Annotated in this window: 93 protein-coding genes and 4 tRNA genes; 66 read left to right on the plus strand and 31 right to left on the minus strand. The window is 48.9% G+C overall.

The genetic code is table 11. The features are described 5' to 3' along the window. Positions 1-13 precede the first annotated feature (13 nt). Complete coding sequence (locus C0068_RS11165) at positions 14-889, minus strand: IS982 family transposase (protein WP_103682565.1); 876 nt, start codon at positions 887-889, stop codon at positions 14-16. 210 nt (positions 890-1099) lie between these two features. On the opposite strand from C0068_RS11165, the gene C0068_RS11170 reads away from it, so the two are divergent. Next, on the plus strand, positions 1100-1708 hold the full coding sequence (locus C0068_RS11170; RefSeq protein WP_103684575.1) for a MiaE family protein: 609 nt from the start codon (positions 1100-1102) through the stop codon (positions 1706-1708). Between the two features lie 16 nt (positions 1709-1724). On the opposite strand, the gene C0068_RS11175 is transcribed toward C0068_RS11170, so the two are convergent. From C0068_RS11175 to C0068_RS11195, 5 genes are all read right to left on the minus strand, one after another. Next, entirely contained in the window at positions 1725-2294 is a 570-nt protein-coding gene (locus C0068_RS11175; protein ID WP_103684576.1) for an ANTAR domain-containing response regulator, read from the minus strand. Between the two features lie 8 nt (positions 2295-2302). Continuing rightward, the gene (locus C0068_RS11180) at positions 2303-3601 is read right to left on the minus strand and encodes a CmpA/NrtA family ABC transporter substrate-binding protein (RefSeq protein WP_103684577.1); all 1299 of its coding nucleotides are present in this window, start codon (positions 3599-3601) and stop codon (positions 2303-2305) included. Between the two features lie 2 nt (positions 3602-3603). Beyond that, a complete protein-coding gene (locus C0068_RS11185; protein WP_103684578.1) occupies positions 3604-3942 on the minus strand; it encodes a hypothetical protein in 339 nt (112 codons plus the stop codon). Between the two features lie 408 nt (positions 3943-4350). After that, positions 4351-5073: a UDP-2,3-diacylglucosamine diphosphatase gene (locus C0068_RS11190; RefSeq protein WP_103684579.1), complete on the minus strand. Its 723-nt coding sequence runs from the start codon at positions 5071-5073 to the stop codon at positions 4351-4353. A 7-nt stretch (positions 5074-5080) separates the two neighbouring features. Next, positions 5081-5575 (minus strand): peptidylprolyl isomerase, encoded by a 495-nt coding sequence (locus C0068_RS11195; protein WP_103684580.1) that lies wholly within the window; start codon positions 5573-5575, stop codon positions 5081-5083. 159 nt (positions 5576-5734) lie between these two features. Here C0068_RS11195 and C0068_RS11200 point away from each other — a divergent pair, with 159 nt between their 5' ends. Both C0068_RS11200 and cysS read left to right on the plus strand, forming a co-directional pair. Next, on the plus strand, positions 5735-7414 hold the full coding sequence (locus C0068_RS11200) for a glutamine--tRNA ligase/YqeY domain fusion protein (protein WP_103684581.1): 1680 nt from the start codon (positions 5735-5737) through the stop codon (positions 7412-7414). A gap of 184 nt (positions 7415-7598) precedes the next feature. After that, entirely contained in the window at positions 7599-9002 is a 1404-nt protein-coding gene (gene cysS / locus C0068_RS11205; RefSeq protein WP_103684582.1) for a cysteine--tRNA ligase, read from the plus strand. A gap of 13 nt (positions 9003-9015) precedes the next feature. On the opposite strand, the gene C0068_RS11210 is transcribed toward cysS, so the two are convergent. The 3 genes from C0068_RS11210 to folD are packed head-to-tail and all read right to left on the minus strand — an operon-like array spanning position 9016 to position 10903. After that, on the minus strand, positions 9016-9393 hold the full coding sequence (locus tag C0068_RS11210; RefSeq protein WP_103684583.1) for a VanZ family protein: 378 nt from the start codon (positions 9391-9393) through the stop codon (positions 9016-9018). After that, positions 9390-10043, minus strand: a complete 654-nt coding sequence (locus C0068_RS11215) for a lysophospholipid acyltransferase family protein (protein ID WP_103684584.1) — start codon at positions 10041-10043, stop codon at positions 9390-9392. Before C0068_RS11215 ends, C0068_RS11210 begins: the two co-directional genes overlap by 4 nt. A gap of 14 nt (positions 10044-10057) precedes the next feature. After that, complete coding sequence (gene folD / locus C0068_RS11220) at positions 10058-10903, minus strand: bifunctional methylenetetrahydrofolate dehydrogenase/methenyltetrahydrofolate cyclohydrolase FolD (protein WP_103684585.1); 846 nt, start codon at positions 10901-10903, stop codon at positions 10058-10060. A 171-nt stretch (positions 10904-11074) separates the two neighbouring features. Here folD and C0068_RS11225 point away from each other — a divergent pair. From C0068_RS11225 to C0068_RS11245, 5 genes are all read left to right on the plus strand, one after another. After that, a tRNA-Pro gene (locus C0068_RS11225) sits at positions 11075-11151 on the plus strand. 28 nt (positions 11152-11179) lie between these two features. Next, positions 11180-11256, plus strand: a tRNA-Arg gene (locus C0068_RS11230). A gap of 23 nt (positions 11257-11279) precedes the next feature. Next, a tRNA-His gene (locus C0068_RS11235) sits at positions 11280-11355 on the plus strand. Positions 11356-11996: 641 nt separating this feature from the next. Continuing rightward, a complete protein-coding gene (locus C0068_RS11240) occupies positions 11997-13634 on the plus strand; it encodes an OmpA family protein (RefSeq protein WP_103684586.1) in 1638 nt (545 codons plus the stop codon). 93 nt (positions 13635-13727) lie between these two features. Further along, positions 13728-15410: a ShlB/FhaC/HecB family hemolysin secretion/activation protein gene (locus C0068_RS11245; protein ID WP_103684587.1), complete on the plus strand. Its 1683-nt coding sequence runs from the start codon at positions 13728-13730 to the stop codon at positions 15408-15410. Positions 15411-15492: 82 nt separating this feature from the next. Here C0068_RS11245 and C0068_RS11250 read toward each other — a convergent pair whose 3' ends face one another. From C0068_RS11250 to C0068_RS11270, 5 genes are all read right to left on the minus strand, one after another. Beyond that, positions 15493-16251 carry a pyridoxine 5'-phosphate synthase gene (locus tag C0068_RS11250; RefSeq protein ID WP_103684588.1) on the minus strand — a complete coding sequence of 253 codons (759 nt, stop codon included), beginning with the start codon at positions 16249-16251 and terminating at the stop codon, positions 15493-15495. Between the two features lie 31 nt (positions 16252-16282). Beyond that, on the minus strand, positions 16283-16852 hold the full coding sequence (locus C0068_RS11255; protein ID WP_103684589.1) for a peptidylprolyl isomerase: 570 nt from the start codon (positions 16850-16852) through the stop codon (positions 16283-16285). 2 nt (positions 16853-16854) lie between these two features. Then, positions 16855-17526, minus strand: a complete 672-nt coding sequence (locus C0068_RS11260; RefSeq protein WP_158249978.1) for a TIGR04211 family SH3 domain-containing protein — start codon at positions 17524-17526, stop codon at positions 16855-16857. Positions 17527-17610: 84 nt separating this feature from the next. Beyond that, on the minus strand, positions 17611-17910 hold the full coding sequence (locus C0068_RS11265) for a YciI family protein (protein ID WP_103684591.1): 300 nt from the start codon (positions 17908-17910) through the stop codon (positions 17611-17613). 8 nt (positions 17911-17918) lie between these two features. Continuing rightward, positions 17919-18620, minus strand: coding sequence for a VC0807 family protein (locus C0068_RS11270; protein ID WP_103684592.1), 702 nt, complete (start codon positions 18618-18620; stop codon positions 17919-17921). A gap of 91 nt (positions 18621-18711) precedes the next feature. On the opposite strand from C0068_RS11270, the gene C0068_RS11275 reads away from it, so the two are divergent. From C0068_RS11275 to rluB, 5 genes are all read left to right on the plus strand, one after another. After that, the gene (locus C0068_RS11275) at positions 18712-19551 is read left to right on the plus strand and encodes a PHP domain-containing protein (protein ID WP_103684593.1); all 840 of its coding nucleotides are present in this window, start codon (positions 18712-18714) and stop codon (positions 19549-19551) included. Between the two features lie 19 nt (positions 19552-19570). After that, a complete protein-coding gene (locus tag C0068_RS11280) occupies positions 19571-20200 on the plus strand; it encodes an L-threonylcarbamoyladenylate synthase (RefSeq protein WP_103684594.1) in 630 nt (209 codons plus the stop codon). 153 nt (positions 20201-20353) lie between these two features. Then, positions 20354-21220, plus strand: coding sequence for a segregation and condensation protein A (locus tag C0068_RS11285; protein ID WP_103684595.1), 867 nt, complete (start codon positions 20354-20356; stop codon positions 21218-21220). Continuing rightward, on the plus strand, positions 21217-21942 hold the full coding sequence (gene scpB, locus C0068_RS11290) for an SMC-Scp complex subunit ScpB (RefSeq protein WP_233208800.1): 726 nt from the start codon (positions 21217-21219) through the stop codon (positions 21940-21942). Before C0068_RS11285 ends, scpB begins: the two co-directional genes overlap by 4 nt. Next, a complete protein-coding gene (gene rluB, locus C0068_RS11295; protein ID WP_103684596.1) occupies positions 21942-22733 on the plus strand; it encodes a 23S rRNA pseudouridine(2605) synthase RluB in 792 nt (263 codons plus the stop codon). Before scpB ends, rluB begins: the two co-directional genes overlap by 1 nt. An 84-nt stretch (positions 22734-22817) precedes the next feature. On the opposite strand, the gene rmf is transcribed toward rluB, so the two are convergent. Beyond that, positions 22818-23021, minus strand: coding sequence for a ribosome modulation factor (gene rmf, locus C0068_RS11300; protein ID WP_103684597.1), 204 nt, complete (start codon positions 23019-23021; stop codon positions 22818-22820). A 250-nt stretch (positions 23022-23271) separates the two neighbouring features. Here rmf and rlmKL point away from each other — a divergent pair, with 250 nt between their 5' ends. After that, on the plus strand, positions 23272-25449 hold the full coding sequence (gene rlmKL, locus C0068_RS11305) for a bifunctional 23S rRNA (guanine(2069)-N(7))-methyltransferase RlmK/23S rRNA (guanine(2445)-N(2))-methyltransferase RlmL (RefSeq protein ID WP_103684598.1): 2178 nt from the start codon (positions 23272-23274) through the stop codon (positions 25447-25449). Positions 25450-25515: 66 nt separating this feature from the next. Here rlmKL and C0068_RS11310 read toward each other — a convergent pair whose 3' ends face one another. Together C0068_RS11310 and C0068_RS11315 are read right to left on the minus strand one after the other, a co-directional pair. Then, positions 25516-25722 (minus strand): cold-shock protein, encoded by a 207-nt coding sequence (locus tag C0068_RS11310; protein ID WP_103684599.1) that lies wholly within the window; start codon positions 25720-25722, stop codon positions 25516-25518. Between the two features lie 200 nt (positions 25723-25922). Further along, entirely contained in the window at positions 25923-28070 is a 2148-nt protein-coding gene (locus tag C0068_RS11315) for a YgiQ family radical SAM protein (protein ID WP_103684600.1), read from the minus strand. Between the two features lie 173 nt (positions 28071-28243). Between C0068_RS11315 and C0068_RS11320 the strand changes: the two genes are divergently transcribed. The 10 genes from C0068_RS11320 to phoU all read left to right on the plus strand — a co-directional run bounded on the left by C0068_RS11320 (position 28244) and on the right by phoU (position 39426). Beyond that, on the plus strand, positions 28244-28729 hold the full coding sequence (locus C0068_RS11320; protein ID WP_103684601.1) for an NfeD family protein: 486 nt from the start codon (positions 28244-28246) through the stop codon (positions 28727-28729). Positions 28730-28760: 31 nt separating this feature from the next. Beyond that, on the plus strand, positions 28761-29606 hold the full coding sequence (locus C0068_RS11325; protein ID WP_103684602.1) for an SPFH domain-containing protein: 846 nt from the start codon (positions 28761-28763) through the stop codon (positions 29604-29606). Positions 29607-29657: 51 nt separating this feature from the next. After that, entirely contained in the window at positions 29658-30512 is an 855-nt protein-coding gene (purU, locus tag C0068_RS11330) for a formyltetrahydrofolate deformylase (RefSeq protein WP_103684603.1), read from the plus strand. Between the two features lie 85 nt (positions 30513-30597). Continuing rightward, positions 30598-31305 carry a phosphate regulon transcriptional regulator PhoB gene (gene phoB, locus C0068_RS11335; protein WP_103684604.1) on the plus strand — a complete coding sequence of 236 codons (708 nt, stop codon included), beginning with the start codon at positions 30598-30600 and terminating at the stop codon, positions 31303-31305. Between the two features lie 13 nt (positions 31306-31318). Next, positions 31319-32620, plus strand: a complete 1302-nt coding sequence (phoR, locus tag C0068_RS11340) for a phosphate regulon sensor histidine kinase PhoR (RefSeq protein WP_103684605.1) — start codon at positions 31319-31321, stop codon at positions 32618-32620. 94 nt (positions 32621-32714) lie between these two features. Continuing rightward, a complete protein-coding gene (locus tag C0068_RS11345) occupies positions 32715-33683 on the plus strand; it encodes a PstS family phosphate ABC transporter substrate-binding protein (RefSeq protein ID WP_199176160.1) in 969 nt (322 codons plus the stop codon). Positions 33684-33811: 128 nt separating this feature from the next. Then, on the plus strand, positions 33812-36043 hold the full coding sequence (locus C0068_RS11350) for an ABC transporter permease subunit (RefSeq protein WP_103684606.1): 2232 nt from the start codon (positions 33812-33814) through the stop codon (positions 36041-36043). Positions 36044-36099: 56 nt separating this feature from the next. Then, entirely contained in the window at positions 36100-37800 is a 1701-nt protein-coding gene (pstA, locus tag C0068_RS11355) for a phosphate ABC transporter permease PstA (protein ID WP_103684607.1), read from the plus strand. Between the two features lie 35 nt (positions 37801-37835). Beyond that, positions 37836-38678, plus strand: coding sequence for a phosphate ABC transporter ATP-binding protein PstB (pstB, locus tag C0068_RS11360; protein ID WP_103684754.1), 843 nt, complete (start codon positions 37836-37838; stop codon positions 38676-38678). A gap of 31 nt (positions 38679-38709) precedes the next feature. Next, positions 38710-39426, plus strand: coding sequence for a phosphate signaling complex protein PhoU (phoU, locus tag C0068_RS11365; RefSeq protein ID WP_103684608.1), 717 nt, complete (start codon positions 38710-38712; stop codon positions 39424-39426). Positions 39427-39448: 22 nt separating this feature from the next. Here the strand turns inward: phoU and C0068_RS11370 are convergent, their stop codons facing one another. Both C0068_RS11370 and C0068_RS11375 read right to left on the minus strand, forming a co-directional pair. Then, a complete protein-coding gene (locus C0068_RS11370; RefSeq protein ID WP_103684609.1) occupies positions 39449-40960 on the minus strand; it encodes an AbgT family transporter in 1512 nt (503 codons plus the stop codon). An 87-nt stretch (positions 40961-41047) separates the two neighbouring features. Then, a complete protein-coding gene (locus tag C0068_RS11375; RefSeq protein WP_103684610.1) occupies positions 41048-42085 on the minus strand; it encodes an AraC family transcriptional regulator in 1038 nt (345 codons plus the stop codon). A gap of 178 nt (positions 42086-42263) precedes the next feature. On the opposite strand from C0068_RS11375, the gene C0068_RS11380 reads away from it, so the two are divergent. The 7 genes from C0068_RS11380 to C0068_RS11410 all read left to right on the plus strand — a co-directional run bounded on the left by C0068_RS11380 (position 42264) and on the right by C0068_RS11410 (position 49258). Next, entirely contained in the window at positions 42264-43370 is a 1107-nt protein-coding gene (locus tag C0068_RS11380; RefSeq protein ID WP_103684611.1) for an alkane 1-monooxygenase, read from the plus strand. A gap of 320 nt (positions 43371-43690) precedes the next feature. After that, entirely contained in the window at positions 43691-44950 is a 1260-nt protein-coding gene (locus C0068_RS11385) for an MFS transporter (protein WP_103684612.1), read from the plus strand. A 444-nt stretch (positions 44951-45394) separates the two neighbouring features. Continuing rightward, positions 45395-46105 (plus strand): pseudouridine synthase, encoded by a 711-nt coding sequence (locus tag C0068_RS11390; protein WP_103684613.1) that lies wholly within the window; start codon positions 45395-45397, stop codon positions 46103-46105. Between the two features lie 49 nt (positions 46106-46154). Then, positions 46155-46466 (plus strand): DUF2288 family protein, encoded by a 312-nt coding sequence (locus C0068_RS11395; protein ID WP_233208801.1) that lies wholly within the window; start codon positions 46155-46157, stop codon positions 46464-46466. After that, a complete protein-coding gene (locus C0068_RS11400; protein WP_103684614.1) occupies positions 46463-46762 on the plus strand; it encodes a hypothetical protein in 300 nt (99 codons plus the stop codon). The genes C0068_RS11395 and C0068_RS11400 overlap by 4 nt, the downstream gene beginning before the upstream one ends. 19 nt (positions 46763-46781) lie before the next feature. After that, positions 46782-48869 carry a GNAT family N-acetyltransferase gene (locus C0068_RS11405; protein WP_103684615.1) on the plus strand — a complete coding sequence of 696 codons (2088 nt, stop codon included), beginning with the start codon at positions 46782-46784 and terminating at the stop codon, positions 48867-48869. Beyond that, positions 48866-49258 carry an HIT family protein gene (locus C0068_RS11410; RefSeq protein WP_103684616.1) on the plus strand — a complete coding sequence of 131 codons (393 nt, stop codon included), beginning with the start codon at positions 48866-48868 and terminating at the stop codon, positions 49256-49258. Before C0068_RS11405 ends, C0068_RS11410 begins: the two co-directional genes overlap by 4 nt. 10 nt (positions 49259-49268) lie before the next feature. Here the strand turns inward: C0068_RS11410 and C0068_RS11415 are convergent, their stop codons facing one another. Beyond that, on the minus strand, positions 49269-51194 hold the full coding sequence (locus C0068_RS11415) for a B12-binding domain-containing radical SAM protein (RefSeq protein WP_158249979.1): 1926 nt from the start codon (positions 51192-51194) through the stop codon (positions 49269-49271). 192 nt (positions 51195-51386) lie between these two features. Between C0068_RS11415 and C0068_RS11420 the strand changes: the two genes are divergently transcribed. Beyond that, the gene (locus tag C0068_RS11420; RefSeq protein WP_103684618.1) at positions 51387-51815 is read left to right on the plus strand and encodes an SRPBCC family protein; all 429 of its coding nucleotides are present in this window, start codon (positions 51387-51389) and stop codon (positions 51813-51815) included. 22 nt (positions 51816-51837) lie between these two features. Here C0068_RS11420 and C0068_RS11425 read toward each other — a convergent pair whose 3' ends face one another. Next, complete coding sequence (locus tag C0068_RS11425; protein ID WP_103684619.1) at positions 51838-53106, minus strand: CinA family nicotinamide mononucleotide deamidase-related protein; 1269 nt, start codon at positions 53104-53106, stop codon at positions 51838-51840. Positions 53107-53256: 150 nt separating this feature from the next. Here C0068_RS11425 and C0068_RS11430 point away from each other — a divergent pair, with 150 nt between their 5' ends. After that, positions 53257-53640, plus strand: a complete 384-nt coding sequence (locus C0068_RS11430) for a hypothetical protein (RefSeq protein ID WP_103684620.1) — start codon at positions 53257-53259, stop codon at positions 53638-53640. A 253-nt stretch (positions 53641-53893) separates the two neighbouring features. On the opposite strand, the gene C0068_RS11440 is transcribed toward C0068_RS11430, so the two are convergent. Both C0068_RS11440 and C0068_RS11445 read right to left on the minus strand, forming a co-directional pair. Beyond that, the gene (locus tag C0068_RS11440) at positions 53894-54127 is read right to left on the minus strand and encodes a DUF2789 domain-containing protein (RefSeq protein ID WP_103684622.1); all 234 of its coding nucleotides are present in this window, start codon (positions 54125-54127) and stop codon (positions 53894-53896) included. A gap of 99 nt (positions 54128-54226) precedes the next feature. Beyond that, entirely contained in the window at positions 54227-55000 is a 774-nt protein-coding gene (locus C0068_RS11445; protein WP_103684623.1) for a glucose 1-dehydrogenase, read from the minus strand. A gap of 91 nt (positions 55001-55091) precedes the next feature. Between C0068_RS11445 and C0068_RS11450 the strand changes: the two genes are divergently transcribed. Next, positions 55092-55565, plus strand: a complete 474-nt coding sequence (locus C0068_RS11450; RefSeq protein WP_103684624.1) for a hypothetical protein — start codon at positions 55092-55094, stop codon at positions 55563-55565. A 75-nt stretch (positions 55566-55640) separates the two neighbouring features. Here the strand turns inward: C0068_RS11450 and gltA are convergent, their stop codons facing one another. After that, positions 55641-56924: a citrate synthase gene (gltA, locus tag C0068_RS11455; protein ID WP_103684625.1), complete on the minus strand. Its 1284-nt coding sequence runs from the start codon at positions 56922-56924 to the stop codon at positions 55641-55643. A 526-nt stretch (positions 56925-57450) separates the two neighbouring features. On the opposite strand from gltA, the gene sdhC reads away from it, so the two are divergent. The 15 genes from sdhC to C0068_RS11530 all read left to right on the plus strand — a co-directional run bounded on the left by sdhC (position 57451) and on the right by C0068_RS11530 (position 75673). Continuing rightward, complete coding sequence (gene sdhC / locus C0068_RS11460) at positions 57451-57825, plus strand: succinate dehydrogenase, cytochrome b556 subunit (RefSeq protein WP_103684626.1); 375 nt, start codon at positions 57451-57453, stop codon at positions 57823-57825. Next, positions 57819-58187: a succinate dehydrogenase, hydrophobic membrane anchor protein gene (gene sdhD / locus C0068_RS11465; RefSeq protein ID WP_103684627.1), complete on the plus strand. Its 369-nt coding sequence runs from the start codon at positions 57819-57821 to the stop codon at positions 58185-58187. The genes sdhC and sdhD overlap by 7 nt, the downstream gene beginning before the upstream one ends. Positions 58188-58190: 3 nt before the next feature. Further along, entirely contained in the window at positions 58191-59963 is a 1773-nt protein-coding gene (gene sdhA / locus C0068_RS11470; RefSeq protein ID WP_199176161.1) for a succinate dehydrogenase flavoprotein subunit, read from the plus strand. 17 nt (positions 59964-59980) lie between these two features. Then, positions 59981-60697, plus strand: a complete 717-nt coding sequence (locus C0068_RS11475) for a succinate dehydrogenase iron-sulfur subunit (RefSeq protein ID WP_103684628.1) — start codon at positions 59981-59983, stop codon at positions 60695-60697. Positions 60698-60963: 266 nt separating this feature from the next. Beyond that, entirely contained in the window at positions 60964-63798 is a 2835-nt protein-coding gene (locus C0068_RS11480) for a 2-oxoglutarate dehydrogenase E1 component (protein ID WP_103684629.1), read from the plus strand. Between the two features lie 59 nt (positions 63799-63857). Then, entirely contained in the window at positions 63858-65048 is a 1191-nt protein-coding gene (gene odhB / locus C0068_RS11485; RefSeq protein ID WP_103684630.1) for a 2-oxoglutarate dehydrogenase complex dihydrolipoyllysine-residue succinyltransferase, read from the plus strand. Between the two features lie 107 nt (positions 65049-65155). Continuing rightward, positions 65156-66592: a dihydrolipoyl dehydrogenase gene (lpdA, locus tag C0068_RS11490; RefSeq protein WP_103684631.1), complete on the plus strand. Its 1437-nt coding sequence runs from the start codon at positions 65156-65158 to the stop codon at positions 66590-66592. A 140-nt stretch (positions 66593-66732) separates the two neighbouring features. After that, a complete protein-coding gene (sucC, locus tag C0068_RS11495; protein WP_103684632.1) occupies positions 66733-67899 on the plus strand; it encodes an ADP-forming succinate--CoA ligase subunit beta in 1167 nt (388 codons plus the stop codon). Continuing rightward, a complete protein-coding gene (gene sucD, locus C0068_RS11500) occupies positions 67899-68771 on the plus strand; it encodes a succinate--CoA ligase subunit alpha (RefSeq protein WP_103684633.1) in 873 nt (290 codons plus the stop codon). Before sucC ends, sucD begins: the two co-directional genes overlap by 1 nt. Positions 68772-68906: 135 nt before the next feature. Continuing rightward, positions 68907-69512, plus strand: coding sequence for a TetR/AcrR family transcriptional regulator (locus C0068_RS11505; RefSeq protein ID WP_103684634.1), 606 nt, complete (start codon positions 68907-68909; stop codon positions 69510-69512). A gap of 24 nt (positions 69513-69536) precedes the next feature. Next, complete coding sequence (locus C0068_RS11510; protein ID WP_103684635.1) at positions 69537-71210, plus strand: acyl-CoA dehydrogenase family protein; 1674 nt, start codon at positions 69537-69539, stop codon at positions 71208-71210. Positions 71211-71306: 96 nt separating this feature from the next. Continuing rightward, a complete protein-coding gene (gene htpG, locus C0068_RS11515; protein ID WP_103684636.1) occupies positions 71307-73211 on the plus strand; it encodes a molecular chaperone HtpG in 1905 nt (634 codons plus the stop codon). A gap of 95 nt (positions 73212-73306) precedes the next feature. Continuing rightward, positions 73307-74323 (plus strand): NAD(P)H-dependent glycerol-3-phosphate dehydrogenase, encoded by a 1017-nt coding sequence (locus C0068_RS11520; protein ID WP_103684637.1) that lies wholly within the window; start codon positions 73307-73309, stop codon positions 74321-74323. 13 nt (positions 74324-74336) lie between these two features. Further along, on the plus strand, positions 74337-74816 hold the full coding sequence (locus C0068_RS11525) for a SixA phosphatase family protein (protein ID WP_103684638.1): 480 nt from the start codon (positions 74337-74339) through the stop codon (positions 74814-74816). After that, positions 74813-75673: an alpha/beta hydrolase gene (locus C0068_RS11530; protein ID WP_103684639.1), complete on the plus strand. Its 861-nt coding sequence runs from the start codon at positions 74813-74815 to the stop codon at positions 75671-75673. The genes C0068_RS11525 and C0068_RS11530 overlap by 4 nt, the downstream gene beginning before the upstream one ends. A gap of 55 nt (positions 75674-75728) precedes the next feature. Here C0068_RS11530 and folE read toward each other — a convergent pair whose 3' ends face one another. Then, positions 75729-76271: a GTP cyclohydrolase I FolE gene (gene folE / locus C0068_RS11535; RefSeq protein WP_103684640.1), complete on the minus strand. Its 543-nt coding sequence runs from the start codon at positions 76269-76271 to the stop codon at positions 75729-75731. A 177-nt stretch (positions 76272-76448) separates the two neighbouring features. On the opposite strand from folE, the gene prmB reads away from it, so the two are divergent. From prmB to C0068_RS11560, 5 genes are all read left to right on the plus strand, one after another. Next, positions 76449-77366: a 50S ribosomal protein L3 N(5)-glutamine methyltransferase gene (gene prmB / locus C0068_RS11540; RefSeq protein ID WP_103684641.1), complete on the plus strand. Its 918-nt coding sequence runs from the start codon at positions 76449-76451 to the stop codon at positions 77364-77366. A 77-nt stretch (positions 77367-77443) separates the two neighbouring features. Next, a complete protein-coding gene (aroC, locus tag C0068_RS11545; protein WP_103684642.1) occupies positions 77444-78541 on the plus strand; it encodes a chorismate synthase in 1098 nt (365 codons plus the stop codon). Between the two features lie 6 nt (positions 78542-78547). After that, entirely contained in the window at positions 78548-79711 is a 1164-nt protein-coding gene (locus tag C0068_RS11550) for an MFS transporter (protein ID WP_103684643.1), read from the plus strand. A 71-nt stretch (positions 79712-79782) separates the two neighbouring features. Continuing rightward, positions 79783-80214 (plus strand): hypothetical protein, encoded by a 432-nt coding sequence (locus tag C0068_RS11555; protein ID WP_103684757.1) that lies wholly within the window; start codon positions 79783-79785, stop codon positions 80212-80214. Between the two features lie 42 nt (positions 80215-80256). Further along, positions 80257-80469, plus strand: coding sequence for a hypothetical protein (locus tag C0068_RS11560; RefSeq protein ID WP_103684644.1), 213 nt, complete (start codon positions 80257-80259; stop codon positions 80467-80469). A 10-nt stretch (positions 80470-80479) separates the two neighbouring features. Here C0068_RS11560 and C0068_RS11565 read toward each other — a convergent pair whose 3' ends face one another. Continuing rightward, positions 80480-80995, minus strand: a complete 516-nt coding sequence (locus C0068_RS11565; protein WP_103684645.1) for a glycine cleavage system transcriptional repressor — start codon at positions 80993-80995, stop codon at positions 80480-80482. A gap of 89 nt (positions 80996-81084) precedes the next feature. On the opposite strand from C0068_RS11565, the gene C0068_RS11570 reads away from it, so the two are divergent. Genes C0068_RS11570 through tusA form a run of 4 tightly spaced genes read left to right on the plus strand, consistent with a single transcriptional unit; the run spans position 81085 to position 82754 of the window. Then, on the plus strand, positions 81085-81396 hold the full coding sequence (locus C0068_RS11570; protein WP_103684646.1) for an MTH1187 family thiamine-binding protein: 312 nt from the start codon (positions 81085-81087) through the stop codon (positions 81394-81396). A gap of 29 nt (positions 81397-81425) precedes the next feature. Further along, positions 81426-82250, plus strand: a complete 825-nt coding sequence (locus C0068_RS11575) for a class I SAM-dependent methyltransferase (RefSeq protein WP_103684647.1) — start codon at positions 81426-81428, stop codon at positions 82248-82250. Further along, complete coding sequence (locus C0068_RS11580) at positions 82243-82461, plus strand: YheU family protein (RefSeq protein WP_103684648.1); 219 nt, start codon at positions 82243-82245, stop codon at positions 82459-82461. The genes C0068_RS11575 and C0068_RS11580 overlap by 8 nt, the downstream gene beginning before the upstream one ends. A 59-nt stretch (positions 82462-82520) precedes the next feature. Next, positions 82521-82754, plus strand: coding sequence for a sulfurtransferase TusA (tusA, locus tag C0068_RS11585; RefSeq protein ID WP_233208802.1), 234 nt, complete (start codon positions 82521-82523; stop codon positions 82752-82754). Between the two features lie 13 nt (positions 82755-82767). Here the strand turns inward: tusA and C0068_RS11590 are convergent, their stop codons facing one another. Next, on the minus strand, positions 82768-83445 hold the full coding sequence (locus tag C0068_RS11590) for a hypothetical protein (protein ID WP_146047886.1): 678 nt from the start codon (positions 83443-83445) through the stop codon (positions 82768-82770). A 176-nt stretch (positions 83446-83621) separates the two neighbouring features. Here C0068_RS11590 and C0068_RS11595 point away from each other — a divergent pair, with 176 nt between their 5' ends. From C0068_RS11595 to C0068_RS11605, 3 genes are all read left to right on the plus strand, one after another. Then, on the plus strand, positions 83622-84116 hold the full coding sequence (locus tag C0068_RS11595; RefSeq protein WP_103684651.1) for a gamma-glutamylcyclotransferase family protein: 495 nt from the start codon (positions 83622-83624) through the stop codon (positions 84114-84116). Then, entirely contained in the window at positions 84109-84684 is a 576-nt protein-coding gene (locus tag C0068_RS11600; RefSeq protein WP_103684652.1) for an elongation factor P hydroxylase, read from the plus strand. The genes C0068_RS11595 and C0068_RS11600 overlap by 8 nt, the downstream gene beginning before the upstream one ends. 70 nt (positions 84685-84754) lie before the next feature. Continuing rightward, positions 84755-85870, plus strand: a complete 1116-nt coding sequence (locus C0068_RS11605; RefSeq protein ID WP_146047887.1) for a 4-phosphoerythronate dehydrogenase — start codon at positions 84755-84757, stop codon at positions 85868-85870. A 100-nt stretch (positions 85871-85970) separates the two neighbouring features. Here the strand turns inward: C0068_RS11605 and C0068_RS11615 are convergent, their stop codons facing one another. Genes C0068_RS11615 through C0068_RS11625 form a run of 3 tightly spaced genes read right to left on the minus strand, consistent with a single transcriptional unit; the run spans position 85971 to position 88694 of the window. Next, positions 85971-87260, minus strand: a complete 1290-nt coding sequence (locus tag C0068_RS11615) for an ISL3-like element ISPpu12 family transposase (RefSeq protein ID WP_004574636.1) — start codon at positions 87258-87260, stop codon at positions 85971-85973. Between the two features lie 21 nt (positions 87261-87281). Further along, positions 87282-87794, minus strand: a complete 513-nt coding sequence (gene lspA / locus C0068_RS11620; RefSeq protein ID WP_004863699.1) for a signal peptidase II — start codon at positions 87792-87794, stop codon at positions 87282-87284. A 3-nt stretch (positions 87795-87797) separates the two neighbouring features. Then, positions 87798-88694 carry a cation efflux transmembrane domain-containing protein gene (locus C0068_RS11625; RefSeq protein ID WP_004574643.1) on the minus strand — a complete coding sequence of 299 codons (897 nt, stop codon included), beginning with the start codon at positions 88692-88694 and terminating at the stop codon, positions 87798-87800. A 95-nt stretch (positions 88695-88789) separates the two neighbouring features. Between C0068_RS11625 and cadR the strand changes: the two genes are divergently transcribed. The 3 genes from cadR (at position 88790) to C0068_RS11640 (ending at position 91356) form a co-directional block, all read left to right on the plus strand. Beyond that, a complete protein-coding gene (gene cadR, locus C0068_RS11630; protein ID WP_004364961.1) occupies positions 88790-89197 on the plus strand; it encodes a Cd(II)/Pb(II)-responsive transcriptional regulator in 408 nt (135 codons plus the stop codon). A gap of 106 nt (positions 89198-89303) precedes the next feature. Then, a complete protein-coding gene (locus C0068_RS11635; protein ID WP_103684654.1) occupies positions 89304-90443 on the plus strand; it encodes an ATP-NAD kinase family protein in 1140 nt (379 codons plus the stop codon). Further along, entirely contained in the window at positions 90436-91356 is a 921-nt protein-coding gene (locus C0068_RS11640; protein ID WP_158249981.1) for a class I SAM-dependent methyltransferase, read from the plus strand. Before C0068_RS11635 ends, C0068_RS11640 begins: the two co-directional genes overlap by 8 nt. Positions 91357-91399: 43 nt before the next feature. Here the strand turns inward: C0068_RS11640 and C0068_RS11645 are convergent, their stop codons facing one another. Then, a complete protein-coding gene (locus C0068_RS11645) occupies positions 91400-92638 on the minus strand; it encodes a pyridoxal phosphate-dependent aminotransferase (protein ID WP_103684656.1) in 1239 nt (412 codons plus the stop codon). Between the two features lie 194 nt (positions 92639-92832). On the opposite strand from C0068_RS11645, the gene msrB reads away from it, so the two are divergent. Further along, entirely contained in the window at positions 92833-93219 is a 387-nt protein-coding gene (gene msrB / locus C0068_RS11650; protein WP_434061421.1) for a peptide-methionine (R)-S-oxide reductase MsrB, read from the plus strand. Positions 93220-93375: 156 nt separating this feature from the next. Then, positions 93376-93451: transfer RNA gene (locus C0068_RS11655), tRNA-Glu, on the plus strand. Positions 93452-93683 lie beyond the last annotated feature (232 nt).

A 93683-nucleotide genomic window follows, 5' to 3' on the forward strand; every position in this document is an offset into this window, starting at 1 on the left:
ACCCGTGGTGCATTTAGGAAATGACCACTTTCAGGTTGTTTAATTTATTCCCTTCACGTTGGTTGAACCATTGAATTAATGTGAGGGACGCTATCTTTGTCACAATTCTGCGCGAAATACCCTTGAACGATTTTGCATAATTCCGCCGTATCATGAACTGGTCACAAAGTTGTGAAAACAATGTTTCGATCCGCTTTCTGGCTTTACGATATTTAGCCGGAAAGTCTCTAAACTCTTTCTGGTTCTTTCGCATCGGTGTTTGCAAATTGATACAACTTGATGAAAATAAATCTGTTTGCCAAACTCTGCTCAAATACCCTTTATCGCCAATCAAAACACAATTGTTTAACTGGCCTTCAATATCGTTTAGGTAATGGATGTCATGAACCGAAGCCTTTGATATATCGTACATTTTTAACACGCCACTCGGTGAGCAAACCGCGTGTAACTTATAGCCAAAGTAGCGCATATTTTGTGCTGCACAAAAACCAAAATCTGGCGAGCTAGATTCAAATTCTTGGCAAATTTTACTGCGATTAGATCGACTCATTTTACACACTTCCAATGGCATGCTATCGACAATATTTATATCGTTATCAACATCTAATCGCGTGACAATAGCGCTTCTGATTTCTTCTAATTTAAAACTCAACCTTCGCGCTCTTCTGTTATAAACGGAGCGCTCAATTTTCCCATTGATGCACGCAGGCAGCTGTTTGAACAAAAAGTGTTCTGAATCAATGCCCAGTGTTTCAGCTGCAAGACTGAGCGCGAGTAGCTCCTTATCGCTTAGCTTAGGTGTTCTGATTTGATTCAAAAAATTATCGGCTGGCTCAATTTCGTGCAAAAGAGACAGAATTTTGCTATAAACGCTGTGTAAGTTACTCATCTCGTTACCATTTTTCTCGTAAACTAATGATAACCTCTTTATGAGGGTGAGTAACTTACCTCCTTCCTAAATGCACTACGGGTTATGTATATTCACTCCGATAAGTGATGCGTAATAGTTACATTTCCCCCTTAGTTTGAATTCTACGACGCTGATGAGTCTCTAGAGTTTGTTATACTGCCGCCGTTTTTATTATCTGGATGCGAGTTCATGTCAGTCGATATTAGTGAGATTTTAGCGTTTCTACCCTGTGAAACCCCGCAGGGATGGGTTGATGCGGCTTTGGCTCACCCAGAGGAAATGCTAATAGATCACGCTAACTGTGAGAAAAAAGCAGCAGGCACGGCGCTGAATTTAATGTTTCGCTATGTCGACAAGCCAGATCTATTAAATCGCATGTCTAAGCTTGCTCGTGAGGAGTTGCGCCATTTTGAGCAGGTGATGGCGATTATGAAAAAACGTGGTATAGGCTACCGACATTTGTCGTCGGCGCGCTACGCCAACGGTCTGCGTGCAGAGGCGCGCACCAGCGAGCCACATAAATTGATTGATATTTTGATTATCGGCGCCTTGATTGAAGCGCGTTCCTGTGAGCGATTTTCTCGCATTGCACCATTGCTCGATACCGAATTGAGCGCCTTTTATACCTCGTTATTAAAATCTGAATCTCGCCATTTTAAAGATTATCTGACCTTGGCTGAACGCTACGCCACGGAAGATATTCAGCCGCGGATTGATTTATTTAAGCGTAAAGAACAGCTTTTAATTGAAACAGAAGATGAGGTGTTCCGTTTTCACAGTGGGCCCTTAGCAGCTTAATTGCGATGGCGTGTTTTTATATAAATGACCCTGTTTCTACTAGCTGACGGGCAACTTCGGTGATGGTGCGGCCTTGCCGGTTAGCATTTTTACTCAGTAAGTCGGTGGCTTGCTCTTCGGTAAGTCCGTAAGTTTCGGTAATAAATTTCTTGGCATTATTTAAAACTTGGCGCGCATCTATTTCTGGTTTTAAAGATTGAATTTCAGAACGCAAGTGCTCAATGCTGTAGAAATAACTTAGGGTGATATCGATTAGCGACTGCAGCAGTTTTGTTGGGATATTGTCGATGGCATAAATGCTAATTCCCGCGTCGGCGGCAAGTCTATTGATACTTTCTGAGCGAGCATTTCCTAATTTTATAACCGTGCGCGGGCTGGCTTTATTAAGCTGTGCCAAATGTTCCAAGGTGTCGCGGTTGGGAGAATTGGTGTCAACCAGGATGATTTCAGGGTGCATTTCTCCGACGAGTTGGTAGATATCAGTGTTGTGATTGTTGAGCTTAATAAGTTCGATACCAGTCCATGCCAAAATCGGCTCAAGCTTATTTGCACGGGTATCGTCGATATCTATCAGCAATACTTTCATATGAGTAATTATGCCTCTTTCTGAATATTAATTAGTCGCAGTGCTGGAATATCTGCCTTGGATAAACTCTGTTGTTCCAAGTATTTAATGATGCCGCCAACGCTTATGACTTGCCCGTCTAGGAACTGATTGGGGCCGATGTGTTGCGACTTCATTAGCATGTTTTTCTCGTGTAAATTGCCTTCCGTTTTTCTGTCTATGCTCGGGCTTTCAAGTCCGATAGCGGCGGCGGCGATACGAAACAGCGCAGGTTTATATACGGCGGCAACGGTCTCCTCGATGTTAATTGGCGTAGTTAGCTGGCCCCAGCGATACATTTGTGAAATAAACCACTCAGCATGATTAAGCCAAGGAAAGTTGGCGGAATAGCGGTGGAAAACGTGGAAATCTTCGACTTTTTCTGGAAGTTGACCGTGGTGTTTGAGGGACAGTCCTTGTAGTGAGAGCGCTACCGTTTCTTCGGGGAGTGCGATGTACGGCGCTTGGCTGATCATTTTTGCGGTGGTTTTGCGATTTTCTTTTTTGTCTAACCAAATACAGGCTTTGAGTAAGGCTCTTAAGATGGCTTGATGGGTCACTGGATTTTCGTTGGCCCAGCTCTCACTTACGGCAAATACTTTTTCTGGGCTGTTGTTCCAAAGTTGGTATTTGGTGGCGACAACATGGCCAAGCTGTTGCTGCACCGCAAGGGTATTCCAAGGCTCCCCAACACAGAAGCCGTGGATGTCGCCGTCGGTCATGGCGGTAACCATTTTGGGCGGTGGAATGACGACAATTTCGATATCGCGGTCTGGATCTATTCCGGCGCTAGCAAGCCAGTAGCGCAGCTCGTAACTTTGGGTAGAGCAGGGGTAAACCACCCCAAAACGTAGCTTTGGTCGCTTGCTGCGTTTGTTTTCCTCAATAACACATTGCAGTGCCTGAGCGGCAATTAGCGGGCTGAATTCGCTGCGCGGGTCTATTGCGTAGAGGTGTTCGTAAAGGTCGTTGTTTACAGTAATGGCGTTGCCGTTTAAGTCCAGCACCATTGCGCTAATCATGTCGATTTTGGGGCCGCCTATACCTAGGCGAGAGGCGACGGGGATAGATGCGAGCATTTGTGCGCCATCCAGTATGCCTAATCCCACTTTGTCGCGTATGCCTGCCCAAGAGGCTTCTCTGGAGAGTGTGACATTCAAACCCTCATTGCGGAAATAGCCTTTTTCATGGGCTATGACCAGCGGGGCGCAATCCGTTAACGGTATAAAGCCGAGAGTTATGTCGGCCTTTTCGATTCGAAGTCCATTTTTATTATTGATAACTGCCATTGCTAAGCTCCAGTTGCCTTCTTAAGCGGTAATTCTTCTGGTGAATTTGGTTCTGCAGGTCGAAGTTCGGGTAGGTTTTTCTCGCTAGTTACGCTGCTTTTTGCTTTCTTTTGGTGCAGGAAGATCTGCTTCGCAGCAGGGTATTGCTGTTTGTTTGAGTGATCACCTATAAATTCTATCTGATTGAATTTGAAATAGTTTAGGCTTGGTGAGCATTCTGATCTGTTCGCATCGATGCCTGTTCGCAGTGTAATTTTCGCGATTTTATCCGTCCATGTGGCGTTCTTTGTTACGGTAGGCCATGCATTCGCAGAGCCACTGTCTAGAGTTTCGGTATTCATCTCTACCACAGTGGGTTTTATTCCTGAGGGCGTACCCCATTGAAGCTGTGGTAGGTATTGCAAGTTGCGAGCCTCGTTTAGTATCTGTGCCGAACGTCACGTTAGTGCTTTGGTGTATTTCTGCTTCGGCAGTGTGATGTTTCTGTGCAATATAAAGTTTGCGTGACCACAAAGTATTGCACTGCTATTACACAAATAAGCACAATTTGGGCCAAAATTTCATATTGTTAGCGGGTTTCCTGTTCTTCCCTGTCTGGTAGGCTGCAGTAGGAGAGTTGGTGCATTAGATTGTGGAGTTTACTGGGGTGCATATTTCGCTGGCGGCATAAATGTGCACTTTACTGATGCAGTTTTTTGTGAGCACCTGCGGTATCTCCTCAGTGGTGCTTAGTTGAGAGGTGCCGCGGCCTACAAGGGGCTGGAGTGCAGGGAAAGTGAACCGCTTTCGTCTGTCAAATACCACACATTGCTATCCCAGTCGCCAAGTACAATGCGCTCTGCTTTGATGTTGTCGCTTGTTATTGGGTGTCGATTTGGTCTGTGGGTGTGGCCGTGGATCATTCGTGTGCAGCCGTACTCTTTTAATGCGGCGACAACTGCGTCGGCATTAACGTCCATGATATCTTCGGCTTTATTGCTATTCGCTTCGTTGCTGGCCATGCGCAGGTGTTTGGCTATCGCGCGGCGCTCTTCAAGTGGTTTGCTGAGGGCGTCTTGCTGCCATGCCGGTGAGCGCAGCATTTTTCTAAATTGCATATATTGCTGATCGTCAGTACACAGGCTGTCACCGTGCATTAGCAAGGTTTTCTCGCCAGCTAGGGTAATGACCGTTGGATCTGTGATGAGTTGGGCGCCGACCTCAGCACAAAAGGTGTTACCAAGAAGAAAATCTCGATTGCCGTGCATGATGTAAACCGCCACACCTTGCTTGCTGACGGTGCTTAGCGTCTTTTTTACTGATTCTATTAATGCCGAACTGTCGTCGTCACCAATCCAGCTTTCAAAGAAGTCGCCGAGTATGTATAGGGCTTTTGCCTTGATGGCATGGCTCTGTAGGAAGTCAAAAAACGCCCGGGTGATATCCGGGCGCGTTTCATCCAGATGTAGGTCTGAGATAAAGAGTGTGGTCATGTGGGGATTAATCTACCCACACGGCTTTTTCAATAACTACATCTTCGGCGGGCACGTCTTGATGACCGGCAACGCTGGTGGTTTTAACCCCTTTGATTTGATTTACAACGTCCATACCGTCTACGACTTTAGCGAACACGGCGTATCCCCAGCCCTGCATGGTTTTGCTGCTGTGGTTTAGGAAGTCGTTGTTCTTTACATTGATAAAGAACTGCGAGCTAGCAGAGTGAGGGTCAGAGGTGCGGGCCATTGACAGGGTGCCGATGTCATTTTTTAAGCCGTTATCAGCTTCGTTTTCGATAGGGGCGCGGCTTGCTTTTTGTTTCATGCCTGGCTCAAAACCGCCGCCTTGGAGCATAAAGCCGTCGATAACGCGGTGAAAAATAGTGCCATCATAGTAGCCGTCGACAACGTATTGCTTGAAGTTTTCAGAGGTTTTAGGTGCGTTTTCGAAGTCTAGCTCAACCTTGATGTCGCCGAAATTTGTAGTGAAGATAATCATTTACGCTGATCTCGCTTATAACCGGAAATTAAAGCCGCTATAATAAGGCTTTTGGCTGCGAGGCGAAACCAGCGCTAAGTCTTTGTGCTTATCGCATATTTAGCTGCGGCCTCGGCTACTTAGCTTTTATCGCCGATTTTGACCATTTGGAACCCATCAATGACTGACAATGCAGTATCTGGCAATAATTTTCTACGCTCTATCGTAAAAGAAGACATCGCCTCTGGTCGTTTGAGTGGTGAGCTCATTACCCGCTTTCCACCTGAGCCAAACGGCTTTTTACATATTGGTCACGCCAAATCGATATGTCTGAATTTTGGGCTTGCGCAGCAGTTTGGCGGGCGCTGTCATCTGCGTTTTGATGACACCAATCCCGCAAAAGAAGAGCAGGCCTATATAGACGCGATTCAAGAAGATATTCGGTGGCTTGGTTTTGAGTGGTCTGGGCCGATTCGTTATGCCTCGGATTATTTCGATACGCTATATGAATATGCGCTGCATTTGATTCGCGAAGGAAATGCCTATGTCTGCGACTTAAGCGCCGACGAAGCCCGTGAATATCGCGGTACTTTGACCGAGGCAGGTAAAAATAGCCCTTACCGAGATCGTAGCGTCGAAGAAAACTTGGCCCTGTTTACGGGCATGCGCAATGGCGACTTTGAAGAGGGTAGTCGGGTGCTGCGCGCCAAAATTGATATGACGGCGCCAAATATTAATCTGCGCGACCCCATCATCTATCGTATTCGCAAAGTGAGTCATCATCAGACCGCCGATAAATGGTGTATTTACCCGACCTACGATTTCACCCACGGTCAGTCCGACGCATTAGAAGGGATAACCCATTCTATCTGCACCTTAGAATTTGAAGATCATCGCCCCTTGTATGAGTGGTTTATTGCCAATTTGCCGGTGCCGGCACAGCCCAAGCAATACGAATTTGCGCGATTGAATGTGAATTACACCGTCACCAGTAAACGTAAATTGAAAATGTTGGTTGATGAAAAGGTTGTCGATGGTTGGGATGACCCCCGTATGCCAACCATCGCGGGCATGCGCCGCCGTGGTTTTACACCAGCTTCGCTGCGGCATTTTTGCGATATGGTGGGTGTTGCTCGCAGCGAGGGTGTTGTTGATGTGGCGATGCTTGAGCACGCTATTCGCGATGACCTCGATAAAAATGCACCGCGGGCCATGTGTGTTATGGACCCGCTGAAAATCGTTATTACCAATTACCCTGAAGATAAAGTGGAGTGGCTCACTGCGCCAGGACATCCAAATAGAGATGATCTTGGTGAGCGAAGTCTGCCCTTTAGTCGTGAGGTTTTCATTGAGCGCGATGACTTTCGTGAAGAGGCCAACAAGAAGTTTAAACGCTTGGTCTTAGGTAAAAAGGTGCGTTTGCGTAGCGCTTATGTGTTGTTGGCCGAGTCGGTTGTGAAAGATGAGGCTGGCAATATAGTCGAGGTGCACTGCAGCTATGATGCAGCGACCCACGGTGCCGATCCGGAAGACGGCATTAAGCCAAAAGGTGTTATTCACTGGGTGTCTGCGAGTCACGGCAAGCAGGCAACCGTTCGCCTTTACGATCGCCTGTTTACCCATGAAGCGCCAGATCGCGGCGGGGAAGAGTTCCTTGATCACGTTAATCCAGCATCTTTGACAATTGTTGAAAATTGCTGGATTGAGCCGGGCCTCGCCGACGCTGCTCCAGAGGCGAGTTTTCAATTTGAGCGCACTGGGTATTTTGTCGCCGACAAAGTCGAGCACAGCAGTGCGGCGCCGGTGTTTAATCGCACGATTGCGTTGCGTGATACATGGGGTAAAGAGTCGGACGTCTGAGGTTGGATGTCTGTCGAAAGCGATGGCGTTAGATGCTAGACGGGAGAGGGGAGACGCAAACGCTGTTTTCTCGCTTCGAGTCTGAAGTCTAGCAGCTGATGGATATAATCAAATTTTTATAACGGGCTTGGGTTGAATTTGACGTTGCGTCTCCCGTCTCCCGTCCAGCATTAAGCGATAATCTATGACGATTCAAATCTACAACACCCTTAGCCGCAGCAAGCAGCCCTTAGTACCGCTGCAGGACGGTAAAATTAATATGTATGTCTGCGGTATGACGGTGTATGACTACTGTCATCTTGGGCATGCGCGGGTGCTGGTGGCCTTTGACGTAATTACGCGGTATTTGCGTGCCAAGGGTTTTGATGTCAATTACGTGCGTAATATCACCGATATCGACGATAAAATTTTGCGTCGAGCGGATGAGAATAACGAACCCTTTGAGGCCTTAACCGAGCGCTTTATAAAGGCGATGCATGAGGACGCGGCGCGGCTAGATATTATGCCGCCAGATCAAGAGCCGCGGGCTACGGCGCATATCGGCGATATTCTCGACATGATTGCACGGCTCATTGAGAAGGGCTTTGCCTACCTTGCCTCTAATGGTGATGTGTATTATCGCGTAGCGTCCTTCAAAGATTACGGTAAATTGTCGGGCAAAAAGCCCGATGAGTTATTGTCAGGTGCACGTATCGCCGTAGATGAAGCCAAAGACGACCCCCGCGATTTTGCGCTGTGGAAGTCAGTGAAAGATGGTACAACCAGTTGGCCGTCGCCTTGGGGTAACGGACGGCCTGGCTGGCATATAGAATGTTCCGCAATGTCTACCTGCTGCTTGGGTGAAACCTTTGACATTCATGGCGGTGGGCCCGACCTTGTGTTCCCCCATCATGAAAATGAAATTGCCCAATCCGAAGCCGCCACGGGTAAAACCTATGCGCAAACATGGATGCATGCTGGCGCTGTTAGGGTCGACAACGAAAAAATGTCTAAATCTTTGGGCAATTTTTTTACGATTCGTGAAATTCTTGATCGCTATCATCCAGAGGTGGTGCGTTACTTTTTAATCTCCAGTCACTATCGCAGTGCGATTAATTACTCTGAAGACAATCTGCAAATTGCCAAGCAAAACTTGGAGCGTTTTTACCATGCATTTAAGGGCTTGGAGTACGCGGAGCCGCGTCCTTACGCTGAGCTAGATAAAGGCGACGAATATGTGCAGCGCTTTGATGCGGCAATGGCTGATGATTTTAATGCGCCGGTTGCGCTGGCTGTTCTTTATGACATGGTGCGGGAGCTAAATAGCGCTAAAGAAGCTGCTGACGCAGCGAGGGTTGCCACCTTAGCGACAAACTTGAAATCGCTCGCGGCCTTGCTTGGTGTTTTGCAATTGTCAGCTGATGCGTTTTTACAATCGGGTAGTGGTGATCAGTTGGCGGCTGCTGAGATTGAAAATTTAATCGCAGAACGGGTGCAGGCTAAAAAGGATAGGCAATTTGCGCGGGCTGATGAAATCCGCGACTCTCTTAAAGCGCAGGGGGTTATTTTGGAAGACAGTCGCGAGGGTACCACCTGGCGACGCGAGTAAGTTTGTTAGAGAATTAATTTGATGTCGCGGTTTTTTTGCCGCGACTTCGATAAATTTTTGCGAGCCACCGTGAAAATAAATACCCGCAAATAACCCCAAGGCTATTCGCTATAGCATCTCCAATCGACGTGTCGCGGCCGGGTGAAAACTGCTGGGCATATTCAATAAAAATACTAAAACAAATAATACCTAAGGCTGTGCGTAAATGAGCATTGCGGCTTTTTCCTATGGGGAAAGCCATGATCATAAACACTGCGTATGCTGCAAAGTGCTGGGCTTTATCCCAAATATTAAAGCTTATAGCCTCGTCGGAAGGAAGTAGTGATAGGGCGGCAATACAGGCGCCGTATATAAAAACAAGAATGCAATGCAGTCTGTCTTTTGTTGTCATTTTGGCGCTTGGTAATCGTCTGCTTGTAAACCGCTAAGCTCGTTTTGAGCGGCCAATAGAGCGATGTTCAAGTCAGCTTCGTCAGCGTAATCTTCTAAAGCGAAGCGCTTGTAATTAAAGCTAACCTCAGCAAAGGGCTTGGGAAACTTAGATTTATCCCAAGAGCGTTCTATACGCCAGCCATCGTAGCTCGCTCGGATTAGGTAGAGGGGAAGTTTGGTTCGTTTGGCTAATACCATCGCGCCTTGCTTCATTTCGTGGCGCGGGCCACGTGAGCCATCGACGGCAAAGGCGATGGATTTGCCTTTCCGAGCTGCTTTTAAAAGCTGGAGGAAGGCGTCTTTGCCGCCCCTGCTTGGTGAGCCTAATGCAACCTCGTAATCGTAGCGCTCCATTACTTTTGCAATGGAATAACCGAAGTGATTTCGTGAGGCAATAGCAGTTATGCCCTGATTGCGAAAATAATGGACCAGCGGCATTAACTCGTCGTGGTACACCGCCATAATGCAGGGGTGTTCTATCTCGAGTTGGTTCTTGAAGCGCAGGGTTTTCATTATCCAAAAAAAGATTTGAAGAATGCTGCTAAGCAGTACCCGCGCAACTTTTTGCGCGGGGCCTATTTTTTTGGGTCGTTTATTTGCCCTTGGCATGATGCTATTCCGTGTCAGGCGATGGCTTTTTCGCCGGAATCCACGCTTTGGAAGATAAGAGTATTGATCGTCATTGGGCCAACGCCGCCAGGTACCGGAGTATAGGCGCTGACACGGTCCACAAGTGGGGCAAGTTCAATGTCACCAACGCCGCCTGGGTGGTAGCCGGCGTCTACAACCACGGCACCGTCTTTTATCCACTCAGCTTTGATAAATTCGGGTTTGCCGACTGCGCCTACTAATATGTCGGCTTGTTTGATTAAGTCGGGCAGATTTTTTGTGCGGGAGTGGCAGATGGTGACGGTGGCATTGGCCTCCAATAGCATCATGGCCATGGGTTTGCCGAGTATAGCGCTACGTCCAACCACAACGGCGTGTTTTCCTTCGATGTCAATTTTGTAGTGTTCCAGTATGCGCATGATGCCCTTGGGTGTAGCGCAGCCATAGGCGTCTTCGCCCATCGCCATGCGGCCAAAGCCAAGGCAGGTGACACCGTCTACATCTTTATGCAAGGCAATGGCGTCAAAGCAGGCGCGCTCATCGATTTGCTCGGGTACTGGGTGCTGTAGCAATATGCCGTGCACATTGGGGTCATTATTTAATTCGTCTATTTTGGCAAGTAATTGTTCGGTGCTGGTGGATCCTGGCATTTCTACCGCAAGAGAATCCATACCTACGCGCCGGCAGGCATTGCCTTTCATCTTGACGTAGGTGGCAGACGCGGGGTCGTCACCGACCAATATTGTGGCAAGTATGGGAGTGCGGCCATTTGAACGGTTTTTTAGTGCAGAAACCCTCTCTGTTAGTTGTTCTTCCCAGCTTGCCGCTAGTGTTTTGCCGTCTAGAATCAAAGCAGTCATTCAGGTAGGTCTCGCAAAAAAAGATGATTCAAATTAGAGTGTTATTGTCGCATGGGTATAAACAGCAGGCCAACAAATCAATCGAATAATTTTTCCCAAAACCGTTGACGAGATAAAAAGGTCTGCGTATCATGCGCAGCTCCTGTAGCGGGGCATACGGGAAACGAAAAACGGGGTATAGCGCAGTCTGGTAGCGCGCCTGCTTTGGGAGCAGGATGTCGGGAGTTCGAATCTCTCTACCCCGACCATTTTTCGTATCTCAGTTCGGACGGTTTTGCGCCCGTAGCTCAGCTGGATAGAGCAACGGCCTTCTAAGCCGTCGGTCACAGGTTCGAATCCTGTCGGGCGCGCCATTTACAGGACAGTTTTTCCAATGGTGGCCGTAGCTCAGTTGGTAGAGTCCAGGATTGTGATTCCTGTTGTCGCGGGTTCAAGCCCCGTCGGCCACCCCATTTTTTTACTACTCCCTTCTTAAATTTTAAGCTTCTTCGATGCAGAGTCTTTCCTTATCTCGGGGAGTTCTTCGCGTTTATTTCTATTATTTCTCTTTAAATTGAGCTGAGATTGATTCTTGGCGACGCCTTCTAATTTCAATTGTATATTGCGTCAAGCGGGCAAATCCGCTGCAGTGTGTTGTAGTGCTCAAGTTGCTGTTTTAGTCCTGTGATTGCCATCACAAAATCGTATTAATGTCGGTAAGTACCCATTGCTTTGCTATTTAAGCGTCTCGGCTTTCATTAAGATTGCGCGGATAAAGTGCGCTTGCTGTTTTACCTATTTGTATAAAGGCGGAGTTTTTCGTTTACCGGTTTTTGTTGCGCCTGCGTAATGGATATCTAGAAAAATCTGCTTTTGTACATAGTAAGTTGGTGTGAGTTTTAAACCCGTTTTCATTTTGCTCGGGTGGCTGCGAGGCTAGGAAGGGGTGACACTGAGAGCTTGCACAAGCGTTTGGTGTCTGTGCGAATTTACTTGTTTGTTGTCGTTCCGATTTCTCTCTATAAAGCAATTTTTTATAGGGAGTGTGTTGTCGGTTTTTGTTTTCGGTTCATAGCGATGAGCTATAGGCAGGTTTTTGTTAGGGAGCGTTCAAATGGGGTGTTTTCGCAAGTTGCTGGCGGTGTATGCCGTGGTGACGGCATTGTTATTTTCTAATACTGCGTCAGCAGATGTTCTTACCGATCTTCTGAACACGCTGGGGATAACGCAGCTATTGTCTGAGGTATCCGGCACAGTGGGAACAATTGGCGCATCAGTGCTTGATCCAGTAGGCACGGGTGATAATGACTTTCTGGGTGCGGATGCGTTGAACCCGGAGAATGACCTTGGCGTTACCTTGGCTTCGGGTGAGTTACTTGGGTTTGGTAATAAAACCGGCTCGGGTACGGCTATTCCCCTTGATGCGCTTGGTTTGTCGCAGTTGATCGGCGCGCTGGGCTTGAATTATGAAAGTGGTATCGTAAGTCAGTTGCGGGGTTTGGTGGGCCCAGAGGGAGCTATTGTAGTTCCTATCGTTGGCGCATTAGAGGGGCTGACAGATCAGTTAACCGCAGGCGGCTTGCAGCTTGCAGAAACTTTGTCATTGCCTGGGCTTGACGGTCAACCTATTGGATTGGCGCTACTTGGCGCACCGGATTCGGGGAATGCAACTGCAGATGGCTTGGCTGGGATTGCCTTATTAACACCGGGTTCGTCGGGTAACGGTGGCTTGATAGGTTTGGCTGTTTTGTCGGGCGACAATTCAGGTAATGGTAGTTTGATCGGTGTGTCAGTGCTGAGCGGAAGCAGCAGTGGCAACGGCGGTTTAGCCGGTGTTGCGGCGATATCTGGTAGTAATTCAGGTAATAGTGATGGCGTTGCTGCAGCAGTACTATCTGGCGACAACGTCGGTAACGGTGGTAGTGCTGGCTTGGCAGTATTAAATGGTGATAACGCGGGTAACTCTGATTTTGGCGCTATCGCGGTTTTGAATGGTGCTAATTCGGGCAATTCCGACACGATTGCTGTTGGCGCTATCAATGGCGAAAATTCCGCTAATGGCGGCGTGATTGGCGCAGGTGTGCTGAACGGGCCAAACTCGGGAACCGGCGGTTTAATTACGGTTGCCGTAGCGAATGAGCCAGGCAATGGCAGTAATAATAATGATGACGGCGATGCCAGTAATTGTGCAGTCACGGGTGGTGTAGGTTGCTCTGATCGCGATCAGTTGGCACTCATTGATACCTGTAAAGATCTTGATGCAGACGGCGTGTGTGACGATCGCGATGAGTGTTTAGACACACCTGCTGATATGCCGGTGTTTTTGACTGGCTGTCATTTGACAGAAGATGCACCACTGGTATTAAGAGGCGTGAATTTTGAGTTTGATCGCGCTGATTTAACACCAGAGTCGCTGCCGATACTTGAGCATGCTGTAAAAGTGTTAGAAGCGCAGCCTGCGGCCTTAGTAGCGGTCGATGGGCACACTGATGCGAAGGGTAGTGATGAATACAATATTCGCCTTTCTTATGCGCGCGCTGCCACTGTTTACAACTACCTTATTGCTGCTGGTATAGAGGAAAAGCGTTTAGCTTACCGTGGCTATGGTGAGTCTGTCCCTGTTGCGACTAATGAAAATGAAGACGGTAGCGATAACCCAATTGGGCGTGCCGAAAACCGTCGTGTTGAATTGAATATTCTCGACGGCGAAGCATTTCTAGCTGTGAAAGAACAGAATCAATCTGACAATTAATTTCGAAGACGGGCGTGCGCGCCCGTCAATATTTGCTTAATTCAATATGCTATTGATGGCGCATATTGAGTCTTTATCAAGGGATTTGTGTTTATGGCAATCGACTTTCCACCAGCGCTACCGCCGCAGTTAACGACCGTACAATATATCGAGTCCGTGGCGGGTGCCGGCGCGCCGTATACCGGTATGGTTAATGGTTATGAGTTGCGCGTATCGGGTACGCACTATTTAAGTAACGATGAGTTAGATGCGATTTTTAAAGCGGCAAAAACGCCGTCACAAGCTATTTTCTTAATGAATTCCCTTGTGCTTCGCAAGGGGCATTTACTGGTGACTATGCAGTATGCGCCGGATAGCAATGTGGTTTATGTGCATGCGCTGCAGGGTAAAGTGGCGGACGTTCAAGGTGGTGGCGTACAGGAGTTTTTTGAAGAGCTTCGTGGTGACCAAGATCTAACGCGTGCGGAGTTCGAGCGTGCCCGGGTAATGGCAAATGTAAAAAGCCTGCGTACCGGCATAGATTATTCGATTTCTTATGATGCCGATACGAAAAACTCTGAAGATATAAGTTTAATTTTTGACGAGACACCGGTTGAAGATCACGATGCCACTGATGTGTTTTTTCAAATAGGCAACCAGGGAAGTCGTTACGTTGGTCGTTATTTTGGCAATGCCGGAATTAGCCATAATTTTGAAAATGGCACGCGGGCGACTTTTGGTTATGAAACAGCCTTTACTGATCTGGGCGAGTCTCGTAACGGTGAAGATTACCACCGTTTTCAGCTCGCAGCGGATCGCGCATTTAGCACTGGTTTGTATGGTATTACCGCCAGTCACACAGAGTACTCACAGAATTTTGGTCCGGTTCCAATTACGACAACAACCGGCGGTGGGACTCCGCTTTGCGACTTATTAGGGCCTTTAGGTGGCTTGCTAGGTTGTAGTGCAACAGGTGGTACAACTACAACGACGACACAAAATTTATCGTTAGATGCTGATATTAACACCATCGCCTTAAGTGGTGAGCAGGTTTTATCGGCTGATTTGACTCACCGTTTTAATTTATTTGAACGCATTGAATATATCGATTCGCAAATTGATGCAGGTGCCTTTGGCAGTTTGCAGGACGAAAAATATGGCACCGTTGAATTTGGTGCTAAATATTTTGCTGCTAAGCTCTTGAATGGGAAAACCTTCCGTTGGTCGGCGCAGCTGTCTCTTAAAGCGGGTGTAACCGGCGATAGCGGCACGCTAGGTACTGCAGTTGCGACCGCGCCAGAAGTGGGGCCGGCTACCCGTACCGCAGAGTTTGTCACTATTCTGCCTAGGCTCTCCGCAAAGCTGCCGATGTCGGATACGTCAGAATTTAATTTGAATTTTTTAGGGCAGTTTGCTGATGAACAGTTGCCTCAACAGCAGCAGTGGGTATTGGGCGGCATGAGTGCTCTAAGTGCTTATTTGCCTGGGGTTATGTCCGGGGATTCTGGCTACTTTATTACCGCTGATTTCACCCATAAATTTGTTGCGGGCGGCCTTGACTTAAGTGCTGCTGTTTTTGCTGAGTACGGTGCGGCGCAGTTTGAAAATGCCTCTGGCGCACTTGGTGATGAACGCTCAATAGCAGACATGGGTGTGCGTGTAAGTGCTCAAATGGGCTGGGGTGTTACCGTTGATGCGGTCGCAGCTAGACCGTTAATGGACGATGGTTTTGCTTCTTCGCGGGAGCTTGATAAGCTTGAGGCTGACTTTTATTTAGTGCTCAAGAAAGTATTTTAATTTGCTTTTAGAACGGCGTCCCATGTTTTTAAAAGATGTGGGGCGCCGTTTTTATTTCAGCAGAAAAAACGTCTTGAGAGCGTTAGCGTAGGCAGCTTAAATAAGATTTTATGCAGTTATCTAAGCCCATCTCAATTGCGTCGACGGTAAAGGCGTGACCGATAGAGACTTCAAGCAAGTTGTGAACACTATTTTTAAATAAAAATAAATTGTGCAGATTTAAATCGTGTCCTGCGTTTAGGCCAAGGCCGACTTCGGCGGCTGTCTCGCTTGCTTTAACGAAAGCGTTCAAGACCTCATCCTGTTGCTGTGATCCAAAGCTGTCTGCGTATGGACCGGTGTAGAGTTCGATTCGGTCAGCGCCAACTTCTTTTGCTAGCCGTATCTGGGTGGGATCTGGGTCCATGAATAAGCTTACGCGAACACCTAAGCTTTTAAGCTCTGCGATGATTGGCGCTAGGCGTTCACCGTCTTGCTGCAAGTTAAAGCCGTGGTCGGAGGTGAGTTGGCTATTGGTGTCGGGGACGAGGGTGCATTGGGCGGGCTTTGTTTGGCGAATAATCTCCATAAAGCCAGGGTAGTCACTGACACCGCGCCGATCGCTTTTCGCCGGTGCGGCAAAGGGATTTCCTTCAATATTAAATTCTACCTCTAGCATACTTGCTAGTTCGTAGCAGTCGTCTGCGCGGATATGGCGTTGGTCGGGTCTTGGGTGAACTGTAATGCCGTGGGCGCCGGCAGCTATACAGCGGGCGGCGTGCAGCGCAACGCTGGGGTATTCGGTATCTCGTGAATTGCGAATTAAAGCAATTTTATTCAGATTGATACTTAGCGCAGTCAAAATGACCCCTCGCGCTTGCGCGCATGTTCTCTTACTTGAGTGTGGTGCTAATAATCAGAATAGGTTCGACGGGGACATCTTTCATGCCGCCAGTGCTATGAGTCTCGCTGATGGCGATGTCGCGGACAACATTTTGGCCGTCAATAACTTTGCCGAATACAGCGTAGCCGTCTCGGCCCATGCGGGAGTCTAAATCAAGATTCATGCGCATATTAATAAAAAATTGTGAGCGGGCACTATTTGGGTCGTCGGTGCGGGCCATTGCCACCGTCCAGCGGTCGTTTCGCAGTCCGCTGCTTTTCGACTCATTAATAATACTTTCGCCATTAGGCTTTTCGCTAAGGTCGGGAGTAAAGCCACCGCCTTGCACTGCGAAGCGACGAATAACGCGATGGAAGATCGTGCCGTTATAAAACCCGCTTTTTACATAGCCTAAAAAATTTTCGACAGTGATAGGCGCTTTGTCAGGGAGAAGTTCAATGGTGATGTCTCCCTTGGAAGTTTCTAGCACTACGATGGGGTTGCCAACCCCTTCGGCGCTGAGCGCCTGCGTTGATAGCGCGCTGCAAACCACAAAGACAAGTGCCGATAATAATCGCATGATTAACCCCAGTCTGAGCGTCGTTTAGGCATCATACGGGGTACGATCAGCGCGACCATAACGCCAATCAATACCGCAAATGCGCCATTCAAAAAGAATTCATTCTCTTTGTTTTCGCGCAAACGAGCATTGTCGGTTTTTAATACATCGACTTCGCTGCTGAGCATTTGGTTTGATTCGAGCAGGCGGCGGTTATCGTCGTCTAATTTGATGCTATTGGCTGAAATGCGCTTAATTTCCTCTAGCTCTTCCGCTAGGGATTTGTTTTCTAATTTAAGCTCTTCTACAACGCTATTGGTTTCTTGGCTATTTTGTGTGGTGTTTTCTAGTTGGGCGCGTAATTCTTTGCTAGCAGTGGTGAGTTCTTCAATGCGCTTTTTGCTTGCTTCTAACTGGCTTCTGGCTGCAGGTGATGATGTGAGGTAGTGGCTCGGCAGCCAACCCTCTACACCTTTACTGGTGCGCACCTGCGAGTAACCGCTGTCTTCGTTGCTGCTTATCAGCTCCAGTTGTTCGCCACTGGGAAGGCCGCGGTGAATAATTCGATACTTTGATCCGTCGCCAACGCGCAGCGGCACGTAAATTTTGTCACTGATATAACGGGTTTCGGCGATAGACGCGCTTGCCAGGCTAAATAAGACGACAGATACGCCGAATATAATTGATTTTTTCACTGGATTTTCCACGTTAATAAACTGCGCTAAATATTTAACAATCAAGGATAAAGCACTTGTCAAACTAGTTCAATTTCCACTTTGTTACGGCAGCACTTTTTTGTAAGGTTTGACGGTCACCTTCGCGTAAACACCGGCTTCAATATAGGGATCTGAATCCGCCCATTGTTGGGCGTCTTGCAGGGACGGAAACTCGGCAATGATCAGGCTGCCGGTAAAACCAGCTTCGCCCGGATCTTCGCTGTCTATGGCGGGGTGTGGCCCAGCCAGAATGAGGCGACCTTGGGTTTTTAGCTCTTCTAGGCGGGCTAGGTGGGCTGCGCGAGCCCCTAAGCGCTTGCTGAGGCTGTCTGCAACGTCTTCACTGATTACGGCATATAACATAGTAATTCCTAACGAACTCTAAAAATGTCTTCAAAATTAAGGGCGGTTAATTTTTCAATCTGTTTCACTAGGTAAAACAAGGCACCTAGCATGACGATCGTGCAGGGTAGCGCAATGACGGGAAAGCTTAACCCCGTCATTTTCCCTAGCTCTGCACTGTATTCTGGGGTGCCCGGCGGGCTGGTTAGCAAAATCTTGGCTAATGCATAATTGAGTGTGGCGGACAGGAAAAACGAAAACGCGACCAAGTAGGTCGCATTGCGTAACGCCGCGTCGAACAGGGTCGTGTTCCCTTGTTGGTCTAGGGCGTGGTTTATTTTGTCGGTGTAGATCACCTCGTCATTAAACAAAAATGTTTTGATTAATGGGTAAGGTGTATACAGTGACACAAGGGTCGCAATGCCGATAATGGCGGGAATGCTGGCTTCTTTGATGGCGATATACTCCGCATCAAGCTCAAGCAAGCTAATGCCGCCAGTCAGTAGCACGCTAATAAAGCCGAGAATTGCGAAGGCATTGGCGCGTCGTGTTTTTACAAAGTCATAAAGTCCAAAACCTAATGGGAAGGCAAGGGCAATCACGATACTATAGCGGGGCCCTAAGTATGCATCACCGCTAAGTTTGGTCAGTATTAGGGTTGGGATAATGATGTTGAATAGTAAATTGACGACGATACTGTGTCGTTGAGGTGTATTTGCCTGCTCCGGCATGGTGTTTCCTGTCGGTAAAGGGTGGAATGACGGTGATCCGCCCACTATACCCATTTTAATTTTTTACCACTAGCCTCGGAGGGGATTTGGCGTGATTGTCGACTTACATACCCACACCACAGCCTCAGATGGTGGGCTAAGCCCGCAGGAGCTGGTGTCGCGCGCCCAGCAGTGTGGGGTGCAATTGCTGGCAGTGACCGATCACGACACGGTCGATGGTTTTCGGGCCCTTGCTGACATTGATAAGGGTGAACTAGAGATTATCGCCGGCATTGAGCTCTCCTGTACTTGGTCTGGGGTAAATATCCACGTGCTAGGTTTGGGGATCGACGTTAGTTGCCCGCGTTTGCAATTGGAATTGGCGGATCAGCGCAATGCGCGCGGAGAGCGGGCGCGCATCATTGCTGAAAGATTAGAAAAATTAGGTTTTGAAGGCTGCTATGAAGGCGCCGCGAATTTAGCCGAAGGTCGCGCCATAGGTCGTCCAGATTTCGCTCGCTATTTGCTTGGCGCAGGATACGTGGATTCAATGGCCGCTGCCTTTGATAAGTATTTGGGTGCGGGAAAGGTGGGTGATGTTAAGGCAATGTGGCCTTCTCTCGAGAGTGTGGTGGCATGGATAAAATCTGCTGGTGGCGTCGCTGTCATGGCGCATCCCCTGCATTACAAATTAACGAACGCCAAGTTGCGGCGCATGCTGGCCGAGTTTAAAGAGGTTGGCGGTGAAGGGATTGAGGTTTGCAATGGCAGGCCATCCGCGTCTGACCTTAATTATTTAAAGCAGCTATGTAAGGATTTTGAGTTTGAAGCCTCAGCTGGGAGCGATTTTCATCAGCCGAGCAACTGGCTAGAGTTGGGTTGTGACGCTAAAGTGATAGAACCCTGTCAGCCGGTTTGGGCGCGTTGGCAGCGCACAGAGTTACCTGCATAGCTTAATTGGAGAAGTTTCATTGAGTCAGTTTTTTCAAATACATCCAGATAATCCCCAGCCCCGCCTGATTAAGCAAGCTGCGGATATTATACGCGCTGGTGGGGTAGTTGCGTTCCCGACGGATTCTGCCTACGCCCTCGGTTGCCATTTGGGTGATAAGTCGGCCCTTGAGCGGGTGCGAATGATACGGCGGCTCGATGAAAAGCATAATTTCACCTTAATGTGCAGTGACCTGTCTGAGCTTGGCACCTATGCGAAAGTGGATAACAGTGCATTTCGATTGCTCAAGGCTCATATTCCAGGGCCTTACACATTTATTTTGCGTGCAACACCGGAGGTGCCTAAGCGTTTGCTGCACCCTAAGCGCAAGAGTGTCGGTCTGCGAGTGCCGGCGAATCAGATCTGTTTAGATCTGATGGCTGAGCTAGGTGAGCCCCTGATGAGCGTGAGTTTAATCCTTCCGGGTGAAGACCTGCCCATGACCGATCCCTACGATATTCGTGACAGTATTGGGAATTTAGTAGACCTCGTGATTGACGGAGGCTATTGCGGAATGGAAGCGACGTCGATTGTCGATTTAGTGGACGATGTGCCTGTTGTAATTCGTCGCGGCTTGGGCGATGTCAGTCAATTTGAGGATTCGCTGTGACCGGCGCCAAGATCAACGTATAATCGCGCCCTTGGTAGATGATATCGTGAGATCTCAGTAATAGTGCAAGACGAAACTTCAGAAAAGCCTATCGCAGAACAGACTGGGGCAGCGTCTATCCCTGAGTCGGGGGAGCTGGCTTCGTCCGACGGAATGAGCGGCCGCCTAGAGCCGGTGCCTGAGGGCACCCTAGAAGCCATAGAGATCGTAAGTCTAAAGGCGATTCGGCAGCAGCCACAGCAGGGTGAAATGCCCTTTGCGGTGGTTCAGGGCAAACCGCTCACAGAAATTCCCAAAGACTTGTATATACCGCCAGAGGCCCTCGAGGTATTCCTTGAGGCGTTTGAAGGTCCTCTCGACCTGCTGTTGTACCTTATCAAGCGCCAAAACTTAGATATTCTTGAGATCAACGTCGCCCAGATCACTGAGCAGTATATGCAATATGTGAATATGATGAGCGCCATGCAGTTTGAACTCGCGTCGGAATATCTATTAATGGCGGCTATGCTGGCGGAGATTAAGTCGCGGATGTTGTTGCCGCGCTCGGCAGATGTGCTTGATGACGAAGAGGATCCGCGTGCCCAGCTCATACGTCGTTTGCAGGAGTACGAGCGGTTTAAGCAAGCGGCTGAGAATATAGACCAGTTGCCACGTATGGGACGCGATAATTACGCGGTGCTTATCGAGCCGCCACCACTGACAAAGTTGCGCGCCGAGCCCGATGTGGATTTAAAAGAATTACTTTTGGTGCTTGGCGAGGTATTGCGCCGCGCCGATCTATTCGAAAGCCATCAAATTCAGCGCGAAAAACTTTCAACCCGTGAGCGTATGTCGCAGGTATTGGCTGTATTGCGCTCAGATACCTTTGTGCCTTTTGTCACCTTGTTTAAAGTTGAGGAAGGACGCTTGGGCGTTGTAGTGACCTTTTTGGCGATTATGGAGTTGATCAAAGAGTCATTGGTCGAGATTGTACAATCAGAGGCCTTCGCGCCAATTCACGTAAAAGCGAAAGTTATATGATGCCGGATTTACAGCAATTAAAACGGATTATTGAAGCGGTCTTAATGGCGGTAGGGCGGCCCTTGTCACTGCAGCACATTGCGGAATTGTTTGACGCGGAAGAGCGGCCGACGACGGGCGATATTCAGGATGCCTTAAACGCTATTGGCCAAGACTGCGAAGGCCGAGGTTATGAGCTAAAGGTCGTTGCCAGCGGCTATCGTTTGCAGGTGTCTGAAGACTTGGCACCGTGGGTTGGACGTTTATGGGAAGAGAAGCCGCAGCGCTATTCCCGAGCGATGTTAGAAACCTTGGCGCTGATTGCCTATCGCCAGCCTATTACCCGCGGTGATATTGAAGATATTCGCGGTGTCGCGGTTAGCTCGCAAATTATTAAAACCATGCTTGAGCGTGAGTGGGTTCGGGTGGTGGGCCATAAAGACGTACCAGGCCGGCCTGCTATGTACGCGACCACACGCAAGTTTTTAGATTATTTTAATTTACGTAATTTAGATGAATTGCCGAGTTTGGCAGAAATCACCGACCTAGACACCCTAAATGGCGAGCTAGAGCTACACACCGGTGAATTTGCCGCCGACGATAGCAAGAGCGAAGCAGATCAAGCAGATGTAGACCCCGATGCGGCAGTCGCAACTGAAGCTGAAGCAGATACTGACACAGAAATCGAATCAAATGGCGGCGACGTCTACGATCAAGACTACCCACCCGAGACCAACTTTTAATGATACAAACCGACGAAAAATTGCAAAAAGTACTGGCTCGCGCAGGCTTGGGTTCTCGTAGAGAAATGGAAAAAGTGATCAGCGATGGCCGCGTACTTGTTGATGGCAAAGTGGCGACGCTGGGTGATCGTGTAACGAGTGCGGTAAAAATACAGGTTGATGGAAAACCCCTGCGACTGGATACCGCCGCAGCAAAACCCCGCATCTTGCTATATAACAAGCCCGAAGGCGAAATCTGTAGCCGTAAAGACCCAGAGGGACGTCGCTCGGTATTCGATCGCTTGCCGCGCTTGCAGGGTGAGCGTTGGATTTCGGTTGGGCGCTTAGATTTTAATACCACCGGTTTACTGCTGTTCACCACCGACGGTGATCTCGCCAATAAATTGATGCACCCATCTACTACCATTGAACGCGAATATTTGTGCCGCGTTATGGGCAATGCCACCGAAGATACCTTAAAGCGCCTCAAAGAAGGTGTGCAACTTGAGGACGGCGTAGCGCGATTTACCGATATTGTAGATGGCGGCGGCGAAGGCATTAATCACTGGTATTACGTGGTTATTATGGAAGGGCGTAATCGCGAAGTTCGGCGTTTGTGGGAGTCCCAAGAGCTACAAGTTAATCGCCTGAAGCGCGTACGCTACGGTAGTGTCTTTATTCCCTCTAAAGTAAAAGTGGGGCAGTGGACGGAGCTGGATGATAAAGACATCGCCAGTGTCTACGGTATGGCAGAGTTACCCGTGCCTGTAACAGAGGCGCCAGCGGGTGGCCGAGGTCGCAGAACGCGTTAGTGGGTTGATGAAGCAGAGAGTATCGCCAGAATGAAAAAAGGCCCCAAGGGCCTTTTGTCGCTAGTGTAGGGTATGATTACTTGGTCAATGAAACGCCTGTTTTTGAAGAGCAGTGGCGGTATCTATACCATCCCAGTGATCGGTGCGTCCTTCTCGCCAGCCTGACATCCACTCCTGCTTAAGTTGCTCTTGATTATGGGGACAATTGTCTTTTTGCTTACCGGAAATGCCGGCTTGATAACCACGTTGAAATGCTCTTTCTGTCATGTCGCGTTTCTGTCTTCTCATAGGGCATTAGCCTCCACGTATTTAGTCAACATGTCGCTACGGTATCGCTTGGTCGCGCAACAACCGATTTTCTGTCACCATCGCGATGCGTCGTACCGCGACAGGATCTTCATGTAATCAAACTTTCATATACTTCGTCGAAGATCTATTGCTTCTAAGCATGCCGCGCTTTAGAAGCAAGCTGTCTAAGCACATAACTGATTGTTAACTATATTAAAATTTTTCCGTACTAATACTCGATAGAGGATTTATGAGTCAAACCTACCCTTATATTGCCACATGCCCAAAGGGCTTAGAGCAGCTTTTGGCTTCTGAACTCGCTGCTTTGGGTGCCGAGGTGGGGCGTGAGAGCGTTGGGTCTATCAGTTTTGTTGCGAATGTTGCCACCGCGTATCGAATTTGCTTGTGGTCGCGTTTGGCAAACCGGGTATTGTTGGTGCTTACCGAATACCGTGGTGAAAATGCTGAGGCCTTGTATGAGGGTATTAAAGCCCTTGATTGGAGTACGCATTTAAGTGCAACGAGTAAAATTACGATTGATTTTAATGGCCAATCTGGAGATATCCGCAACACTCATTTTGGCGCTTTAAAAAGCAAAGATGCTGTTGTCGACTATTTTCTTGCCAAAGGCTCACAGCGGCCAAGCATAGATAAAGACAATCCAGACGTGCGTATCAATGTGCGTCTTCGCAAAGGCTATATTACCGTCGCGGTCGATTTATCTGGTGAGAGCCTTCATCGGCGCGCTTATCGCAGCAGTGGCGCGATGGCGCCACTGAAGGAAAATTTAGCGGCGGCGTTATTGCAGCGCGCGGACTGGCCCGGGATGGCGAGTCGCGGCGGTGGCCTTATTGACCCCATGTGCGGTTCGGGAACCTTGCTGATTGAAGCCGCCATGATGGCAATGCAAATAGCGCCAGGCTTACTCCGTAATCGCTGGGGCTTTTTGGGGTGGCGAGGCCATGATCAAGCAGCTTGGGATAGCCTCATTGAGGAGGCGCAGTCTATGCGTGCTAAGTCGATGGCACGAGATTGGCCGGAAATTCGCGGTTATGACGCCAATGGCAAAGTGGTCGCGCAGGCGGAAGAAAATATTGAAAACGCAGGCCTTGGGCGCTTTGTAAAAGTGTCGCGTCGTGAGCTGGCGCAATTGGCAATGCCAACGCATAGAACGCTACGGGAAGGCTTGTTAATTACCAATCCGCCCTATGGCGAGCGCTTGGGTGAGCAGGCGGAGTTATTGCATTTATATCGACATCTTGGCCAGGCGATGAAGGCGCATTTTGTGGGTTGGCAGGGCGCTATTTTTACCGGCAATGCTGATCTTGGTAAACGCATGGGGGTGCGGAGTTATAAGCAGTATCAATTAATGAACGGCACCATTCCCGCAAAGCTTTTACTGTTTAATATTAATGAAGATGCTTTTGTGGTTGATCGCGAAGCAGCGGTAGATAAGAGTAAAGGCGCGGTGTCTGATGCGCCTTTAACCGCAGGTGGGCAGATGTTCGCCAACCGTCTGCGTAAAAATATTAAGCGCTTAAGTAAGTGGAAAAATAAAAACGACATTGAATGCTATCGTGTCTATGACGCAGATATGCCAGAGTATTCTGTTGCCGTCGATTGCTATGGCAGCGCGGTGCATATTGCGGAATATATCGCGCCGGCGACAATCTCAGAAGAAGATGCTGAACGCAGATTGCGAGAGGTGATAGAAGCGGTTAGCCAAGTATTTTCGGTTTCCGCTGGCAATATTGCGATTAAGGAGCGTCGCCGCCAACGCGGTAAAGATCAGTATCAACGGCAGGCGCCGCGTAACTCTTTTATGGAGTTACACGAAGGGCAGGCCAAAGTCTTGGTTAATTTGTATGATTATCTTGATACCGGATTATTCTTAGATCACCGTCCAGTGCGCTTAGATATTGCCGCGCGGGCGAGGGGCAAGCGCTTTCTAAATTTGTTTAGTTATACCGGCGTTGCATCGGTGCAGGCCGGCGTTGGCGGTGCACGCTTTACGACCTCGGTGGATATGTCTAAGACCTATTTGCAGTGGGCGCGCCGGAATTTATCATTGAACGGACTCAGTGAATCTAGGCATAGAACTGAGCATGCAGATTGTCGTAAATGGCTAAAAGAATGCGAAGACCAATACGACCTTATTTTATTGGACCCGCCGACATTTTCGAATTCAAAACGGATGGACGACGTGCTGGATACCCAGCGCGATCACGCCGAACTCATTAATGATGCTATGCGCTGTTTGGCGCCTGATGGCGTATTAATTTTCTCTACCAATAAGCGTGACTTTGTTTTGGATAGCGGTGTGCTGGAAAACTACAAGGTTGAAGATAAAACCCGTTGGTCGCTAGATGAAGATTTTTCTCGCGGTGGCAAGCCAATCCATTATTGCTGGTATCTTGACCATAAATAGAAACTTGCGGGGGAGTCTTGCTGGAGGGAAAAAGCGGCGGCCACAGAGTCGGTCGCCGCTAGAAAATCATAGTACTGTAACGTTGGCGGCTTGTGGGCCTTTTTGACCAGTTGTTACGTCAAACTCAACGGCTTGGCCTTCGGCCAGCGTTTTAAAACCAGAACCGCCAATGGCGCTGAAGTGAACAAAAACGTCTGGGCCAGAGTCTTGCTCAATAAAACCAAAGCCTTTAGTTTCGTTAAACCATTTTACTTTTCCAGTGCTTCTGGACATGTCTTGTACCTCGTTGCGTGGTTGCCTTTTTTTGTGCTTGAGCTGAGATAGGCAGGGACTTATGAAACAGAACGAGGTACTAAAATCGACTTCGTGGTGCTATATACATAAAACCAAGCTGCATCCGTAGCCAGCAAAACCATTATATACATACTCGCAAGCACGATAGGAAGACTTTTGCACCTTAAAAAATGAATTTTTTATTTCGTTTTACGCGGCGGTAATCCGGTGTGCTGAGTGAGGATTCGCCTACCTTTGCCTTGTTTCGGCGTCCAATTGGCCGGTTGGCGTGGTGGCACTAAGTGCTTTTTGCCATAACCAATCAAGTCTTTACGACCCATGCTGAGCAGAGAGTCTCTTATTGCTGGCCATCCCTCGGGGTCGTGATAACGCAAATACGCTTTGTGCAAGCGTCTTTGTTTTAAACCTTTGGCGCTAATAACATCTTCGCTGGTTCTGGAAACCTTCTTGAGGGGGTTTTTCCCTGAATAATACATGGCGGTGGCGTTGGCCATCGGTGAGGGATAAAAGGCTTGTACTTGATCGGCGCGGAAACCATTGCCCTTTAGCCACATCGCCAGATTCATCATGTCTTTGTCGCTGGTGCCAGGGTGCGCGGCAATAAAATACGGGATTAAATATTGCTCTTTACCCGCCAGCTTTGAGTACTTGTCGAACATTGCTTTGAACTTGTCATAGCTGCCCATGCCCGGCTTCATCATTTTTGAGAGCGGGCCGTCTTCTGAGTGTTCCGGCGCTATTTTTAAGTAGCCACCAACGTGGTGTGTCACCAGCTCTTTGACATACTCAGGGGTTTCTATCGCAAGGTCGTAGCGCAAACCCGAGGCGATAAGGACTTTCTTGACGCCGTTTAAGGAGCGCACGTCGCGATATAAATCAATGAGCGGAGTTTGATCGGTGTTGAGGCTTTTACAAATACCTGGATAAACACAGGACAGTCTGCGGCAGCGCTGCTCGATCTCGGTGCTCTTGCAATTTAATCGCCACATATTGGCGGTTGGGCCGCCAAGGTCGGAGATGACGCCGGTGAACTCAGGGGTTTTATCACGGATGTTTTCAACTTCTTTCACAATGGATTCATGTGAACGACTTTGAATAATTCTGCCTTCGTGTTCGGTAATTGAGCAAAAGCTGCAACCGCCGAAGCAGCCGCGCATGATATTCACAGAGAAGCGAATCATGTCGTAGGCGGGGATTTTGGCCTTGCCGTAAATCGGGTGAGGTTTGCGCTGATAAGGCAGCTCAAATACCCAGTCTAGTTCTTCGGTACTTAGTGGAATGGGTGGTGGATTTAGCCACACCTCTTGATCGCCGTGGCGCTGAACTAGTGCTCGGGCATTACCGGGATTTGTTTCTAGGTGAAGAACTCGTGCCGCGTGGGCATAGTTTACGGGGTCGTTTTTAACAACCTCGTAATCAGGTAGGCGTATAACTGTTTTGGCTGCGTCGGTGCCGGTTTTACGGGCTTGTAATGGGTCGATAATTCTAACGGTTTGAATATCGTCTGCGGGCTTTAGCGCCGCTTCATCCTCATTCTTTTTGCAGCTTTCCGTTGCGCTGGTGTCCACATAGGGGCTGGTAATGGGGTCAACCTTGCCTATTTGATCAACACTGGCGGAGTCGATCACCGTCCAGCCGGCAGGGATATCTCTGCGTACATAGGCGGTGCCGCGCAAGTCAGTAATCGTGTCGATTTTGTCACCGCGACCCAGTCGGTGAGCTACGTCGATGATCGCCCGTTCGGCATTGCCGTAAAGCAATAAATCTGCGCGTGAATCGAGCAGCACTGAGCGACGAACTTTGTCGCTCCAGTAGTCGTAGTGTGCAATCCGGCGCAGACTGGCTTCGATAGAGCCGATAATAATAGGCGTGTCTTTATACGCTTCGCGGCAGCGCTGGGAATATACTATCACGGCGCGATCTGGGCGCTTGCCACCTTCGTTGTCGGGTGAGTAGGCGTCGTCGTGTCTCAGCCGTCGGTCTGCGGTATAGCGGTTAATCATGGAGTCCATATTGCCGGACGCAACACCAAAAAATAGATTGGGTTGCCCAAGCTTTTTGAAGGGCTCTGCAGACTGCCAATCGGGCTGTGCGATTATCCCCACTCGAAAGCCTTGGGCTTCTAATACGCGGCCAATAACCGCCATGCCAAAACTGGGGTGATCTACGTAGGCGTCACCGGTCACAATGATGATGTCACAGCTGTCCCAGCCAAGCGCATCCATCTCTTCACGAGAGGTTGGGAGGTAGCTGGCAGTGCCGAAACATTCGGCCCAGTAGGGGCGATGACTAAATATGGCCTTGGGTGTTTGCATAACTGATGACATGGGGCTGACGCAGAATTCTGAATGAGCGAGCATTATACGTGATAATGTGGCTTCTTGCTGGTCAGAAAGGACTTCTATGAAAATATAAAATCTTCTAGTAAGTGCTTGAATATTTTGATAAATAATTAGTAAATAGATGTCTTGTCGGCGGGCATTTTGTAAAGGGGCTCAAAATGGAGTGGTTAAACACCAATATAGCGTACTGGCACTGGATGGTTTTTGGCATGTTGCTGGTCGCTAGTGAGATTTTTATCCCCAGTTTTGTGATGATCTGGTTTGGTGCCAGCGGCATTGCAGTGGGCTTGATTTTGGCTGCAATTGATATGTCGTTTAGTGTGCAGTTACTGATATGGCTGATTATGTCGGTGATTGATTTGGCCATATGGTTTAAGTTTGTACACCCTAAAATGAAGAACAAAACCTTGTCTGGTATGTCCCGCGAGCAGGTTGTTGGGCAAGAGGCGATGGTGATCAAATTAGGATCGGAATTCGGTCACGGAACCTTGCGGTTTTCAATACCGGTTTTGGGAAGCGACGAATGGGAGTTTATCTGCCGCGATCCAGTCTCGGTTGGTGACCGCGTTGCGGTTGAAGACGTTTCAGGAAATTCGCTCATCGTAAAGCACGCTAATGGGGCGGGCGCACTGACCAGTAATTAGCTTTTAAAATAGCTCACAAAGGAGATAGGCGATGGATGGCTTGGCAGTAGTAGCAGCATTAGCGATATTAGTTGTGGTGACCTTGGCGAAAGGCGTTCGCACCGTCCCGCAGGGTTACAAGCATATTGTGCAGCGTTTGGGAAAATACCACGTTACCTTAAACCCAGGTTTAAATTTTATTATTCCTTATATTGATAGTGTTGCTTACAAACTCACCACTAAAGATATTGTGCTTGATATTCCCTCGCAGGAAGTAATCACAGAAGACAACGCCGTCATCATTGCTAATGCGGTTGCCTACATCAATATTGTGTCGCCAGAGAAGGCTGTGTACGGGGTCGAGAACTATACCTTTGCCATTCAAAACTTGGTGCAAACTGCGCTGCGCTCTATTGTTGGTGAAATGGCCTTAGACTCCGCGCTGTCGTCGCGGGATCAAATAAAAGCCAAGCTGAAGGCGGCCATTTCAGATGATATTGCTGATTGGGGTATCACGCTTAAAACGGTAGAAATTCAAGACATTAATCCTTCCATGACCATGCAACAGGCGATGGAAGAGCAGGCGGCTGCAGAGCGTCAGCGTCGCGCAGCGGTCACCAAGGCTGAGGGTGAAAAACAGGCGGCTATCCTCGAAGCGGATGGTCGTTTAGAGGCCTCGCGCCGCGATGCGCAGGCGCAGGTAGTGCTTGCAAAGGCGAGTGGTGCGGCCATCACCTTGGTGTCAGAGGCGGTGGGGGATCAAGATCTGCCGGTGCTATATCTCCTTGGTGAAAAATACGCGGATGCCTTGGTTAAACTGTCTACCTCGGGCAATGCCAAAACGGTGGTTTTACCGGCGGACTTGCCGCAGGCACTGCGTGGAATTTTAAATAAGTGATGGTGCTGGCCTGTGCCCGCATCTTGAAGATTGTAAGGTAAAAGAGAGTTCATGGATCATACATATCGTTTGGTAATCAGTTGTCCCGATCGGGTGGGTATTGTTGCGCGGGTTAGTCAGTTTGTCGCCGATCAAGGCGGCTGGCTGACAGAGGCCAATTATCATGCAGACGCAGAAAATAATTGGTTTTTTATGCGCAATGAAATTCGAGCTGACTCCCTGCGTATGGGGGCGGAGGCCTGCCGAGCGGCGTTTGCGCCAATTGCAGAAGAATATGGCATGCAGTGGGAATTGGTTGATTCATCGGTCAAGCGCAAGGTCGTGATTCTTGCCAGCCATGCCTCACATTGTATTGCCGATATTTTACATCGCTGGCATAGCGGAGAGCTCGATTGTGACATTCCCTGTGTTATCTCTAATCACGAAAATTTGCGTAGCATGGTCGAGTGGCATGGTATTCCCTTTGAATACGTCGCAATAGACCCTGCAAACAAGGCACCTGCGCATGCGCGTATCATGGAACTGACGGGTGAATATCAGGCAGATTGCGTGGTCTTAGCACGCTATATGCAAATTATTCAGCCTGAGTTTTGCCGCGCGTATACGGGCAGGATGATAAATATTCATCACAGTTTCTTACCTTCATTCATCGGCGCAAATCCTTATCAAAAGGCTTTTGATCGCGGTGTAAAACTGATCGGCGCGACCAGCCATTATGTGACGGAACAGCTTGATGAAGGCCCAATTATCGAACAGGATGTCATCAGAGTGTCACATCGGCATAGCAAAGACGATTTAGTGCGTCTGGGTAAAGACGTTGAAAAAGCGGTACTGGCGCGGGCCCTGCGGAATCACTTAGAGGACCGTGTTCTGGTTCTCGGAAACAAGACGGTAGTGTTTGATTAAGTTACAAAAATTTGTTTTGTCATAAAATTGTCACCAAATGTCGTTTTAATGCTGCTTACGAAACTTGTTTAAAAAGGGTAGAGGGATGACTGCAACGACCATACTGATTGTCGACGACGAGGCCGCAATACGGGAAATGATCCGTGTTGGTTTGGAGCTTGCCGGCTACGAGTGTCTGGAGGCGAGTAATGCACAAGATGCTCACGGTATTATCGTGGATCAGCGCCCAGATCTCGTGTTACTAGATTGGATGATGCCCGTCACCAGCGGCATAGAATTATTACGCCGCCTGCGCAGAGATGAAGTTACCCGTGATCTGCTCGTTATCATGCTCACCGCAAAAGACGATGAAGACAACCGCGTTCAAGGTTTAGACGTTGGTGCAGACGACTACATCACCAAACCTTTTTCGTCGCGTGAATTAATGGCCCGCATCAAAGCCATCATGCGCCGCTCTACGAATCGTGAGCAAGAGGAAAGCATCGAGGTTGGCGGTTTGAAATTAGACCCCGCTAGCCACCGAGTATTTGTCGACACCCAGCCGCTGGAAATGGGGCCGACGGAGTTTAAATTACTTAAGTTTTTCATGACCCACCAAGAGCGGGCCTACAGCCGTGGTCAGTTACTAGATCAGGTTTGGGGCAGCAATGTCTATGTTGAAGAACGCACCGTAGACGTGCACATCCGCCGCCTTCGCAAAGCCCTGCAAACCGATCAGCGCGACTGTGGTTTGCTTATTCAAACTGTTCGCGGAACAGGTTACCGATTTTCCACTACAGGTGTTTGTGCCTAGCGCACAATAATTAATGCGCTATTACAGCTGGAAAACGGAATTATTGCGTATCAGCTTGCCGATTACCTTGGTAGCTGGCGCTTGCGCGATTTTTGATTTGGGAATTTGGCCTTTATTTGCAGCGTCACTATTGGCATGTGCATGGTTGTTAAGAAACCTGCAGCGACTGTCAGACTGGTTATACAGTGGTGTAGATAATGAGCCGCCAGAGGCGATTGGTATGTGGGGGCAGGTTTTTGATGTCATTTATGACATGCAGCGTGATGCAACGCAGAATACAAATAAATTACAGGCGATGATCGACTATCTTCACTCCTCATTTGCCTCAATGTCAGATGCGGTAGTGATGCTAGATCCGCTCGGAAATATAGAATGGTGTAATGCCTCTGCTAACGATTTATTGGGTTTGCGAGAAGGTGATGACACGGGGCGGCAACTGATTAATCTTATTCGCAGCCCCGCATTTTTACGCTATTTTGATGCTGAGAAATACCAGGCACCTTTGGAGATGCCATCGCCAGTAAATAGCAACCTAAGCTTGAGTATAAGCGTGAGCTTTTTTGGGCAGCGCAATCGCTTGCTGTTTGCCCGCGACGTAACAAGAACCCATCGCCTAGAGAAAATGCGCAAGGATTTTGTGGCAAATGTGTCCCATGAGTTGCGTACGCCCTTGACGGTGATAAATGGGTACCTAGAAACCTTTTCTGAACATGGCGGCGAAAATCCACGTTGGGATCGCGCGGTTAGCCAAATGCTGCAGCAGTCGCGGCGCATGCACATGTTGATTCAAGACCTAATGCTATTGTCACGTCTTGAGGCGGTGCCAAAAGGGAGTGACGATACCGTTATTCGCCTGCGGCCACTGATGGAAATGATTCGCGAGGAGTGCGGCTCGGCTGCAAAAGGGACTCGGCGTATTGTTATTGAATGTGACGATAAGATTGCAATAAATGGCAATGCCAATGAATTGCGCAGCGCATTTTCTAATCTCGCTATTAATGCTGCCCGTTACACCGCCGATGATGACACCATTACCCTGCGTTGGTATCGGGATGATGATCACGCCTATTTTGAAGTGGAAGACACCGGCATAGGTATTGAACCTCAATATATCCCCCGTTTAACCGAGCGGTTTTACCGTGTAGATCAAAGCCGTTCCCTCGATACCGGTGGCACGGGCCTTGGTTTGGCCATTGTTAAACACGTCTTAATTCGTCATCGCGCAGAATTGCGTATTCGAAGCGTGCCGAATAAGGGCAGCGTATTTACCTGTGTATTCCCGCGTTCTGCCGCCGTTGCTGTTACGCCGGCTTAGTCGCGGAATTATTCTTAGCGACTGTCACAAAGTTGTCATAATTGCTCTATAAAGTGGCTGCGTTGATGTTATTAATTGGCTTGGGAGTAGGTTTGTGAACATTAAACACTATGTAGCGGGAACTGTTGTTGCTTTGTCTTCTATGGCTTCGTTTGCAGTAACCGAAGTAGACGCTGGTTTACCGGAGTACGCGAGTGCGTCGGGTGTTTCGGGCAATTTGTCTAGCGTTGGTTCAGATACATTGGCAAACCTGATGACATTGTGGAGCGAAGATTTCAAGCGATATTACCCAAATGTCAATATTCAGATTCAAGCAGCGGGTTCATCTACAGCGCCGCCGGCATTGACTGAAGGCACTTCTAACGTCGGCCCAATGAGCCGCAAAATGAAAGACAAAGAAATAGAAGCTTTTGAAACAAAATACGGCTACAAGCCCACCGCGATTCCGGTAGCCATCGATGCGCTGGCAGTGTTTGTTCATAAAGATAATCCCATTCCTGGTATGACCATCGCTCAGGTAGACGCGGTATTTTCTAGCACCCATAAATGTGGTCATGCTGATAATGCAGAAACCTGGGGTGCCTTAGGTATGGATGGAGCGTGGGCAGCTCGCGATATTCAAATGTTTGGCCGCAATTCAGTGTCGGGCACATATGGCTATTTCAAGGAAGAGGCGCTCTGTAAGGGTGACTTTAAAAACGGTGTGAATGAGCAGCCAGGCTCGGCTTCTGTCGTGCAGTCAGTTTCAACCTCTGTTAACGGTATCGGCTACTCAGGTATTGGTTATAAGACCTCTAGTGTACGCGCGGTTCCGCTGGCGAAGGATGGCAAAAGTGGCTTCGTTGAGGCGACAGCTGAAAATGCCACTGCCGGTACTTATCCGCTATCGCGATTTTTGTATGTTTACGTGAATAAAGCGCCTAACAAGCCCCTGGCGCCGCTAGATCGCGAATTTATTAAGTTAGTTCTTTCCAAGCAAGGCCAAGAGGTTGTGGTAAAAGACGGCTATATTCCACTCCCTGCCAGCGTTGTCGAGAAAATTTATACCAAGCTTGCGCTTTAAGCAGTGCCTTAGTTAATGAGTTAAATGCCGCAGCTGTGATGCGGCATTTTTTTTGACTTTGAAGTCTGTCATTAAATTGTAATAAAAATGTCATATCGTGTTTGTGAGTTTTTAGAGAGCGAGAAGAAATGAGTCAATCTGAGGTACGAGCTACCGCTTCCGCCTACCGTAAATGGCGTCAAATCAAAGACGGCATAGCGACAACGACGATTACCGCTGGCGGTATCAGCGTGTTGTTTGCGATCTTGTTGATATTTTTCTATTTGCTGTACGAAATCATGCCGTTGTTTCAGTCGGCGTCTATCAAGGCTGATTCGCAATTTAAAACGACAACACCCGCCGCCGCGCTCTACCTCGCGATGGAGGAACAGGCAGAAGTTGGCTTTAGATTGGCGCGCGATGGTGAAGCAGCATTCTTTCAGCTTAGCGACGGTGCATTGTTATCAGCATCGCAATTACCCCTAGACGGTGCAGAAATCCTTAGCTTTGCGCTCGAGTCAGAGGAAAGTCGATTATTTGCACTGGGCCTCACGGATGGCAAAGTGCTGATTGCCAAACATGATTACCGCAGTAGCTACCCAAATGATAAGCGGGTAATCACGCCAGAATTACGCTTCCCCTACGGCGATAAGGCATTTTTGCTATCGGAGGGTCGCGCGCTAGAGCAGGTAGCCATAAGCGATAGTGATGACGCCTTGCTGATTATCGCTGTGAGCAACGGAAATTTACTGGGGCGCCGCTGGGTTAAGGAAGAAGATTTCCTCAGCGAAGAGGTGACCTTAAGCGAAGAAGATGTGCTGCTGCCGAGTTTGGATATTGTCCCGAGTAAAGTGCTAATTGGTCCCGGTCAGCAGTGGTTGTATGTGCTTGCTGCCGACGGTGGTTTTCGCTTAATCGACCTGAAAGAGCAAACAATTACGGATCGTGGCTATTTATTTGATAACGGCAAATTGAGCCAAGCCAGGTTCTTGTTAGGTGGTATTTCTTTGTTGGTGGCAAGTGATCACGGTTCGATTGGTCAGTGGTTTGTGGTGAGAGATAAAGAGCGGGATTCGGGTTACAAACTGCAAGCGGTTCGAGATTTCGACATTCCCAATGGCGGCGTTGCGGCAATAGCGACCGAACACCGTCGCAAGGGCTTTGCCAGCATAAATAGCGCAGGCCAGCTAGATTTATTCTACACCACCTCTCATCGCCGTTTATTGCGTAAAGATCTCGATATTGGGCAGGTCAGCATGATGGCAATATCGCCCCGTGCCGACAAATTACTTGTTGAAAATGTCGATGGCGGTTTAGCTAGTTTCACACTGCATAATGAACATCCAGAGCTTTCGTGGTCTGCGCTATGGAGCAAAGTGTGGTACGAAAGCTACCCCGAGCCCGATTATGTTTGGCAGTCATCGGCATCTAGCAATGACTTTGAAGCAAAATACAGTTTTGCACCGCTGGCTTTCGGTACGCTAAAGGCGGCATTTTACGCGATGCTTATTGCTGCACCTTTGGCAATTTGCGGTGCTATTTATACTGCCTATTTTATGGCGCCGGCGCTGCGCAAAAAAACCAAGCCGCTTATAGAATTAATGGAAGCGCTGCCAACGGTCATTCTCGGGTTTTTAGCCGGTCTTTGGTTGGCACCGTTTATTGAAAAGAACCTGCCTGCGGTATTCTCGCTATTCTTATTATTACCGGTAGGTATTTTATTATTTGCATGGCTGTGGTCGCAGCTGCCAGCCACAGTACGCCGTTACATCCCTGATGGCTGGCATCCAGTATTGCTTGTTCCCATAGTACTCGCCGTTGTTATTGGCTGCGTTGAAATGAGTGCACCGCTAGAGCGTTTGTTTTTTGACGGCGATATGCGAGCGTGGTTAACAAACGATATTGGCGTGTCCTTTGATCAGCGCAATGCCTTGGTGGTTGGTATTGCAATGGGCTTTGCGGTGATTCCAACCATTTTCTCCATTGCCGAAGACGCCATATTCTCGGTACCTAAACATCTTAGTTATGGCTCTTTAGCCCTTGGAGCGACGCCTTGGCAAAGTCTTGTAGGCGTGGTTATGCCTACCGCCAGCCCAGGTATCTTCTCGGCGTTAATGATAGGCATGGGGCGAGCGGTTGGTGAAACCATGATCGTGTTAATGGCCACCGGTAATACGCCTATTATGGATGCGAATATTTTCGAGGGTATGCGTACCTTGGCGGCGAATATTGCAGTGGAAATTGGAGAAACAGAAGTCGACAGCTCTCACTATAGAGTGTTGTTTTTGGCGGCATTCGTGTTGTTTATGTTCACGTTTGTGGTCAATACCATTGCAGAAACTGTGCGCCAACGTCTGCGTATGCGTTACGGAAACCTTTGATTTGTTATTGCAAAATTTGCTGGTGAGCCAGAGCAAGAGATACGGGAAGTTAAGTCATGTCATTGCACGATGATAACAAGCAAGGCTTTATAGAGTGGTGTAAGCGCGGCGAGCCAATGATTTGGATGAATGCCGCAGCGGTAACGGTTAGCACATTGGCGGTAATTGGTCTGCTAATGTTGCTGGCAGTACGTGGCTTTGGACACTTTTGGCCTGCCGCGGTTATGCAGGCCCAGTATGCTTTACCTGGTGAAGCAAGCGTTACTGTACTAGCGGAGCGTGTCGAATCTGAGGCTGTACCTATTGAGCAGTTGCTGAGTGCTGGATTTAAAATAGAAACCGATGATGCCTTTGTAGATCGCGAGCTGGTTAAACTTGGTAACCGCGATGTCAGCGGCGCGGACTTTAAATGGGTTATCAGTCGCTACTTAAATGACATTAGCTATCCAGAAGATGCGGTGGTGATAGAGCGTCGGGAGTGGGGCAACTTTTACGGTTATCTGCAGGCCGTCAAAGAGCAGGGCCAAGTTGTCGCTAGCCTTGATGATGGGCGCGCGTGGGAGGAGTTTCAAACTCGGGTGATTCGCGCCAATGAAATTCATGAACAAATTAAAAAAATTGAGAAAAAAGATATCGGTGCGATTAATTATCGCCTCGAAAAGTTGCGACTAAAATCTCGCGGCTTGGAATTAAATACCTCAATGGCTGAGGGGCGCCGCGAGCAAATTCAAGCTGACTTAGCTGCTGAACGCGCTGAGCTGGATGCACAATATAAAGTGATGCAAAGTGAGCTGGCCGATTTATATCGCCAATGGCATCGTGACAGCTTCACCATGAAAACGGCATCAGGACAAATCAAAGATCAGCGTATTTCGACGGTTGTTCAGGCTTATCAGCCTAATAGCATGAACTTTGCTCAAAAGATTGGTTTTTACTTTACAAAGTTCGGCGAGTTTTTGACCGATGAGCCCCGCGAGGCAAATACCGAAGGCGGTATTTTCCCAGCCATTTTTGGTACTGTCATTATGGTACTGATCATGTCGGTGCTGGTAACGCCTTTTGGTGTGGTCGCGGCGGTGTATTTGCGCGAATACGCCAAGCAGGGTGTGATGACTCGTATTGTGCGTATCGCGGTAAATAATTTAGCGGGGGTTCCCTCTATTGTTTACGGTGTGTTTGGTCTGGGCTTTTTTATCTATTTCCTCGGTTCAGAAATGGACAAGGCCTTTTTCCCGGAGGCGCTACCAGCGCCAACATTCGGTACACCTGGTTTGTTGTGGGCATCGGTTACCTTGGCCTTGCTAACCCTACCGGTTGTTATTGTTGCGACGGAGGAGGGCTTAGCACGTATTCCGCGCAATTTGCGCGAAGGTAGTTTGGCCTTGGGTGCGACAAAAGCGGAAACCCTTTGGCGTGTGGTATTGCCAATGGCGAGCCCAGCGATGATGACCGGCTTGATACTTGCAGTGGCACGGGCGGCGGGTGAGGTAGCGCCATTAATGTTGGTTGGTGTAGTTAAGTTAGCGCCATCCTTACCGGTTGATGGTAACTTTCCTTATTTCCATTTAGATCAGAAATTTATGCATTTGGGATTCCATATATACGATGTGGGTTTTCAAAGTCCAAATGTTGAAGCGGCAAGGCCCTTGGTATACGCCACGGCATTGCTATTAGTCGTTATCATCGCCTTGTTAAATTTAAGTGCGGTGGCCTTGCGCAATCATTTGCGTGAGAAATACAAATCACTGGAAATGTAAGCGTGAATGACGTGAACGAGAAGGCGGCGAATTTTATGACAAGTGACAAATCTACGGTAAAGGCGCACGCTATAAATATGGAGTCGCTGGGGCGGAATCGAGTGGAACAATCTATTCACGATGAAGACATCACCTTAACAGTCGATAAACTCGATTTATATTACGGGGAAAAGCAGGCCCTGTTCGACGTGAATATGGTTATACCCCGTAAAAAAGTAACTGCGTTTATCGGGCCTAGCGGCTGCGGTAAATCGACGTTGTTGCGCTGCTTTAACCGCATGAATGATTTGGTCGATAGCTGCCGCGTCGATGGTGGTATTTCTTTAGATGGATCGAATATTTACGACAAACGCGTCGATGTGGCAACGCTACGTCGTCGGGTTGGTATGGTATTTCAAAAGCCAAATCCATTCCCCAAATCTATTTATGAAAACGTCGCCTACGGCTTGCGTATTCAGGGTATCAATAAAAAGCGCGTGTTAGATGAAGTAGTAGAGCGCTCCTTACGTGGCGCAGCACTGTGGGATGAAGTTAAAGATCGACTTCACGATAATGCCTTGGGAATGTCGGGTGGTCAGCAGCAGCGCCTTGTTATTGCGCGCACCATTGCAGTAGAACCAGAAGTGCTGTTATTAGATGAACCTGCGTCAGCACTAGATCCTATTTCAACATTAAAAATTGAAGAACTTATTTACGAGTTAAAAGACAAATACACTATTGTTATCGTTACCCATAATATGCAGCAGGCTGCGCGGGTATCTGACTACACCGCCTTTATGTATATGGGTAAGTTAATTGAGTTTGATAACACCGATATTCTTTTTACAAACCCCAGCAACAAGCAAACCGAAGATTATATTACCGGTCGCTATGGTTAAGGTTTGCTGACAGATTTATGGGAGATTGAAAATGAAAGATAAGAATTCACATACACATCATATTTCTCAGCAGTTTAATACTGAGTTAGATGATATTAAAACCCGCATGTTAGAGATGGGTGGCCTAGTTGAGAAGCAGGTTGCCGATGCCACGAATGCGTTTATGAATTTGGATACCGGATTAGCCTCTGACGTAAAGCTGGGTGATAAAGCCGTAAATAGCTTAGAAGTGTCGATTGACGAAGAGTGCACCATTATTTTGGCGCGTCGGCAGCCGGCAGCTAGCGATTTGCGCTTGGTTCTGTCTATAAGCAAAATTTTAAGTGACCTCGAGCGTATGGGTGACGAGGCCAGCAAGGTTGCAGACAGTGCGATTAAACTTACTGAGTTAGGTGGGTTACCGCGCAGCGTTTTAGAAATTCGCCATATTGGCGATCATGTCTCTGGCATGGTGCGCAATGCTCTAGATTCATTTGCACGTCTAGATATTGAATTGGCACTTGCCGTTGCAGAAGAAGATAAAGCCGTTGATTTGGAATACGGCACCGCAATGCGCAGTTTAGTGACGTATATGATCGAGGATCCACGCACTATTTCGTCGGTATTACAGGTTATGTGGGCCTTGCGGTCTTTGGAGCGCGTTGGTGATCACGCCAGAAACATTGCAGAGCATGTGATTTACTTGGTCAAAGGTGCGAATGTTAGGCACGTTGATATAGATGAAATGGCGGCGACCGTACAGGACTAAGCCGCCGTCAATGTGACCGGTATTACATCGGTCCAAGCGGTAAACCTGCTGCCAGCCAGAGGCTGAGCAGCAGCGACCATGCAAGCAGAAATATCACCGAGTAGGGCAGCATAAGCGCCATTAATGTACCCATTCCAGCGGATTCGTCGTGGCGCTGCATAAACGCAACGACCACGCCAAAGTAGGGCATTAAAGGGGTAATGATATTGGTGCTTGAATCACCAATACGATAGGCCATCTGTGCTGATTCTGGGTCTATTCCCAATAAAAACAACATCGGAATAAATATCGGTGCCATTAAGGCCCACTTCGCTGAAGCACTGCCAATCAAGAGGTTAATGCTGGCGCTAATTAGAATGAAACCCACCAGTAAGCTTGTTTTTGACAGCGCTAGTCCCGCTAACCAATTAGCGCCATTGATTGCTGAAATGGCACCCAAACCTGTCCAGTTGAAGTAATTGACAAATTGAGCGGCGAAAAACATCAAGACGATATAACCAGATAAACTGCTGATGCCGCTTTCCATTCCCGCAATCCAGTCGTGATGGCGTTTATATTTGCCCGTGCTGTAGCCAAAAATAATGCCGCTCAGCGTTGCGTATAAGGCAATAAACACCACGATGCCGTTTAATAAGGGGAGCGCAGCTAAGCCCTTGGGGTCGGGGTTACGCATTAAGCCGTCGGCGGGAATAACCAGCCATAATAAAAGCAACAAGAAAAGCGCGCTGAAAAGGGCAACTCGCCGCATCGCGGATTTTAAAACCGGTGACTCTGTGGGGGCTTGCTCGTCGCTAACTTCTCTATTTACGGGTTTGGAAAGACGTGGTTCAACAATTTTTTCGTTCACCCACGCACCGGTTATGGTAATAAACGCGGTTGAAACAAGGGTAAAGTAATAATTGCCACTGGTTAATACTCCGCGCTCCGGTGCGACTAAGGCCATTGCTTCGGTGCTGATGCCTGACAAAATCGCATCTACTGGACCAAGCAGCAGGTTGGCGCTATAGCCGCCAGATACACCTGCAAAAGCGGCGGCTATGCCTGCGAGTGGGGAACGACCAGCAGCGCGAAAGATCAGCGCCGCTAGTGGGATGAGGACCACGTAGCCGGAGTCAAAACCGATGCTAGACATAACGCCGGCAAAAACCACAAAACTACTCAGCAGACGAGGCGGGGCGCTGGCCGCGAGGCGCTGTAATACGTGGCTCAATAGACCTGAGTCCTCCGCGACCGCAATCCCCAAAATCGCCACCAAGACTGAGCCTACCGGAGCGAAGTGAATGAAATTACCAACCGCATTGGCGACCATCCATTTTATGCCATCTGCGCTTAACAATGATTTAGCCGCAATGGTTTCTTTACTAAGTGGGTGTTGTGCCGAGAAACCGAGATACTCCGCTAAGGCCGAAAACACCAAAATGGCAATGCAAAAGTAGATAAACAGTAAGACGGGATTTGGTAGGCGGTTGCCCGCAGTTTCAAGGCTGTTTAACCACCGTTGAATGCGCGGTGGGGCGGGTTTTACATTGTTCATAGGGGCAAGCCTGTTTTTTGTAAAATATCTCTGGGCTAAGTATACCGATAGTCTGACGATATTTACGGCCTAGGTTTCGAACCCGTATTAGCGATTTTTGTTTTTCTCGCGATATTGTTCCGGAGGTATACCGTGCCAGCGTTTGAATGCGCGCCGAAAATTAGAGCTGTCGTGATAGTTGAGCAAGCTTGCAATCGCATCGACTGAAAGCTGTGTGTCGAGTAAATAGGCCGTCGCAAGAGACGACAAGACATCGTCGCGCACCTCCCGAAATCCAGTATTTTCGCTGTTTAACCGTCTAGCCAGTGTGCGTTTGCTGATGAACATGGTTGCGGCAACGGCGTCTTCTGAGAGTTGGTGATTGGGGTGGGACAATAATAGCTTGCGGACCTTGGTCTTTGTGTCTTGATGGCCGACATGTAGCTGATCGAGTAGGTTTTTACATTGGCTCAGTGCGTATTCGTAGTTGTTGTGCTCTGCCGAGGCATTTTTGGTGTGGATAAGCCCTATCGGAATTCTTAGTGAGTTGCTGTTCGCCGAGAAGTGTATCGGGCAGGGGTAAAATTGATGATATTGAGCTTGGTAGTTTGGTGCAGGGTAATTAAGTTGAAGTTGGCCCTCGGTTAGGGGGCGGCCCAATATAAACTCCGTTATTGCAAATACGCCTAGACTTAAGGCCTCGATGACCAGCCGATAAATTTTCTCCTCAATCTGAGGGTGTGCATGGAAATGGCACTCTAGCCAGTCCGGGCTGGTGCTAATGTCCATTTTTGTGAGGTTCATGCGCAGTGGGAGGAAGTTAGTAAAGGCTTCCATCGCGTCAATTAAATTTGAGCTGCTATGTACTAAAAAACCCAAAGGCCCATGGGTTGAGGGAATTAAATTTTGCCCAAAGTACAAGCCAAATGCCTCGTTGCCGGAAATATCTAGAGCATTGCTAAGGATGCGTATTTGTTGCGCGCCGGTAATGGAGGTGTCGTCACGGAGCAGGTCACTGGTATGTAAATGGGTATTAGGTAAAAGTAGGTGAAGGCTTTTTTCGACAAGCCCTAAGGTACGGGCGACTAGTCGGGAATAGCCGATAGGAATAGACGGTGTGGATAAGCTGAGCTCTGAAAAATCCATCTCGTTCTCCTATGAAAGCCATAATTGTCTTTAAATGACCCTGTGTTGTCAATAAATGACCTGTTCCACTTTGTGAGAAAGCTCATACTTAATACCGTCAAGAGAGAGTAGCTGCAAACATACGGAGCTGCTTGTCTTTGCAAATTTTACGAAATAATAAATATGGGCGGACGTTGTCATGTTTGATTATCTACGATATTACTTTTCCCCTGCGTTGCAGGTTATGGCTGCGGTGGGGATATACATTGGTGGTCCTTATTGCTGGCTTGGCCTCGCGACGCTTCCTGGCCTAGCTATAATCGATACCGTGTTACCCCGTGACACCAAAGAGCGCAAGATTAATAATCGCGCGCTGGCAGATATCCCTATTTGGATAGGCGCTATCTTTGCGGTTGGACTATACCTCTTTTTGGCTTGGCGTATTGGTCAAGGCAATATGAGCGTCGTTGAAATGATCGGCGCGACTCTATCTGTTTCATGGCTCGGAGTCATTATTGGCGTACCCAGCACCCACGAACTTTACCATCAACAAGGCACCTTGCAGAAGTTTATTGGTACCTACTCGCAGGTTATTTACTTAGATGCGTCACGTGATATTGGCCATCGTGTTGGGCATCATTTAGATGTGGGTACGCCAGAAGACTGTGATACTGCTCAGCGCGGTGTAAACCTCTATGCTTTTGCCGCGAGAGCTGTTTACGAAAGTACCGTGACTGGCTGGCGTTTAGAAAGTGAAGCGATGATGAAGCGTGGCAGATCACGCTGGTCTATTCATCACCGTGTGTGGAAGGCAATTCTAGCGTTTGTGGTATTTGAGCTTGCTCTGTTTGCCATTGGCGGTGTTGCCGCTGCTGTATGTGGCTTGGCTGGTGCTTGTGTCGCTCGTGTGTGGGTGGAAACCTTTAACTACTTCCAGCATTACGGCCAAGTTCGTATTCCTGGTAAGCCGATTGGCCGTCGCCATGTTTGGAATCATTTGCAGCCGATTAGCCGTATTGTGGCCTTTGAAATCACCAATCATGCGGATCACCATTTGGATGCGTACACGCCTTACTATCGCTTAAAGCCAGATACGACTGCGGTTAAAGTCCCTAGTGTATTTGTGTGCTTCTTATCTGCACTTATTCCGCCAATTTGGAATAATGTAGTGATCAAGCCTGCGCTGAAAGAATGGGACCTTAACCATGCGAGTACAGAAGAGCGTGAGTTAGCGCGTCAGCAAAATCTTCGCGCCGGTTGGCCAGACTGGTTCGAAACTGAAGCAGAACTTTCTTCAGCGGCATAATTGCCAAAGCTCCTCAAAGGCTGCGTAACTGCGCTGCGTTTGAGGAGCTAGTCCTTCAATATCCCTCCCTTTATTAACACCGCTCTTTGTACTGTCTTTGCTGTTTAAATCTGATTTAAAACACGCCAAGGCAAGTTGATTCTTGTCACGTGCTAGAATTGCTCTTTTGATTTCGGTGATCGGCGCAAACCTTTATAGAACTGAGTGTTGAAATTTCAGCTTTCGCAAATGCTGGAGCTCCAGTATTCACAGTCTGTGGATTGGTGGTCGAACTACAATAATCGTTATTATAAAAGCCTTGAGCGAGGGGATTGGCGTAGGTGAGTAACTCTGCAGCAGCGGCTGGCAAATCCGGCTTTAAGGCGATGTTTACCCTTTACTTAGCCATGATGTGCGTGGGTATGGGGCAAACCGTGGTGTTTGCGATCTTACCGATGTTGGGCCGGGAGCTTCACCTTGATTTACTGGTATTCAATTTACCCTTCTCGGATATCGTCATTGAGCCGAGAGAGTTGGCCATTACCTCATTATCCGCCTTGACGGCTTTTGTTTTCTTCGTGGCGGCGCCAAAGTGGGGACGGCTTAGTGACCGCTGGGGTCGTAAGCCCCTTATTATTTTTGGTTTGTTTGGCTATGTTGCTGGCACCTTGGCATTTAACGGGGTCGCTTATTTAGGGCTATCCGGTGCCTTGGTGGGGACGACGCTACTTGTCTGCTTGATTATTAGCCGTGCATTTCATGCCGTGGTTATGTCAGCCACCCATCCTGCGTCGGCGGCGTATATGGTTGACGTAACCTCGGTGTATGAGCGCACCAAGGGCATGGGTAAATTACAGGCCTGCAATCAACTCGGCGTGATGGTTGGGCCGGCGCTAGCGTGGTTTGTCACTTTTAATTACCTTGCGCCACTTTATATTCAAGCAGCTGTCGCCTTGATTGTTGGCTTGTTAGTTTGCTTGTATTTACCCGCTATTCCACCGGCAAATACCACTGGTCGCAAGCAAGCAAAGCTCGCGTACTTTGACCCGCGATACCGAAAATTCATCATTCTGGGATTTATCATTTATAGCTTGCTGGGCATGGTTCAACAGACCTTGGGATTCTATTTTCAAGATATTTTAGCTATCGATGGGGTGAGGGCAGCCCAACTGTTTTCGAGTGCTATGGTGGTGTCGTCGGTAGCGATTCTACTTGCTCAATTCGGCGTAGTGCGTAGCTATAGCGGTTTGCCTATGGGCTTATTGCGCATAGGTCTACCGTTTATGCTGCTCTCCTATTTATTACTCGCCAACGCTACTGCACTGTGGATGTTGTATCTTGCTATGGGCTTATTTGGGTTTGGTATGGGATTAACGGGGCCCTCGTTTACTGCTAGTGCAACAATGGCGGTGGAATCCCATGAGCAGGGTGGTCTGGCTGGTTTGATTGGCGCGATAGCTGGCCTTGGGTTTATGTTTGGACCCTTGATAGGTGGAGGCTTGTATAGGCTTTCGCCAAGTTATCCCTATTGGTGTTCGGCATTGGTAATGATGGTAATTATTTTGAGCTTGTCAATCCTAGATAAGTCCCGAAAAAAATAAAATCATAGTTAGATGACAGTCTGGTTAAAAATCGTGCTGATCTCCTCGTGCACCGTGAGCCCTGTCTCACGTCGGTAATCTACAAGCTTATCCACAAGCTTATTCACCTATATTGGGGACAACTTAAATATTGGTTCGGAGTGTGGATATATTTACTATTGGCATTTTCGAAAGTGTTAACTTATTTTTGACGGATATTGCGTATTTGCGCTTATTATCACGTTTTGCGGGGGTTTAATGTTTGCGTCATGCACATTACTATCGATTCTTGCTCCTGATATTTCAGTGGTCTTATATTACCCGTGAAGCTGGGAGTGGCGTGGTGCGGCATATTTGTGTGAATTAGTATCGGTACTCGCCAGATCTAAAGCTTAGTCTTGGGGTGGAGAGTGTATAGCTGCAAAAATTGAATGTATTTTGCGAGGGTCATGTCGATTAATAAATATGCTTGAAGACCGTGAACTTAATTATCGTTTGCTGGAAGACAATGAGGAATATCTCGTTATCGATAAGGCGCCTGGCGTCAATCTGCATCGCAATCAACACGCGCAGAGCTTAGTAGATGTTTTGCACAGGGATTTTCCAGGGGAGTCTTTCCATTTGGTGCATCGCCTTGATGATGCAACTTCCGGTCTTATGCTCATAGCAAAAAGTCCAAGTGCGGCTGCTGAGTTCGGGGATTTGTTTGCGAATCGCGAGATTGATAAGTTCTATTTTGCTCTTGCGCAGGGGAAGCCAATGAAAAAGCAGGGCATGATCGTTGGCGATATTAAAAAAAGTCGCAGCGGTAGCTATTTACTCAGCCGCACCCGCAGCAACCCCTCGGTAACGCAGTTTTTTAGCTATGCCTTAGAAGATGGGCGGCGTGGGTATCTGTTGAAGCCCTATACCGGCAAAACCCATCAACTGCGTGTGGTGATGAAAAGCCTCGGTGTGCCTATCATCGGGGATAAACGCTACGGGCCGAGCAATCAAAATGCAGATCGAATGTATTTACATGCGCTGGCGCTGCGTTTTACCTTCCGAGGCGTTGAGCGGCAATATATTTGTCCTCCCCAAGTCGGCGAAGGCTTTGTTGATGGAGCACTGCAGGCAGTATTGTTAAACTGCACGCCGCCGTGGGAAATCAAGTGGCCGGCATTAGGTGCTCCCTGAAGGTAGGAATTTCCCACTAAATTAATATTGTAGAACGCTAGGGTGTAATGTGGTTTTAGACGAATCTTCCGACTTAATGGTGAAACTCAATCGAGAGACTTCTCGAATTTATTGGACGGAACTGCAGCGCTTTTATGCGCAAGGCGCGGTGCTTGTTGTTGCGCCAGAATTGGATTTGGTGGCCACTGCCGCCGCCGTAGCAAACGACGACGCGGCGGCTATATCGGCATGGATGGAAACTGCGCAGTTACAGAAGGCGACGGAAGAGTTTGCGGTAAATTGTTTGGCTGATAATTGCGAGGTGTGGGCCGTTGTTGTGGCACCGTGGATCCTTGTTCAAAAAGATCGGGTCGCGTCGTGAGTGATCAAGTCGCCTCAAACTACCTCGCTGAGTTAGACGCTCGTTTGCTCGCATTTTTTGAGGATCAGGCCCAGGGCTTAGATATCCCGCCTGCGGTGCTATATCGCTTAGAGGGATTCATAGAAGCGGGTGTCATCGCTAAGTTTATTAACGCTTCAGACCTCAAAAGCCGACTTTGTGAACTCGCAGAGCGGTATGCCAGTACCGAGGTGGTGGCGTTATATCGCAGTGATGAACGTCTTATTCTGCATCTACATATGCCGGAGGCGCCGGTGTACCCCTCTAAAAAATCATGACTAAAGTCAGTGTGTGGAAATGGCTGAGCTGAATAATTTTATTCAGCAACTCCGTGCTATTGGCAAAAGTAACGGTCATCGCTATCTCGTATTTATAAGTGGGCCGCAAGCGTGGGGGCAAGGTTTGCTCGCGGCTTGTGATATTCAAGCGCAGAGCACATTGCTGCTTGCAGCCAATCCCATTCTTGGTCTCAGCCCTCGCCTTGCAAAAAAATGCCTTGGTCAGGAGTTTGCTACGGTACTTATCGATGCGTATTCTGCGCAGGCAGTCGATGATTGGCTTGCCGCTGCGGGAACCTTACACGCAGGTGGCGTGTTGTTGGTATTGTGCCCTGAATTTGAAGCGTGGCCAGTATATTTTCAGGCGCATTCCGATGCAGCTAGCGACAATGTTGATTCGTTTTTTTTAAAGCGATTTTTAAAAAAAATGTATGGCGCTGCTGGGGTTTACCACATAGATCATCGTCAAGATATTGATGCTCAATTAAGTTCGAAGCTACCCGTATTAAAACCTTCGCCGTGGACACCGGTGCTGCCGAGTTCTGAGCAAGATATGACTGTCGATGCGATAGCGCGCGTTGCGATGGGCAGGGCAAAGCGCCCTTTGGTAATACGATCTGATCGCGGTCGTGGTAAGACATCGTCACTGGGAATTGCGGCGGCGCGCTTATTGCGTGAAGGCATATGTAAACGCATAGCGATATGTGCAGCTACTATTCATTCTGTCGATGCAGCGTTTCGGCAAGTTCAAGAATTGTTACCGAGTGGCGAGGCATTCGATTCCGGTTTTCGTTTTAAGGATTGCGAATTTATTTTTGTATCACCATTTGAGCTCAATTTTGATGGTGACTGGGATTTAATATTCGTTGACGAGGCGGCGAGTATTTCCGTCAGTCTTTTGCAAGAGTTTTTAAACCACCCCAGAGTTGTTTTCGCGACAACAGTGCATGGTTACGAGGGAAGTGGCCGCGGCTTTGATATTCGTTTCAAAGATATTTTAAATCGTGAGCGGCCGCAGTGGCGTCGAATTGAACTGCGAGAGCCGCTGCGATGGGCGGCGGATGATCCATTAGAAAAATGTTTGGATGAGGCTTTTTTGCTAAGTGCAGAGCCTTCACCTGCGGATGGTACTGCCGATTTCCGTATTAGAGTCCTAAATAAAGAGGATTTGGCGCAGGATGCAATTCTCGCGCAGGTATTTGGCTTGCTAGTGCAGGCCCATTATCAAACCTCGCCCCGCGACTTGCAGTATATGCTTGATTCGTCGAGTGTCATTATTGTTGCTGAGTGTGGGCAATGTATAGTGGGCGTGTGCCAGTTGATTCCCGAGGGAGGATTGAGCGCAGAGTTAACGGTGGCGATTATCACGGGGCAGCGCAGGCCTAAGGGTCATATAGTCGCGCAGCGACTTGCCCACATCAAGGCCGATAGTTGCTATGGGCAAAGTCGTAGTTATCGCGTAAACCGTATCGCTGTGGTCTCTGAGTCTCGACGCCACGGAATAGGGCGAGGCTTGCTGCAAGTGGCGGAACAATTTGCAAAAGTTAATGGCGCTGCCTATATATCATCTAGTTTTGCCGCAACGTCAGATGTTATTCCGTTTTGGTTGCGGAATGGTTTTAAGGCTTTATGGTTAGGTAGTAAGCGAGATGCATCTAGTGGCGCCTATTCATTAATTGTCGCCAAGCCGCTCTCTGAAGAGATGGAATTCAATTTTAAAACAATGCAGCAAGAGTTATTGCAAGGCCTGTCCTTGACGACGCGCCACGTGCATAAAAGTATAGCTGCAGATGTACTTGTTGCCTTATCCGCAGCTAAATCAGATTACTGGCCAGAGCTGAGATCGGACTTTATTGTCGCGCGGCGTTATTGCGACGGTGAACTGTTTTTTGAGCAGGCTGCGGCAAGTTTAACGCGAATGTGTAATAGCCTTAATTTTGAAGGGCATGCCGATGCTGAACTGGCGATTTATGCATTGATACTCGGTGAAGACTGGAGCCGCTTGTCAGCGCGCTATCAGCTAAGCGGGCGCCTTTCCGTAGAAAAACGATTGCGAAACTTATTTCAAGAAATAATTGAATATCATATGCGTGAGGAAAAATTATGAGCAGTATTTTTACAAAAATTATTCAAGGCGAACTGCCTGGACATAAAGTTTGGGAAGACAATCACGCCGTGGCTATTTTAACCATAGAACCCATACAAGAGGGGCATTTACTATTGATTCCCCGTTTAGAGATTGATCATTGGGATGATCTTCCCGCAGAGTTGGCTGCGCATTTAATGTCAGTTTCGCAGATGCTGGCCAAAGCCTTAAAAAAGGCGTTTTCTTGCCGTCGGGTAAGTATGATGATTATTGGTTTAGAGGTGCCCCACACGCACATTCATCTTGCACCCATAAACGATATGGCAGATGCCAATATTAGCAATGCTAAGCGTGCCGAAGGCGATTCACTGGCTATCGCAGCGGAAAAAATTCGCGCAGCGCTAGCCTAGTTTTTGCATACTATTGTATTGCCTGTGTCGGCTTAACATTTGGGTGAAGAATTTTTACTGTTTGAATGTCAGCTTGTTGATATTCAATTTCACCTCTTAGCCATGCGCCGCCATCCGGATCTTTTAAAATTGTGCCGACGCCGCCGGGACTTTTAACGCAGAGGACTTGATGCGTTTCTGGGCTGAGATCTGCGGCGCTTGGCAAGCTGAGGCAGTCGAGGGCCGCTTTGCTGCTTACAGCATTAAAATTGAATTCATAGTTAGCCTTAGTGGCTTCTCCGCAGCGCGGTGAAAGCGCGTAATCTAGACTAAGAATATGTCGAGTTGCATCGCTTAAATGACCGTTGTTCGTGTCTTGCAAATACCTGATTATTTCTGTTTCAAACAGGGCGTATAAGCGTAGTGGATTTTTTAATATGCATGTGAAAATAGTTGCTCTGTTTTCATAGACTACCATTCTGTCTTGAAGGTCTAAATTAGGTAGGTCATCTTGGTATTCCACGCAAACAGCGCGTAGGAGCGTACGCAATAGTGGGGCAGTAGTAATGCCATTCTGTAGCGCCAAATAGCGGATAGCTAGGGGAATTAAGTGACCGTGTGCGAATAGAATATGCGCGGTGATTAGGAAGTATCCTTCAATACCTTCGTCGCGATCAAAGGTGTGGCAGGCGACAACGTATTCTCCCTTGGCTTTCCCGTAGCCCGCGACTGGAATAGTTTCTATTTTGTATTCTAAACGCTTTTCGTAAAATTCTGTGCCGGGCAGCAATGTGTAGGCAAAGATATTTAGATTTGGAAACGTTTTTAAGAGCTGATCTAAGTTATTTTCAAACTCAGCGAGATTGTCTCCGGGGAGCCCCCAAATCAGTTCAGCCGCAATCGGCACACCTTCCGCCGCCATTTGCCTTGCGATAGGTTCGTATTTGTTCGCAGCCATATTCTGCCGATTGCTGAGTTCAAGGGCTAGTGGGGTAAGGGTTTGTAGCGCTAATTGGTAATGCGGTAGAAGGCCGTTTTTGTGTAGCAGCAGTACTATTTCCTGCACGCGGGGACTGTGTTTCTTCGACCAGGAGGTGGCGAAGCTGCTGGGTAGTCCGGTTTTCTCTTTTAACTCGCAAATAAGTTGGGCTTTTTCCAAATCTTCCTTTAGTGCGCCAAAGTTGGAATCTGCGAGCCAGATATCTTTTATCCCTGCGTTGACGATTTTATGCCAATCGCTACGGACTCTATCCATAGAAAATTGGTACATTTTAGAGCCGATAGCGCCGGTTCCCCATTCGCAAAATGCACATTTGAAAGGGCAGCCTCGACTGGTTTCGTAAGAGATGGAGTCGTAAAGTGGTTTGCCCTCAGCATCGCATAAATCAATAACATCTAAGGCCGAAGGTAACTCATCTAGATATTTTCTGCGTTGGCGTTCTGGGGTTTTATGAATGTCACCATTTTCCAAATAGGCGATGCCATTTATGTTTGGCCAGTGAATGCGCTGAGGCGTGTCTAGAATTTCTTGGAAGCTAGTTTCACCCTCACCAAGAATAATAATATCGATGGGGTCCTCGCCGAGATAATCCTCAGCCTGTTGCACGTGTGGGCCGCCTGCAATGCAAAGCACATTGGGGCACTGGGCTTTGATTTGGTGAATAATGTCGAGAAATTCTGCGGCATTCCATGTGTACATGCTGAAGCCAATTATAGCTTGCTGGCCTGCTTGTTCTGCGGCTTTTATGGCTGGTAAATAGGTTTCTTGCCAGCTCTGCTGCCAGCGGAGAATGGCGTCTTCATTTTTGAAATGGATTAGCTCGATTTGGTAATTATCTACTTGGCTGCCGTATTGTTGGTAGTAAGCCTTTAGGCCGCCAGTGGTAGTTGGGGCGGCCCAAAATTGGTCGGAATCCATGCTGAATAGCAATACCGGTGTTATTAAAGAAGCATTCATAGCCATGTTCCGAGTACTTATTATGTTATAGGTCTGTTACCTATCTAAAGAGTAGCAGTGTTTACGAGGTGCGCCAATTAAGGCTTGTTCATAAATGTGAAGGGACTATTGCGGCTAGGCCGTTCGGGTGAGGTGAGAATTAAAATGATAAGGCATTATGCCGGCTATTAAATAAAAGCAGGGACAATTGACATGGTTGAAACACATTTGGCGCGTGAGTTTACGGTTTCGGCAAAAACCGTGTGGGAGCTTTTGGAAAATTTTGGCGATATTAGCTGGGCCCCCGGCATCGATAAAATTGAGCTTATTGGAAGCGGTATCGGGATGACTCGGCGTTTACATATTGCCGGTTTGCCGGAGCCTATCGACGAAGTGCTAACCGCCCAAGACCCGTCGACAATGACTTTCTCCTACGATATTCCCCGTGGTGTGCCGATGCCGGTCACCAATTACTCGGCAAATGCCAAAGTCACGGCGCTAGGTGATGATCGCTGCCGTATTGATTGGTATGGCCGCGCTGAGCCTAATGGTGTGAGTGAGAAGGAAGCCATTGCGATGATCAATAGCGCTTACGAGATGCTATTGCAGTGGATTGCTGACCGTTTATTAGTGGCGGCATAGTAGTGTGGTGCCCCCGCTGCGTTTAGGCGCGGCGGCGGGTCATCAGCTCGGGTAAGCCGGTTATGCTTAGTATATGCCGTCTTATTAGATCTAAACCTAGGGCAGTGACTAGGGTTTGAAATAGATGCCGATCTACAGGCAGAAAAAATTTTTCGATTTTTAGATTTTCTCGACTTCCCCAAGCTAGCCAAACCGTACCGACGGGCTTGTCTTCGCTACCGCCGTCTGGCCCCGCGATGCCAGTGACGGCGATAACGAGGTCTGCACCCACAGTGTTTAAAGCACCTTCCGCCATTTGCTTAACAACGCTTTTGCTGACAGCGCCATCGGTATTTAAGCTGCTTTCTGAAACCCCTAGCAGTTGTTGTTTTAAGGCATTTGAGTAGCTAACAATTCCGCCTGGAAATACCTCTGACGAGCCGGCGACGCCGGTTAGCTCGGCAGCTATTCGCCCGCCAGTGCAGGATTCGGCGGTACAAATGCTGAGCTTGTGTTGCTTTGCTGCGGCGATGACCGATTGCGCTAAATTTAAGGGCATGTCGCCGAGAAGGTGATCATCGATTAAATCAATAATTTTGCCGCGCCATTCATCAATTTTTTTGCTGGCGTCTTGGCCGCGGGTTGTAAGTTTTACTTCAAGCACCGGCATCGATGCCCGAAAGCCCAGTTCCACATCGTCGGGCCAGTCGGGGTAATGTTTGTTGACCCGTTCTTGTATTGACGATTCGCCAAGACCAAATACCGCGAGGCGCTGCGTTTTTATATAGTCCGAGCTGAATTGTGCTGCTAATAAGGGAATGATTTCATTTGTCATCATTGCCTTTAATTCGCTTGGTACACCGGGTGTTGCTAGAACTAAGCAGTTGCCAATGTTCATCCGAATGCCAACGGCGCTTCCTCTTGCGTTAGCAATAATGCTGGCGCCTGCCGGTAGCAATGTTTGTTTGAGGTTGGACGCATTCAGGCGGAAACCCTTTTGCTCGCACCACTGACTTAAGTGGGCAAGGGCATCAGGGTGCTCTGCAATTGGATTGCCGGTGGTGTTGGCGAGCGCGAGAGATGTCATGTCGTCGACGGTGGGGCCGAGGCCGCCGTTTATAATTAACACATCGCAGTCTGCTGCTAGATCGCGAATTTGCTGTTCTAGTAGTTTAAGGTCATCGCCAACGGTGACTTTTTTATCAATACGCCATCCGTAATCTGTGATCAGCTCTGCGATCATTGACGAGTTGGAGTCGATCGTATCACCAGCCATGAGTTCATTGCCGGTAAGGAGTACTTGGAGTTTCATATTATTTGGCGTTTCCTACTACTGAAATCATTGTTGCTTTTAGGCTTTGCGGTGTAAATTTGAGGCTTATATAAGCTTGTCTTAGCATAGTAATGTCTTTATCCACTAAGCTCTAATATTTTGTCTGTGTTCTGTTGTAGGAGTTACAAAATGAAATCTTCACTTGGTGTTGTGTTGGCGGCGGTGATTGTTGTTGCCTTGCTGGCCTTTGAGTACTGGCAGTATCGGGACGCACAGGCCTATCGCGAAGCCCTGAACACACAGCTCATACATATTTCAGAGCGTGTGAACAATCTTGATCAACGGGTTCAGCTCACCAAGGCTGAAATTGATAAGCTGCAGCAAAGCTCTTTGGGCGGTTTAATCGAAACGGCAAATGACGCATTGATTCAAGGCTGGTCTGCGATGATTAATTCGGTAGAAAAAGAATTGGAGCGAGCTAAACAAGGGATTGCGGCGCAGCCTCAAACCAAGCAATCTAATGGGTCATCATCAGTAGATCCGGCGCCCAATAATGGTGCGGGAACGCGATAACACGGGATACAAGTCATGCCTGAAATAAAACGTTTAGTTCAACCGGTAGAAGTAAATTACGTCTGTGATAAGTGTGGGCATGGGATGATGGTGAGTGCGGGAGAGATGAATCCAAGCACAGGGGAGATCCCTCATAAATGCATGATATGTAGCTATCGACAGGTTTTTAAATGGGTGTCTTACCCCAAAATTAGCTATATCGGCCTAGACGAGGGAAATAGTTAATACCCTGCGTTGTCAGGCAACGCCTGCGCTAATAGCGCAGGCGTGCATCTAACTCATCGACCAATTCCGCCCATTCTGCGTCAATATCTAAAGATTCCTTCAGAAATTTGGCTTGCGCTGGTTTCCAAAAACTTGCTTCGTGAATCTGCAAGCCTCTGGGTAGGGGGCGGTGTCGAACAATGAAACGCTCGATCTCTTTGTCGTCGCTTGGAAGGCCAAGCTGGTCAAAGAGTAGGTTCATTGTATGTAATTCGGTGTCCATTGGGTCCTCCGCAGACAAAATCAGTATTACATGCCCAATATAGAAGACCCTTTACCGGCTTTCCAGTGTTTGTTTTATCACTGGAGTGGTGAAAATCGTTTAGGAACTCGGCAGCATGCTGAGTCGCATACCGGCTTGCCATCCTCCGTCGACTAAAAATTCGGCGCCGGTGGAGTAGCTGCTTTCATCTGAAGCCAAGAAAAGGGACATATTGGCGACCTCCAGGGGGAGTCCAACTCGCGGTAAAGCGTGGTTTACGTAAAATGCGTTGTCTTCAACGCTGGGTTCGGTTTTGCCCTCAGCGCCATGCATGGAGGTAAAAATCCCACCAGGGTGAACGGTGTTGACGCGAATATTGTAGGGGCCTAACTCAATAGCGGCAGATTTGCTAAGACCTCTGACCGCCCATTTGCTGGAAACGTATGCAGACAGACCATTTTTGGCTTGCAGGCCGTCAATGGAGGAAATGTTAATAATTGAACCGCCTCCTGCTTTTTTCATGGGTTCGATTGCCGCGCGAATGCCGAGGTAGGTGCCTAATTGGTTGATGTTGATGACTCGCATATAATCTGCGGCGTCTGAATCTGCAATGGCGGCGACGTGTAGAATGGCGGCGTTATTCACCAGTACGTTCAGGGGGCCAAGTGATTCGGCTTTATGGATGAGGTTTTGCCAGTCGGATTCTTTTGATATATCGGCATGAACGTAGTGGGCGCGGTCGCCGAGCGATGCGGCTAGGGTTTCTCCTGCATCGTCAATAATGTCTGCGATTACGACGCTAGCACCTTGTTCCACAAATAATTTAGCGGTAACTGCGCCCATGCCGCGTGCGGCACCCGTGATAATTGCAACTTTTCCAGCGAGTCTACTCATGTGGTCTCCAGCGATTGGCGTCGTGTAAAATACGCCTAATGTATACGCGACCTTTTCGCATCGCTATTGTCCAATCGGACGAGGTATATGTGTGGTCACATCTGATTTAAGTGGTATTGATAAAATGATTAAGCGTTGTTGTGCCTTGGTTTTCTTGTCAACGGTGTTGCTGTCATGTGGAGAAAAGTCTGAAGATACTTCAGTGGCAATACGCCCTGAGCTTGAGCGCAAAGATAGTTTTCCGCCTGTTGTTACTGAAAATAATGAACAGAAAATACCTACTGCGCCTCCGGTTGCAAAAACGGGTGTCGAAAAGCAGCCGGTACTCGATTTGAGTTTACCTAATGACTTGCAGGGTGATGTTCAGGATTGGGAGGAGGAAAAAAGCCGCTATGGTGCGGAGGGTTGGTTTGAGCAAACTGGTCAAAGTGAAGAGCAGCGTTTGAAAATCAAAACCAAGTTGCGAATGAAGGAGGGGGCTGAGTTTGATCGGAATAGCAGCTTCAGCAGCTATGGTGAGTCGGTGGACGGCGCTGAGATGGGGTTTGAATATAAAACACGCTAATTTTGGTGTTTGCTCTAACTCATTAGTTAATCAGTAGAATTAAAAAAGGCCGCAGAAGCGGCCTTTTTCATTGTATTAGCGCTTGTCCAGCGGGACAAAGTCGCGTTGCGCTGGGCCAGTGTAAAGCTGACGAGGGCGCCCGATGCGGTAGCTGCCACTGATCATTTCATTCCAGTGAGCAATCCAGCCTGGGGTGCGGCCTAGAGCAAAGATAACGGTGAACATACTTGTTGGAATACCAATCGCTTTCAGAATAATACCTGAGTAGAAATCAACGTTCGGGTAGAGTTTTCTTTCGATAAAGTACTCGTCTTCAAGTGCAATTTGCTCAAGGCGCTTAGCGATTTTCAGCAGTGGATCGTTCTCTAGGCCTAGCTCGGCAAGAACCTCATCAGCCGCTAATTTCATTACCTTGGCGCGTGGATCAAAGTTTTTGTAAACACGGTGACCAAAGCCCATGAGGCGGAATGGGTCGTCTTTGTCTTTAGCTTTTGCAACAAACTCGTCGATGCGTGACGCGTCGCCGATTTCATTAAGCATATCCAATACGGCTTCGTTTGCACCGCCGTGTGATGGTCCCCAAAGCGCAGCAATACCGGCAGAGATACAGGCGAAAGGATTGGCGCCTGTTGAGCCAGCAAGACGTACCGTTGATGTTGATGCATTTTGCTCGTGGTCAGCATGCAATAGGAATATTTTGTCCATAGCCTTGGCAAGCACAGGGTTTACATTGCTTGGCTCGCAAGGGTTGCCAAACATCATGTGCAAAAAGTTTTCTGAGTAGCTCAGATGATTTTGCGGGTACATGAAGGGTTGGCCGATGGTGTATTTGTAAGTCATTGCCGCTAGAGTTGGCATTTTTGCAATTAGACGAATTGCAGAAATTTCGCGGTGTTTTTCGTCGGTGATGTCTAGTGAGTCGTGGTAGAACGCAGAGAGGGCGCCAACTACGCCACACATGATCGCCATTGGGTGAGCGTCGCGGCGGAAGCCTTTGAAGAAGGTGCTCATTTGGTCATTGACCATAGTGTGCATGCGGACCTTGTTCACAAAGGTTTCTTTCTGTGCTGCGTTTGGCAGTGCGCCGTACAATAGTAAATAACAGGTTTCTAGGTAATCAGATTGTTCGGCTAGTTGTTCGATTGGGTAGCCGCCGTGCAGCAATACGCCCTTGTCGCCGTCGATATAGGTGATTTTAGATTCGCAGGCGGCGGTCGAAACAAAGCCTGGATCGTAAGTGAAGTATCCGTTACCCGTCAGGGCGCTGACTTCGATGACGTCGGGACCGATGGTGCCAGAGTGGACTTTGAGGTCTAGCGTTTTTCCATCGATACTCAGACTTGCTTTCTTATCGCTCATGTGGGACGGGCTCCTGTAACTTTTAACATAGCTTGTGGCGTTGACTCCCCGTGTCTAGCATCCGGTAAGGTATTACCTGAACGTAACCCGAGGAGATCCGCATTTCGCGGGAGTGACAAATATAGAGGGCTGAAATGTTTTGTCAACGGTGAGAACATTTTAACGCGGTATTGGTGTGGATGGAATTCTAAATATTCACTCCTGCTCGGTTTTTATTGTTTGTATGTAAATGTTCGCTAATTTTCGCGCACCAAATTGGCGACCCTCTGTTTTGGCTATGGCGCCATAATGGTGCGAAATGGTCTCTTAAGCCCTTGATATTCGAGTTTTTTGCCGCCCTTTTGTGGGCGTTTAAGGGTTTGTAATTGCACTTCGATGGCCCTATAATGCGCGGCGTTTCTTCGGGAGTTTAGCTGCTCCTGTTCTAAGAAGCGATGCTGAGTTGGAGAGCTCAGTATCTGATTGATCCACTCCCTTTAAACCGCTCGTAGTATATGAGCCAGAAATTAAAAGTGTGGCAAAAACCGTGAACGATAAACGACCTGTAAATCTGGATATCGGGACAATCGCGCTGCCGATTACCGCATATACCTCTATTTTACACCGCGTTAGTGGTGTGTTTCTTGTGGCGGGCGTAGCCCTGCTGTTTTGGTTGCTTGGTACGAGTCTTGATGGCCCAGAGGGTTTCGAGCAGGCGAAGGCGTGTCTGACATCGTTCTGGGGTAAGTTGAGTATTTGGGCCGTGTTGATCGGTTTGAGTTATCACTCAGCAGCCGGTGTAAAGCATTTAATTATGGATGCTGGCATTGGTGAGACTATGAAGGGCGGCGAGACTGGGTCGAAGTTGGTCTTGGCGGTGACGGCGGTGTTGGTTCTGCTGACGGGGTTGTGGATATGGTAAGTTCAGTTACGAATTTGGGGCGCAGCGGTTTATCCGATTGGCTGGTTCAGCGGGTTTCCGGTGTGGTTCTGCTAGCGTATACCTTAGTGGTTGGCTTTTATTTGGTGTGTGGTGGTTCAGAGATCACTTATGCACAGTGGAGTGCGTATTTTGATAGCACCTTTATGCGTGTGTTCAGTACGGCAGCGGTGTTGTCCATTGTAGGACATGCTTGGATCGGTTTGTGGTCAGTTTCTACCGATTATTTAACTGAGCGAATGATGGGTGGCCGAGGCACAGTGTTGCGTTTGGCATTTCAGGCGGCGTCAGCTGTTGTGTTATTCACCTACCTCGTTTGGGGCATCCAGATTCTTTGGAGTTAAACAATGGCTAATATTCGTACAATTTCTTTTGATGGTGTAATTGTTGGTGGCGGTGGCGCAGGTATGCGTGCTGCATTGCAGTTGGCACAGTCTGGTTACAAAACAGCAGTAATTTCTAAAGTATTCCCTACGCGTTCACACACTGTGTCTGCTCAGGGTGGTATCACCTGTGCAATTGCGAGTGCTGATCCGCAAGATCAGTGGCAGTGGCATATGTATGACACAGTAAAAGGCTCTGATTACATTGGCGACCAAGAAGCCATTGAATATATGTGTCAAGTTGGCCCAGAAGCGGTTTACGAGCTTGATCACATGGGTATGCCTTTTTCGCGTACCGAAGAAGGTCGTATTTATCAGCGTCCTTTCGGTGGTCAGTCTAAGAATTTTGGTGAGGGTGGCCAGGCTGCACGTACTTGTGCTGCAGCTGACCGTACTGGTCACGCTCTGCTGCACACGCTTTATCAAGGCAACTTAAAGAACAATACCGTTTTCTTTAATGAGTGGTATGCAACGGATCTCGTTAAAAACGAAGACGGAGCAGTTGTTGGTGTTATCGCTATTTGTATCGAAACCGGTGAAGTGGTTTACGTCAAATCAAAAGCGACCGTATTCGCAACAGGTGGTGCGGGCCGTATTTATGCCTCTACTACTAATGCGCACATTAATACTGGTGACGGTGTTGGCATGGCGCTACGTGCTGGCTTCCCAGTTCAAGATATTGAAATGTGGCAGTTCCACCCAACCGGTATTGCCGGGGCCGGCGTACTTGTAACAGAGGGCTGTCGCGGTGAGGGCGGTTATCTAGTCAATAAAGATGGCGAGCGTTTCATGGAGCGTTATGCGCCAAATGCTAAAGATTTGGCAGGTCGTGACGTTGTTGCCCGCTCAATGACTTTGGAAATTCTCGAAGGTCGCGGCTGTGGTCCAAATGGCGATCATGTTTACCTGAAACTGGATCATCTTGGTGAAGAAGTATTGGAAAGCCGTCTGCCAGGTATTTGCGAACTATCGCGTACCTTTGCCCACGCTGATCCAGTCAAAGAGCCGGTTCCAGTAGTGCCGACCTGTCACTACATGATGGGTGGTATTCCCACCAATGTTAACGGTCAAGCATTGACTGTCGACGCTGATGGCAACGATGTGGTTATTCCAGGTTTGTTTGCCTGTGGTGAAGTTGCTTGTGTATCTGTTCACGGTGCAAACCGCTTGGGCGGTAACTCATTGCTAGATTTGGTGGTATTTGGTCGTTCAGCTGGTTTGTATATCGAGAAGAGCCTGCGTGAAGGTATCGAAATGCGCGATGCTTCTGAGGCAGATATCGACCGCGCAATGAGCCGCTTGAATAAGATTAACAGTACTACCGGTGGTGAGAGTGTTTCGGCGCTGCGTACTGAATTGCAAACGATTATGCAGAATCACTTTGGCGTATTCCGCCGCGGTGACTTTATGCAGGAAGGTATCAAGAAGCTGGCTGAACTGCGTGTACGTATTGAAAACGCGCATTTGGAAGACAAGAGCAATGCTTACAATACAGCTCGTATTGAAGCGCTTGAGTTGCATAATTTGTTTGAAGTTGCGGAAGCGACAGCTATCGCTGCTGAAGCGCGTACTGAGAGCCGTGGCGCTCATGCTCGCGAAGACTTCACCGATCGCGATGATGACAACTGGTTGTGCCACTCTATGTACTTCCCTAGCGAAAAACGTGTTGGTAAGCGGGCGGTAAACTTCACGCCTAAAACACGTGAAGCGTTTGCACCAAAAATTCGTACGTACTGATTCAGGGGAAAACGAATATGTTGAAAGTTAGTCTCTATCGTTACAATCCTGAAACTGATCAGGAACCGTACATGCAGGAAGTTGAACTCGATACCGGTGGCAAAGACCTGATGGTATTGGACGTTCTCGAATTGTTAAAAGGCAGTGATCCGTCACTAGCTTACCGTCGTTCTTGCCGTGAGGGTGTTTGTGGTTCAGACGGTATGAACATCAACGGTAAAAATGGTTTGGCGTGTATTACGCCGATTTCTGAAGCGCTGAAAAATGGTAAAGGTGGCAATAAATTAGTATTGCGTCCGTTGCCAGGCTTGCCGGTTATTCGTGACCTTGTTATCGACATGAGTCTTTTCTACAAGCAGTATGAAAAGATTAAGCCGTTCTTGCAAAATGACACGCCAGCGCCCGCTATTGAGCGTTTGCAGTCTCCTGAAGAGCGCGAGAAGTTAGACGGTTTGTACGAGTGTATTCTTTGTGCGTGCTGTTCGACTGCTTGTCCTTCATTTTGGTGGAACCCTGATCGCTTTATTGGTCCAAGTGGCTTATTACAGGCTTATCGCTTTTTGGCGGACAGCCGTGATACGGCAACTGAAGAGCGCCTAAGTGATCTTGATGATCCATTTAGTGTTTTCCGTTGTCACGGTATTCAAAATTGCGTCAATGTTTGTCCTAAGGGTTTAAACCCAACAAAGGCAATTGGCCATATCCGGAATATGTTGCTAAGCAGAGCAACTTAAGTATTCCCTCAGCTAAGGCTGGGCAATAAAACTCTGCGTAAAGTTAGTCCTCTGGCGCCGCTCACGAGCGGCGCCAAATAAAATACACTCGGTGCTTACCGGCACTTTATGAGCGTGAAAGCGTATAAGAGGGAAGGGACGTTCCCTGTGGTGCGAGTCGGTTCTGCGGCGTACACTGAATGCTGCTGGGCTACACAGGATGAGAAGAGCCTTATCGGGCATTGATCATTCAGACTGCCACTTCCCTTATTTTTAGGTGGACAGGAATGCAGAAAAATTCGATGGAGCTTCTATGGAAAAGCTCACATATATCTGGCGGTAATGCGACTTACGTAGAAGAGTTGTATGAAGCCTACCTCACAGACCCAAACGCCGTTTCTGACGAATGGCGTGATTATTTTCAGCAATTGCCCCGCGTCAGTGAAAACACGACGCACGATATCCCTCACTCTCCAGTTCGCGAACACTTTGCTCAGCTAGCAAAGACGCCAATTCGCTACAGCGGCCCGGTGAACAATGACATTAGTGTTCATGAGCGCAAGCAGGTCAGAGTTATTCAGCTCGTTAGCGCCTATCGTCAGCGCGGTCATCAGGAAGCGGAGCTCGATCCTTTAGGTTTGTGGCAGCGGCCACGGGTTCCGGATTTGGAGTTGCAATACCACCAGTTGAGCGAAGCTGATTTTGATACCACCTTCCAAACTGGCAGCCTTTATATCGGCAAAGATCAAGCGACCCTACGCGATATTTATGACGCCCTGCGTTCGACGTATTGCCGCTCTGTTGGCGCTGAGTTTATGCATATTGTCGACACCCGCGAGCGCACTTGGATTCAGCAGCGGATGGAAAGCGTTCGGTCTCAGCCACAGTATGGCGTTGATATTCGCACGCACTTATTAGAGCGCTTAACCGCTGCCGAAGGCTTGGAGAAATCGCTGGGTTCTAAGTACCCAGGTACCAAGCGTTTTGGTTTGGAAGGCGGCGAAAGCTTGATTCCGATGATGGATGCCATCATTCAGCGTGCGGGTTCATACGGTGCCAAAGAAATGGTCATCGGCATGGCTCACCGGGGCCGTCTCAATTTACTGGTCAATATTTTAGGTAAGAATCCTGCCGAGTTATTTGATGAGTTTGAAGGCAAGGTTAAGTACCAAGGCTCAGCCGACGTTAAATACCACCAAGGTTTTTCTTCCAATGTGATGACTCCGGGTGGCGAAGTGCATTTGGCCTTGGCTTTTAACCCCTCGCATTTGGAAATCGTATCGCCGGTTGTTGAAGGCTCGGTAAGAGCGCGCCAAGATCGTCGTAACGACCCAATCGGCGACAAAGTTGTGCCTATCGTTTTGCACGGTGACGCGGCCTTTGCTGGTCAAGGTGTGGTAATGGAGACATTCCAAATGTCTCAAACCCGCGCCTACAAAACAGGCGGCACTGTCCATATCGTTATTAACAACCAGGTTGGCTTTACCACTAGCTTGCAGGAAGATGCACGTTCAACAGAATACTGTACCGACGTTGCGAAAATGGTTCAGGCGCCAATCTTCCATGTTAACGGTGACGACCCAGAAGCGGTGCTCTTTGTTAGCCAACTGGCTGCGGATTTCCGTCAAGAATTTAAGAAAGATGTGGTTGTTGATTTAATCTGCTACCGCCGTCGTGGCCACAATGAAGCTGATGAGCCCTCGGGCACTCAGCCATTGATGTATAACAAAATCAATAAGCAAAAAACCACCCGTGAGCTCTATGTTAACAAACTGCTTGAAGAAGGCGTTGTAAGCAAAGAGCTGGCAGATAAAATGGCTGATGATTACCGTCAGGCACTTGATAATGGTGAGCATGTAGCAAAGAGTTTGGTTATGGAGCCAAACAAAGAGCTGTTTGTCGATTGGACTCCTTATCTTGGTCACGCTTGGGATGTTGCCGGTGATACCACCATTGATCCAAAGTTGCTTAAGGAAACTGCTGAGCTAGTTAATGCGATACCTGAAGGTATTGTGGTTCAGCGTCAGGTCGCCAAGATTTATGAAGATCGCCGCAAAATGGCCGCTGGCGCAATGCCTATTAACTGGGGTTTTGCAGAAACCTTGGCTTATGGGTCGTTGCTTAAGCAGGGGCACAAGGTGCGTTTGACCGGTCAGGATGTTGGTCGCGGTACCTTCTCACATCGCCATGCTGTTTTGCACAGCCAATCTGATGCGCGTCGCTATATTCCTTTACAGAATATGTTTGACGGGCAGCCTGCTTTTTCGATTTTCGACTCTTTGCTGTCAGAAGAAGCGGTACTCGCCTTTGAATACGGTTACTCGACCACGCAGCCTGATGCCCTAGTTATATGGGAAGCGCAGTTCGGTGATTTTGCCAACGGCGCGCAGGTTGTTATAGACCAATTTATTAGTAGTGGTGAATTAAAGTGGGGCCGTTTGTGCGGTTTAACCATGCTTTTACCACATGGCTATGAAGGGCAGGGGCCGGAGCATTCTTCTGCGAAACTAGAGCGATTCTTGCAATTATGTGCAGAGCACAATATTCAAGTGTGTGTTCCGTCTACACCAGCTCAGGTTTATCACATGCTGCGTCGTCAGGCGATTCGCCCGCTGCGTCGTCCTTTAGTCGTGATGTCACCTAAGAGCTTGCTTCGTCATAAAGAAGCGGTATCAAGCATCGAAGAGTTAACCGAAGGTCAATTCCAAAATGTGATTGATGAGACTGATGACATCGATAAGTCAAAAGTTACCCGCATGATTTTGTGCAGCGGTAAGGTGTATTACGATCTGCGTGCAGCTCGTCGTGAACACGGTAAAGACTCAGTAGCTATTGTTCGTCTCGAGCAGGTTTATCCATTCCCTTACGACGATTTGCGTAATGCGATTGCGGGTTATCCAAATCTGAAGAAAGTAGTTTGGTGTCAGGAAGAGCCGCGCAACCAAGGGGCTTGGTATAACAGTCGTCATCGCATGACTCGCGTGATACGCAGCTTTAAACCTGAAAAGAATCTATTGCTCGGTTATGTAGGGCGGGAGCCTTCAGCATCACCTGCGGCTGGTTACATGGCTTTACACCTTGAGCAGCAAGAGAAATTTATTAAACAGGCATTAAAACTGTAAGGTTTTAATCAACTTATAAAGACTGTCTCGTACAGCGATATTAATTGACAGGAATAGTGATGAGCACTGAAATTAAAGCACCAACATTTCCGGAATCAGTCGCAGACGGTTCTATTGCTACATGGCATAAAAAAGTTGGGGAAGCGGTTTCCCGCGATGAGCCACTGGTAGACATTGAAACGGATAAGGTGGTGCTCGAAGTTGTTGCACCCGCTGACGGCGTATTGAAAGAAATTATTAAAGGTGAGGGCGATACCGTTCTTAGCGATGAGCTTATCGCCACGTTTGAAGAGGGCGCGGCGGCAAGTGCTCCTACTGAGTCTGCTCAGCCAGCAGCGGCAGCGCCTGCTGCTACCGCAGACCTAAAAATTAGCCCAGCAGCACGCAAAATGCTAGATGAGAAAGGCATTGATGCGGCCGCTGTTACTGGAACGGGCAAGGGCGGCGTTATTACCAAAGAAGACGTTGCAAACTATAAGCCTGCAGCTGCACCTGCTGCAAAACCAGCAGCAGCCCCAGCGCCAGCGGTTGATGTTCCAGCTGGTGAGCGAGTTGAAAAGCGGGTGCCAATGACCCGTTTGCGCAAGCGTATCGCTGAGCGTCTTCTTGAGGCAACTCATACTACGGCAATGTTGACAACCTTCAATGAAGTCAATATGAAGCCGGTGATGGATTTACGTAATCAATATAAAGATTTGTTCGAGAAATCACACAATGGTACGCGCCTAGGCTTTATGGGTTTTTTTGTGAAAGCTGCCTGTGAATCATTGAAGCGCTTCCCCGCGGTAAATGCCTCTATCGATGGCGATGACGTGGTGTACCACGGTTTCCAAGATGTGGGTGTGGCGGTTTCAACTGAGAAAGGTTTGGTTGTTCCCGTGCTCCGCGATGCTGAAAACATGAGCATGGCGAAAATTGAAGAGAAAATCCGTGAATACGGTTTGCGTGCAAAAGACGGCAAACTAAGTATGGAAGATATGACCGGCGGTACCTTCACCATCACCAATGGCGGTGTATTTGGTTCGCTGCTGTCTACGCCGATTCTCAACCCACCGCAAACCGCTATTTTGGGTATGCACAAAATCCAAGATCGTCCTATGGCGGTTAACGGTGAAGTTGTTATTTTACCGATGATGTACTTGGCGTTGTCCTACGATCACCGCCTTGTAGACGGTAAAGACGCGGTTCAATTTTTGGTCGCAATTAAAGACTTGATTGAAGATCCAGCGCGGATATTACTCGAAATTTAAAACTTAGTTGACGAAAATGACTGATGCCGAAGCTTACGGCATCAGCGTCATTTAGCTGTGGCGTCTTGCTTGGCAGCTAAGCCCAAACTAAAGAACGGGAAGTAAATATGTCGAAATTTGATGTGGTAGTAATTGGTTCTGGCCCCGCGGGTTATGTTGCAGCAATTCGTGCTGCGCAACTTGGTTTGAAAACTGCCTGCGTAGAAAAAGCCCGCAACAAAAGCGACAAATTGGCCTTGGGTGGCACGTGTTTGAATGTTGGTTGTATTCCTTCTAAGGCACTGTTGGACAGCAGCTACAAATACCACGAAGCAAAAGATAATTTTGCTGTACACGGTATTGCTACTGGCGACGTGACGATTGATGTTCCTGCCATGATCAAACGCAAAGACGCGGTTGTTGCGCAGATGATTGGCGGTATTGGTGGCTTATTTCAGGCAAATGGCGTTACTTCGGTAGAGGGCGCCGGTAAAGTGTTGGCCGGCAAAAAGGTTGAAGTTACCGCCGCCGACGGCAGTACCAGCATACTCGAGGCAGAGAATATTATTATCGCCGCGGGTTCTATTCCGGTTGCTATTCCTCCCGCGCCTGTTGACCAAGATATTATTGTGGATTCAACTGGTGCTCTTGAGTTTCAAAGTGTTCCAGCCAAATTAGGTGTCATCGGTGCAGGTGTTATCGGTTTGGAGCTTGGCAGTGTTTGGTCGCGTTTAGGTAGTGATGTTGTTGTGCTAGAAGCACTAGATACGTTCTTGCCGGCGGTAGACGGACAAATTGCTAAAGAAGCGGCGAAGGTGTTTAAAAAGCAAGGCCTAGACATCCGTTTGGGTGCCCGTGTGACTGCAACGAAAACCGCCAAAGGCAAGGTTGAGGTTAGTTACTCGCACAACGACGAAGAGAAAACCGAAACCTTCGATAAGTTAATTGTTTGCGTTGGCCGTAAGCCAATGAGCAGCGGCTTGCTTGCGCCAGATTGCGGCGTAAATCTTGATGAGCGCGGATTCATTTTTGTTAACGATTATTGCGAAACCGACACCGCAGGTGTTTTTGCTGTCGGTGATATTGTTCGCGGCCCGATGCTAGCCCACAAGGGTTCAGAAGAGGGTGTGATGGTAGCCGAGCGCATAGCCGGCCATAAAGTCACGATGAATTACGATTGCATTCCATCTGTTATATACACTCATCCGGAAATTGCCGGTGTGGGTAAGACAGAAGAGCAGTTAAAGGCCGACGGTGTGCCATACAAGGTCGGCACCTTCCCGTTTGCGGCGATTGGTCGCGCGGTGGCGGCAAATGACTCAGTGGGGATGGTGAAAATGATCGCCCATGAAGAGACCGACCGTATTCTTGGCTGCCATATTATTGGTGCTAGCGCGGCGGATCTAGTGCAACAAGTTGTTATCGCTATGGAGTTTGGTTCCTCGGCGGAAGACATTGGTTTGACAGTATTTGGTCATCCAACGCTTTCCGAGGCTGTGCATGAGGCCGCATTAGCGGTGAATGGACAGGCTATCCACATGCCAAACCGCAAGAAGCGTAAATAGATTTGCGGTAGTGCGCGAAATTCGGGAAAATACGCATCCCGATTTCGCGTTGTTACTGCAATGTGCAGAGGGAGCGGGCCAAGTCACTGACAGGATCTAACTCGCTTAACACTTCCACAGACCGAGATGGTAATTCCAACATGAACCTTCACGAGTACCAGGGCAAACAGTTGTTTGCCGAATACGGGCTACCTGTTTCTACAGGATATGCCTGTGATACCCCGGAAGAAGCTGCAGCTGCAGCTGATAAAATTGGCGGCGACAAATGGGTTGTTAAAGCCCAAGTTCACGCTGGTGGCCGAGGCAAAGCTGGCGGCGTTAAGCTGGTTAGCAGCAAAGATGAGATCAAAGCATTTGCTGAAAAGTGGCTAGGTAAAAACCTAGTAACTTATCAGACAGATGAAAATGGTCAGCCTGTTTCTAAAATCTTGGTTGAATCTTGTACTGATATCGATCAAGAACTGTATTTAGGTGCAGTTGTAGACCGTTCTTCACGTCGTATCGTTTTCATGGCATCTACCGAAGGTGGTGTTGAAATCGAGAAAGTTGCAGAAGAGACTCCAGAGAAGATTCTCAAGGCAATTATCGACCCGATGACTGGCGCTCAGCCATACCAAGGCCGTGAGTTGGCTTTCCAGTTGGGCTTAAACCCAACCCAGGTAAAGCAATTCGTTAAGATTTTCTTGGGCTTGGCGCAATTATTCCAAGACAAAGATCTAGCCCTGATGGAAATCAACCCACTGGTTATTACCAGCGAAGGCAATTTGCACTGCTTGGACGCGAAGTTGGTTGTCGATGGCAACGCAATGTACCGTCACCCTGAGCTGAAGGAAATGCATGACCCTTCACAGGAAGACGAGCGTGAAGCACGTGCCGCTGAGTGGGATCTAAACTACGTTGCCCTGACTGGTAATATCGGTTGCATGGTAAACGGCGCTGGCTTGGCGATGGGTACTATGGACATCGTTTCTCTGCACGGCGGTTTCCCCGCTAACTTCCTCGACGTAGGTGGTGGTGCAACTAAAGAGCGTGTTACTGAAGCCTTCAAAATTATCCTTGAAGACAGCAATGTTAAAGCCGTTCTCGTTAATATTTTCGGCGGTATCGTACGTTGTGATCTGATTGCCGAAGGTATTATCGGCGCAGTGAAGGAAGTGGGCGTTAGCGTACCAGTTGTGGTTCGCTTAGAAGGTAACAATGCAGAGCTGGGTTCTAAACTGCTGTCTGACTCAGGCCTCGATATCATCGCGGCAACCAGTCTAACCGACGCAGCTCAGCAAGCTGTTAAAGCAGCAGGGGGCAAATAATGTCTATTCTTATCGACAAAAACACCAAGGTAATCTGTCAAGGTTTCACTGGCGGTCAGGGTACCTTCCACTCTGAGCAAGCGATTGCTTACGGTACGCAAATGGTTGGCGGTGTAACGCCAGGCAAAGGCGGCACCGAGCACCTTGGTCTACCAGTATTTAATACTGTTAAAGAAGCTGTTGACGCTACTGGCGCGGACGCTTCTGTAATCTATGTTCCAGCAGCATTTTGTAAGGATTCTATCCTTGAAGCGGCTACGTCTGGTATTAAACTGATCGTATGTATTACTGAGCACATTCCAGTAATGGATATGCTTGAGTGTAAAGTGAAATGTGACGAGATGGGCGTTCGCCTGATCGGACCTAACTGCCCAGGTGTTATTACACCAGGTGAGTGCAAGATTGGCATTATGCCTGGTCACATTCATTTGCCAGGTAAAGTCGGCATCGTTTCTCGTTCAGGTACTCTGACTTATGAAGCGGTTAAGCAGACTACTGATCACGGTTTTGGCCAGTCTACCTGTGTTGGTATCGGTGGCGACCCAATCCCAGGCTCTAACTTCATCGACATTCTCGCTTTATTCGAGAAAGACCCCAAGACCGAAGCGATTGTGATGATCGGTGAGATCGGCGGTTCAGCAGAAGAAGAAGCGGCTGCTTACATCAAAGCAAACGTAACTAAGCCTGTTGTATCTTACATAGCTGGTGTTACTGCACCTGCTGGTAAGCGTATGGGGCACGCAGGTGCGATTATCTCTGGCGGTAAAGGTACTGCTGATGAGAAATTTGCTGCGCTGCAAGATGCAGGTGTTAAAACTGTTCGCTCATTGGCGGACATTGGCAAAGCATTGAAAGAAGTTACCGGCTGGTAAGTTCCTAGAGCGTTGTTAGGAAAGGCGGCTTCGGCCGCCTTTTTGCGTTTTAAGTACATAATGTTTTGAGCACAATTAGACCTTGATCAAACAAGTGAATCATGATTCACTTGTTTGATATTCGACGGAGTCCCCATGGCATATCGCGAAACCCCGATGGTTACCCAGCGCAAGCTAGCGCAAAAGTCGGGCCTGCTTCACGCAGCTGAATCACTGGTGAGGGAGGGCGGGTTTGCCGCGCTCACTATTCAGGCGGTAGCGTCGCAAGCGGGGGTAGGTGTCGGGACGGTGTATCGCTATTTTCGCAATAAAGATGAATTGAGTACGGAAGTCTTTCGCCGCGCGACGATTCGAGAAGTCGAGGCGGTAAAGGCGGCTTTACAACTAGATGGCTCGGTTGCAGCGCGCTTAGCCGCAGCGGCAGAGACATTTGCGCAGCGGGCATTTGGAGCACCTAAGCTAGCGTGGGCGCTTATAGCAGAGCCAGTTGATCCTGCAGTTGATCACGCTCGTTTGCAGTACCGAAGAACGTATTCCGCATTGTTTGAGGCGGTGATTGCTGAGGGAGTTGAAAGCGGTGTATTGCAGGAGCAAATACCGTCACTGTCCGCAGCAGCACTGGTTGGGGCTATGGCGGAAAGCCTACTCGGTCCGCTAGATCATCCTAGCTGCAATGAGGTAACGACAGCCGCATTGCGCGACTTTTGCCTTCGCGCGGTGGGGGTGATCGATAATTCCTAATTTCAAAATAGTAAGGTGGGTTTTATGTCTATTGAACAAACTACTTCCAAAGCGCATTTAGGCGCAGAAACCCATCAGGTATTTAATCAATCCTCACCGCTGGAGAATTACAATCTTTTCGCCAGTGATCGTGTGCTCCAGGAATCGCTAAGCCATTACGGCGTGGAGGACACCGAACAACTCCTCGCCTACGGTGAGCGCTGCGGTCGCGCTGAGGTGATTCAATGGGGTTTTGACGCCAATGAGCACAAACCCCAGTTTGAAAGTCACGACCGCTTTGGCCATCGCGTGGATCTAGTTAAATTTCACCCCGCTTACCATCAGTTAATGAATATGGCGCTGACCGAAGGTATCCATTCAGGGCCGTGGCAGCCAGATGCGAAGAATGCTCACCTTAAGCGCGCAGCGCTAAGTTATATGCAATCGCAAATTGATGCCGGACACGGTTGCCCCCTCACAATGACTTTTGCCTCGGTGCCAACGATTAAGTTGTGCCCGAGCGTGGCTGAAACCTGGCTGCCTAAAATTTTAAATACGGCGTATCAGCCCGAGAATGTGCCTTATTTTGAAAAGACTGCGGTCACCATTGGAATGGGGATGACGGAAAAGCAGGGCGGCTCAGACGTGCGCGCAAATACCACCGTCGCAGAGCCGGTGAAGGAATCCGGTAATGGCGCGCTTTACACAATTAATGGCCATAAATGGTTTTTATCGGCGCCAATGTGTGATGCCTTCTTAATGTTAGCGCAGTCTAGTGGCGGCCTGAGTTGTTTTTTGGTTCCCCGTTGGCGAGAAGATGGGCAAAAGAATGGCCTGCACGTGCAACGTTTAAAAAATAAAATGGGGAATGTGTCGAATGCCTCTTCAGAGTTGGAGTTGCGCCAAGCCCAAGGCTGGATGGTGGGTGAAGAAGGGCGAGGTGTGGCTGCTATCATCGAGATGGTCGCGCTAACACGTTTCGATTGTATGGTCGGTTCAACGGCGGGGCAACGCCAAGCAGTAGTGCAGGCGGTCAATCATGCGCGCGAGCGCTCGTCCTTCGGTGCACGATTAATCGACCAAGCCCTAATGAAAAACGTGTTGGCAGATTTGCACCTTGAGGTAGAAGGCTCACTTGCGCTGACGATGCGGATGGCGAAGGCCTTAGATAATAACGACGACCCTGCAGAGCAATTGCTGATGCGCTTGGGTACGGCTGTCGGTAAGTTTTGGATATGTAAACGCACCCCCGGACACGCTTATGAGGCGATGGAGTGTTTGGGCGGCAACGGCGTCATTGAAAATTGCATTATGCCAAGGCTCTACCGCGAGGCGCCGATCAACGCGATCTGGGAAGGTTCAGGGAATATTCAGGCCCTGGACGTATTGCGCGCTTTACAGAAAACACCGGCGGTTCTCGATCGTTGGTTTATGGAAATAGCCAAAACCGCTGGCCGCAATACCTTACTAGATAGCGCGGTGAGTAAGCTGAAAGAGACTTTTGCGAGAACCGGTGCGCTTGAGTTTCGTGCTCGCTATTTAATTGAGCAGCTGGCACTAACGATGCAAGCCTCGCTGCTACTTGAGTCGGCGCCAGCAGCGATTGCAGAAGCATTTATTCACTCACGCTTATGCGGTGTGCAGGCGATATACGGTTGTCTACCGGAGAACACTGATGTCGACGCTATATTGGCGCGGGTGTTGCCAGATAATCCTTGATATTGGCCTTGAAAAATTAGGTGGTGACCCCATCTTCTAAGCACTGGCCGTAGTGCGCTGCGGTCACACTTAATTTTTTGAAGAAAGGTAGCAACAATGTCGACAGCAGAAAAAGAAACTCTGGGTTTTCAAACTGAAGCGAAGCAAATGCTGCAGTTAATGATTCACTCAATGTATAGCAATAAGGAAATTTTTCTTAGAGAGCTGGTTTCAAACGCCTCGGATGCCGCAGATAAGCTCCGCTACGAAGCGCTAGCAGATGGATCGCTCTATGAAAATGATCCCGATTTGCGCATTAGAATTACCCTCGACAAAGAAGCCAATACCCTTACCTTAAACGACAACGGCATAGGCATGTCGCGTGAGGAGGTCATTAATAATCTGGGTACCATCGCGCGTTCAGGCACGGCGGAGTTTTTGAAGAACCTGACCGGCGACGGTAAAAAAGATTCGCAATTGATAGGTCAATTTGGTGTCGGTTTTTATTCGGCATTTATCGTGGCTGAACGCGTTGAAGTGTTCACTCGCCGCGCCGGTTTAAGTGCAGCAGATGCAGTGCATTGGGAGTCTAGCGGCGAGGCAGATTTCTCAGTTGAATCCTGCGAGAAGGCCGAACGCGGCACCACCGTGGTATTGCATTTGCGCAAAGAAGATAGCGAATTTACCGACGATTGGCGGGTGCGTTCGATTATCAAAAAATATTCCGACCACATCAGCATTCCGGTTCAAATGTTAAACAATCCACCTGCGCCTAAAGAAGGTGAAGAGCCAGTGGAGCCAAGCTTTGAAGCGGTTAATAGCGCCACCGCGCTGTGGACCCGCTCTCGTAGCGAAGTCACAGATGACGAATATCAGGCTTTCTATAAGCACGTTAGTCATGACTTCAGCCCAGCCTTGCATTGGAGTCACAATAAAGTAGAAGGGAAGCTAGAGTACACCAGTCTTTTGTACTTGCCTGGTCAAGCGCCCATGGATTTATGGAATCGCGATGCTGCGCGCGGTCTTAAATTATACGTTCAGCGCACCTTTATTATGGATGACGCTGAGCAGTTCCTGCCCTTGTACCTGCGTTTTGTTAAGGGTGTTATCGACTCAAATGATTTGTCGTTAAACGTATCTCGCGAAATCTTACAGCAAGACCCCGCCGTTGACGCCATGAAGAGCGCATTAACCAAGCGTGTTTTAGATATGCTGAGCAAACTCGCGAAAAGCGATGTTGAAAAGTATCAGCAGTTCTGGAAAGCCTTTGGTCAGGTAATGAAAGAAGGGCCTGCTGAAGATTTCAGCAACAAGGAAAAAATCGCTAAGCTGCTTAGGTTTGCAACCACCCATGACAATAAGGCTGAGCAGACCCATTCGCTAGAAGATTACGTTGCGCGAATGAAAGAGGGGCAGAATAAAATTTATTATGTGGCCGGTGAAAGCCATAAAACAGCTTCTAACAGCCCTCACCTTGAAGTATTCCGTAAGAAGGGTATCGAAGTGCTGCTGCTGTCTGAGCGCGTTGACGATTGGCTGATGAACCACCTTGCCGAATTCGATGGCAAGCCTTTCTTAGATGTGGGTCGCGGCGACTTGGATTTGGGCGACCTTGAAGACGAAGCCGAGAAAAAAGCTCAAGAAGTCTTGGCAGAGGAGCACAAAGACCTCGTTGAGCGGGTAAATACCGTATTAGCTGAAAAAGTTGAAAAGGTGCGGGTAACCGGCCGTTTGACCGAATCGCCCGCCTGTTTGGTTGTTACTGAGGACGATATGGGGGCGCAAATGCGCCGGATGATGGAGGCGGCAGGGCAGGCATTACCGCCAAGCAAGCCTATTTTTGAGCTGAATCCGCAACACCCCTTGGTGCTTAAGCTAGACAATGAAGCCGATGAGGATCGTTTTGCCGATCTAGTTGATGTTCTATTTGATCAAGCGCATTTAGCGGAGGGAGCACAGCTTGAAGACCCAGCAAGTTATGTTCACAAGCTGAATAAGCTGCTTTTAGAATTAAGCGCATAAATTTGAAGTAAAAGGCGGCGAAAGCCGCCTTTTTTGTTTTAGTCCTGTGCAGCAGTGATAAACTCACGGTAAATAAGACAGGGGTTAGCTAAAATATGGGAAAACAATATAAGGTTGCGATTATCGGTGGTGGCAGCTTTGGAACTGCGATCGCAAATATTATGGCCGACAACGGACATGATACCTGCCAATGGATGAGAACCGCAGAGCGTGTTCAAGAAGTAAACGAATTACATACTAACGAAGTATATCTCCCCGGCATAAAACTCAATCCCTCGTTGCGGGCTAGCAGCAATTTGCAAGAAACGGTCGCAAACTGCGACGCGGTGTTTTTTTCTATCCCAAGTAAGTCTAGCCGAGAGGTGGCAAGGCAATTAGCGGATTACTTAGCACCGGGCACTATTTTGGTCAGCACGACCAAAGGTATTGAGTTTGAAAGTAATAAGTTAATGAGCGAAGTGCTGCGTGAAGAGCTTCCCCAGGTGCGTCTAGGTGTCATGAGCGGCCCAAACTTAGCGAAAGAATTAGCGGCAAGAATGATCACCGGTACGGTTATCGCCAGTGAAGACCCTGAGGTGAATGCAACCATTCAGGAGGTGCTACAGTGCTCGTATTTTAGAGTATATGCAGGTAACGATATGTACGGTGTTGAGCTAGCCGGCGCTTTAAAAAATGTTTATGCCATTACGGCGGGTATGGCTGCGGCTATGGGCTGTGGTCACAATACCATCAGCATGCTGGTAACCCGCAGCTTGGCTGAGATGAGCCGCTATGCAGTGATCAAAGGCGCAGATCCACTCACCTTTATGGGCTTGGCTGGTGTCGGTGATTTGTTCGTTACCTGTACATCGCCATTGAGCCGCAATTACCGCGTCGGCTATGAACTAGGGCAGGGACGAGACTTAAATGAGGTGGTTGCCAGCCTTGGTCAAGTTGCGGAAGGTGTGAATACCTTGCGGCTGATGAAGGAGCAATCTGAGGCCTTAGATATTTATATGCCCTTGGTAAATGGCCTTTACGATATTATTTATAACGGTCGTCAGGTGAGTGAAGTTATCGGCACCATGATGTGTGCCGAGCAGAATCGCGATGTAGAGTTCATCATTAAGTAATGTAATAGGTGTTATGGAAATTTTGTTAATACGGCATGGCTCTGCTTCTTGGGATACCAAAACAGATATCGAGCGAGAGCTAACCGAAGTAGGTCAACAAGAGGTAAACGCCGCGGCAGATTGGATTAGCGCAAGCGAATGGAAACCCGATGAATTATGGGTTAGTCCCTATCGGCGCGCAGTGCAGACCGCTGCGATTATAAATAGAGATTGGCAGCTGCGGCCGCGTTTGAAATCGTCTTTAACCCCTGATACGCCGCAGTCTGAGTTAGAGGCGATGCTTGCTACTTTTAGGGGTGAGCGCCTGCTGCTGGTATCACATAATCCTTTGCTTAGCAATGCGATTGCGCACTGGCATGGCGGCGACAATAAAAGCTACTGGGGAATGCAGCCCGCCAGTATGGCGTTGATTAGTGCGGACGTATTTGCTCAGTGCTGTGGAAGCTTAGAGTGGCTTCGTCATTATCCTAATTACGATCACAACGGCCGATGAGTAGGCGCGCCGCCACAGAAAAAACCTTTGTTGTTGACGATTTACGTCTAGCAGCAAAGCTTTGGGGTGATGATTCGGGGCTTCCCGTCATCGCACTGCACGGATGGCTGGACAATGCTGCGAGTTTTGACCGCATTGCTGAATTGCTTCCCAATGCGCAGATATTAGCAATCGATTTGCCGGGACACGGTTTAAGTGATCATAAGCCAGCATCTGGAAACTACGCGATTTGGGATGATTTACGCAGTATTGTCGGGGTGGCTGATCAAATGGGCTGGCAGAAATTTGCCTTATTAGGCCATTCTCGTGGCGCCAATATCGCCACCTTACTGAGTGGTGCGCTTCCCCAGCGAGTAAGCCATTTAGTGTGCTTGGATGGCTTGATTCCGCAACCCGAAATTTCCGAGAACTTCCCAGTTCAGATGGGGAAATATCTTAAAGATTTTACCAATACTCCCGTTATCGGTGGTGATAAAGGTCACGCCACATTTGACACTGCGGTAGCGGCTCGCTGCAAAGCGACCCCCATGCTCGCTGATGCGGCGGCATTAATCGTGGCGCGGGGCATAACTCAGGCTGAGGACGGTCGTTTTTATTGGCGCAGTGACAAACGGCTGAAGTTGGCGTCGCCGGTAAAGCTGAGTCTTCAGCAGTTACAGGCAAGCATTGATGCAATTATCGCCCCCGCGATGTTGGTATCTGCTAAGCAGGGCTTGGGTCAGTGGCTGCCGACACTGGATATTAATATAGACAATCGTTTTGAAATTAGAGAAATCGAGGGTCAGCATCACTGCCATATGGAGGCGCAAGCTACACAAATAGCGGAGTGGGTTAGGGAGTTTTTAAGCAGGGCTTGACGGTTAGCGTGAGGCTTGGATTTGCTCCCATAAAGGGATTTATGGGAGCGTAAACTTACATATTAATAAGTGATAAAAATTCGGTTCGAGTCGCTTGATTGTCTTTGAAGGCGCCGAGCATCGCGCTGGTACGCATAACGGAATTTTGCTTTTCAACGCCGCGCATCATCATGCACATATGCCTTGCTTCAATAATAACGCCCACACCTTCTGCGCCAGTCACCTCCATCATGGTGTTCGCGATTTGTGTGGTGAGGCCTTCTTGAATCTGCAGGCGACGTGCATATAAATCCACGATGCGAGCAACTTTGGAGAGTCCAAGTACTTTTCCCTGAGGGATATAAGCTACGTGGCATTTACCAATAAAGGGGAGCAGGTGGTGTTCGCATAGCGAGTATAATTCAATGTCGGAAACCACAACCATTTCGTTGCAATCCGATTCAAATAGGGCGTCATTTACCACGTCTTTGACATTGCGACGGTAGCCTTCCGTCAAAAATTCAAATGCCTTTGCTGCGCGGGCCGGTGTGTCTAATAGGCCGTCTCTGGTCGGATCTTCGCCGATTTTTTTAATAATGTCTGCAAACGCCTTTTCCACTGTTTATCCTTCGTGCGCTATTTGGGTGGGGAATGGTAGCAAACCCAAGGTTACATTCCAAACGATCTTCTACCCGATGAATATTAAGAAATTGCAATTTCATCTGTACATACGTTGAGGGTGAGAATAATGGATCAAGTCGTGTAAAATTGCGTCTTTGAACATGTGGAAGACACTGTGAGCCAAACTCAAGATATCAGTAACGAGCTTTTTAGCCTTCGCGATTACCTGCGCTGGGGGATAAGTGAATTTGGTCGCGCTGGCTTGTTCTTCGGGCACGGCACAGATAACGCCTATGACGAAGCACGGGTGTTGATTAGCCACGTTCTTAATTTGCCCTTCGATTTTGCGGATGATTTGCTAGACGCCCGATTAACCAAGGCGGAACGCGAGTCGATCTTATCGCTGTTGGAGCGTCGCATTAATGAGCGCTTACCGGCTGCGTATTTAACCCGCGAGGCGTGGTTTGCTGGCCTGTCTTTTTATGTGGACGAGCGGGTATTGGTGCCACGTTCCCCAATTGCTGAGCTAATAGCTCAAGGCTTTGAACCCTGGCTGGGTGGTAGCTATCCTCAACGTATTCTAGACCTGTGCACCGGTAGCGGCTGCATCGGCATTGCCTGCGCCTATCAGTTTGAGGATGCCACCGTAGATTTGGCTGATATTTCGCTGGATGCAATTAATGTTGCTGACATTAATATTGCCCGCCACGACCTGTCTGATCGCGTTAGGGCGGTGCAATCTGATGTGTTTGAGTGGTTGGCGGGGGAGCGCTACGACCTCATCGTCAGTAACCCACCCTATGTTGACGCGGAAGATTTGGCCGATATGCCCGCAGAGTACCATCGTGAACCCGCGCTCGGCTTGGCCTCTGGGCCGGATGGTCTAGATATTACCCGCCAAATTTTACGGCATGCGGCTGACTACCTAAATCCCAATGGCATATTGGTGGTTGAAGTCGGGAATAGTTGCATCGCCCTAGACGAGGCTTTTCCGATGGTTCCCTTTATGTGGCTGGAGTTTGAGCGTGGTGGCCACGGTGTATTTGTGATGACCCGCGAGCAATTGCTTGAATATGCAGACAGTTTTTTGTGAGTGTCTGACTGTATTCCATGTTTGCCGTATAATCCGCCGTCAGATCGGCCTTAATTAAAGTAGATTCAGGAAACCTCATGTCAGGTAATAGCATCGGTAAATTGTTTACAGTCACTACTTTTGGTGAGAGTCACGGGCTCGCCCTCGGCGCCATTATTGACGGTTGCCCACCAGGAATAGAGATTTGTGAGGAAGATTTACAGATTGATTTAGACCGCCGTAAGCCTGGCACCTCGCGTTACACCACCCAGCGCCGCGAAGACGATGTGGTTAAAATCATGTCAGGTGTATTTGAGGGGAAAACCACCGGCACTTCTATTGGTTTGATAATTGAGAATACCGATCAGCGTTCTAAAGATTACGGCAAAATCAAAGACCGTTTTCGCCCTATGCACGCCGATTACACCTACCAACAAAAATACGGTTCACGTGACTACCGTGGTGGTGGACGGTCCTCGGCGCGAGAAACCGCGATGCGGGTTGCTGCCGGTGCAATTGCGAAGAAATATTTGCGGGCCTGTGGTGTCGAAGTGCGTGGTTATCTTTCTCAGCTTGGCCCCATTGCGATTGAAAATGTAGATTGGGCGGTGGTTGAAACCAATCCGTTCTTTTGCCCAGACGCGAATAAAATTCCAAGCATGGAAGAGTATATGCAGAAGCTGCGTAAATCGGGCGATTCTGTCGGTGCAAAATTAACCGTTGTGGCCAGCGGCATGCCGGTGGGTTTGGGTGAGCCGGTTTTTGACCGCTTAGATGCCGACATCGCCCATGCTTTGATGGGAATAAATGCAGTAAAGGGCGTCGAAATTGGTGCCGGATTTGACTGTGTTGATGCCCTTGGCAGCACCCACCGCGACGAATTAACCCCAGAGGGTTTCACCTCGAATAATGCCGGCGGTATTCTCGGTGGTATTTCCAGCGGCCAGGATTTGGTCGCGCACCTTGCCTTAAAGCCAACCTCCAGTATTTTGGTGCCAGGTAAAACCGTCGACCTTGATGGGAATCCTGTTGAGGTGATTACCACCGGCCGCCATGATCCCTGTGTTGGGATTCGTGCTGTTCCAATTGCTGAGGCAATGGTAGCCATTGTATTGATGGATCACTTGCTAAGGAATCGCGGGCAAAATGCCGACGTGCGTTCCGCTACCCCAGTCATTCCCGCCGCTACGTCTTAATTCAAAATGGCGGCTGTGGTGCCGTATTGGCGCTTATCAGGTTTCTATTTTTGCTATTTTGCGCTACTAGGAACCTGGGTACCTTATTGGGCTTTGTATTTAAAATCCCTTAATTTCAGTTCTGAGGAAATTGGCATTCTGTCGGCTCTCGTAATGGCGACGAAGATTGTTGCGCCAAACTTGTGGGGCTGGCTGGCCGACACCTACGGCTATCGCAGTCGCATTATTCGTTATGGGGCTTTTTCTGCTGTGGTCGCCTTCTGTGGCGTATATTTGCGTTCAGATTTTTGGTGGCTCGCCGCAGTCGTTGTCACGTACAGCTTCTTCTGGAATGCGGTGTTAGCGCAATTTGACGTATTAACCTTGTCGCATCTGGCGGGGCGTTACGGTCGCTATAGCCGGATTCGGGTGTGGGGCTCAATAGGGTTTATTGCAGCGGTGCTTGGCGTTGGCTGGTGGTTAGACCATCATCCAATAGTCCATCTGCTGTATTTAATCACTGCGCTGCTCACGGGGATCTGGCTGGCGAGTTTGCTCGTGGCTGAAAAGGACGGTGCTGTGACGAATAGGCAAAATCGCCAATCCTTGGCTTCAATTCTCCGGCACCCAGCAGTTATTGCTTTTTTTGCGGTTAGTTTCTTTTTGCAGCTATCGCACGGCCCTTACTACACTTTTTTCAGTATTTATCTTGAGGCGCAGTCTTACTCAAAATCTGCAATTGGTGTGTATTGGTCTTTAGGTGTGATTGCTGAAGTAGTGCTGTTTATTGGCATGCATAGGGTATTAGCCGCATATAGTCTTAGGGCTATAGTGCTGTGGAGTTTGGCGCTTTCTTGCCTGCGCTGGTTACTAATTGCCTACTTTGTTGAGTACCCCTGGGTTTTATTTATAGCCCAATGCTTACATGCGGCAAGTTTTGGGAGTTACCACGCAGCCGGTATCGAAATTATTCGGCAGTGCTTTGTGGGGCATCATGGCCAGGGCATGGCTTTATATAGCGGTTTAAGTTTCGGCTTAGGTGGAGCCGTGGGTGCGGTTTTGAGCGGTTGGGCTTGGGATTATAGCGGTGTGCTGTGTTTTGTAGCTGCCGCGGTTGCCGCTGCCGCAGCCTTATTGATTGCATGGCGATATCTTCATTTGCCTTCAGGCAGTGAGGTTCACACTGCTTAAGCAGGAAAATGACTGGCCGGCAACAGGCAGCTTTTGTAGACTCCCGTAGACACGATAATTTAGGGTTGGCTATGGCACAGGAATCGGTGGTTTACGGTTGCATCACAGATATGTTGTTTGCTCGCAGCAAGGCAGATGTTGCTGAACGGCGCGACAATAATCAACTTGTAACGGCTTCGCTACCGGCGTCGGAAGATTGGCCATTGCTGTGCCGCGAAATGTTTTCAGCCCCGCGTCCCGCAATTGATTTTGGCGACTGCCAAACCGATGTGATTCACTTTGGCAGTTCCTATAAGGCAATTGAGCACGAGTGGGATGAGTGGATAAAGCAGTTTGAAAAAATGCTTCATAAAATGTACTGGGTAACGGCAACCGTACATTTACAAACCGCTTACAACGGCACCCACACATTTGTGTGGCAGGCAGAGGATGAATGCCATGTGCCAGGGCAGGGCGCTGGGCGGCTGCGCTGTGAGTGGGTGCGGGAAGATGCATTGGGATAATTCAGTGCGTAAATTCAATGCGGGATCAGGCGGTAAAATTACGTGGTAAATCAGTATATAAAAGCCTATAAGCGCTATCGGACACCGGTATTAGCGGTGTTGGCAACGGTGATGTTGGTGTGCTCTGCGGTATGGAGTTTTGATGTGCCGTGGCGGGAAATTGCCGAGTATTTTTTGCTTTGCGTATTGGGCGTGGGCTTTTTAGCGCTGCTTGCGGCAGCGCTGGTCTTTACTCTTCACAAAATTCGCGGATAAGCATTTAGACTTAACTCAAAACAATATCGATGCTGAGTTGCTCCGCGATGGTGTCTAAACTGTCTTCTAATTCGTCAATATCGCAGCCGATAGGTATTTCTGCACTGACATGGGCTTCAAATAAGGCGTCGCCACTCATTGCCGCACTGGTGATATTGGAGCTCATTTCCACCACGTTTATTTGTTGTTGTTTTAGGGCGCGACTGACTTCGCGAACGATACCTGGGCGGTCATTACCAAGAATATGTAATTTACACATTTTGGGTTTACTGCCGACGGGCGAGTTTTGCCCAGCCTGAATATTAATGGTTAAGCCTTCAATATTCAGGCTTAAAAGGGCATTGCTGAGTTCATCGACTTCACTTTCCGGTACAGTTACCCGGGCAATACCGGCAAACTGACCCGCTAGCTGAGTCATGCGGCTTTCTAACCAGTTGCCTTGATGGTCTGCGACTACATCAGCCAGCCGTTCAACCAGTCCAGGGCGATCCAGCCCCAAAAAGGTAAAGACAAGAGAGTTGTTCACGGTGCCGTCCTTTTTCTACGTTGGTAGTGTTAGATTACAGTATTAGCATACTACGACTATCTGGTGGCAGACAGACTTAGGAGCAGATCGTGAAAGTGATTGTCGATTTTTGTATTACGCCCTTGAATGTTGAGGCTTCGTTGACACCTTATATAGCAGAGTGTCAATTGATCATTGCGGAAATGGGCTTGGCGCACCAATTACATGCCTACGGCACTAATATTGAGGGCGAGTGGGAGGTCGTCATGGAGTCAATTAAGCGCTGTCATGCTCGTTTACACGAGATGGGCGTACCGCGATTATCTACCCAGCTGAAAATAGGCACGCGAACTGACAGAGAACAAACGATGTTGGAAAAAGTCGAACATGTACGCACTTTTTTAACTGAACAATCCGTATGATCAGTGGCATTAGCCAAAAGGGGATAAAAATGAAATTAGCTACTGTACCGGTTTTGATTTTCTCCGTGTTTTGCGGGGCCGCGCATTCCGCTCCCGCAGTAACAGATTTGAAGTGGGCCGAAGTGTTGAATGCAGAACATCGCAGTGAACAAAACCGCAGCCGCGATCAATATAGAAACCCACTGCAAACCTTAATTTTCTTTGGCGTTCAGCCCTGCGACACTGTCGTTGAGTTATGGCCAGGCGGTGGCGGTTGGTACACCGAGGTGCTGGCGCCTATAGTGAGTGATTGTGGCAAGTTATATACCGCGCAATTTGCTAACGACAGCGATGTGGCATTTTACAGCAAGGCTCGTGCGAGCTTTGAAGCTAAGCTCGCTGCAGCCCCCGCTGTTTATGGCAAGGTCGAGCTGACGACGCTGCAGCCACCCAAATATTCAGAGATCGCGCCGGCGGGCACGGCGGATAAGGTGCTAACGTTCCGCAATGTCCATAATTGGTTAAAAGCCGGTGTGGCTGAGAATGTGTTTGCTGCGGCGTTTAAAGTCTTAAAACCTGGCGGTATTTTGGGGGTGGTTGAGCACCGTGCTGACGCGGACGCCTCCTTGGAAGTGATGGTTAGCAGCGGATATGTCTCAGAAAAGCAAGTAATCGCTCTTGCTGAATCCGCTGGATTTTTATTGCTCGACAGTAGTGAAATCAATGCCAATAGCAAAGATAATCACCACCACCCGAAAGGGGTGTGGACCTTACCGCCAAGTTTGCGTTTGGGTGATAAGGATCGGGAGAAGTATCTGGCTATTGGTGAAAGTGACCGTATGACCCTTAAGTTTGGTAAGCCCGTACATGAGTGAATATGTAGAAATTCCTTGGCAAAAATTAAGCCCAGAAGCCTTTCAGGGTATGTTAGAAGAGTTAGTCACCCGTGATGGCACTGACTATGGCGAAAGTGAGGTGAGCCTTGAGGTAAAAATCAGTCAGCTTCGCCGCGCCCTAGAAAGTAAAAAAGCGAGCATTGTGTTTAGTCCAGATACTGAGAGCTGGACGGTTGTAGCAAAAGACTAATACGGTGGTAGATGCGCGGGCTAGGCTTGGGCACACGTGTACAAATTTGGAGTTTAAGTTTGGCAATTGAGGCTGATCACATTCTAGATACCTGCGGGCTGTTTTGTCCCGAACCGGTAATGATGTTGCACAATAAAATACGGGATATTTCATCGGGCGACGTTCTTAAGGTTGTGGCTACCGATCCTGCGACGACCCGTGATATTCCCAAGTTTTGCGCTTTTCTAGGCCATGAATTAATGGCTCAGGAGGAAGCTTCTGGGGAATATCACTACTATCTTAAGAAGGCCTGATTAAATCCGGCCTTCATGTTAAGAGCTGACTTAGGGCCCGCGTTGCAATTTGGCCGCCGGCTTTGATTTGGTTGGCAATATGATATTGAAAGAAATACCGGAAATTGGCTTCCTGTTGAACTGGGTATAGGCACTCATCGCCGGCGAGAATGGGTGAATGCTGGGCAAGACTTAAATCTGCAACCTGCGCCTCAAGCCTGCCGTCCTTGTGCAGTCGCCAGCTAATTACGGGTTCTAATAAAAACTGCTGATTGTCTCCCAAGAGGGCCGCATGACTGCCGATAAGGTCGGGGATTTCCTGAATTACTGCGGTGGTGCTCGAATAGTGGCTCATCGCATCTAGTGCGGCGAGATGGTGCGGCGGTGTTTCACTAAAATGGCTACCGCTGCGGGGATCGTAATACCCCTGGCTTTGCCCCGACTCGGGGTCGTTTAAGTCTATGCAACGCGAGATCGCGTTTAACCAGGGCAATATCGCAACCGTTTGTCCGTTGGCGAGTCGCGCCCAGCCCAGTATTTTTACCGCATACAATTTATCGCGGCTTAGCGCGTGGTGAGCGTATAGCAAACAAAGACCATCGTATTCTGGCGACACTCTAAGAATTCGATGTTGCTCTGTGCGTGTGGAACGCAGAGTAAAGGGGATTATCTTCGCGGACGAAGGCTTATTACCGTTGTTACGTGGAGCCATAGATCATTCCTCACGTAGCGGGCGGTACATGCCGGCGGATTTTGCAAGCTTGTGGCTAGGACAAAATCTTTCAGGGAAAATCTTATTTGAAACCCGAGCCACTATAAACTCGGTCGCGGCGATGTCCCTTTCTGTTAAAATTACTCTCTGTTTAGCAATTTGCCAAGTGTTTGATCATGACTTCCTGCTATTTTGCCTATGGCTCCAATATGAACCCAGCCCGGATGCGAGCCCGGGGCTTAGAATTTGTTAGCGCCGAGGCGGCGACGCTGCCTAGCTTTCGGCTGGTATTTAATAAGCAGTCGCACTGCAAGCCGACGGTTGCGTATGCCAATATTCAACCCTGCTGTAAAAGTCATGTTGAAGGGGTTCTTTACACACTAAAGAATGTAAATGATTTGAGTTTGATGGATTATTTTGAAGGCACGCCGGTTCGCTACAGTCGCGAACGATTTATTGTGCAGACCCAAGCGGGCCCGCGGGCAACGTGGATTTATATTGCGAATCCGGCATTTATCAATAACAACTTACTGCCAGAAAGCACGTATTTGGCTCATTTACGGGCGGGGAGTGATTTTCTCTCTAGCCAATACCTCAGTACCTTAGCGGCACAAGAGAGTGTATTGGCTGAGCCCTTATTGGGCGAGCAGGGGCTGTTACGCAATGCCTGAGGCTCAGCCCTTAAAACAAGCGATGCCTTCAGAGGCTGATATTCTGTGCTCGATATTTGAGGCCTGTTTTGCTGCGTCGATGCGAACCCGATTGCTAGGGGGGGGCGAGGAGCCGCTTTATCAGCCAGCGAAGTCCAGCGACGATTATCATCAGATCATTTTCCGATCGGACTATGCCGCAAGTGCCTTGCACGAAGTTTCTCATTGGTGCATCGCCGGTGAGCAACGGCGGCAGCAACTTGATTATGGCTACTGGTATGAACCAGACGGGCGCAGCGTGGCTCAGCAGCGTGTTTTTGAATCTGTCGAGGCGCGGCCGCAGGCCTTAGAGTGGCTCTTTAGCGTGGCGGCAGGGCGGCAATTTCGAGTGAGCATTGATAATCTCAATGGCGACTCGATTGACCCGTTTCCATTCCAGCTTGCGGTATGGCAGGCAGTCCATCGTTATCTTGCCAATGGCCTGCCAAGGAGGGCGGCGGTATTCTGGCGAGCACTGCAAAATTATTATGGGCTACCTCAGGCGGCTGATCCGCGCAGTTATACTCTTGAATCTATAATAGGTAGTTAATTCAATTTGTTAGTGTAATTATTTAATGTAAGTTATTGATGCATTTCCTTGTTTGAGGAGTTCGGCAGCATTGAGAATTATAGTAGATGAGAATATTCCGGCTGCAGTGGAGTGCTTCTCTCAGTTTGGTGACGTACAGCAGGTAAGCGGAAGGCAATTATGCCGGGCAGATATTGGCGCTGCGGAAGTGCTTATTGTGCGTTCGGTCACCAAGGTGAATGAGGCGCTGCTGGCCGGCACTGGGGTGCGTTTCGTTGGCTCAACGACCATTGGCACTGATCATCTTGATCTCAGCTATTTAGCGGCGAATGAAATAAAGGTCTGCAATGCACCGGGCTCAAATGCGGAGTCGGTGGTTGATTATGTCATTAGCGCTATTTGCAGCTGCGGGAATTTACTTGAGCGTCTTCTGGGTGGTGAGCCTGTTGGTATTGTCGGTTACGGGAACGTAGGGCGGAGACTTGGGCGCCGTTTAAGCGCTCTAGGGATAGCTTGGCGGGCCTATGATCCCCTGCTTGATCAAGCCACAGAGGGGCTTTCGAGCTTAGATGAGGTGATGGGCTGTAGTTTAGTTTGTTTGCATGCGCCATTGACCAGCGAAGGCCCATATCCAAGTTATCACATGCTTGGGCTTGATCAATTAGGGGTAATGCCCGCCAATGCCGTGCTCTTAAATGCGGGGCGGGGAGAGGTCGTTGCTACAGAGGTCTTGTTGTCTTTGTGTGAGCAGCGTCCAGATATCAGCTTGGTGCTTGATGTTTGGGAGGGTGAGCCCTGGTTTCCGGCGGATCTCGCATTGCGTTGCAGTATTGCTACTCCGCATATTGCGGGGTATAGCGCGGACGGTAAATTAACTGGCTTGAAAATGGTTGCGTCGGAATTGGCGGCATTCTTAAACCTTAGTTTATTACCTTTTGCCGTTCCTTCCTCAATGGCTGACAGTGCCGAGATAGTGTGTGACGGCGCAAATGAGCTTGATTTCATCAAGAATACCGTTGCCGCTGTGTACGATGTGATGGAAGACGACAAGCGTTTTCGTGAAATTATAGGCTCCAGCATCAGGGGGCAGGCGTTTGATTTGTTGCGCAAGCATTATCCTGTTCGGCGCGAGCTAGCTTATAGCGCCTTAGCAAGCACAAATCCGAAATTTTCAGCGGTTCTACAGGCGCTGCAAAGTGGTCGTTAAGCCATTTGAGCGCTCATGCCGAGGCTATACCTTTAAATTTAAGGGTATACGGACTTAATGGTTGATGGGGCACCTTCACCCCATCAATCTGATACCACCCTCAGATGGTTGATAGATCGACTCCGTAGTTGAGTTCCTCTGCGAAGTCCGGCAGTCCGTAACCGATGGTTTTCTTGTAGAAAGGAGAGACCTTCGCAGTCGGTGCCTTCTTCTTGTGCTTCGTGGTGTAGAGCATTCGTGCCCGCATCACCTCGAAGGAGTAACCGCGCCCTTCACGGTTCTTGTCCTTGGCCAGTCGGTTGATGGACTCCGTGTAAGCGTTGGTGACGGGCATGTCCGTTTCGAAGTAGGTCATGGTCTCTTCGCGCCAGTTTCCCACTGCCCTGACCAGATCGCTCCAGACTTCCTTCTGGCCCTTCGGGATGGTGGCTATCCACTCGTCCAGGGCGGCTTCTGCCTGGAGCCGTGTGGTGGCGTCCCAGATGCCGTAGAAGCGCTCCTTGTGCTCGTAGGCGGCCAGCAGTTGCGGGAACGCGCCTGTCCAGGTCTCCATGATGAGGCGCTCCCGGTCTGAGACTTCGTGAGCGCGTTTCAGCAGGATTTTCCGGTCTCCCTTGAGAGTCCGGCTCTGGGACGGTTTCAGCTCCTTTCTGAGGCCCTTGCGCACTCTCTCTAGGGCATCGTTGGCCATGCGCACCACATGGAACTTATCGACCACGATACGGGCCTGGGGCAGCACAGCCTTGACCGCTGCCCGGTAGGGGTTCCACATGTCCATGCTGACGATCTCGACCTTCTGCCGGTCTTTCAGCTTCATCAGGTAGTTGGTCACCACGTCCTGGCGGCGGGTGGCCAGCAGGTCGAGCAGGGTTCGCTCCTCAATGTTGGTCAGAATGCAGCGGTAGCGCTTGTTCAGGTATAGCTCGTCAATGCCCAGGATGCGGGGCGTCTCGAAGCGGTGCCAGCGCCCCAGGAACTCGGCGCGGGCGTTGAAGATGTCGCGCACCGTCTTCTCGTCCAGGCCGGTCTGTGCCGCCACAAAGGTGTAGGGGTGGTTGAAGGATTCCTTCTCCACGTACTCATGCAGCCGCAGTGTCATACGGAATCCGTCCACCATCTCCGGTAGCTGGGGCCTGAATGTTGTCTTGCAGGCCCGGCAGGTGTATCGGCGGCGGACCACCCAGAGAGTGACCCGCTTGCCGTGGATGGGCAGATCACGATAGGGAACGTCACGCTTGCCGAACCGTACGAACTCACCCTGCACGCCGCATTCCTCGCAGGCGATGGGATCGGGCACGTCCACCTGGAAGTGCATTTCGTCGTCGGTTGATTTGCAGCCCAGTACTTGGTATTGCGGCAGGTGAAGGATGTTGTCGGGAAGTTCGGTCATGGTGTTGTATAGGCGTAGGTGTCAGTCAGATCCATCCGGCTCGGCATTGGTGTTTGCTTTTTTACCCAACAAGCTGCTGGAAACGAAAAGTAAGGCACCGAGGACAATTGCAATATCAGCCAGGTTGAAGGCCGGCCAATGCCAGTCTCGCCAATAGAAATCAAAGGAATCCACAACATAGCCGCGAAAGACCCGGTCAATCAGGTTGCCCATGGCGCCACCGAGGATAAGACTGTAAGCGATGGCTTCTCCTTTATGACGATTTTCAAGGATCAGCTTGATCAGAAAAATCGAGACCACTACCGCGATTCCGATAAAAAAGTAGCGCTGCCAGCCTCCACCATTCGCAAAAAGACTGAATGCGGCACCGGTGTTCCATAGGTGCACCCAGTTAAAGAACGGGGTCACCGAAACATACTCGCCATAGGCCATTGATTGCTGCACCAGCCACTTTACAGCCTGATCAGACGCTGCCAGCAGGCCCGATATGGACAATAGGGCATACGGCGAGAGCTTTTTGCCAATAATGAGCATTATTTAACCCTTCAACGCCAAAATGCGTCTGGCACCGTTAAGTACAATGCCCCCCGCGATGGTGCCGATAATCAGATCCGGATAATTGGAACCGGTCCACGCGACCAGGGCGCCGGCGGTGATGACCCCCAGGTTGATCACCACGTCGTTGGCCGAGAATATCCAGCTTGCCTTCATGTGCGCCCCGCCTTCCCGATGTTTGGATATGAGCAGCAGACAACTGGTATTGGCAATCAATGCGACGAATGCGATAGCCATCATCACCAGCGATTCAGGCTCACTACCGAATACAAAGCGTCTCACCACCTCTACGAGCACGCCCACAGCCAAGATCAGTTGCAGTACACCAGCAAGATGCGCGGCACGTACCTGCATTTTCACGCTATGTCCAACCGCATAAAGGGCAAGCCCGTACACCGCCGCATCGGCAAAATTGTCCAGGGATTCTCCAATCAGGCCGGTGGACTGGGCGATCAGACCGGCAGTCATTTCCACCACGAACAGAAGTGCATTGATGCCGAGCAACCAGCGCAGGGTCCCGGATTCTTGCTTAGCAGAAGCTGCCGAAAACTCGGCGGCCTTGATGGTCTCCGGATTTGCAGCGACGGTTTCCTGAAGCGAGGCGCCTAGCCCCAAGGTCTTCAGTTTCGAGGTGACGGGCTCGACCTCGCCGTCATGCACGACCTTCAGCCGGCGGTTCGACAAGTCGAAGGACAGCGCCCGAATCTCCTCAAAGCCGTTCAGGGCTAGGCGAATCATTCGTTCTTCTGATGGACAGTCCATCTTCGGCACGGCATAAACACTGACCCATCTCCCTGGCGCCTCGGAGGAGGCCTGTATATCGGTATCCGCTGCGGACGTTGCATCACCGCCACAGGCGCCACCACAGGATTTGCTCATGATACGACTCCACTTGAACAATGTTGTGGTACCATTTAAAACTATAAAGCTACTATAAGGTCAATAGAGTAAAGAATCCGTTGGGGAGGAGGCTGATGCGCATTGGTCAGTTGGCGCAGTTGGTAGGGGTCGAAACACAGACGATCCGCTTCTATGAACAGCAGGGCTTGTTGCCGCCGCCTGATCGGCAGGACAACGGTTACCGTGTCTATACCGAGAAGCATGGTGAGGGGCTGGCCTTCATCCGTCGCTGCAGAATCCTGGGCCTGTCACTGGCTGAGATTCACGAACTACAGAGCTATCAGGACGACCCTCATCAGCCTTGTACCGCCGTCAACGCCTTGCTCGATGATCACATCTCTCATGTGCGGTCGCAGATAACCGCTCTGCAAGCGCTTGAGAAACAACTCGTTTCACTGAGAGCGAGTTGCAACGATGACCGGGAAGTTGAGGCGTGTGGGGTTCTTGCTGGAATTAGCGAAGGAAACATGCACCAGCAGTAGGTGAAGCATCAACCAGATAATCCGATGAGATGCCGGTCTGTCTCACTCTCATGCAAAGGTAAGATCAACCATTTAATCCGCTTACCCAAATTTAATAAGGGTTCTTATGTTTAAACTAGGATTAATTGTTAATCCGCTTGCGGGGCTGGGTGGCCCCTTGGCCATGAAGGGGAGCGATGGTCTTGATATTAGTGTGGTTCCCAATAGCGATCGTGGTCGTGCCGGCACCCGCGCGCTGCGGTGTTTGGCGAAAATAGCTCAACAAGTAGCGACTAAAGTCACTGTGTTTGGGTTTGAGGGCGATATGTCCGCGAATAGCGCAGGGGCTAGAGAGGTTGCGGGCCTGCCCTTTGTGTCGGTTGGTTGCCCTGAATCTGCCTCTCACACCACTAGTAGCGATACTCAAAGCGCGGCACTGGCTTTGTCTGCAGCCGGTGTTGATTTGCTATTGTTTGTAGGGGGGGATGGCACAGCACGGGACATATGCAGCGCTATTGGCTTAGCTACTCCCTGTTTAGGTGTGCCCGCTGGGGTCAAAATGCACTCTGGTGTTTATGCGGTCAGCCCTGAAAGTGCTGCTGATATTGTGTTGGCACTGGTTTCTGGTGGTTTGGTTGAGCTAGGTGAGGGCGAGGTTCGCGATATTGACGAGGAGGCGTTTAGAGCTGGTGTAGTGCGCTCCAAATATTTTGGTGAGTTGTTGGTGCCACGCCTTGGCGGCTTTTTACAGCATGTTAAATCTGGGGGGCGCGAGCAAGAGGAGCTGGTGTTGTCCGACATTGCCGAGCATATTACTGAGGGAATGGAGGCTGAAACCCTCTACGTCATTGGTCCTGGAAGTACAACGGAAGCCATTATGACGCATCTTGGCCTAGTGAATACTTTATTGGGTTTTGATGCGGTGTTGAATAATGAGCTGCTAGCAGGTGATTTAAGCGCAGATCAACTGGCAACTTTAGTTAGTAAGCACGCCGGCCCCGTAAAAGCAGTGATTACCGCCATTGGTGGTCAGGGGCATATTCTCGGGAGGGGAAACCAACAATTAACGCCCGCATTGATTCGCGCTATTGGGCGCGAGAATTTCATTATTATTGCGACCAAAACCAAGATTAGCGGACTCGGTGGGCGACCTCTGCTAGTAGACAGTAATGACCCTGAGTTAGATGCGGAATGGCAGGGTTACATTTCTCTTGTGACTGGTTACCGTGACGTCATTATGTATCGGGTGAGCGCGTCTGGTGACTGATTTTCAGGAGTTTGAAAAGCTAACATGTTTTTCTGATTGGCAGTTGGCGGCGGAAAAGGGCGCTCAACGTCTGTTTCATGGCCGCGGACAATGCTATCTAGGCTTCGAATTTTTCACCATCGATTATTTTGAGCCGCTGTTGTGGATTGTTTTATATCGGGAGCCGGAGCCAGAATTTTGGGCGCAGTTTTGTGCTGCGCTACAGGCCAAATTTGCTAAGGAGTGTACGGCTGCTATTGTCCAGAATCGATATGATAAAGCCTCTTCAAGTTATTGTTTATGGGGAGAAAATTTAGATAGCTATTTGGCGCAGGAGGGAGCGTATCGGTTTCAACTCGATTTGAGCGGCAAGCAAAATATCGGCTATTTTATGGATATGCAGCCAGCGCGGGCATGGCTTGCTGAGCGCGCTGAAGGTAGGCGCGTATTAAATTTGTTTTCCTACACCTGTGCTTTTTCTGTTGCGGCAGAGCAGGCGGGTGCGGCTTCTATTGTGAATATCGATATGAGCAAGCCAGCTCTCTCTGTGGGGCGAGAGAATCACAAGCTAAATCCCGTTGCGAGGGCATCTGAGCTGCGCTTTCTTAGCCACAATATTCTTAAATCTTGGGGGCGCCTAAAGAAGCTAGGCCCCTTTGATATTCTTATTTGCGATCCACCATCGCGGCAACTTGGCAGCTTTGATGCGATAAATGACTACAAAAAATTGGTTCGGCAATTTCCCGATTTGCTTCCAGAGGGCGGCGATATTCTCGTGTGCTTAAACGCGCCTTATTTAGGTCAGGCTTTCTTGGAGAGCGTTATGAGGGAATATTGCCCAGGCGCTAGGTTTGTATCGAGGTTGGCGGGAAGGGATGATTTTCCCGAGGCGGATTCGGATGCCGCATTGAAGGTGCTACATTATCGGCTGTAATTGCGGGCCCACAGGTGGTTTGCCTGCGAGCCCATTAGCTTGTTTAAGCTAGTCTTTTAAGGGCGAGCTGCTTGCGGTAAGAGGCCAAGAATCTGGCAAAGCGCTCTATTGCATCAGCGAGGTCAATTTTATTTGGCAAAAACACGATTCTAAGGTGATCGGGTTCGTGCCAATTAAAGCCACTGCCTTGAACGAGCAGAATTTTCTCTTGATTCAAGAGGTCTAGTACCAGCTGTTCATCATCTTTCACCGGGTATATTTCTGGGTCTAAGCGCGGGAACATGTATATGGCGCCCGCTGGCTTGGTGCAGCTTACGCCGGGAATCTCATTTAGCATTTTATGCGCTAAGTCGCGCTGCTCTAAAAGCCGGCCACCAGGCAGAATCAGTTCGTTGATGCTTTGGTAGCCGCCCAGTGCGGTTTGAATAGCGTGCTGGGCAGGGACGTTTGCGCACAGTCGCATCGACGACAGGATGTTAAGCCCCTCGATATAGTCTGCGGCCCGATCTTTTGCACCCGAGACAATAAGCCAGCCGCTGCGAAAGCCCGCAAGGCGGTAGGCCTTAGACAGGCCATTAAAGGTTAGGCACAGGATATCGGCTTTTAGGCTGCCGATAGGGATGTGAACGGCGTCATCGAACAAGATTTTGCTGTAAATTTCGTCGGCGAACACCACAAGATTGTGTGCTTCGGCGATGGCAACAAGCTGCTCTAGCATCTCTCGGCTGTATACCGCGCCGGTAGGGTTGTTTGGGTTGATGATCACTATCGCTTTGGTGTTTGGTGTGATCTTGCTCACGATGTCATCAATAGACGGCTGCCAGCCATTATCTTCGTCACAAAGATAATGCACGGGGCTTGCGCCAGAAAGCGATACTACCGCAGTCCAAAGAGGGTAGTCGGGTGCTGGAATAAGTACCTCATCGCCTTGGTTTAGCAGAGCTTGGGTTGCCATGCTAATCAGCTCGCTGGCACCGTTGCCTAGATAAATATCATTGACGCCAACCCCGGGAATGCCGATTTTTTGACACTCTTGCATGATGGCTTTGCGCGCGCTGTAAAGTCCCTTTGAGTCACTGTAACCCTCGCTATCGGGCAACATGCGGATAACGTCTTGGATAATTTCGTCTGGGGCGTTAAAACCGAAAGGCGCGGGGTTACCGATATTCAATTTAAGAATACGGTGGCCTTCTTCTTCTAATTCATTTGCGCGCTGTAGCACAGGTCCACGTATTTCATAGCAGACGTTGTTCAATTTCTTCGATTTTAAATGATGGCCCATTTCCCGCCTTCTTAGCCGGTAGCTACCGGATTTATAGTGTGCAGGGGCAGTGTCAAACTGCTTACCTGTGCAATTCGTCTTGTGTGCTATTTAATGCGGTATAAACTACTGTGGTATATAGCGCGTAAATAGCCTAGCAGCTAAGTATACGGCTTTGAAGGTAAACAGGTGGAGAGTTATTCGTGGAAAAAGTAGTGAAAACTGAACAAGAGTGGCGGGAACTTCTAAGTGACGAGGAGTTTTATGTCTGTCGGCAAAAGGGTACTGAGCGAGCATTTAGTGGTGAGTACTATGACGTAAAAGCGAGCGGAAGTTATGTTTGCCGCTGCTGCGGTTTGAACTTATTCGATTCTGACACGAAATATGACTCGGGATCTGGATGGCCTAGCTTTTATAAGCCGGTAGTCGAGGAGGTAGTGGGAGTTAATCGCGATGTGAGTCACGGTATGATTCGTGAGGAAGTGGTGTGTGCACGCTGCGAGGCTCATTTGGGACATGTTTTCCCCGATGGGCCTGAACCGACCGGTTTGCGCTACTGCATAAACTCATTATCGTTAAGACTTGAGGATTCGGTTGATTGATTTATGGCCAATTTGATTGCTAAGTAGGCGATATTTGAGGTTTTTTTGTTTTTTTAGCGTTAATTGTAAAAAGCGACTTGACGGCGGGCGCTAAGGTTTCTAGAATTCGCGCCACTTTCAGACGTCAAGTGACTCGGAGTCTGAAAGGTTTGCGGCGTCCCCTTCGTCTAGTGGCCTAGGACACTGCCCTTTCACGGCAGTAACAGGGGTTCGAGTCCCCTAGGGGACGCCATTATTTCGCGCTGGTGATAATGTCGGCAGCGTTAAAAGAGAAGCAGAGATGCTTCTCTTTTTTTTTGTTATTTATCCTTGATTTAGTGCTAAATTGGCCTTGACGGGGTGGGGGAGTCACACTAAAATTGCGCCCTCTTTCAGGGACAGCATTATCGCCCTGAGAGGCTCGCGGCGTCCCCTTCGTCTAGTGGCCTAGGACACTGCCCTTTCACGGCAGTAACAGGGGTTCG

The sequence above is a fragment of the Zhongshania marina genome (assembly GCF_002915595.1).
Taxonomy (GTDB): Bacteria; Pseudomonadota; Gammaproteobacteria; order Pseudomonadales; family Spongiibacteraceae; genus Spongiibacter; species Spongiibacter marinus_B.

Coding starts and splice junctions, on each gene's coding strand:
- phoU (WP_103684608.1), top strand. CDS start 38,710: ATGAAAGATAAGAATTCACATACACATCATATTTCTCAGCAGTTTAAT.
- purU (WP_103684603.1), top strand. CDS start 29,658: ATGGATCATACATATCGTTTGGTAATCAGTTGTCCCGATCGGGTGGGT.
- C0068_RS11210 (WP_103684583.1), bottom strand. CDS start 9,393: ATGACAACAAAAGACAGACTGCATTGCATTCTTGTTTTTATATACGGC.
- C0068_RS11255 (WP_103684589.1), bottom strand. CDS start 16,852: ATGCGATTATTATCGGCACTTGTCTTTGTGGTTTGCAGCGCGCTATCA.
- scpB (WP_233208800.1), top strand. CDS start 21,217: ATGATGCCGGATTTACAGCAATTAAAACGGATTATTGAAGCGGTCTTA.
- C0068_RS11415 (WP_158249979.1), bottom strand. CDS start 51,194: ATGAATGCTTCTTTAATAACACCGGTATTGCTATTCAGCATGGATTCC.
- C0068_RS11215 (WP_103684584.1), bottom strand. CDS start 10,043: ATGCCAAGGGCAAATAAACGACCCAAAAAAATAGGCCCCGCGCAAAAA.
- cysS (WP_103684582.1), top strand. CDS start 7,599: ATGACGATTCAAATCTACAACACCCTTAGCCGCAGCAAGCAGCCCTTA.
- C0068_RS11270 (WP_103684592.1), bottom strand. CDS start 18,620: ATGCCGGAGCAGGCAAATACACCTCAACGACACAGTATCGTCGTCAAT.
- C0068_RS11510 (WP_103684635.1), top strand. CDS start 69,537: ATGTCTATTGAACAAACTACTTCCAAAGCGCATTTAGGCGCAGAAACC.
- C0068_RS11390 (WP_103684613.1), top strand. CDS start 45,395: ATGCTTGAAGACCGTGAACTTAATTATCGTTTGCTGGAAGACAATGAG.
- C0068_RS11380 (WP_103684611.1), top strand. CDS start 42,264: ATGTTTGATTATCTACGATATTACTTTTCCCCTGCGTTGCAGGTTATG.
- pstB (WP_103684754.1), top strand. CDS start 37,836: ATGACAAGTGACAAATCTACGGTAAAGGCGCACGCTATAAATATGGAG.
- C0068_RS11325 (WP_103684602.1), top strand. CDS start 28,761: ATGGATGGCTTGGCAGTAGTAGCAGCATTAGCGATATTAGTTGTGGTG.
- rlmKL (WP_103684598.1), top strand. CDS start 23,272: ATGAGTCAAACCTACCCTTATATTGCCACATGCCCAAAGGGCTTAGAG.
- C0068_RS11310 (WP_103684599.1), bottom strand. CDS start 25,722: ATGTCCAGAAGCACTGGAAAAGTAAAATGGTTTAACGAAACTAAAGGC.
- odhB (WP_103684630.1), top strand. CDS start 63,858: ATGAGCACTGAAATTAAAGCACCAACATTTCCGGAATCAGTCGCAGAC.
- C0068_RS11635 (WP_103684654.1), top strand. CDS start 89,304: ATGTTTAAACTAGGATTAATTGTTAATCCGCTTGCGGGGCTGGGTGGC.
- rmf (WP_103684597.1), bottom strand. CDS start 23,021: ATGAGAAGACAGAAACGCGACATGACAGAAAGAGCATTTCAACGTGGT.
- C0068_RS11165 (WP_103682565.1), bottom strand. CDS start 889: ATGAGTAACTTACACAGCGTTTATAGCAAAATTCTGTCTCTTTTGCAC.
- C0068_RS11200 (WP_103684581.1), top strand. CDS start 5,735: ATGACTGACAATGCAGTATCTGGCAATAATTTTCTACGCTCTATCGTA.
- C0068_RS11350 (WP_103684606.1), top strand. CDS start 33,812: ATGAGTCAATCTGAGGTACGAGCTACCGCTTCCGCCTACCGTAAATGG.
- phoB (WP_103684604.1), top strand. CDS start 30,598: ATGACTGCAACGACCATACTGATTGTCGACGACGAGGCCGCAATACGG.
- C0068_RS11445 (WP_103684623.1), bottom strand. CDS start 55,000: ATGAGTAGACTCGCTGGAAAAGTTGCAATTATCACGGGTGCCGCACGC.
- C0068_RS11645 (WP_103684656.1), bottom strand. CDS start 92,638: ATGGGCCATCATTTAAAATCGAAGAAATTGAACAACGTCTGCTATGAA.
- C0068_RS11265 (WP_103684591.1), bottom strand. CDS start 17,910: ATGTTATATGCCGTAATCAGTGAAGACGTTGCAGACAGCCTCAGCAAG.
- C0068_RS11315 (WP_103684600.1), bottom strand. CDS start 28,070: ATGTCATCAGTTATGCAAACACCCAAGGCCATATTTAGTCATCGCCCC.
- pstA (WP_103684607.1), top strand. CDS start 36,100: ATGTCATTGCACGATGATAACAAGCAAGGCTTTATAGAGTGGTGTAAG.
- lpdA (WP_103684631.1), top strand. CDS start 65,156: ATGTCGAAATTTGATGTGGTAGTAATTGGTTCTGGCCCCGCGGGTTAT.
- rluB (WP_103684596.1), top strand. CDS start 21,942: ATGATACAAACCGACGAAAAATTGCAAAAAGTACTGGCTCGCGCAGGC.
- sucC (WP_103684632.1), top strand. CDS start 66,733: ATGAACCTTCACGAGTACCAGGGCAAACAGTTGTTTGCCGAATACGGG.
- C0068_RS11195 (WP_103684580.1), bottom strand. CDS start 5,575: ATGATTATCTTCACTACAAATTTCGGCGACATCAAGGTTGAGCTAGAC.
- sucD (WP_103684633.1), top strand. CDS start 67,899: ATGTCTATTCTTATCGACAAAAACACCAAGGTAATCTGTCAAGGTTTC.
- folD (WP_103684585.1), bottom strand. CDS start 10,903: ATGACTGCTTTGATTCTAGACGGCAAAACACTAGCGGCAAGCTGGGAA.
- aroC (WP_103684642.1), top strand. CDS start 77,444: ATGTCAGGTAATAGCATCGGTAAATTGTTTACAGTCACTACTTTTGGT.
- C0068_RS11320 (WP_103684601.1), top strand. CDS start 28,244: ATGGAGTGGTTAAACACCAATATAGCGTACTGGCACTGGATGGTTTTT.
- C0068_RS11190 (WP_103684579.1), bottom strand. CDS start 5,073: ATGACCACACTCTTTATCTCAGACCTACATCTGGATGAAACGCGCCCG.
- C0068_RS11420 (WP_103684618.1), top strand. CDS start 51,387: ATGGTTGAAACACATTTGGCGCGTGAGTTTACGGTTTCGGCAAAAACC.
- C0068_RS11240 (WP_103684586.1), top strand. CDS start 11,997: ATGGGGTGTTTTCGCAAGTTGCTGGCGGTGTATGCCGTGGTGACGGCA.
- C0068_RS11575 (WP_103684647.1), top strand. CDS start 81,426: ATGAAATTAGCTACTGTACCGGTTTTGATTTTCTCCGTGTTTTGCGGG.
- C0068_RS11175 (WP_103684576.1), bottom strand. CDS start 2,294: ATGAAAGTATTGCTGATAGATATCGACGATACCCGTGCAAATAAGCTT.
- gltA (WP_103684625.1), bottom strand. CDS start 56,924: ATGAGCGATAAGAAAGCAAGTCTGAGTATCGATGGAAAAACGCTAGAC.
- C0068_RS11505 (WP_103684634.1), top strand. CDS start 68,907: ATGGCATATCGCGAAACCCCGATGGTTACCCAGCGCAAGCTAGCGCAA.
- C0068_RS11480 (WP_103684629.1), top strand. CDS start 60,964: ATGCAGAAAAATTCGATGGAGCTTCTATGGAAAAGCTCACATATATCT.
- C0068_RS11580 (WP_103684648.1), top strand. CDS start 82,243: ATGAGTGAATATGTAGAAATTCCTTGGCAAAAATTAAGCCCAGAAGCC.
- C0068_RS11475 (WP_103684628.1), top strand. CDS start 59,981: ATGTTGAAAGTTAGTCTCTATCGTTACAATCCTGAAACTGATCAGGAA.
- C0068_RS11410 (WP_103684616.1), top strand. CDS start 48,866: ATGAGCAGTATTTTTACAAAAATTATTCAAGGCGAACTGCCTGGACAT.
- C0068_RS11430 (WP_103684620.1), top strand. CDS start 53,257: ATGAAATCTTCACTTGGTGTTGTGTTGGCGGCGGTGATTGTTGTTGCC.
- C0068_RS11440 (WP_103684622.1), bottom strand. CDS start 54,127: ATGGACACCGAATTACATACAATGAACCTACTCTTTGACCAGCTTGGC.
- C0068_RS11600 (WP_103684652.1), top strand. CDS start 84,109: ATGCCTGAGGCTCAGCCCTTAAAACAAGCGATGCCTTCAGAGGCTGAT.
- sdhA (WP_199176161.1), top strand. CDS start 58,191: ATGGCTAATATTCGTACAATTTCTTTTGATGGTGTAATTGTTGGTGGC.
- lspA (WP_004863699.1), bottom strand. CDS start 87,794: ATGCTCATTATTGGCAAAAAGCTCTCGCCGTATGCCCTATTGTCCATA.
- C0068_RS11180 (WP_103684577.1), bottom strand. CDS start 3,601: ATGGCAGTTATCAATAATAAAAATGGACTTCGAATCGAAAAGGCCGAC.
- C0068_RS11405 (WP_103684615.1), top strand. CDS start 46,782: ATGGCTGAGCTGAATAATTTTATTCAGCAACTCCGTGCTATTGGCAAA.
- C0068_RS11615 (WP_004574636.1), bottom strand. CDS start 87,260: ATGACCGAACTTCCCGACAACATCCTTCACCTGCCGCAATACCAAGTA.
- C0068_RS11185 (WP_103684578.1), bottom strand. CDS start 3,942: ATGAATACCGAAACTCTAGACAGTGGCTCTGCGAATGCATGGCCTACC.
- C0068_RS11550 (WP_103684643.1), top strand. CDS start 78,548: ATGGCGGCTGTGGTGCCGTATTGGCGCTTATCAGGTTTCTATTTTTGC.
- sdhD (WP_103684627.1), top strand. CDS start 57,819: ATGGTAAGTTCAGTTACGAATTTGGGGCGCAGCGGTTTATCCGATTGG.
- htpG (WP_103684636.1), top strand. CDS start 71,307: ATGTCGACAGCAGAAAAAGAAACTCTGGGTTTTCAAACTGAAGCGAAG.
- C0068_RS11525 (WP_103684638.1), top strand. CDS start 74,337: ATGGAAATTTTGTTAATACGGCATGGCTCTGCTTCTTGGGATACCAAA.
- phoR (WP_103684605.1), top strand. CDS start 31,319: ATGCGCTATTACAGCTGGAAAACGGAATTATTGCGTATCAGCTTGCCG.
- C0068_RS11170 (WP_103684575.1), top strand. CDS start 1,100: ATGTCAGTCGATATTAGTGAGATTTTAGCGTTTCTACCCTGTGAAACC.
- C0068_RS11625 (WP_004574643.1), bottom strand. CDS start 88,694: ATGAGCAAATCCTGTGGTGGCGCCTGTGGCGGTGATGCAACGTCCGCA.
- C0068_RS11530 (WP_103684639.1), top strand. CDS start 74,813: ATGAGTAGGCGCGCCGCCACAGAAAAAACCTTTGTTGTTGACGATTTA.
- C0068_RS11520 (WP_103684637.1), top strand. CDS start 73,307: ATGGGAAAACAATATAAGGTTGCGATTATCGGTGGTGGCAGCTTTGGA.
- cadR (WP_004364961.1), top strand. CDS start 88,790: ATGCGCATTGGTCAGTTGGCGCAGTTGGTAGGGGTCGAAACACAGACG.
- C0068_RS11245 (WP_103684587.1), top strand. CDS start 13,728: ATGGCAATCGACTTTCCACCAGCGCTACCGCCGCAGTTAACGACCGTA.
- C0068_RS11285 (WP_103684595.1), top strand. CDS start 20,354: ATGAGCGGCCGCCTAGAGCCGGTGCCTGAGGGCACCCTAGAAGCCATA.
- C0068_RS11595 (WP_103684651.1), top strand. CDS start 83,622: ATGACTTCCTGCTATTTTGCCTATGGCTCCAATATGAACCCAGCCCGG.
- C0068_RS11590 (WP_146047886.1), bottom strand. CDS start 83,445: ATGGCTCCACGTAACAACGGTAATAAGCCTTCGTCCGCGAAGATAATC.
- C0068_RS11555 (WP_103684757.1), top strand. CDS start 79,783: ATGGCACAGGAATCGGTGGTTTACGGTTGCATCACAGATATGTTGTTT.
- C0068_RS11425 (WP_103684619.1), bottom strand. CDS start 53,106: ATGAAACTCCAAGTACTCCTTACCGGCAATGAACTCATGGCTGGTGAT.
- C0068_RS11370 (WP_103684609.1), bottom strand. CDS start 40,960: ATGAACAATGTAAAACCCGCCCCACCGCGCATTCAACGGTGGTTAAAC.
- C0068_RS11375 (WP_103684610.1), bottom strand. CDS start 42,085: ATGGATTTTTCAGAGCTCAGCTTATCCACACCGTCTATTCCTATCGGC.